Raw genomic sequence first — 88607 nt, forward strand, 5'->3', positions numbered from 1 at the left:
ACCGGCGGCCTCTCCGGCCTCGGCAGCTCGGCCGACGACGTCTACCGCGCCGCCTACCCCCGCGTCGTCAGCAAGAACGAGGACCACTACGCCCGCTTCCCGCAGGACGTCGAGGCCGTGCGGCGGATCGCCGCCCACCTCGCCGACTCCCCCACCACCCTGCCCGGCGGCGGGCTGCTGACCGTCGAGGCCTTCCAGTCGCTCGGACTCATGCTCGGCGGCGGCAGCGGCTCCGGCGCCCTGCACTACCTGCTGGAGGAGTCCTGGGTGGAGGGCCCGGCCGGGGCCGAGCTCTCCGACACCTTCCTGGCCGGCGTGCAGGCCCGGCTCTCCTTCGCCGAGGGCCCGCTCTACGCCCTGCTGCACGAGTCGATCTACGGCCAGCGCTCGGTGGACGAAGGCGGCACCGGCTGGTCGGCAGAGCGGGTCCGCAAGGAGTTCCCGCAGTTCGACGCCCGAGCCTCGCTGGAGTCCGGCGCCCCGGTGCTGTTCACCGGGGAGATGATCTACCCCTGGATGTTCGACACCGACCCGGCGCTGCGCCCGCTGAAGGAGACCGCGGACCTGCTCGCCGCCCGCACCGGCTGGCCCGACCTGTACGACCCGGCCCGGCTGGCCGCCAACACCGTGCCGGTCGTGGCGGCGGTATACCACGACGACATGTACGTGGACACCGCCGACTCGCTGGCAACCGCCCGCGCGGTGCGCGGCCTGCGGACCTGGATCACCAACGAGTGGGAGCACGACGGCCTGCGGGTGAGCGGCGGCAAGGTGCTGGACCGGCTGATCAAGATGGCCCACGGCGAGGTGTAGCAGCCCGGGCCCGGCGGGGCGGCGAGCGGCTCAATGCGCACGGCGGGCCCCTCTCTCCGCATGCCGGGTGCCCCGGCACCGATGGAGCCCGCCACCGGACCGGACGGCGGCCGACGCGCACGCCGTCGCCCGGCCGAGCCGCACGCCCCGGGCAGGGCGCCGCCCGACCGCCGGACCGCACCCTGACGCCGGGCCACACCCTGACGCCGGGAGCAGGGCCACCGGCCCGGGCCCGCCCCCGTCCGACCCCTGCTCGGCGGAGCTGTCGGAGCTCCCGGAGCCACTGGGCCCGGCGGGGCCGCGATCGGTCCGGGCCGACGTCGTGGCCGTGCCCTTCCGGTGGGCGCCCCGTCGGCGTCGGCGCCCGCCGCCGGCAGGTCCGGGCCGCTCGTCGGGACGCTCGGGGGCCTCGCCCGCGCCCGGGGCGGGCCCCGGCCCAGGCGCTCCGTCCACAACGGGATCGGGCTCGGTGGCCGACTTGCCCGCGCGCTCCTCGCGCCGCCGTCGCTGGGCCTCGACGGCGGCCATCAGCGCCCCGGGCGTCATGCCGTCGTTCATCGATTCGTACAGCAGCTCGGCCAACAGGTAGCCCGGGGCGAGCCGCAGCACGTGGCCGAGCACCACCCGGGCGGTCGCCGTGTCCCCGGCGACCCAGGAGGCCCAGGCCAGCAGCGTGAGCGGGGCCACCGCACAGCCCTCGTACGGCGGCACGGCGCGCCGGGCGAGGAAGCGCCAGAGCCGCTCGGCGGGAGCGAGCTCGGCGGGCCGGACGTACTCGACGCCGCGGTCCCGGGTGAGGCGGTCCCGCAGGGCGAGGAGCAGCCGGGCCGTCCGCTCCTCGTCGAGCTCCCGGGCACCGGCCGCGAACTCGGCGAAGGCCTGCTCCAGCAGTTCGATGCCCTGCTCGCGGGAGACCGAGTCAACGGCGGCCTCGGCCCGGGCGAGCGCCTCGCGCTGGGCGGCGTCCTCCGGCGGGCCGACCGGGACGAGCCCGCCGATGATCGCCTTGCGGCTGCCGCGCGACACCAGGCCCGCCACCGTCGCGGCGGCGGCCGCCGGGCCCGGATCGGGCCCGCGCCGCACCGGGTTGCCCGCCGGATCGCAGCACCCCTCACGGCGGCAGAGGAAGGACCACCAACGGCCGTCCGAGACGCACAGCGACTCCTTGACCGCCGCTCCCCTGCGCCCGAAGGCCGCCCGAAGGTGGTCGGCCAGCGGCCGCAGGCCCTCCACCACCGGCGGGGCGTGCGCCGGAACCGGATCCTGGCAGAGGTAGAGGAGCACCTGGAGCGGGCGGCTGCCGTGACGCTCAGAGAGGGCGACCAGCAGGGCGGCCGTCTCTTCCGCCGCCGCGGGCCAGTCCGCGGGCGAGGCCGGGAGGTCCGCCCGGATGACTCCGCCCTGGTGCAGGTCGGGGCCCTGGAGGCCGACCGCGACGATGCTGTCGTCGGGGTAGAACCCCAGGAGATAGGGCAACAGCTCGGCCATGTCGGCCGGACCGCGCATGACGACCGGCCGCTGCTCGGAAGCCGGGCCGAGGGACAGGATGACGTGTTCGTTGTTCATCGCGTTCATGGCCGCAAGAGTGGACGCAATCCGACAATGGGCGCCGAACGTCTTTTTTTCCTGTGGATAACTCGGGCCCCGAATTTCTCATCGCCCATTCGGAGCACACGACACACACTCCTCCGAGTGGATTTTGACAGCCGTTCAGCGGATCAATGGATGAAATCCACTCCGCCTTCCGCTCCCGCGCCTCACCCGCATTCGCCCCTTGTCGGCGCCATGGGGTTACATCGACGCCATGCAGCAGCCCGACATCCACACCACCGCCACCGCCGACCGCGACCAGGTCCGGGCGCGGGCCGAGGCCGTCCTCCGTGAGCTGGCCGGCCCCGCCGCCGCCCTGCGCGAGGACCAGTGGACGGCCATCGAGGCCCTCGTGGTCGACCACCGCCGCGCACTGGTCGTCCAGCGCACCGGCTGGGGGAAGTCCGCGGTCTACTTCATCGCCACCGCCCTGCTCCGCGCCCGCGGCGCCGGGCCGACGGTGATCGTCTCCCCCTTGCTCGCCCTGATGCGCAACCAGGTCGAGTCAGCGGCCCGGGCCGGTATCCACGCCCGCACCATCAACTCGGCCAACACCGAGGAGTGGGACGAGATCCAGTCCGAGGTCGCCGCCGGGAAAGTCGACATCCTGCTGGTCAGCCCCGAGCGGCTGAACAACCCGGACTTCCGCGACCAGGTGTTGCCGAAGCTCGCCGCCTCCACCGGCCTGCTGGTGGTCGACGAGGCCCACTGCATCTCCGACTGGGGCCACGACTTCCGCCCCGACTACCGGCGGCTGCGCACCATGCTCGCGGACCTCCCGCCCGGGGTCCCGGTGCTGGCCACCACCGCCACTGCCAACGCCCGGGTCACCGCGGACGTCGCCGAGCAGCTCGGCACCGGCACCACCGACGAGCACGCCCTGGTGCTGCGCGGCCCGCTCGACCGGGAGAGCCTCACCCTCGGCGTGCTCGCCCTGCCCGACCCGGCGCACCGGCTGGCCTGGCTGGCCGACCACCTCGACCGGCTCCCCGGCTCGGGCATCGTCTACACCCTGACGGTGGCCGCGGCCGAGGAGGTGACGGCCTTCCTGCGCGAGCGCGGCTTCCCGGTGGCCTCCTACTCCGGCCGCACCGAGGACGCCGAGCGCCGCACCGCCGAGGCCGACCTGCTGGCCAACCGGGTCAAGGCGCTGGTCGCCACCTCCGCGCTCGGCATGGGCTTCGACAAGCCCGACCTCGGCTTCGTCGTCCACCTTGGCTCGCCCAGCTCGCCGATCGCCTACTACCAGCAGGTCGGCCGGGCCGGGCGCGGGGTGGACCGCGCCGAGGTGCTGCTGCTGCCCGGGCGCGAGGACGAGGCGATCTGGCGCTACTTCGCCTCGCTGGCCTTCCCGCCGGAGGAGCAGGTGCGCCGCACCATCGACGCTCTGGCCGACGCCGGCCGCCCGCTCTCCACCGCCGCCCTGGAGCCCCGGGTGGACCTGCGCCGCGCCCGGCTGGAGACCATGCTCAAGGTGCTGGACGTCGACGGCGCCGTCCGCCGGGTCAAGGGCGGCTGGACGGCCACGGGGCAGAGCTGGGAGTACGACACCGCCCGCTACGCCAAGGTGGCCGCCTCCCGGGATGCGGAGCAGCGGGCGATGCGCGACTATGCGGCGGCCACCGGCTGCCGGATGGAGTTCCTGCGCCGCCAGCTGGACGACGAGCAGGCCGCGCCGTGCGGGCGGTGCGACAACTGCGCGGGCCCGCTGCACACTCCGGAGGTCTCGGCCGAGACGCTGGCCGCGGCCCGGGCCGCGCTCGGCCGCCCGGGCGTGAGCTTCGAGCCGCGCCGGCTCTGGCCCACCGGGATGGACGCGCTCGGGGTGCCGCTCAAGGGCCGGATCCCGGCGGGCGAGCAGGCGGAGACCGGACGGGCGCTCGGCCGGCTGTCCGACATCGGCTGGGGCAACCGGCTGCGCACCCTGCTCGCCGAGCAGGCGCCGGACGTGCCGGTGCCTGGCGAAGCGGTGGACGCGCTGGTGGCGGTGCTGGCCGACTGGGCGCGCGGCCCGGGCGGCTGGGCCGGGCCGGCGACGGCGGAGGGCACCCGGCTGGAGCGGCCGGTCGGCGTGGTGACCATGGCCTGCTCCACCCGCCCCCAGCTGGTCGGCAGCCTCGGCGCGCGGATCGCCGAGATCGGGCGGCTGCCACTGCTCGGGAGGATCGAGTACGCGGGTGGGCTGCCGCCGCACGGGGCCCGTAGCAACAGCGCCCAACGGCTGCACTCGCTGGCCGGGGCGCTCATGCTGCCTCCGGAGCTGGAGCAGGCGGTGGCGGCGGCCGGCGGGCCGGTGCTGCTGGTGGACGACCTCGTGGACTCGGGGTGGACGGTCACCGTGGCCGCCCGGCTGCTGCGCCGGGCCGGGGCGAGCGCGGTGCTGCCGCTGGTCCTGGCCGTGCAGGGGTGAGCGGGCCGCGGCCGACCGCCGCGGGCAGAGCGTCTCCGGCCACAACCACCCTCACCCGAATGGCCTAACAGAAAGGAGCCGACAGGGCGATTTCGATCACATCGCGGACCGGCCCGGGAAAGGAGTGCCCACCATGCCGAACGCGCTTCACCATGCCCTTTGCGAGGTGTGGATCAAGGCCGGGCGCCACCTCGGCAACACTCGGGCGGCCGTGGAACATATCCGGCAGATCATGGGCTTTCGGGTGGCGTTCATCATTTCATCATTGCCGGTCCGCCCTCGTTGCCCCGAGAATTGGGGGGTACCCGAAATCCGGTCCGCTGGACCCGCCCTTCGGCGTACCCAGGCACCCGCCTGCCCACGGGCCAGGAAGGAGGATCGTGATCAACGGTATCGGCCGAGGTCAACATCCCCTCTCCGGGAGTTCGTCGCCCAGACGGCTGCTCGACCTGGAGACCTGGACCGCCTCGGCGATCCCGTTGCTGCGCGATCCGCGCGAGTTCGTCCTGGAACTGCACCAGCGCCACCTGCCCCAGCCGGGCACGGTCGTGGTCGCGGTCCTGGACGCGCTCCACCACCTGGCCGCCTCGGCCTCGTTCACGCCCTGGCCGCACGACACTGACGGCTGGCAGCACCGGAACGACCTGCTGGCCCACCTGCGCCGGATCATTCCGCACGACCTGCGCCAGCCCGAGCCGACCCGGACGGCCGTGCTGCTGCGCTGCCGTGAGGGCGCGCCCGGCTGGACGGAGCAGGACGGTGCCTGGATGTGGGCGCTGCGGGACGCGTCCGTGCTGCACGGGCTGCGCTGCGGCTCGTACATCGGGCTCACCCTGGCGGGCTGGCAGATCCTCGGCCACGGGCGCAGTGGACGCAATCCGCATGCGGGTTCATGGGCGGACGGGCCGGTGCACACCGTGACGGAGTTGCCGCCCCGGTCGGCGCTCGACGACGCCCCGCGCAGTCAGCGCGCCCGGCAGCAGGCGGCCGAGCAGGCCAAGCGCGTCGACGCTCCGCCGCGCTCCCACTCATCCGAGCCCCCGTGGACCCCGGCGCGGGTCACGGCCGTCGAACCGAGCCGCCGCACCGGCACCCGCTGAACGGCGCCGACGGGCACCGCCAGCCCGGCGGACCCTGGGACCGCAGTCTGACGGGCGGTCGCCGAACACGCCGACGGGCACCGACAGACGCGGCGTACGACGCCCGTCCGGCACGTCCGGTACGTCCGGTGCGTCCGGCACGCCCGGTTCCGCGCCGACGCGCGGCGGGGCGGGTCACCTCGGACGGACTCCGGGCCCGGCACCGTGAGGCGTCGGGCCCGGAGCGGGAACGAATGTCAGGCCGTGACCCGGCGCCCCGGTGCGGCACCGGCAACACCGGTGGCAGCCGGGCCGGCCTCCCCGCAGACCACCAGCAGGCCGGTCGCGCGGGCGAGCGCCTTGGTGTACGCCTCGGCGGTCCGGGTGGGCGAACCGCCGTTGACCACCAGGACGACCACCTCGCGGCGGACCGGACGGGTCAGCGCGGCGTCCGCGTAGAACACGTCCCCGCCCTCGGCGAGTTGCGCCCAGTAGCGCTCCTCGCCGAAGGAGAGTTCGTGCTGCTGCCAGGGGTGCGCCCCGCCGACGGTCAGCACCAGGATGTCGCCCGGGTTGCGGCCGGAGTCCAGCAGCTGGTCGACCGCGTCGTCGGCGCGTTCCAGCGCCTGGGCCGGGGTGGCGGCGATCCGCTGGACCTCGACCTGCGGCGTGGCAGCGGCCGGGCGGCGCGGCGCCGGTCCCGGCTTGGGGATCAGACGCGGCGGGCCAGAACGGTCGGTGCGCGGCTGAGCCGGTCGCGGGGGCGCCGGACGGGGGCCGGGCACCGGGGCCGGTGCGGCGGTGACGGTGGTGGGTGCGGTGGCGGGCGCGCCGCCGGTGGCAGGCGCATGGAGGGCTTGTGCGTCCGACTCGCGGGGGAAGGGAACGCCGGGGCCCGGGAGGCTCTCGTGAATCTCCGGCTCCTCGGGGAAGACAGGCATACCCGGATATCTATCAAATGCCGGTCGGACGCGCACGAGCACCCCACCCATTGGGCACCGGACGCCGCCACCCATACCCGGGACAATTCCAGACTGACCGTCAGAAACCGAGCGTCAACTGTTCGTCGGCGGATCCCTGAACCACGCCCACGACGTCCCGGCCGCGCTTGAGGTGACGCCACTTCGGCAACGCGTCCATGTAGGCCCAGGAGAGCCGGTGGTGCTCGGTGGGGCCGTACTCCTCCAGCGCGGCGCGGTGCACCGGGGACGGATAGCCGGCATTCTCCGCGAAGCCGTAATCCGGGTACGCCTCGCCCAGTTCGGCCATCATTCCGTCGCGGCGGACCTTGGCCAGCACCGAGGCGGCGGAGACGCAGATGCAGGACTGGTCGCCCTTGATCACCGTGCGCACCCGCCAGGGGCCGCCAAGGTAGTCGTGCTTGCCGTCCAGGATCACCACGTCGGGCTCGACCGGCAGCGCCTCCAGCGCGCGGACGGCGGCCAGCCGCAGCGCTGCCGTCATGCCGAGCTCGTCGCACTCCTGAGGTGAGGCGTGCCCGAGCGCGTACGCGGTGACCCAGTCGGCGAGCACCGGCGCGAGTGCCCTGCGGCGCAGTTCGGTGAGCAGCTTGGAGTCGGTCAGCCCCTCGGGCGCCTTGCGCAGTCCGGTGACGGCCGCGCCGACGGTGACCGGCCCGGCCCAGGCACCGCGTCCCACCTCGTCCAGGCCCACCACGACCTTGGCGCCGGCCCGGCGGAGCGAGCGTTCGACGGAGTGCGTCGGCGGGACGATGGGCATCGCAGGGGCTCCGTTCGGCAAAGCAGCCCGTTCGAGTGGGCCAACCCCCAGCCTAAGCCCGCTGACGACCGCCCCGAGCCGGGCCTGCACGGCCGCCCCGAGCCCAGCCCGTCCGAGCCCGCACGGCCGCCCCGAGCCCGCCCCGCGCGACCGCTCTACGACTGCCGGATCAGCGGGACCAGCACGTCGTCCACCAGCCGGACCGCGAAGTCGGGGGCCATCTCCCGGTCGTGGACCTTCACCCGAAACAGCAGCATCGCCGGAATGACATCGGCGACCAGCGGGCTGACCGCGCCGGGCCGGACGTCGCCGCGCTCGACGCCGCGACGGAGGATGTCCAGGATGGTGTCCTTGGTCGGCTCCATCACCCGCTGCACGATGAAGCCCTTGAACACCTCGGCCTGTTGCTGGGAGAGCTCGCCCATCAGCACGTGCAGGGCGGCGCCCGCGCTGGAGCCGATCGCCTCCGTGAACAGCTCGATGAGCTGCAGCAATTCGGCCCGGGCGGACCCGAGGTCGGGCACCCCGTGAGGGCGTGGGAGAGTGGAGTCCAGAGCATCGATGACGAGTTCCATCTTGGACGCCCAACGCCGGTAGAGCGCGGCCTTCCCGGTCCGCGCCGCAGCGGCGACGCCCTCCATCGTCAGTCGCGCGTAGCCGCCGGAGGTGAGCTGGTCGAGCGCGGCCGCGAAGATCGCGTTCTCCAACTCCTTCCCCCGGCGCCGCACCGGCCGGGCCAGCGCCTCCCGGGCGACCCGCACCGGGCAGCGAGGCTCCGACTCCCCGCCCGGCGGCCCCGCGAGCGCCACCGACTCCACCGGCACCACCGACTCCCCGGACGCCCCGGAGGCCCTGGGCCCCACCGGCGCCGCACGGCCTGCGGGCCCAACGGGCGCCGCACCCGCTGCCGCAGCCACAGCCGCCAGGGGCGACGGCACCGCATCCTCCGCCGGTCGGGCGGCCGCCCGACCGGATGCCCGGTCCGCCGTGAGGCGCCGCACCAACCGATCCATCGCCACCGTCCTTAAGGAACGCTTGCGTTCACTATCAAGCCCAGGATATCGTCCAGATTAGTGAACGGCACCGTTCCTTCCCAGCCCACACCTGCACCCGCCCGTCATCGGCGCACAGCAGCACCCCGGGCCCGGCAGGTAGGCCGGACACCAAGCACCGAGTTACCGGGCACCAAGCACGTACCACCACCGCGTACCACCACCGCGCACCAGCACCACGCGCCGCGTACCAGGCGCCGAGCACGTAGCCAGCAGGGGGAAGATTCGTGGCCATCTCCGACACACTCAACAAGAACTCACCACCGAAGGGCCGGGGAGGTCGGGGGAAGGGCATCACCCTGACCGTCATCGCGGCCACGCAGCTCATGGTCGTGCTCGACGCGACCATCGTGAACATCGCACTGCCGCACATCAAGGACGCGCTGAACTTCTCGACCACCGACCTGTCCTGGGTCATCAACGCCTACACGCTGACCTTCGGCGGGCTGCTGCTGCTCGGCGGTCGCGCGGGCGACATCCTGGGCCGCCGCCGGGTGTTCATCTTCGGCACCCTGCTGTTCGGCCTGGCCTCGCTGCTGGGCGGCTTCGCGCAGGACAGCGGCCTGCTGCTGGCGGCCCGCGCGCTCCAGGGCATCGGCGGCGCGATCTGTTCACCCACCGCCTTCGCCCTGATCGCCACCAACTTCGACGAGGGACCGGAACGCAACAAGGCGTTCGGCGTGTTCTCGGCGGTGGCCGGCTCGGGCGCCGCGATCGGCCTGCTGGCCGGCGGTCTGCTCACCGAGTACCTGAACTGGCGCTGGGTGTTCTTCGTCAACGTGCCGATCGCGATCCTGATCGCGGTCGCCGCGCCGCGCTACATCGCCGAGTCCGAGCGCCACCCGGGCCGCTTCGACGTGCCCGGCGCGCTCACCTCGACGCTCGGCCTGGTCGGCCTGGTCTACGGGTTCATCCGGGCCGCCTCGGACGGCTGGTCGGACAGCATCACGCTCGGCTCCTTCGCGGCCGGTGCGATCCTGCTGGCCGCCTTCTTCGTGATCGAGAACCGCACCGATCAGCCGATCACCCCGCTGCACCTGTTCGCCAACCGCAACCGCACCGGCGGCCTGGTGATGATGCTCTGCCTGGCCGCGGCCATGTTCGGCATCTTTTTCTACGTCGTCCTGTTCGTGCAGGGACCGCTCGGCTACAGCCCGCTCAAGGCCGGCGTCTCGTTCCTGCCGATCAGCGTCTCGATCATCATCGCCGCGCAGATCGCGTCCAACCTGCAGGCCAAGTACGGCCCGAAGCCGTTCATGGCGGGCGGCGCGCTGCTGGTCACCGTCGGCCTCTCCTGGCTGACCCAGATGAGCAAGGACAGCGGCTACGTGGACGGGGTGCTCGGCCCCACGGTCGTCTTCGGCTTCGGCATGGGCCTGATCTTCGTCCCGGTGATGCTGCTCTCGGTCGCGGGCGTGCCGGGCGAGGAGACCGGCGCCGCCTCCGGCCTGCTCAACTCGATGCAGCAGATCGGCGGTTCGCTCGGCCTGTCGATCCTGACCACGGTCTTCGCGCACTACGCGACCGCCGAGGCCAAGGTCCAGACGCCGATCTTCATGGAGAAGGCCACCCCGGAGCAGCTGGGCTACCTCCAGCAGCACCATGAGTTCCCCCAGGGCACCGACGCCGCCAACTCGGTGCTCACCCAGGGGATTTCGCACGGCTTCATCGTCGGCGCGGCGCTCGCCGGGGTCGCCCTGCTGATCGCGGTCTTCGCGATCAAGGCGAAGGCCAGCGACCTGCCGAGCGGTGACTCCGCCGGCGTCGCGATGCACTGAGGCACCACCAGAACCGCCACCGGGCCCGCCGGGAGCCGTACGCTCCCGGCGGGCCCGGTGCATGCCCAACGGTCAGAAGTACGGGTCGATGTGCAGTCCCGACCGCTCGCAGACGCTCGTAGTCGCGCGCCCGCCTTCGGCCAACGGCCGTGCGGCCAGGATCTCGCGGGCCCGGGCGGCGGAGCGGCTGGTCGCGTACCAGGGCGCGGGGTTGTTCGCCAGGTCGGCTCGGATCAGTTCGAGCGCACAGATCCGTTGGGGGTTCGGCAGCCGGTCCAGGGCGGGCACCGCGTCCGCGGAGAGCTCGCGGACGTTGCGCAGGTCGATCTGCTGTGAGCGCTCGTACCGGGCGACGTTCTGCTCCGCGACGATGGCGTCCGGCCCGATCAGCCCGTACACCGCGACGGTGAGCACGCCGCTCAGGACGACGGCGCGCGGCAGCCAGCCGGCGCCGCGGGTGAACCCGGCGGTGATCAGCAGCAGGAGGACGACGCCCAGCCAGAGCTCGACCACCAGCACCCACAGCCGCAGCCGGGTGAGCCCGGAGGCGTCCACGTAGAACCACATCCGGCCGAGCGCCGAGGCGACCACGACCAGCGCGAGCAGGCAGAGCAGGCCGAGCAGGGTCCGCGCCACCCGGCGGTCGGCCGGCGTGGTGCGTGGCGCCCAGCGCTTGGCGACGGCCACCACGACCAGGGTCAGCACGGTGATCACGCTCAGCTGCCAGAAGCCCTGCCGGGCGTACTCGGAGCGGCTCATCCCGGTGCGGCTGAGCACGGCGTCCGCGCCGCCGAGCACCACCACCGCCTGGATCACCGCGAAGGCGCCGAACATCAGGTTGAGCGCGACCAGCGGCAGTGCCCACTCCAGCCGTCGCCGTTCCCGTCCCGGCCGGGCCGTCACGCGGTCCCAGCGGCGCGGGCCGGCCGCGATGTGCGCGAAGCCCAGCGCGGTGAGCGCGCCGAGCGCGAACAGCATCGCGCGCAGTGGCAGTTGGCGGAGGTCGAAGCTGGGTTTTAGGCCGCTCAGCAGGTCCGCCATGGCGGCGTCGGCGCTGGCGAACAGCAGGCCGAAGACGGTCAGCAGGACGGCGGCGACCGCGAGCGCCTTGAGCACCGGGACGATCCGGCCGCGCCCGGGCAGCGGCCGGCCTTCCAGGCCGCTCCAGAGCCAGCCCACGCCCGGCACCGGCTGCCAGACGGCGGCGGACAGGGCGAACAGCACGCCCGGCCAGCGGCGGCCGCCGTGCAGGGCGAGCGAGGCCAGGCCGAGCGCGCCTCCGACGGACAGCACGGTGGGCCAGCCGGCGTCCCACAGGGCCGGGACGGCGAGCAGGGCGAGCGCGAGCAGGCTCCAGATCACGGTCCAGGGCCGGACCCGGCGGCCCGCCGCGTGGGCGACGAGGCCGACCCCGACGGCGGTGACGGCACCGCAGATCAGCAGGTTGACTCCCACGCCGTCGTACAGCAGCCAGGCCGTCAGCAGGCCGGTGAGCAGCGTGAACAGGAGGACTCGGGGCGTGGCCGCCGCCCGGTGCTCGGGGTCCGTGCGGCGCAGCCATTCACCGCGCGAGGGCACGGGCGTGCCGGGCGACCGGTACGGCCCGTTCGGTCCGGGCGACCGGTACGGGTGGGACGGCCCGTTCGGTCCGGGCGACCACTGCGGGCCCGGCGGGCGACGGTCGGATGCGGGCGGCGGATCGGTCGGGGCAGGCGCGGACAGACCTGACATGAGTCCCCTTCAGTGGTCGGCGGGCATGCGGAAGCCGCCCTCGGGGCGGTCCGCCGGCGGCCGACGGACGCGCCGGGCGCCTCGGCCGCTGCCGACTGTAGACCATTCTGAACAAGTTCAAAAGTTTCTTCTGAACACGTTCAGGAAACTGTGACCGCGGTCTATCCCTTGACCGACCCGGCCAGCAGCCCGCGGACGAAGTACCGCTGGAGACTGAAGAAGACGATCAGCGGCACGATGATCGACAGGAACGCCCCGGCCGTGAGCAGCTCCCAGCGCCCGCCGAAGGAGCCGGACAGCTGGGCCAGCCGGACCGTCATCGGCGCCACCTCCGGTGTGCCGCCGGCGAAGGTGAGCGCGACCAGCAGGTCGTTCCAGACCCACAGGAACTGGAAGATCGCGAACGAGGCCAGCGCCGGGGCGCACAGCGGCAGCACGATCGAGCGGAAGATCTTGAAGTGCGAGGCGCCGTCCACCACCGCCGCCTCCATCAGGTCGCGCGGCAGCTGGGCGATGAAGTTGTGCAGCAGGAACACCGCCAGCGGCATCGCGAACATGGTGTGCGCCAGCCAGACCGGCGCGTAGCTGCCCTTCAGGTCCACCGCCGGGATCAACGTCAGCGGGCCCAGGTGCGCGCCGCCGGAGAACAGCCGCAGCAGCGGGATCAGCGCCATCTGGAGCGGCACCACCTGGAGCGCGAACACCGTGAAGAACACCGCGTCGCTCCCCCGGAACCGCACCCAGGCCAGCGCGTAGGCCGCCATCGCCGCCAGCACCAGCGGGAAGAGGGTGGCCGGGACGCTGATCGCCAGCGAGTTCACCAGGAAGGGCATCAAACCGGTGGAGACGCCGGAGCCGCCCTCGAACAGCACCGCGTGGTAGTTGCCGAGCCCGAAGTCCGGGTGGAGCAGGGCGTTCCACCAGCCGTCGGCCGTCACGTCCTGCTTGGGACGCAGCGAGGTCACCAGCAGGCCGAGGGTCGGGATCGTCCAGAGCACCGTCATCGCGATCACGAACACCGAGGCCAGCGGGCTGCTGAAGGCCTTCCGCACGGCGTTCCCCCGAACCGGACGACGGTCGACGGGACGACGGTCAGCGGCCCGACGGTCGGCCGGACGGTCGGCAGGCTTCCGGTCGACGGGGCCCGCGCCGACCGCCTCCCCCTCAGGAGTGCTCACCGCACCTCACGCTCCCTCCGCAGCTGGACGATGTTGTAGGCCACCAGCGGCAGCACCGCGAGGAACAGCAGCACCGCGAGGGCGCTGCCCCGCCCGTCGTTGAACTGCACGAAGGACTGCGAGTACATCTCGTTGGCCAGCACCTGGGTGCCGAAGTTGCCGCCGGTCATGGTGCGGACGATGTCGAAGGCCTTCAGGGTGATGATCATGACGGTGGTCAGCACGACCATCACCGTGGTGCGGATCATCGGTACGGTGACCGACCAGAACAGCCGCAGCCCGGTCGCGCCGTCCAGCCGGGCCGCCTCGGTCACCTCGTCCGGGATCGCCTTGATCGCCGCCGACAGCACCACCATCGCGAAGCCGGTCTGCACCCAGACCATGACCGCCATCAGCAGGAAGGTGTTCAGCGGCTGGCTGAGCAGCCAGTTCGGCGGGTCCGACCAGCCCACCGCGTGGGCGAGTTGGCTGAGCAGACCGATCTGCGGCTGGTCCTTTCCGCGCGCCTCGTAGACGAACTTGAAGATGATCGAGGCGCCGACCAGCGATATCGCCATCGGCATGAAGATCAGCGACTTGTACACCGCCTGACCGCGCATCCGGTCCACCAGCAGCGCCAGCACCAGGCCCAGCCCGGTCGCCACCAGGGGCGCGACCACCAGCCACAGCAGGGTGTTGAGCAGCACCTCCCGGATCGAGTCGGTGGTGAAGGCCCAGCCGAAGTTCTCGCCGCCGACGAACCTGCTGCCGTCGGCGCTCTGCAGGCTCAGGTAGACGGTTCGGACCAGCGGCACCACCAGGCCGACCGCCAGCAGCAACACGGCCGGCCCGAGGAACACCAGCACGGCCAGCGGTCGGGCCAGCCGACCCCTGGCCCGGCCGGCCACAAGGAAGACCAGCAGCAGGATGCCGAGGAAACCCGCGATCGCGCCGATGCTGTTGCCGAACTTGACCGCCGCGTCGCCCCAGGCGCCGGCGGCCAGGGAGTCGACGGGAGGCAGGAGGTCGGCGGACTGCAGGAAGTCGGCGGACGGCGGGGAGCCGGGTACGGACATGGCTGTACGTCCCTTCGGGTCCGGTGATGGGAAGGGGGCGGGCGGTGCGGGTGGGCGGCCCCGCACCGCCCTCGACAGGTGGTCCTCGTCGCCCGGGGCTCGTCGGGCGCGGGCCGACCCGTGCCCGACGTGCCCGGGCGGGCTACTTCGGCCAGGCGGCGTCGATGTCGGCGGCGGTCTTCTGGATCGACTGCCCCTCGGCGAACCAGGCGGTCAGCGACTTCCACTCCTGCCCGGAGCCGACGGCGGCGGGCATCATGTCCGAGGCGTCGAAGCGGAAGGTCGCACTCGGGTCGGTCAGCGCCTCCGCCGAGAGCTTGTCGATCGGGTCGGTGTACAGGCTCCTGTCCACGCCCTGGTTGGCCGAGACCCAGCCGGTCGCGGTCTTCACCCGGCTGCTCGCCCAGTCCGAGCTGGACAGGTAGTTCTGCACCGCCTGCGCCTCGGGCTTGTCGGAGAAGGCGGCCAGGAACTCGCCGCCGCCCTCGACCGGGTTGGCGATCGACGGGTTCACCGCGGGCAGGTGGAAGGCGAAGACGTCGCCGTCCGGGCCGACCTTGGTGCCCTTGGGCCACTGCGCCTCGTAGAAGGAGGCCTGCTGGAGCATCGCGCACTTGCCGGTGAGGATCGGCGCGCCCGCGTCCTGGAAGGTGGTGGTGGCGATCGACTTGATGTCACCGTAGCCGCCGTTGACCCAGGCCGGGTTCTGCATCCAGTCGGCGACGGTCTTCATCGCCGTGGTGATCTTCGCGTCGGAGAACTTCACCTGGTGGCCCACCCACTGGTCGTACAGCTCGCCGCCGTAGCTGCCCAGCACCACCTCCTCCAGCCAGTCGGTGGCCGGCCAGCCGGTGGCCGTGCCGGAGGCGATGCCGCCGCACCAGGGCTTGGGGCCGCCCGCCTTGGCGATCCGGTCGCTGAGCGCCATCAGGTCCGCCCAGGTCTTCGGGACCTCGTAACCGGCCGCCTTGAAGGCCTTCGGCGAGTACCAGACCAGCGACTTCATGTTGGCGCTCATCGGGGCCGCGTAGAAGGTGCCGTCGACCGAGCCGTAGGTCTTCCAGACCGGGCTCCACTTGTCCTGGTTGGCGACGGTCTGGGCGGGTGGCTTGACCACCTTGCCGCTCTTGACCATCTGCGCCAGCAGGCCGGGCTGCGGGATGATCGCGAAGTCCGGGGCGTTGCCGCCGGCCACCCGGACCGGCAGCTGGGACTCGAAGTCGTTGGACCCCTCGTAGCTGATCTTGATCCCGGTGCACTTGCTGAACTCGGACCAGGACTTCTCCAGGTTGTCCGACTCCGGGCTGAGGATGGAGGCGAACATCGTCACCGTGGTGCCCGAATGGCCCGCGTACGGCTGGTACTTGGCGCAGTCACCGGTCAGCGTCTGGGCCGCCGGGCCGCCTCCGCCCGAACCGCCGGAGCTGTTCGAGCAGGCCGCGGTCAGGGTCAGTGCCGCGAGCAGGACGGGTACGGCGGCCAGGCGGCGACGGGAACTCCCGGACGGTGCGGTCGGGTTGAGGGTCAATGCGGTCCTCCTCGCCAGGGCGTGCTGCCGAAGGTTGGCTGAACGACATCGCGCTGTACGGGAAATGGGCGTGCAGAGGTCGCGGGCGAGCGGCGGGCCGAACCGATTCGACGACGTTAACGCAGCCGTCGGCCGCCGCCAAGGTCCGTGGTCGACCTTCACGGACCGGTGCTCACACCGGTGCCCCGGCCACGACCACCGGAAACCGACGATCACCCCCGAGCAAGCCCGAAGGAAGCCCAGAGGGGCCCGGAGGGGGCCCGGGGGCGGGGGAAGCCCCGGAGAGGTCCCGGGGGAAGCCGACGGCCACGCCCGGAACCCCGGACAGGGCCTGCAGCTCCGACGAACCGTCAGAACAGTCGGACGGGCAGCTCCAGCAGGCTGTTCACCACCAGCGACGGGCTCGGTCGCAGCCCGGTGTCCGGCACCGCCAGCGACAGCGCGGGGAAGCGCTCGAACAGCGCCGGCAGCGCGACCCCCGCCTCCAGCCGGGCCAGCGGCGAGCCCGGACAGACGTGCGGGCCATGGCCGAAGGACAGGTGCCGGGTCGGGTCCCGGGTGATGTCGAACAGCTCCGCCGTCACCCCGTGCTGCAGCGGATCCCGGCCGATCGCGTTGTACGAGACCAGCACCGGCTCGCCCGCCGGGATCACGGCCCCGTCGACCTCGATGTCCTCCGCCGCGAAGCGGAACAGGAAGTTGCTGGTCGGCGGCGTCCAGCGGAGCGACTCCTCGACCACCGCGCCCCACGAGACCTTCCCCGCGCGCACCAGCTCCAGCTGGTCCGGGTGCGTCAGCAGCGCCCGCACCGCGTTGCCGATCAGGTTCACCGTGGTCTCGTGACCGGCCGCGATGATCACCCGCAGGGTGGCCGCCGCCTCCGCGTCGGTGAGCGCCCCGCCCTCGGTGTCCGCCGCCAGCAGCACGCTCGCCAGGTCCTCGCCCGGGGCCGAACGGCGCTGCGCCACCAGGTCGTTGACGAAGGCGTTCAGCCCGGCGACGGTCGCCTGGATGCCGGCCGGATCGGGCTTGATGCCGAAGAACCGCTCGTACAGGTCGCGCAGCACCCCGTGGTCCGACTCCGGCACGCCCAGCAGCGAGCAGATCACCGTCATCGGCAGCGGGAAGGCGAAGGCCGTCTTGAGGTCGACCACCGGCTCCCCGGCCGCCAGGCCGTCCAGCAGCGCGTGGGTGATCTCCTCCACCCGCGGGCGCATCAGCTCGACCCGGCGCGGGGTGAAGGCCTGCGCGACCAGCGCCCGCAGCCGGCGGTGCTCGGCGCCGTCCGTGGTCACCATGCTCGGTCCCGGCACCGCCAGGCCGATCAGCGGCCAGGTCTTCGGCACCTCGCCGCGCTGGTAGGCCGCCCAGTGCCCGGCGTCCTTCACCAGCCGGGCGTCGGTGAGCAGATCGCGCGCGGCCGCGTGCCGGGTCACCGCCCAGGCGGCCACACCGCCGGGCAGCACCACCGGCACCACCGGGCCGGCGGCCCGCAGCAGGGCGCCCTCGGCGGCGTTGTCGCGGGCCAGCGGGTCGAGGGCGATCGGGGCCGGGGCAGCGGTCATCGGCGTCAACTCTCCTAAGCGCAGAGGGACTTGGAACGATTGTGCACGCCCTGTGGATCTTGGCTGGCCCGACGGAGATCCGCAAGACGCGCGCTAGGAAACGTTCTTAGGCCGGGTGTCCCGGAGTGAACGAGACCGGCAGCGCGACCAGTCCGCGCACCCAGGCCGAAGGCCGCCACACCAGCGCGTGCTCGGCCACCGCCAGCCGCAGGTCCGGCAGCCGGTCCAGCAGCACCTCGATCGCGGTGGTGGCGATCACCTCGGCCGCCTCCTGGGCCGGGAACGGGCAGCCGTGCTCGCCGTACGAGTAGCTCATGTGCGCCCGGTTCCCCTCCGCCGGACGCCCGTCGGCCTCCCGCACCAGCGGGTCCCCGTTCGCCCCGGCGAAGCCCAGCAGGACCATGTCCCCGGCGGCGATCCGCTGGCCGCCGAGCGACGTGTCCTGGGTGGCCCAGCGACCGGCGAAGATCTGGACCGGCGTGTCCTCCCAGAGCGCCTCGTTGAGCGCCTGGCTGATGCTGCGCCGACCGCCGGCCAGCGAGGCGGCGAAGCGCTCGTCGGTGAGCATCAGCCGCAGCGCGTTGGAGATCCAGTACGAGCTCGGCTGGTGGCCGGAGATCAGTAGCACCCGCAGGTCGCGCATGATCTCGTCGTGCTCCAGGCCCGCCGGGTGGGCCAGCATCCGCGAGGCCACGTCCTCGCCCGGGTACTCGGCCTTCGTCCGGACCACGTCGAGCATCAGCTCCAGCAGCCGCTGGGCTGCGGCCGGCGCGCCCTGTCCGCCGTCCAGCATGGTGAGCACCGCGTCGACCAGCTCCGGCGCCTGCTCCTCGTCCAGACCGAACACCCGGCAGAGCACCAGCAGCGGCATCAGGTGGGCGTACTCGGCGACCAGGTCGGCCTCACCGCGCCCGGCGAATCCGTCGATCAGCCGGTCCGCGACGTCCTCGCCGTGCTTGCGCAGCTCGTACGGGTCGATCCCGGCCAGCGCGTCGGTGACCGCGCGGGACCTTCGGACGTGCTCCTCGCCCTCGGTGTACAGCATCGACGGCACCGGGGCCATCATCGGCTTGAGCGGCCAGTCGGCGGGGACGGAGTCCCAGAGGCGCCAGCGGCTGGAGTCACGGCCGAACAGCTGCGGCTGGCCGGTGACCTGCTGCAGCTCGCGGTAGCCGATCACCAGCCAGGCGGGCACGCCACCGGCCAGCTCGACCGGGGCGACCGGGCCGTGCGCGGCGCGCAGCTCGCGGTAGAGCTGGGCCGGGTCGGTCTGGAAGCGCGGCCCGTACAGCGGCGTGGCGCCGGCGTGCGCCGGGCAGCCCGGGGGCGGGGTGGCGGCGGGCTGGGTCACGGGGTGCTCTCCTCGAAGATCTGGGTCACGGGGTGCTCTCCTCGAAGATCTGGATCACGGGGTGCTCTCCTCGTAGATCGCGTCGGATGCTCCGGCGAGGGCGGCCAGGTGGTGGACCAGGTCGATCAGCACCCGCTTGCCGGACTCGCGGTCGCGGGCGTCGCAGTCCACCAGCGGCACCTCGGCCGGCAGGTCCAGGGCCTCGCGGACCTGCTCCAGGGTGTGGGTGGGCTCGCCGAAGTTGTTGCGGGCGACGATGAACGGGGTGCCGTGGTGCTCCAGCCGGTCGATCGCGTACCAGGACTCCTCCAGCCGCCGGGTGTCCACCAGGACGACCGCGCCCAGGGCTCCGCTGAACAGGCGGTCCCAGAGGAACCAGAAGCGCTCCTGCCCGGGCGCGCCGAACAGGTAGAGCACCTGGCGCTCGGACAGGGTGATCCGGCCGAAGTCGAAGGCGACCGTGGTGGAGCGCTTGCCCCAGGTGCCGGCCGGGTCGATGCCCTCCCCCGCCCGGGTCATCACCTCCTCGGTGTTCAGCGGGCGGATCTCGCTGACCGAGCCGACCAGGGTGGTCTTGCCCACCCCGAAGCCGCCGACCACGACGATCTTCAGCGCGTTGTCGGCGGTCGCCCGCAGCGGGGTGCGCACCGCGGGCCGGGTGTCCTGGAGGTCAGAGCCGTTGGAGGCCATGCAGCACCTGCTTCAGCGTGTCGAGGTCGGGCAGCCGGGCCTTGTTCGGCGCGAACCTGGGGTGCCGGGCGGTGACCGCCCCGGACTCCAGCAGGTCGCCGAGCAGGATCTTCACCACCGAGACGGGCAGCGACAGCTCCGCCGCCACCTCCACGACGGCGGTCGGGGCGTCGCACATCCGCAGGATCCGGGCGTGCTCCGACTGCATCCCGGGCGCCGGCTCCCGCTCCGCGACGATCAGGGTGACCAGGTCGAAGGCGTTCTCCGGGGCGCGGCTGCGGCCCCCGGTGATGGTGTAGAGGCGGTCCGGGTCGTCGTCCCGGCCCGGCAGCACCGGCCCGCCGTTCATATCCCGGCGCTCTCTTGTGTGGCGGCTTCCTCGCTACGGGCGGGTGCGTTGAGGTGGACCCCGATCTGCTCGATCAGGCCGTGCATGTTGTGGCCGACCACGCCCACGTCCGCGTCGTCGTCCGTGACCACCGCGAGGTGCGCGCCCTCACCGGCCGCCACGATGCACAGGATGCCGCCGTGGAACTCGGTCATCGACTGCCGCACACCGCCGCTGCCGTCGCCGAACTCGATCGAGGCGCCGTGCGCCAGGCTCTGCAGACCGGAGGCGATCGCGGCCAGCTGGTCGGCCTGGTCGGCGCTCAGCCCGGCGGTGTGGCAGAGCTTGAGGCCGTCGGCGGAGAGAACCAGGGCGTGCCGGGTGCCGGGGGTTGCCGCCAGCAGGTTTTCCAACAGCCAGTCGAGGTCGCGGTCGGTGGCGCTGCTCATCAGGAGTCCTTCTCGGTGACGACGGGGGAAGCGTCGGGCGTGGTGTCGGTGTCCGCGGTCGGCGTCGCCGCGGGTACGGGCGTGGCGACCGGTGTCGGCACTGCGGCCGGTACGGGCAGAGCGGCCGGTACGGGCACCGTCGGCTGGGCGGCCCGGCGGAACGCGCCGAACCGGGCGGCGGCGCCCGCCGCGTCGGTCCGTACGGCCTTCGCGGCCGGGGCCCCCGCGGGGGCGGTGGTGGCCAGCGTCTGCCCGCGGCGGCGCTGCGGCAGGCCGCTGTCGGTCACCCGGGCGGGCGCGGACGGGGTCTGGGCGGGGACGGCGGGCGCCGGGACCGCCGTGGCGGCCGGTACCGCGACCGGGGCGGCGCTCGGCACGGCGGGCACGGGCGGCAACGAGGCGGGCGCCGGGCGGGCGGGGGTGAGCGCGGGGCGCGTGGACTCTGCGGCCGGCGCGGGGGCCTGGACGGGCGCGGGGGCCTGGTGGGTGACCAGCTGCTGCGGGATCAGCATCACCACCCCGGTGCCGCCGCGCGCCGACGGCCGGAAGGAGATCTGCAGCCCGTGCTTGCGCGCCAGCATGCCGACCACCGCGAGGCCCAGCCGGGTGCCGGCGGAGAGCGTGGTGAGGTCCTGCGGCTCGGCGGAGACGGCCCGTTCGGCCCGGCGCAGCCAACTGTCGCTCAGGCCCAGCCCGCTGTCCTCGACGGTGACCGCCAGACCGGCCGGCACCTCCTCGACGTAGACGTGCACCTCGGCCGGCGGGGCGGAGAAGTTGGTGGCGTTGTCCAGCAGTTCGGCCAGCGCGTGCATCACGCCCTCGGCCGCGAACCCGGCGACCGCGGCGGTGCTGGCGTTGTGCAGCCGCACCCGCTGGTAGGCGCCGATCCGGCCGAGTGCGCCGCGCAACACCGACTCCACCGCGATCGGCTTGGCCCAGCGGCGGCCCGAACGGGCCCCGGTGAGCACCGCGATGCTGTCCGCCATCCGGCCCGCCTGGGCGGTCGAGTGGTCCAGGCGCAGCAGGTCGCCGAGGACCTCCTCGTCGTGCCGGTGCTGCATCTCGCGCAGCTCGGCGTGCATGCTCGTGGCCAGCGCCTGCACCCGCCCGGCGGCGGTCGCGCAGACCGCGAGCGCGGCGGCCCGCAGCCGCTCGCCCCGGCCGATCTCCTCGCCGACGGCGCGCAGCAGCGCGTACTGGGGGTGCTTGCGGTGGGCGGCCAGCGCACTGTCCACGGCCGCGCCCCCGCGCAGCTTCTTCACCACCTCGGGCAGCACGCCCTCGGCGATCCGGTCCAGCTCGGCGCGCTCGGTGGCGGCCCGCTCCCGGGCGGCCTCGGCCTCGGCCCGCTCGGTGTCCAGTTCGGCGCGCAGCCGGTCCAGCTCGGCGTGCGCGGCGGTGACGTCCGCCTCGGCCCGGGCCTGCTCGGCGCGGGCGGCGTCCCGTTCGGTCTGCGCGGCGGTGGCACGCTCCTTGGCGGCCGCCTCGGCCTGCCGGGCGCTGCCGGCCACGACCAGCGCCGTCATCGTCTCCCGGTGCTGCTCCTCCACCGCCTCGGCCAACCGGCGGGAGCGCTCGGCGCCGGACGCGGCCAGGCCGACCGCGATCAGCCAGAGCACCGCGACGGCGCCCACCGCGAGGGCGGTGAGCGGCTGGTGCGCGCCCAGGGCCCGGCCGACGCCGACCGGTGCGGCGACCAGGGCCAGCAGGACGGCGGCCGCCGTGAGGGCGACGGTGCGCGGCGCGGGTCGGCGGCGCGGTCGACCGTCGGGGCTGGTGGCTTCTCTCATCGGGGCGGTCCTCGGCAACGTCGGCGGGCGGCGGCGCGGGCGGCGGGTCGGCGACGGCTGCGGCCGCCGACAGCTGGTCGGGCGCATACCAGACCGCCCGGTGGCGTCGTGAAACGCCTCCGGGCGGCTGATCGGTTCACGCTTTCGGCCGATCATATCGATTCAGACATTGGCCTCAAGCCGCTAGTTGACGGCCAATCTCCTTCATTCACGCCTCGCACACCGGTCGGCGACACAACCTACGCCCCACCGCAGGCCCCACCGGGGCCGGGCTCAGGCCAGTTCGGCCTCCACCGCCCGCCGCACCGCCGCCGGGTCGAGCCCGTGGTCGGCGATCACCCGCGCCCCGAGCCCCTTCCCCTCGCGCAGCACCCCGAGCAGCAGATGCCCCACCGCGATCTCCCCCGACTTCATCCGCAGCGACTCGCGCAGGGACAGCTCCAGGGCCTTCTTCGCCCGGGCCGCGAACGGGACGTGCCCGCCTGCGGCGCCGCCGGAGCGGAACCAGCCCCGGCGCTTGGGCTCCTCCTCGGGCGGGGCGTCCAGCGCGCCCTCGCCGAAGACCGACTCGACCGCCTCCCGCACCGAATCCAGGTCCACCCCGATCGAGGCCAGCGCCTGAGCCTGATCACCCTCCCCCAGCAGCCGGCGCACCGCCCGCAGGGCCGTCCCGTGGTCCAGCCCGGCCTCGGTGAGCACGGCGACCGCCGGGTCCTCCGGCCGCGCCAGGATCGCCAGCAGCAGGTGCTCCGTCCCGACGCAGCCGTGCCGCAGCCCCCTCGCCTCCTGCTGCGCGGCGACCACCACCTGCCGCGCCGCGTCGGTGAAACGCTCGAACATCGCTCAGTCTCCGTCCTGGTCGCCCTGGGTAGCGCGCTTCGCGTACTTCTTGTGCACCGCCTGCCTGGTCACTCCGAGGCAGACCGCGATGTCCTGCCAGGACCAGCCCTGCGACCGGGCGTTGCCCACCTGCAGGGACTCCAGGCGGTCCGCCAGATCACGCAGGGCGCGGACCGCCCGGAGCCCCACGGCGGGGTCACGACTGCTCGCGGCGGCCGCGAGCTCTCCGCTCTCGCTCATGCCGTCAACTTTGGTTGACACCTTCGAGAATGTCAACCCTGGTTGACGACTGCGGAACTCACCCGAACCGCCGCGCCAACGCCTCCTCGAAGGTCCCCCGACCCACCGCCCGCTCCGGCGCCGTGAGCCCGCCCGCCCGCAGCGCCCGTCCCACCGCCCCCGGCACCCGCAGCGGCAGCAGCACCCGCCGCCGGCCCACCGCCCGCAGGTACGCCTCGGCCAGCTCCCGGTACGACCGCGCCTGCGGCCCGCCCACCTCCGGCGCGAACCCGGCCGGCTCCCGCCCCGCCAGCTCCACGACCTGCGCCGCCACCTCCCGGACCTCCACCGGCTGGATCCGGGCACCGCTCACCACCGGGAACACCGGCAGCTTCGCGCTCAGGTCGAAGGCCTTGAACAGCAGGTCGTGGAACTGCGTCGCCCGCAGCACAGTCCACCCCAGCCCCGACTCCCGCACCACCCGCTCACAGCCCAGCTTCGCCTTGTAGTACGCGATCGGCACCCGGTCGATCCCCACGATCGACACGTACACCAGGTGCCGCACCCCGGCCTGCCGGGCCTCCGCCACCAGCCGCCCGACCGCCGCCACGTCCTGCTTCCCCTGCGTGGTCGCGCAGTCCAGCACCGTCTCCACCCCGGCCACGGCCTCCGCGATCCCCGCCCCGCTCACCAGGTCCCCGACCACCCACTCGACCCCGTCACCCGCCTCCCGCGCCCGTCGGCTCAACCCCCGCACCGCCACCCCGCGCGCCACCGACAGCCGCACCACCTCCCGCCCCAACGTCCCCGTCGCCCCGGTCACCAGCACCGTCCCCGTCACCACACCACTCCTCTCGGGAAAAGCCGTCACCCCCTACGGACCGGACACCGCCCGCATCCGTGACATCGGCATCCCGGGAACGCGAAAAAGCGGGGCGAGGACCGTGAAGTCCTCGCCCCGCTTCAGCGATTCACCTCACCGAGGTGAACACCGGGTTCGTCAGCTGCAGCCGCTGGTGGAGCCGCAGCCCTCGCAGAGGTAGCAGCTGCCGGCGCGGCGCATCTTGGTGCCGCAGGAGAAGCAGAGCGGCGCGTCGGCGTTGAGGCCGAGCTGGATCTCCATCAGCTCCGTGGAGTTGTGGGCCTGCTTCGGGGCCGCCTTGGGCGCCTCGACAGCCGGGACCGGGGCCGGCTTGGAGGCCACCGGGGCGGACTGGGCCAGCGACTCGGTGTCGAGCTCCTCGGCCTCCAACGGCTCGTAGGAGCCGGTCTCCAGGTGGCGCGTGCGCTCCTCGACGGAGTGGATGCCGAGCGCCGAGCGGGTCTCGAAGGGCAGGAAGTCCAGCGCCAGGCGGCGGAAGATGTAGTCGACGATCGACTGGGCCATCCGCACGTCCGGGTCGTCGGTCAGGCCGGCCGGCTCGAAGCGCATGTTGGTGAACTTCGAGACGTAGGTCTCCAGCGGCACGCCGTACTGCAGGCCGACCGAGACGGCGATGGAGAAGGCGTCCATCATGCCCGCGAGGGTCGAGCCCTGCTTGGACATCTTGAGGAAGACCTCACCGAGGCCGTCGTCCGGGTAGGAGTTGGCGGTCATGTAACCCTCGGCGCCACCGACCGTGAAGGAGGTGGTGATGCCCGGGCGGCCCTTGGGCAGGCGCTTGCGGACGGGGCGGTACTCGACGACCTTCTCGACCACGGCGGCGGGGGTCTCCTCGGCCTTGGCCTCGGAGTCCTTCTTCTTGGCGGAGAGCGGCTGGCCGACCTTCGAGTTCTCGCGGTAGATGGCGAGCGCCTTGACGCCCATCTTCCACGCCTCGAAGTAGATCTCCTCGACGTCCTCGACGGTCGCGGCGGCGGGCATGTTCACCGTCTTGGAGATGGCGCCGGAGATCCACGGCTGGATCGCCGCCATCATCCGCACGTGCCCCATCGGGGAGATGGAGCGCTCACCCATGGCGCAGTCGAACACCTCGTAGTGCTCGGTCTTCAGGCCCGGCGCGTCCACCACGTTGCCGTGCTCGGCGATGTGGGCGACGATCGCCTCGATCCGCTCATCCTGGTAGCCGAGGCGCTTGAGGGCGCGCGGGACGGTGCCGTTGACGATCTGCATCGAGCCGCCGCCGACCAGCTTCTTGAACTTGACCAGGGCGAGGTCGGGCTCGACGCCGGTGGTGTCGCAGTCCATCATCAGGCCGATGGTGCCGGTCGGGGCGAGCACCGAGGCCTGGGCGTTGCGGAAACCGTTCTGCGCGCCGATGCGCAGCACGTCCTGCCAGGACTTGTTGGCCGCAAGCCAGACCGGGGCGTCCAGGTCGTCGAAGGAGACGGCGTCCAGCGAGGCGTCGGCGTGCTGCTTCATGACCTGCTGGTGGGCGGCCGCGTTGCGGGCGTAGCCGTCGTACGGGCCGACCACGCCGGCGAGTTCGGCGCCGCGGCGGTAGGCGGTGCCGGTCATCAGCGAGGTGATGGCGCCGGCCAGGGCGCGGCCGCCCTCGCTGTCGTAGGCGTGACCGGTGGCCATCAGCAGGGCGCCGAGGTTGGCGTAGCCGATGCCGAGCTGGCGGAAGGCGCGGGTGGTCTCGCCGATCTTCTCGGTCGGGAAGTCGGCGAAGCAGATGGAGATGTCCATCGCGGTGATGACCAGCTCGACGACCTTGGCGAAGGTCTGGGCGTCGAACGAGTCGTCGTCGCGCAGGAACTTCATCAGGTTCAGCGAGGCGAGGTTGCAGCTGGAGTTGTCCAGGTGCATGTACTCCGAGCACGGGTTGGACGCGTTGATGCGGCCGGACTCGGGGCAGGTGTGCCAGCGGTTGATGGTGGTGTCGTACTGGATTCCGGGGTCGGCGCAGGCCCAGGCGGCCTCGGCCATCTTGCGGAACAGCTTCTTGGCGTCGACGGTCTCGATGACCTCGCCGGTCAGCCGGGCGCGCAGGCCGAATTCGGTGCCGTTCTCGACGGCGGTCATGAATTCGTCGTTGACGCGGACCGAGTTGTTGGCGTTCTGGTACTGGACGGACGCGATGTCGTCGCCGCCGAGGTCCATGTCGAAGCCCGCGTCGCGCAGGGCGCGGATCTTCTCCTCCTCCTTCACCTTGGTCTCGATGAAGGCCTCGACGTCCGGGTGGTCGACGTCCAGCACGACCATCTTGGCCGCGCGGCGGGTGGCCCCGCCGGACTTGATGGTGCCGGCCGAGGCATCGGCGCCGCGCATGAAGGAGACCGGGCCGGAGGCGTTGCCGCCGGAGGAGAGCAGTTCCTTGGAGGAGCGGATGCGGGAGAGGTTGAGGCCGGCGCCGGAGCCGCCCTTGAAGATCATGCCCTCTTCCTTGTACCAGTCGAGGATCGACTCCATGGAGTCGTCGACGGACAGGATGAAGCAGGCGCTGACCTGCTGGGGCTGCTTGGTGCCGACGTTGAACCAGACCGGCGAGTTGAAGCTGAACACCTGGTGGAGGAGGGCGTGGGTCAGCTCGTGCTCGAAGACGTCGGCGTCGTCCTTGGTGGCGAAGTAGCCGTGCTTCTCGCCGGCCGCGCGGTAGGTGAGGACCACGCGGTCGATGATCTGCTTGAGGCTCCACTCGCGCTGCGGGGTGCCGACGGCGCCGCGGAAGTACTTGGACGTGACGATGTTGACGGCGTTGACCGACCAGAAGTCGGGGAACTCGACACCGCGCTGCTCGAAGTTGATCGAGCCGTCGCGCCAGTTGGTCATGACGACGTCGCGCCGCTCCCAGCGGACCTCGTCATAGGGGTGCACGCCAGGGGTGGTGTAGATGCGCTCCATCCGGAGACCGCCCTTCGGGGCCTTGGCGCCCTTGGCCGCGGCCTTCTCGGACTTCGACCCGCGTGCGGAACCGCTCGTGGTGTCTGTCACTTCTCGCTCCTCCTCCTGGGCAAACGCCCGACGTGCCCCGAAAAATCCGGGCACCGCTGGTTCGTTCTTCCGGTGTGCGGGCAGGCGGAGACCTCGCCCGCTTACGCACGGTTCGTAGTGTTCCGTGCCCCGTTTTCGGGCACGCGTGGGCCCCGTGGGGCCATGTGGTGCTGGCCGGAGGGCCCTCGTGGGGCCCGGCGCCGCCTAGGGCGCGGTGGCGGGAACGGGCACGGGGGTGCCGTCCGCCTCGGGGACGGGCCGCTCGGCGCGGAGTTCCGCGATGGCGGCCTCGAAGTCTTCGAGTCCGTCGTACGCCTGGTACACGCTGGCGAAACGCAGGTAGGCGACCACGTCGAGTTCCTTGAGCGGGCCGAGTATGGCCAGCCCGACGTCGTGGGTGGTCAGCTCGGCGTTGCCGCTGGCGCGCACGCACTCCTCCACCCGCTGGCCGAGCTGGGCGAGGGCGTCCTCGGTGACCGGGCGGCCCTGGCAGGCCTTGCGGACACCGGTGATGACCTTCTGCCGGGAGAACGGCTCGGTGACGCCGCTGCGCTTGATGACCATGAGCGCGGCCGTCTCCACGGTGGTGAAACGGCGGCCACAGTCCGGGCACTGCCGACGACGGCGGATGCAGCTGCCGTCCTCGGTGGTCCGACTGTCGACAACGCGGCTGTCGGAGTGCCGGCAGAAGGGGCAGTGCACCTGGGGATCCCTCCCTGGCAGGACGTGCGGACCGGTTGAGTCTAAGCGATGCGCCCCCGGCCTCGGCAAGCTGATCATGCGGCGCGACCACTAGTACTGGGCACGGAGAGGACTCTAGCCACTACATGTAGGCCTCAGGGGGAAGCGACACCCCTGGCGTGTCGGCGCCGATTAGACTTCCGGAGTCGACATCCGGTCGAACATTTACTCGATGTACAACAAAGCCTTGATCGAGTCAGCCAACTCCCGAATAATTCACTCGAACGTGTGTTTGGCGCAACCTTTCGATAGGAGGTGCGTTGGGCTGGAAAAGGGAGAGGACAGCCGTCGAGAGGGGCCGCCGTGAACACCATCAAAACCAACACCATCCCGGTGCAGGAACACTCCCAGTTCAAGGTGGGGCAGCGCACCACGAATCAGCAGAGTGTGGACATCAGCATGGACCGTAGCGAAGACCACCGCCTCTCCGGCGCGGCCCTCTCCACCGTGAGCCGCGTTCCCGACCAGCCGATCGAACACTCCCCCGCCATGGACGACACCCACCCCTCCCCCTCCCGCGCGATGCCCGGACGCCCCCCCGGCATCCGCACCGACGAGGCCGGCCTCACCGAGCGCCAGCGCCGGGTGATCGAGGTCATCCGCGACTCCGTCCAGCGCCGCGGCTACCCGCCGTCCATGCGCGAGATCGGCCAGGCCGTCGGCCTGTCCAGCACCTCCTCCGTGGCCCACCAGCTGATGGCCCTGGAGCGCAAGGGCTTCCTCCGCCGGGACCCGCACCGCCCGCGCGCCTACGAGGTCCGCGGCGTCGAGGTGGCCCGCCCCAACACCGCCGAGACGGCCGGTCGCCCGTCCACCTCCTACGTGCCACTGGTCGGCCGGATCGCCGCCGGCGGTCCGATCCTGGCCGAGCAGACGGTCGAGGACGTCTTCCCGCTGCCCCGCCAGCTGGTCGGCGAGGGCGAGCTGTTCGCGCTCACCGTGCGCGGCGACTCGATGATCGAGGCGGCCATCTGCGACGGCGACTGGGTCACCGTCCGCCGCCAGCCGGTCGCCGAGAACGGCGACATCGTGGCCGCGATGATCGACGGCGAGGCCACCGTGAAGCGGCTCAAGCGCGAGGACGGCCGGATCTGGCTGATGCCGCACAACCCGGCGTACGAGCCGATCAACGGCGACAACGCGACCATCCTGGGCAAGGTCGTCGCGGTCCTACGCCGCCTCTGAGGCGCTCCCGGGCGCGGAACGGGAAGGGGCTCCACCGTCAGCGGGGAGCCCCTCCGTCGTCGCGCGGGTGAACGCGGTGGCAGCGGCCCTCAGCCCCGCTTCACCACCGGCCGCACCGGCGCCGCCGAGGCGTCGATCGCCGCCAGCGATCGGCGCACCTGGTTGCGGTCCGTGGTGTACCAGAACTCCGGCATCGAGGACCGGAAGAAGCCCCCGTACCGCTTGGTCTCCACCCGAGGGTCGAGCACCGCCACCACGCCCCGGTCGTCCGCCGCCCGCACCAGCCGACCGGCGCCCTGCGCCATCAGCAGCGCCGCGTGCGTCGCCGCGACCGCCATGAAGCCGTTCCCGCCGTGCTGTTCGACGTCCTTCTGGCGGGCGCTCATCAGCGGGTCGTCCGGTCGCGGGAAGGGGATCCGGTCCATCACGACCAGCTGGCAGGCCGAGCCGGGCACGTCCACGCCCTGCCAGAGCGAGAGGGTGCCGAACAGACAGGTGGTCGCGTCCGAGGCGAATTCGCGGATCAACTCGCCCAGGGTGTCCTCCCCCTGGAGCAGGATCCGGTTGTCGAGCCGCTCCCGCAGCGCCTCCGCGGCCGTCTGGGCGCCGCGCATCGAGGAGAACAGGCCCAGCGTCCGGCCGCCGGCCGCGCCGATCAGCTCGGCCAACTCGTCCAGCATGTCCGGGCGTTCGGGGTCGCGCCCGGGGTCGGCGAGGTGCTTGGCGACGTACAGGATGCCCTGCTTGGGGTACTTGAACGGCGAGCCGACGTCGATGCCCCGCCAGTACGGGACGGAGTCCTCCCCATGGGGGGACTCCCCGAAGCCGGGCTCCGGGTTGTCGCCGGGCGTGCGCTCGTCCGGCAGTCGGGTCTCCTTGGGCAGGCCGAGCGAGCCGGCCACGCCGTTGAAGTCCCCGCCGAGCTTGAGCGTGGCCGAGGTGAGGACGACCGAGCGCTCCTTGTACAGCCCCTCGCGCAGCAGTCCGGAGACGCTGAGCGGGGCGACCCGCAGGGAGGCGGTGCCCAGCCCGTAGCGGTCGCTGCGCTCGATCCAGACCACGTCGTACTCGGAGTCCTCCAACAGCCGGTCGGCGGTCTCGTGCAGCGTCTCGGCCGAGGCCATCGCCTGCTTGCGGACCGCGTCCTCGTCGCTGAGCCCCTTGTCCCGGGTCTCACCGAGCGAGGTGATCACCTGCCGGGCGGCGTCCCGGATCGCGGTGACCGCGTACGCCAGGTACTCGGGCAGCTCCTCGACCCGGCCGGGCTGGGCGGTCTCCATCAGGCCGTGGTAGTTCTCGGCGGCGGCCTGCAGCGCGTCCACGGCCTTCTCGTTGGCCAGCCGGGCCGCCCGCTTCACCGCCCGGTTGACCGCGCCGACGGTCAGCTCGGCGGTGGCCGCGCCGGTGACCCGGTTGACCAGCTCGTGCGCCTCGTCCACGATCAGCAGCCCGTGCTCGGGCAGCACCGGCGCGCCCTCGATCGCGTCGATCGCGAGCATCGCGTGGTTGGTGACCACGACGTCCGCCAGCTTGGCCCGCTCCCGCGCCTTCTCCGCGAAGCACTCCTGCCCGTACGCGCAGCGGGTCGCGCCCAGGCACTCCTTGGAGGTGACCGACAGCTGGGCCCAGGCCTTGTCCGAGACGCCGGGGCTGAGGTCGTCGCGGTCCCCGGTCTCGGTCTCGTCCGCCCACTCCCGCAGCCGCAGCACCTCCTGCCCGAGCTTGCCGGTGGGCCCGCCGAGCGCGTCCACCGGGTCGAACAGGCCCTCGCCCTCGTCGCTCGGGGTGCCCTCGTTGGCCCGGTGCAGGCACAGGTAGTTGGAGCGGCCCTTGAGCATCGCGAACAGCGGGCGGCGGCGCAGCACCGGGTGCAGCGCGTCGACCGTGCGCGGCAAGTCCCGCTCCACCAGCTGGCGTTGCAGCGCCAGGGTGGCGGTGGCGACCACCACGCGGTCCCCGTGGGCGAGCGCCGGCACCAGGTAGGCCAGGGACTTCCCGGTGCCGGTGCCGGCCTGGACGAGCAGGTGCTCGCTGTGGTCGACGGCGTCGGCGACGGCCTCGGCCATCCGCATCTGGCCGGGGCGCTCCACGCCGCCGACGGCCGCCACCGCGGCGTGCAGCAGTTCGGGGATCCGCGAGCGCGGGACGGCGACGGCTTCCTCGGCCTCGTCGCCGAGGTCCGTCGCGGGCAGGGGTTCGGAGTCGTTCGTCATGGCCCTTCCACCCTACGGGGCGGGGGTGACAATCCGGTCCCACCCAGCCGGAAGGCGCACGTCCACGGCGACCAGCGCGTTCGGCACCGTCCCGTGCCGGGCCGCGTGCGGGCGGTGCGGGCGGTCCTGGTAGCCGTCCAGCAGCAGCCGGTTGCGGTTGAGGCAGAGCCGGGTGATCCGGGGCCGGAACAGGTCGAACAGCTCGAAGCGCTCGCGCAGCTCGGGGAAGCGGTCCTGGTAGCGGTGGATCTCGGCGCGCAGCAGGGCCCAGAACTCGGTCTCGGGCAGTCCGGTCTGCGCCTCCAGCAGCGGGGCGAGGTAGCGGAAGACGCCGATGAACAGCCCGGAGTGGATGAACTGGCAGAGCCCCTGCGGGCTGTCCCGCAGCAGCACGTCGGCGACCTCGGCCGGCAGGTCTCGTAGCTCGGGCAGGTCCTGGTCGCTGAGGTTGACGTCGTCGACGAAGTCCTTGACCGCGAGCCGGGTCGGGGTGCCGCGGTCGTCGAAGACCACGATGGCGTTCTCGCCGTGCGGGGAGAAGACCAGCCCGTAGCGGTAGAGGAAGTGCAGCAGCGGCGGCAGCATCGCGGCGAACAGCCGGCCGGTCCACTCGGCGGGGGTGAGGCCGGAGCGGGCGATCAGCTCGGCGGCCAGCGCCCGCCCGTCCGAGCCGGTCTGCAGCAGCGCGGCCAGGGTGCGGGCGCGCTCGTCCGCGGCGAGGAAGGGGCCGAGCGGTTCGCGCCAGATCGCGCCGAGCAGCTCCTTGTACTGGTACGGCGATTCGGGCATCTCCCGGTAGACCGGGTGGTCGACGGTGACGGAGGCGATCTCGCCGAGCAGGATCACCCGGCACTCGTCCCGCAGATACGGGTCGGCGTCGCGCAGCCCGTGCAGCCAGGCGGTGACGGCGGGCGCGGCGAGGGTGCGCTCGACCGGCAGGCCGCGCCAGACCAGGGTGTTGAGGATGGACAGCGGCAGCTTGACGGTGCAGCGCTCGGGGTGGGCGGTGTTGAAGAAGGAGCGGATGGACTGCTGGGGCAGCCGTGGGTCGCCGTCGGAGGGCAGCGGGACGATCTCGCCGGAGGCGATCCAGGGCGCGAACAGCGGCAGGATCGTCTCGTCCCACTGCCAGGGGTGGACGGGTAGCAGCAGGTAGTCGTCGGCGTCCGCGCCGAGTGGGGAGCGCAGCGCGTCCGGGTCGTCCAGTTCGCGGGCGTACAGCTGCTCGGGCTGTTCCAGGCCGGGCACGCCGCGGTACTGGGCGAGCCGGCGGTGGACGGCGATCCAGGGCAGCGGGCGCGGGCTGCGGGCCTCCGGGGTCCAGCGGGCGGCGTCGGCGCCGGAGAAGCCGATCCGGCCCTTGTTCGGGACGATCCACGGGTGGCCGCCCTGCCGCCCCTCCAGCGCCGGGTGGTCGAGCTCGGCGAGTTCGGCGGCGGTGAGCGCGGTGGCGAGCTGGCGGGCGTCGGCGGTCAGGGTGGCGGAGAGTTCGCGGATCAGGTGGGCGGTGGTCTCGCCGCGCATCCCGAGGGTCTGCCGGGCGTACGGGAGGAAGCGCAGCGGGTCCAGGCCGTCCGGGCGGGAGCAGCGGATGGACTCCGGGTCGACCTGCCAGCCGCCGTAGGCGCCGCGGCGGGCGGTGAAGCGGTACTCGGCCTCGGGCAGCTTCAGCAGGTACTCGCCGTCGAGGGCCCCGGGGACGGGCGTGAGCAGCTCCTCGTAGGCGAACTCGCCGAACATCTTGGCCAGCAGGGCGCGGCCGGCTCGCTGCCAGTGCCCGGCGGTGAGGTGCGGGGGCAGGTAGAGCGGCGGTTCAGCGGCCGACGGTTGCGGCACGGGTCAGCTCCTGGGGACGGGGGACGACGGGGGTGGGCGGTGCGGCGCGACCGGCGGGGGCGGGCGGCGCGAAGCCGGTCCAGGCGGTGCGGTCGGGCAGTCGGTGGACGGTGCGGCCGGTGACGGCGTTGAGGATGACGGCGGCCCGGTGGGCGCCGAGTCCCAGGTCGGGGGTGCCGACGCCGTGGGTGTGGAGTTCGGCGTTCTGGACGTAGAGGCCGCCGGTGAGCTCGGGCCGGGTGGCGACCCGGTGGTCGAGGTCGACCCGGTAGCGCCCGGCCCCGTCCCAGTCGATCAGGTGGGCGAGCGGTTCGAGCGCGGCCGGACGGGCGGCGCGGTAGCCGGTGGCGAGCACCACCGCGTCGGTGCGCAGCAGGTGCTCGGTGCCGGAGTCGGTGTGCCGGCAGTGCAGTTCGAGGCCGCCGCAGGGGCCTGGGCGGGCGTCGGTGACGGCGGTGCCGGGGGTGATCTCGACCGGGGCGGTGTCGATCGGGCGGCCGATGGTGCGCTCGTAGAGGTGGTCGTGGATCTCGGCGAGGGTCTCGGCGCTGGCGGCCTTGTGCAGCTGCCACTGGGCGGTGACCAGGGCGTCCCGGACGGGCCCGGGCAGGCCGTGGAAGTAGCGGGTGTAGTCGGGGGTGAAGTGCTCCAGGCCGAGCTTGGAGTACTCCATGGGGGCGAGCGCCCGGGTGCGGGTGAGCCAGCGCAGCCGGACGCCGTCGTCCTCGTGGCGGCGGAGCAGGTCGAGGAAGACCTCGGCGCCGGACTGCCCGCTGCCGACCACGGTGATGTCCCGGGCGCCGGCCAGGTCGGCGCGGCGGTCGAGGTACTCGGCGGAGTGGAAGGCCGTCGGGTGGCCGGCCAGCCCCGCGAAGGCCTCGGGCAGTACGGGCCTGGTGCCGACGCCGAGCGCGAGGTTGCGGGCCCGTACGGCGGAGCGCCGGCCGGTCGCGGTGTCGGTCAACTCGACCCGGTAGCAGGGGTCCTCCCAGTGCAGCGCGGTGACCTCGGTGCCGAAGCGGCAGTTGGCCAGCCGCTCGGCGGCCCAGCGGCAGTAGTGGTCGTACTCGCGGCGGGGCAGCTGGAAGCGCTCGGCGAAGTAGAACGGGAACAGCCGGTCCTGGGCGCGCAGGTAGTTGAGGAAGGACCACGGGTTGGTCGGGTCGACCAGGGAGACCAGGTCGGCGAGGAAGGGCACCTGCATCCGGGCCCCGTCCACCAGCATCCCGTGGTGCCAGCGGAACTCCGGGCGCTGGTCGCAGAAGAGCGTGCGCAGGCCGGGTACGGGTTCGGCGAGTGCGGCGAGCGAGAGGTTGAACGGGCCGATGCCGACGCCGAGCAGGTCGTAGGGCGGGGGTGTCGAGGTGTCCACAGGGTTGTCCTAGGCAGGAGTCGAGTCTCGGTCGCGGACCATCAGGGCGGCGCGCTTGTCGGGCAGGTGGAGTTCGGCGGTGGCCCGGAATCCGGCCCGCTCGAAAGCCCGGACCGAGCGCCGGTTGCGGACGTCCGGTTCGGCCACCACCCGTTCGCAGTACGGTCGTCGACTGAGGATCAGGTCTGCGAGGGCGGCCAGCAGGTGACCGCCCAGGCCCCGGCCGCGGCTGGCGGCGGGGCCGAGCAGCAGGTGCACGCCGGTGTCGTGCGGCCGGGCCGGGTAGTGCCCGGAAAGGGGGTCGAGGTCGGCGCGGTAGACCTCCCAGTAGCTCATCGGCGCGCCGTCGAGCAGGCCCAGGCAGGGCACGCTGCGGCCGTCGCCGTCGAGTTGGGCCCGGACGTGCCGTTCGGTGACGGCGGGCGGCCCGGCGAGCTCCCAGAACTCGTCGACCTCGGGGTCGTTCATCCAGCCGGCGAGCAGTTCCAGGTCGGCGGGCATCCGGACCGGGCTGAGCCGGAACTCGCCGACCGGGGTGGGGACTTCGCCCCACCTGGACAGGTCGTCCAGCAAATTGTCTCCGCCTCGCTCCGCCCGGCGGGGGCATCCGCCCACGCACACCTCTTCTTGGTTCACTCGCTTCGCTCGCTCACGACCCCCGCCACCGGGTTGGGGATGTCCACGTACACGGACTGGGTGGCGACCGGCCCGACCAGTTCGTCCAGGCCGTTGATCCGGGTGAGCAGGTTGGCCTTGCAGGGCAGGGTGGGCGCGTCCAGCAGCAGCGCGGGCAGCGCCGAGCCGGTGGCGGTCGCCTGCGGGCCGGCCAGGAACCGGCGCAGCGCGGCCAGCAGCACCGTCTCGTCGGCCAGCCCCTGGGAGCCGAGGGCGCCGATCAGGCCGAGGACGTGGTTGATGCCGAGGTAGTAGGCGAAGTGGTGGTCGATCACCGGGTCCGGCAGGAAGGTGTCGCTCTCCGCGCCGAGCCCGGGCAGCCGGGCGGTGAGCCGCTCGGCGGCGCTCTCCCGGTAGTAGTAGCCCTGGTTGTCGCGGTAGCGGCCGCCACAGGGCCAGCCCTCGGCGTCCAGCAGCACGATGCTGTTCTGCTGGTGCGCCTCCAGGGCGATGCCGCCCCGGCCGTCCAGCCACAGGACGGGCAGCACGACGGCGTCCAGGTAGCGCAGGAACCATTCGGCGGCCACCGTGCGCAGCGGGCGGCCGGTGTGGGCGGCGAGCGAGCGCAGGGTGTCGCCGAGCCGGGACGGCACGGTGGCGCCGGTGCCGAGCGGCTGTTCGGCGACCAGGCCGGCCACGCACAGCGCCCGGTCGGTGGGCGCGAAGGGCTGGGCACGCAGCACGGTGTCCAGGCCGCCGGGGTCGCCGAGGTCGGGGTGGTCGACGCCGATCCAGGCCGGGTCGCGGACGATGTCGAAGCCGGGGTGGGCGGCGCGCCACTCGGCGGCCAGCCCGCTCTCCAGCAGCCGGTGCATCTCCAGGCCGCGGTGCAGTTCCTTGCGCAGGTTCTCCCGGCGGGAGTTGGTGATCCGCAGGCCGAGCGAGAGCTTGAGCATCCACGGCGTGCCGGGGCGGTAGACGGTGCGCACCGAGGAGGTGGGGTACCAGGGCTCGCCGGCCGGGCCGAGGTCGTGCAGCAGCCCGTCGGCGAGGAGGGCGGCGACGGCCGGGCGGTGGGCGAGTTCGCGGGCCTGCCAGGGATGCAGCGGCAGGGCGGCGGTGCCGGACGGCAGGGCGGTGCGGCCGCCGAGCAGGGCGGCGGTGAGCCGGTCGGCACCGTCGGCGACCGCGGAGCCGGCCGCGAGCAGTTCGCGGTCGACCGCGAACCAGTGCAACTGGAAGGAGCCGTGCAGTTCGGGCGAGTAGGCGGCGCTCTGGGCCGGGCCGAGACCGTCGCGGCTCTTAGGGGTGGGGTGCAGCGGGTGGCCGAGCAGCAGGGACTGTTCAGCGGCCAGGAAGTGCGACCGCTCCGGCCCGCCGGGTTCGGCGGCGGTACGGCGGTGGGCGAGGATCTCGGCGGTGCGCACCACCGAGTCGGCCACCCGGGCGGCGAGGTCGGCGACCTGCCCGGGGTCGGGCCGTTCGGCGGCCGCGGCGGCGAGCAGCGCGGCGGCGGTGACGGCGTCCACCGGGGCCTCGGCCCCCTCCCCCACGACACCGCCCTCCCCGGCCGAGAGCGTGGCCGGGCCGAACCGGTGCCAGCCGCCGGGCGACCAGTAGCGGACCGACGCGGTGAGCCGGGCGGCGCCGCCGAGGACGTCGATGCGCAGCCGCCCGTCCGGCCCGGGCCGGGCGTCGGTCTCCCGCGTCCAGCAGCGCAGCAGGCCCTCCAGGGCGGCCTGTTCGGCGGCGACGGCGGGATCGGGGTGCAGCAGCGGGTCGGGCCCGAGGGGCTGGTCCATGAACAGCGGCGATTCGGGCGGGGCTCCGGTGAGGGCGGTGCTCAAGGCTGCTCCTTGGTGCGCGTGGGGGTGCGGACGCGCGCCGGTGGTGGAGAGGGTCGGCGGGCGCTCGCACCGTCGCGTCAGGTAAGGGTTACCTATCCCTGACGGGTGATCACAAGGACGGGTAACTCGTCCGAGTGAAGATCGGGGATTGTCCACCCCGGGGGTGGAAGGCCCTGCTGCGCCGAAGAGGCGCCCGGTCGCGCGTCACGGACCGGTGACTTCCGCCCCGCAACCCTGGGGGCGGCCACGGCCGTCCTGTACGGCGATGGAAGACTCCAGGGCGGTGAGCCGCCACACCGAAGTCCGACCGAACACAGGGGGAAGCGCACAGATGCCATCGATCCACCGGTCAGCCCTGGCCGCCGCCCTGGTCACCGGAACGCTGCTCGCCGCGAGCGCCTGCGGACCGGACGGCCCGGCCGGCGACGGCGGGAAGACCGCCGCGCCGCCACCCGATGTCACCGCGGCGAGCGGCGCGGCCACCCCGGGCGGCGGCGCCATCGGCGGGATCACCCTGCCCTCCGGCCTGCCGACCAACCTGCTGGACGGCCTGCCGAAGACCTGGGACGACCTGAAGAAGTGGAAGTTCGACGACTGGGACAAGTGGGCGTCCAAGCACGTCTTCAACAACCCGGTGGTGAAGGACTTCTGGGACCCGGACAAGATGGGCGACGCCAAGCCCGCCGACCCGGCCCCGCCCACCGCCAAGCCGGCCCCCGCCACCCCCAAGCCCTCCACCGACGACGGCGTGACCGACCCGGAGCCCCCGGTGGTCAAGGCCGTGCAGGTGCCCCGCCCGTACCTCAAGCAGCCCTCTGGCAAGGTGTTCTTCTCCGCCCAGGGCGGCCGGGGCAACTGCTCGGCCACGGTGGTCGCCGACCCGCAGCACCCGGGCAAGAGCAACCTGGTCTGGACGGCCGCCCACTGCGTGCACGAGGGCAAGGGCGGCAACTTCTACAAGGACCTGGTCTTCGTCCCCGCCTACAACAACTCCGGTGCCTCCAGCGGCGGCAAGAAGGCGCCGCTGTCCGAGCTGGCCCCGCTCGGCACCTGGTGGGCCGACCAGGTCACCACCTCCCCGCAGTGGATGGTCGAGGGCGGCCAGACCGGTGACGCCGCCAACCAGTACGACTTCGCGGTGATGCGCGTGCACAACCAGAACGACACCGGCAAGTCCCTTGAGGAGACGGTCGGTTCGGCCGTCCCGGTGTGGTTCGACGCGCCCCGCGACCAACTCAAGGTCTCGGCCGTCGGCTACCCGCTGGTCAAGCCGTTCGACGGCCAGGAGCTCTACAAGTGCGACGGCGGCAAGCCGACCCGGTTGTCCTTCGACGCCAAGCGCCCGACGATGCTGACCATCGGCTGCAACATGACCCAGGGCGCCAGCGGCGGCGGCTGGTTCGCCACCATGCCGGACGGGAAGACCGCCCTGGTCAGCAACACCTCGATCGGCACCCAGGAACACACCTCGCTGAGCGGCCCGTACCTGGAGTCGGTCGCCAAGCAGGCCCTGGACTGGATCTCCAGGAAGCAGTGACCGGTACCACCACGGGGGACGAACCAGCTTGCGCACGATCAGCAGCAGTGGGCGCCGGGCCGCGACGGCCGGCGCCGCGCTGCTCGCCGCCCTGACGATCACCGCGGCCGCCTGCGGGCCGGACGGACCCGCCGCCCCGGCCACGCCGCCCGCTGCGCTGCCCAAGGCCGCGCCGACCAGCCTGGGCGACCTGAGCGGCTGGAAGCTGGAGGACTGGGCCCGGTACGTGACCGACAGCGGCTTCGCCAACCCGGTGGCCCCGGGCCACTGGTCGCCCTCCCGGATGGAGGCCGCCAAGGCCAGGCCCACCCCGGAGTACTCGCTGACCGCCACCGCGCCGAGCACCGTCCAGCGCGACGCCCCGCCGGCCGCCGTCCAGGCCAGGCCCCAGCAGCACCCGTACGGCCCGGACTCCGCCGTGGTCGGCAAGCTGCTGATGACCACGCCCCAGGGCGACGCGGTCTGCTCCGGCACGGTGGTCTCCGACCCGGTCAACCCGGGCCGCAGCAACCTGGTCTACACCGCCGCACACTGCCTGACCGACGGCAAGGGCGGCGGCTGGGTGAGGAACCTGGTCTTCGTGCCCGGCTTCAACCGGGACGGCCGGGCGAACCGCGGCAAGCCGTACGGCGACCAGCAGGCCGCCCCGTACGGCCGGTGGACGGCGGTGCGCGCGCTGGTGTCGCCGACCTGGCTGCAGGAGGTCGGCGTCGGCGCTCACAGCCAGTACGACTACGCGATAGTCCGGGTGCGCGGCGAGTCGGACTCCGGTCCGTCCCTGGAGGAGACGGTCGGCGGTTCCGTCCCGGTCTGGTTCAACGCCCCGCGCGAGCAGGTCGGCTCTGCCGTCGCCTACGGCTACCCGGTCGAGCGGCCCTTCGACGGCATGGAGCTGCACCGCTGCGACTCCCCCGCCGCGCCGGGCGCGCTCTCCTTCGACCGCAGCCGCCCGCCGATGTACGTGATCGGCTGCACCATGACGGGCGGGGCGGGCGGCGGCGGCTGGTTCGTCACCAAGGACGGCAAGCCCAACCTGGTCAGCGTCAGCGCGCTCGGCAACCGCGACCCGGCCGGGTACCTGGCCGGGCCGTCGCTGCAGGACCAGGCGAAGCAGGCCTTCGACTACTTCACCAAGAACGTGAGGTAACGCGCCCCGGGAAGCGCGGAGGGCCCCGGACGTGATCGTCCGGGGCCCTCCGACGGAACCGGTCAGCTCTGCAGGGCCACCGCGAAGTGCTCCAGCTCCGCGGCCAGCTCGGCCGGCACCTTGGCGTGCAGCAGCGTGCCCTCGCCGGTGTGCTCGGTGGCGAGCAGCTCGCCCTCCTTGTGCACCCGGGAGACCAGGGCACCCTGGGTGTAGGGCACCAGGGCCCGCACCTCGACGGCCGGGCGCGGCAGCTCGTCGTCGATGAGCTTCAGCAGCTCGTCGATGCCCGCGCCGCTGCGGGCCGACACCACGATGGCGTGCGGCTCGCGGCGCAGCAGACGCTGCAGCACGTGCGGGTCGGCGGCGTCCGCCTTGTTGATCACCACGATCTCCGGCACGTTCTGTGCCTCGACCGAGACGATGACCTCGCGGACGGCGGCCAGCTGCGTCTCCGGCTCGGGGTGCGAGCCGTCGACCACGTGCAGGATGAGGTCCGCGTCGGCGACCTCCTCCATGGTCGAGCGGAAGGCCTCGACCAGGTGGTGCGGCAGGTGCCGGACGAAGCCGACGGTGTCGGCCAGGGTGTAGAGCCGCCCGCTCGGGGTCTGGGCCCGGCGCACGGTCGGGTCCAGGGTGGCGAACAGCGCGTTCTCCACCAGCACGCCCGCGCCGGTGAGCCGGTTGAGCAGGGACGACTTGCCGGCGTTGGTGTACCCGGCGATGGCCACGGACGGCACCTGGTGGCGCTTGCGCTCCTGGCGCTTGGTGTCGCGGCCCTTCTTCATGTCGGCGATCTCCCTGCGGAGCTTCGCCATCTTCTCGCGGATCCGACGACGGTCGGTCTCGATCTTGGTCTCACCGGGACCACGGGTGGCCATGCCGCCGCCCGAGGAGCCGGAGCCACCGCCACCCATCTGCCGGGACAGCGACTGACCCCAGCCGCGCAGGCGCGGCAGCATGTACTGCATCTGCGCGAGCGAGACCTGCGCCTTGCCCTCCCGGGACTTGGCGTGCTGGGCGAAGATGTCCAGGATCAGGGCCGTCCGGTCGACGACCTTGACCTTGACCACGTCCTCCAGGTGGATCAGCTGGCCGGGGGTGAGCTCACCGTCGCAGACCACGGTGTCGGCGCCGCTGGAGGCGACGATGTCCCGCAGCTCCTGCGCCTTGCCGGAGCCGATGTAGGTGGCCGCGTCGGGCTTGTCGCGCCGCTGGATGACGCCGTCCAGCACCTCGGAGCCGGCCGTCTCGGCGAGCGCGGCAAGCTCGGCCATCGAGTTCTCCGCCTCCTCCAGCGTGCCTTCGGTCCAGACACCGACCAGCACCACGCGCTCCAGGCGCAGCTGGCGGTACTCGACCTCGGTGACGTCTTCGAGTTCGGTGGAGAGGCCGGCGACCCGGCGCAGGGCCGCACGCTCGCTGCGGTCGTACTGGTCGCCGTCGTAGCTGTTGCCGAGGTCCTCGTCGATGGCCGCGAGGTCCTCGTCCATGAGGGCTTCCGCCCGCAGACCGTCGATGCGGCGCGGGGCGTCGGCGTGGTCGCGGGTGTCGAACGTGGAGGTCATTCTGTCCTTTGGTCGCTGTGAGACTGCGGTGCGGACCCTCGGCTGTCACCGGGGCCCCTGTGCCCTGTGAACGCCGTGGACCGGTCGTGAATTCCCCCCGATGGTCGCACGCCCGGCGCGGGCCGGTCACCCCCATTTCCCCCGGAGTGCCGGGGCCGGGCCCCTTCCGGGGCGTGCGGGCGGCTCACGTCATACACTCCGGAGACTTTGAGCATCGCCCGCATCAGCGCAGGCAGCGCGCCCGGCTCGGGCAGTTCGACCGTGTAGGTGTGCCGCACCCGCAGTTCCTGCGGCGGCTCGACCTCGGCCGAGACGATGCCGACGCCCTCGCCGGAGATCGCCGCGGTGAGGTCGGCGAGCAGCCGGGGCCGGTTCAGCGCCTCGGCCAGCAGGGTGACCCGGTGCCCGGCCGCCGGGGCGCCCTCGGGCCGCCAGCGGACCTCCAGCTCGGCGCGGCCGTCCGCGCGCAGCCGCTGCCCGGCGGGGCAGCCGGTGCGGTGCACGGCCACCGCGCCGCCGCGGATCGGGTAGCCGGCGACCTCGTCCGGCGGGACGGGCGTGCAGCAGCGGGCCAGCCGCACCGGCGCGCCGGGCCGCCCGGTCACCGTGACCGGGGCGGCCCGGCGCGCGCCGGCCCGATGCGCGGGCGGGGCGGGCTGGCCTCCCGCCGGGCCGGTGCGCACCACCGGCAGCCGGGCCGGGTGGTCGGCCAGCCAGCGCTCGATGGCCAGCCGGGCGGCGGGGGTGCGGGCGTGCGCCAGCCACTCCGGCGAGGGACCGGACGGCTGGCTGCCACCCGCCGGGAGGTTCTCGGTGAGCACCGCGAGCACGTCCCCGTCCTGTAGGACGGTGGACAGCGCGGTGAGCCGGCCGTTGACCCGGGCGCCGATACACCGGTGGCCGGTCTCCTCGCCGAGCAGGTAGGCCGCGTCCACACAGCTGGCCCCGGCCCTCAGCTGAAGCGTTTCGCCGCTCTCCGTCACCACGGTGATCTCGCGGTCGCCGGCCAGGTCGGCGGTGAGCGCGGACCAGAAGGCGTCCGGGTCGGGAGTCTCCTGCTGCCACTCCAGCAGCCGGCTGAGCCAACCGGGTCGGCCCGGGTCGGTACGGTCCAGTTCGTCGGCGTCCTGGGCGGTGCCGGCCGGGGTCGGGTCGCCGAGCGCGACCACCCCGGTCTCGGCCACCTCGTGCATCCGCCGGGTCCGGACCAGCACCTCGACCACCGCGCGGCCCTCCAGCGCCACGGCGGTGTGCAGCGACTGGTAGAGGTTGAACTTGGGGGCCGCCACGAAGTCCTTGAACTCCCCGGGCAGCGGCGTCCAGCAGGTGTGCAGCTCGCCGAGCACGGCGTAGCAGTCGGCGTTCTCCTCGACCACCACCAGCAGCCGCCCGAAGTCGGCCGGCTGCGGCCCCTGCGGCCGCCCGTCCGGCCCGGGCGCGGCGGCCCGCTCCAGCAGCACCCGGTGCAGCGAGACGCAGTGCCGGGGCCGGACGGTCACCTCGGCGGCGACCCCGGTCTCGGCCAGCTGACGGGCCAGCTGCCGGGCGAACGGCTCCAGCAGGGTGTCCGGCTCGGCCTCGTGACCGGCCATCAGGGCGCGGGTGCGGGCGTACTCCTCGGGGTGCAGGGTGGCGAAGACGATGTCCTCCAGCTCCGCCTTGAGCACCTGGATGCCGAGCCGTTCGGCCAGCGGGATCAGCACGTCCCGGGTGACCTTGGCGATCCGCACCTGGCTGGCCGGCTTCATGTGCCGGATGGTGCGCATGTTGTGCAGCCGGTCGGCGAGCTTGATCACCATCACCCGGACGTCGTCCCCGGTGGCGACCAGCATCTTGCGGAAGGTCTCGGCCTCGGCGGCGGCGCCGAAGTCGACCTTCTCCAGTTTCGTCACCCCGTCGACCAGGTAGGCGACTTCGGGCCCGAACCCGGAGCCCACCTGGTCGAGCGTCAGATCGGTGTCCTCGACGGTGTCGTGGAGCAGCGAGGCGACCAGGGTGGTGGTCCCGGCGCCGAGTTGGGCCAGGATCATGGTGACGGCCAGCGGGTGGGTGATGTACGGCTCGCCGCTCTTGCGCTTCTGGCCGCGGTGGCTGGCCTCGGCCAGCCGGTACGCCCGGGCGAGCAGCCCGAGGTCGGCCTGCGGGTGATGTCGGCGGTGGACCCGGACGAGCGGTTCGAGGGCGTCCGGCACGGGCGGCCGGCCGGTGGCCAGTAACGCGGCCCGCCCGGCCCGGCCGAGGGCGGCCCGGCCGAGCTCTCCCAGGGGCCGCCTGGCCCCGGCCTGCCGTGCGGTCGTCGGCTGCCCCGCGAGGGACTGCCCGGCTTCGATGGTCATCGGCGCACCTCCGGCAACGGTCGCCGGGCGCTCCCCCTCCCGAGGGGGTGATCTTGCCACCCCTCCCAGGGGGATCGACCCGGTGGTCCATGCTACCGAGCGGAGCACGTTCTGCGATGCCGTGATTCCCGTCCGCGACCGGTATCACCCGATCGGGGGGATTCGTCGCTGTACGAAATGGGCAAACCGGGCCCTCAGTCGCGGCGCAGCGACTCCCACCAGCGCGCGTCGAGCCGCCCCTCGGCCACGATCACCGCCGGTCCGGTCATCTCCACCCGGCCGTCCGGGTGCTCGGTGATGACCAGTCGGCCGCCCAGCACGTCCACGGTGTACGAGACCGCCTCGCCGGTGGTCGCCGGGTCCAGGCCGTCCCGGCGGATCGCCGCCACGGCGACGGCGCAGGCGCCGGTGCCGCAGGAACGGGTCTCGCCGGATCCGCGCTCGTGCACCCGCATCGCGACGTGCCGCGGGCCGCGGTCCACCACGAACTCGACGTTGACGCCTTCCGGGTAGACGCCCTCGGGGCTGGTCAGCGGCGCGGTGCGCAGCTCGCCGGCGTGGTCCAGGCTCTCGACGAAGGCCACCGCGTGCGGGTTGCCCATGTTGACGTTCAGGGCGGGCCAGCGCCGCCCGCCGACCGCGACCTCGATGCCGTCCGGTCCGGGCAGCCGGGCGCGGCCCATGTCGATGGTGACGTCCCCGGGGGTGCCGTCCCCGGCGTCCTCGGCGACCTTCGCGGTGAGCACCCCGGAGCGGGTGGCGATCGCCTGCTCGCCGGGCTTGGCCAGGCCGGCCTCGACCAGGAAGCGGGCGAAGACCCGCAGGCCGTTGCCGCACATCTCGGCGATGCTGCCGTCGGAGTTGCGGTAGTCCATGAACCACTCGGCCCGGTCGGCCAGGTGGGCGGCGGCCGGTTCGGCGGCGGCGCGCACCACGCGCAGCAGCCCGTCCGCGCCGATGCCGGCCCGCCGGTCGCACAGCGCCGCGACGGCCTCCGGGCCGATCTCCAGCACGCCGTCCGGGTCCGGCACGATCACGAAGTCGTTCTGGGTGCCGTGCCCCTTGAAGAAGGGGAGACCGGCCTGCTGAGGAGAGGATGCGCTCACCCCTCCGATGGTACTGATGCCCGCATGGCACTGATGCCCGCACCGCAGCCCCGCGGTCGGCCTGCTCAGCGCAGGTACGCGACCCGCCAGACCGCGAGCGCGCAGGCGGCCAGCGCGATCAGGGTGTAGACCACAATCGCCTTCCAGCCGGCCCGCTTCCCGGAGCCCCGGCGCGGCAGTCCCGGCCACTTGTAGCCGGCGTGCCGGGCGGCCATCGCACCCCAGCCGACCGAGGCGGCGGTGAACAGCAGCCCGAGCATCCCGACCATGGTGGCGCGCGCGCCGGCCGAGCCGAAGGCGAGCGGGAAGGCGAACATCAGCGAGCCGAGGGTGCCCAGCAGGGCGATCGGCAGGGTCTGCCACCAGCGCAGCCGGCGCAGCGGCCGGATCTCCCGCTCGTGCACCGCGGCGTCCGGCGGGGTGCGGGTGTCCAGCGCGGGCACCGCGGCCGCGTACGAGGTCGGCGCCTCCAGGCCGGTCAGCACCGGAAGGTCCCCCATCGTCGACTCGTCAAACTCCTCGGCCGGTGCGGTGACACTCCCGCCCTGACCGGGTTCGGGGCCGGTACCCGTTGACACACGGCCTCCCCTGACAGTTCGACACGAGCGGACTCGCGGCCGGGCACGGTCGGCCCGCACGGGCCGACCCCTATGGCATCGATGATGGCATGTCCAGAGGGGCCGTTCGGGACGTGACCGGGGTCCTCGGGTGATCCGTGGCCATCACGTGATCGGGCCGTGACCCCCGGTTCGTCCTGCACGGTCACCTGCGCGCGCAGGTGCACCGCCGAATTGGCCAGAACCGCTCCTACGTGGCCGGAACTCCCTGACGCCCGATCAGTTCGAGGGATCGTTCCAGCAGCTCGACCGGGTCGGTGCCGGCCGGGCGGGAGAGCCAGTGGATCCGGTCGTCCCGGCGGAACCAGGACTCCTGACGGCGGGCGAAGCGCTTGGTGGCCCGTACGGTTTCGGCCCGCGCCTCGTCCTCGGTGCACTCGCCGGCGAAGTGGTCGAGCACCTGCTGGTAGCCGAGCGCCCGGGAGGCGGTCCTCCCCTCGCGCAGTCCGACCTTCTCCAGCTCCCGCACCTCGTCCAGCAGTCCGGCCTCCCACATCCGGTCGACCCGTAGGGTGATCCGCTCGTCCAGTTCGGGGCGGGGCACCGCGACGCCGATCTGCACCGCCTCGTACACGGCGGTGTTGCTCGGCAGGTTGGCGGTGAACGGCTGCCCGGTGATCTCGATGACCTCCAGCGCTCGGACGATCCGCCGCCCGTTGCTCGTCAGGATCGCCTCGGCGGCCGCCGGGTCCAGCTCGGCCAGCCGCCGGTGCAGCGCGTACGGGCCGTGCTGCTCCAGCTCGGCCTCCAGCCGGGCGCGCACCGCCGGGTCGGTGCCGGGGAACTCCATCTCGTCGATCGCCGCCCGGACGTACAGCCCGGAGCCGCCGACCAGGACGGGAGTGCGCCCGGCCGCGAGCAGCCGGTCGATCTCGGCCCGGGCCAGCCGCTGGTACTCGGCGACGCTGGCGGCCTCGGTGACCTCCCAGACGTCCATCAGGTGGTGCGGCACTCCGCCGCGCTCGTCCATGGTGAGCTTCGCGGTGCCGATGTCCATGCCCCGGTACAGCTGCATCGAGTCGGTGTTGATCACCTCGCCGCCGAGGGTGCGGGCGATGGCGACGGCCAGGTCGGACTTGCCGGCGGCGGTCGCGCCGACGATCGATACGACGCGCGGGGTACGGGAGCTGCTCACCGCTCCAGTCTCGCAAAACCGTTGGAGCATCGGAGACCGGGCTGCCGCTCACCCCCGGCTGCGCGAGGATATGACTGTCCGAGGACTGCTTCCGTGACTGTTTCCGGCCGCCCGGCCCAGCCGGGACCGTTTTTGCGAACGCTTTACCGGTCGCGGGCGTTGTGCAGGAGACAGGGAGAGAAGGAGATCGCCATGGGTCTGATGGACAACCTCAAGGGCAAGGCCGAGGAGCTCAAGGAGAAGGCCAGCGAGCTCGCCGGCAAGCACAGCGACCAGATCGATCAGATGGTGGACAAGGCCGGCGGCGCGATCGACAAGGCGACCAAGGGCAAGTACAGCGAGAAGATCGAGCACGGCACCAGCAAGGCCAAGGACGCGGTGGACGGCTTCGCCCACAAGCCGAAGCCGGGCGAGGGGGGCGAGACCCCCCAGTCCTGAGGCTCAGCTCCAGGACGCCACGAAGTACCCGACCCCGTACGGCGCGTCCTGGTAGCCCAGCCGCGCGGTGAGGCCGGCGCCCTCGGCGGCGCCGGCCAGCACCTGCCAGGGCGCCCGGCCCTCGGCCTTGAGCTCGGCGGCGAGCACGGCGTCCAGGGCGGCGAGGGCGGGCAGGTCGGCCGAGCCCAGGGCGGCGGCCAGCGCCGCGTCGAAGCCCTCGGCCCGCTCGTCCAGGTAGCCGGGCGCCCTCACCGAGCGGCAGGCGCTGCCGTCGCCCACCACCAGCAGGGCGACCCGGTCGGCGAGCCCGGCCAGGCCCTGGCCGAGCCCGAGCATCCGGTCGGCGGGGGCGTCGGCGGGCACCGCGCAGGCGTGCGTGGGCAGGGTGACCCCGGCGCGCTCCAGCAGCCAGGCCCCGACGGTCAGCGAGGGCGCCAGCTCCGGCCCCTCCACCCGGTCGCCGGGCAGCTTGGCGACCAGCGGCACCCCGTACCGCTGGAAGGAGCCGGCCCCGCCCTCGGTCCACACCTCGGCCTCCGGCCCGGCACCGACCACCACGACCAGCTGCGGCTCGGCCGCGACCAGTGCCGCCAGCGCCTCGTCGCAGGCGGCGCGCAGTTCGTCCAGCTCGGGCGCGGCCCCGGCGGCGACCTCGGGGACGAGCAGCGGCGGACAGGGGCACACGGCGGCGGCTACCAGCATGTGGATCACTCTAGCCGGGAAGACCGACGGCCCGGCGGGAGTCGAAGCTCCCGCCGGGCCGCACGTACGAAACCGGGTGTCAGTCCCCGCAGCAGGCGCCGCCCGCCGGCGCGGCCAGCGGCAGCGCGGCCGGGGCGCCGATCTTCGGCAGGCCGAGCAGCACACCGGCGGGCTTGTCGGCGGGCTTGGCCTGGCGCTTCTCCCAGGCGTCGCCGGCCCGGGTGCGGCGCACCGCCAGCGCCGGGCCCTCGGCCAGCAGGTGGTGCGGGGCGGCGTAGGTGATCTCGACGGTCACCATGTCGCCCGGGCGCACCGGCTCCTCCGGCTTCGTGAAGTGCACCAGCCGGTTGTCGGGGGCGCGGCCGGACAGCCGCTGGGTCTGGTCGTCCTTCTTGCCCTCGCCCTCGGCGACCAGGACCTCCAGGGTGCGGCCGACCTGCTTCTTGTTCTCCTCCCAGGAGATCTCCTCCTGGAGGGCGATCAGCCGGTCGTAGCGGGCCTGGACGACCTCCTTCGGGATCTGGTCCGCCATCTCGGCGGCCGGGGTGCCGGGGCGCTTGGAGTACTGGAAGGTGAAGGCGTTGGTGAAGCGGGCCTCGCGGACGACGTGCATCGTCTCCTCGAAGTCCTCCTCGGTCTCGCCGGGGAAGCCCACGATGATGTCGGTGGAGATGGCCGCGTCCGGCATCGCCTCGCGGACCTTGCGGATGATCCCGAGGAAACGCTCCTGCCGGTAGGAGCGGCGCATCGCCTTGAGCACGCGGTCCGAGCCGGACTGCAGCGGCATGTGCAGTTGGTGCATCACACTCGGGGTCTCGGCCATCGCGGCGATCACGTCGTCGGTGAAGTCGCGCGGGTGCGGCGAGGTGAAGCGGATCCGCTCCAGGCCCTCGATCTGGCCGGCGGCGCGCAGCAGCTTGGAGAAGGCCTCGCGGTCGCCCAGGTCGGAGCCGTAGGCGTTGACGTTCTGGCCGAGCAGGGTCACCTCGATGACGCCCTCGTCCACCAGCGCCTCGATCTCGGCGAGGACGTCGCCGGGCCGGCGGTCCTCCTCCTTGCCGCGCAGCGCGGGGACGATGCAGAAGGTGCAGGTGTTGTTGCAGCCGACCGAGATGGCGACCCAGGCGGCGTACGCGGACTCACGGCGGGTGGGCAGCGTGGAGGGGAAGGTCTCCAGCGACTCCAGGATCTCGACCTGGGCCTTGCGCTCGACCGCGGCCCGCTCCAGCAGGGCCGGCAGGTGGCCGATGTTGTGGGTGCCGAACACCACGTCGACCCAGGGGGCGCGCTTGACGATGGTCTCGCGGTCCTTCTGGGCCAGGCAGCCGCCGACGGCGATCTGCATGCCCTGGTGGCGGCTCTTGACCGGCGCGAGCTGGCCGAGGTTGCCGTACAGCTTGTTGTCGGCGTTCTCCCGCACCGCGCAGGTGTTGAACACGACCAGGTCCGGGTCGCCCTCCGGCCCGGCCTTGACGTAGCCCGCGTCCTCCAGCAGGCCGGACAGCCGCTCGGAATCGTGGACGTTCATCTGACAGCCGTGCGTGACGACCTTGTAGCTCTTCAATCCGCTCTCACCGCTCACCAGACCAGGGTACGGGCAGCCGCGAGCCGGTTTTCCCGGCCGTGTTCGCGCACTCGTCTCCGGGGCGCTCGGACCCGGCGCCGACGCTCCTCGCCCCGGCGCGGGTGCCGCTACCCCTCCCGTTCGGCCGGAGCGCCTGGCAGTATCCCTGCATGACCCCCACCGATCCGTCACGTCTCGGCGCCGCCGTCCGCCGCGCGGCCCGCAGCCCGCTGTGGCGGACGGTGCTGGTGCTGGTGCTGCTGGTCGCAGGAGTGGGCGGCTGGTGGCTGTCGGCGGGCCGCGCGCCCGGCTACCCGCGCGGGGAGACCCGCTTCGCGACCGGTGTGCAGCGCGGCGTCTACGACCGGTACGGGCAGCTGCTGCAGGCCCACGTCTCCCGGACCATGCCGGGGGTGCGGCTGGCCCTGGACAACACCGAGGGCTCGATAGACAACCTCACCCGGGTGATCACCGGCCAGGACACCTTCGCGATCGCCACCGCCGACGCGGTCGCCGACTACCAGGGCCCCGACAAGGACAAGCTGCGGGCGATCGCCCGCCTGTACGACGACTACCTGCAGCTGATCGTCCCGGCCTCCTCGACCGTGCGCCGCACCGCCGACCTCAAGGGCCTGCGGGTGGGCGTGGGCCTGCCGCAGTCCGGGGTGAACCTGGTGACCAAACGGCTGCTGGCCGCGGCCGGCCTGGACCCGGACCACGACATCACCCCGGTGATGGCCGGTGTCGGCGACGCCGCCGACCAGCTGCGCGAGGGCAAGCTGGACGCATTCTTCTGGTCCGGCGGCCTGCCGACCAGCGCGCTCACCGACCTCTCCGACCACGTCAGGATCCGGCTCGTCCCGCTGAGCGACCTGTCCGAGGCCCTGCACAAGGCCGAGGGCGGCGGCACCGACGCCTACCGGGCGGCCACCATGCCCAAGGGCACCTACCCGAACGCCGAGCCCAAGGACGCCGTCGCCACCGTCGCCGTGCCCAACCTGCTGATCACCCGGGACGACGTGAACCCGGAGCTGGTCGAGGGCATGACCCGGGCGGTGATCGACAGTCGCGACCAGATCGGCGCCCAGGTGCACGCCGCCCAGCTGGTCGACCTGCGCACCGCCGTCTACACCGACCCGCTCCCGCTGCACGAGGGCGCGGCGCGCTACTACCGCTCGGTGAAGCCCTGAGAAGCCACAACTAGCTAGGACTTCTCCGGCCGCGGCACCGCCAAGGTCACCGCGAGCCCGGTCGGCTTGACCGGGGCGAAGCCGAGCGAGCCGCCGCCGGCCGCCAGCAGGGTGCGGGCGATGGACAGGCCCAGCCCGGAGCCGTCCACGTTCTGGTGCCGCGGGCTGCGCCAGAACCGGTCGCCGGCCCGGGACAGCTCGTCCTCGGTCAGGCCCGGCCCGGCGTCCGTGACGGTCACCGCGACCTCGTCCCGGCGCACCGCGACCCGCAGCCGCACCCGGCTGCCGGACGGGCTGAACTTGAGCGCGTTGTCCAGGACGGCGTCCAGCGCGGAGCCGAAGCCGATCGGGTCCGCCATGCCGATCGCCAGCGCCGGGCCGTCCCAGCGCAGCTCGATCCCGCGCTGCTCGGCCACCGGCCGCCAGCCGTCCACCCGGGCCAGGGTCAGCTGGGTGAGGTCGGTCTGCTCCGGTTCGGGGCGGGCGTGCTCGGCGGTGGCCAGCCCGAGCAGGTCGTCCAGCACCCGGGCCAGCCGGGTGCCCTCCTCCCGGACGCCGCTGAGCTCCTCCTCATGGCCCTCGGGCAGTTCCAGGCCGAGCACCTCGACCCGCAGCAGCAGTGCCGACAGCGGGTTGCGCAGCTGGTGCGAGGCGTCCGCGACGAAGGCCTTCTGCTGGTCCATGGCGTGCACCACATGGTCCGCCATCTCGTTGAACGAGCGCGCCAGCCGCTGGAGTTCGGGCGGTCCGCCGCCGGGCGCGACCCGGGCGGCCATCCGGCCGGTGGCGATGTCGTGGGTGGCCCGGTCCAGGGTGCGCACCGGGCGCAGCACCCACTCGGTGAGCCGGACGGCCAGCAGCACGGCGACGATCATCGCGACCGCCTCGCCGCCGGCCACCACCAGCCACTTGTGCAGCACCCGGGTGCGCAGCGCCCCGGTCGGGGACTCGCTCAGCACCACCGCGACCACGTCGCCGTCGCGCACCACCGGGGCGGCGACGGTGATCGTCCGGTCCTCGGTCCACGGCCAGACCTGCGGCGGGTTGTGGCTGCGCCGCCCGTCCAGCGCCTCCTGGAAGGCCGTGGCGCCCCAGCCGACGGCGGGCACCCGCCAGTCCGCGGGGGCGACCGCTATCGGCATGCCGTCGCGCTGGAAGATTCCCAGCCGCACGCCGTACAGGTCGAAGTAGCGCCGGACCTCGGCGTCGATCGCGTGCCGGCGGCTGAGGTCGCCGGGGGCGGGCTCCGGGTCGCCCTTGCGGGCGGACTCCAGCGAGGAGGCGCCGGAGGTGGGCAGGTCCTGGGCGAAGCGGGCGGCGTCGTCGAGCCGGTCGACGACCACCTTGCTCTGCTCGGCCGCCGCGAACGCCGCCGCGAGCGGCAGCCCCAGGGCGGCCAGGACACAGAGCATGAGGGCGATCAGGATGCCGAGCAGGCGGGTGCGCACGTGCGGTCAGTGCTCCGCGGGGGCGGGCGGGGCCGGGTCGGCCGCGGTGGAGGTCGGGCAGTCGGGGATCAGCCGGTAGCCGACGCCGCGGACGGCCTCGACCAGGCCGGGCAGCGCGAGCTTGTTGCGCAGCGAGCCGATGTGCACCTCCAGGGTGCGGCCGTTGCCCTCCCAGCCGCTGCGCCAGACCTCGCTGAAGATCTGCTCGCGCCGGTAGACCACGCCGGGGCTCTGGGCGAGCAGGGCCAGCAGGTCGAACTCCTTGCGGGTGAGCGGCACGTCGCGGCCGTCCACGCTGACCCGGCGGCGCTCCCGGTCGATCCGGATGCCACGGGACTCCAGCGGGCCGCGCTGCTGCGGTACGGCGTCGGGCGCGGGCACCGCCACCGAGGAGGGCGGGGCGCCGCGGCGGGCGACGGCGTGGATGCGGGCGAGCAGCTCGCCCATGTCGTACGGCTTGGTGACGTAGTCGTCCGCGCCCAGGTTGAGGCCGTGGATCCGGGAGCGGATGTCGGCGCGGGCGGTCACCATGATCACCGGCACTCCGCTGCCGGCCCTGATCCGGCTGCACACCTCGAAGCCGTCGCGGTCGGGCAGCCCGAGGTCAAGCAGCACCACCCGGTACGGCTCGTTGCCGTCCGGCACCAGGGCGTCCAGTGCCTCGTGCCCGCTGCGGGCGTGCCGCACCTGGAAGCCGTGCCGGCCCAGCACCGCGACCAGCGCCGCGGCCACGCGTTCGTCGTCCTCGACGAGCAGCAGTCGCATCCTGTTCTCCTCCTCTCCCCACGTGGTCTCCGGACCCGATCGGTCGGGGCCCGGCTCCTGCGCAGTATGGGCCAGCGGGCGGCCCGGCGCCAGGCTCGACCGCGCACCGGGCCCGTGGGGGACGGGGAGCACCGGCGCGGATTCCCGCTGTGACATGCCCCGTGGGCGCCTTCGCGAACAGTGCGTACCCACCGTGTGGCCGTTTTGTGATCCTCAAGTTCCGCTCAGATCGGCTGACGGGGCACCGTCAGCGCTCCTAAGGTCGCCCCACCGGGGGCTGCGGCTCCGCCGGTCGCGGCTCCCGGATTCGTACCACCATTGCCGCCCAAGGGAGTTGATTACTTCTCGGGTAGGGCACGATCCAACACAGAGGGAGCAGGCGCGATGACCGAGAGCCCTGTCGAGGACTCCACCCCCGCAGCCGCCCCGCTGGTCGTGCTGAACAGCGTCAACAAGCACTACGGCGCACTGCACGTGCTGCAGGACATCGACCTGGAGATCCACCAGGGCGAGGTGGTCGTCCTGATCGGCCCGTCCGGCTCGGGCAAGTCCACGCTCTGCCGGACGATCAACCGGCTGGAGACCATCGACTCCGGCAGGATCACCGTCGACGGCCGCCCGCTGCCCGCCGAGGGCAAGGAACTGGCCCGGCTGCGCGCCGAGGTCGGCATGGTGTTCCAGAGCTTCAACCTGTTCGCGCACAAGACCGCGCTGGAGAACGTGGTCATCGGCCAGGTCAAGGTGCGCAAGGTGATCCGCTCGCACGCCGAGAAGACCGCCCGCGAGCTGCTGGAGCGGGTCGGCCTCGCGGCGCACGCCGACAAGTACCCGGCCCAGCTCTCCGGCGGCCAGCAGCAGCGGGTGGCGATCGCCCGGGCACTGGCGATGAAGCCCAAGGTGATGCTCTTCGACGAGCCGACCTCGGCGCTCGACCCGGAGATGGTCAACGAGGTGCTGGAGGTCATGCGCCAGCTGGCCGCCGACGGCATGACGATGGTCGTGGTCACCCACGAGATGGGCTTCGCCCGCTCCGCCGCCAACCGCGTGCTGTTCATGGCCGACGGCAAGATCGTCGAGCAGAACACCCCGGACGCCTTCTTCACCGCGCCGCGCTCCGAGCGCGCCAAGGACTTCCTCTCGAAGATCCTGCACCACTGACACTTCGAGACCACGCGGGGCCGCCCCCGGCAACGGCGCCGGCCAGCCCTGCCTGCGCACAACTTCCAGACGCCAGAGCCCGGTTGAAACCGTGGCCCAGCCCCAGGAGAACAACCCTCATGAGGACTTCTCGCACCGTCGCCGTAGCGCTCTGTGCCGTCGCGCTCACCGCCACCGCCGCCTGCGGCAAGGACGGCTCCCCCGGCGGCTCGACCGCCGCGAGCGCGAGCAACGCCCCGGCGCTGCCGACCTACACGGTCAAGACCGACGTCAAGATCGACTCCGCGGTCCTGGCCGAGGCCAAGAAGCGCGGTCAGCTGATCATCGGCGCCAAGGCCGACCAGCCGTTCCTCGGCTGGGAGGACGTCGCCAGCGGCGACCGCAGTGGCTTCGACATCGAGATCGCCAAGATGATCGCCGCCGACCTCGGCTTCACCCCGCAGCAGATCAAGTGGCAGACCCTGGTCTCCTCGCAGCGCGAGCCGGCCATCGCCAAGGGCCAGATCGACTTCTACGTCGGCACCTACAGCATCAACGACGAGCGCAAGAAGACGGTCTCCTTCGCCGGCCCGTACTACATCGCCGGCCAGGACCTGCTGGTGAAGAACGACAACACCTCGATCACCGGCCCGGAGAGCACCAGCGGCAAGAACGTCTGCACCGCGACCGGCTCGACCTCGATCCAGAACATCAAGCAGTACAACCCGAAGATCACCCAGTTCGACACCTACTCGGCCTGCGTCGAGAAGCTGATGTCCGGCGAGGTCGACGCGGTCACCACCGACGACGCGATCCTCAAGGGCTACGCCTCCAAGTACGCCGGCAAGCTCAAGGTCGTCGGCAAGCCGTTCACCAAGGAGAACTACGGCGTCGGCCTCAACAAGGACGACAAGGCGCTGCGCGACGCGATCAGCGACGCCCTCAAGGCCCACGAGGACAACGGCGACTGGAAGAAGGCCTACGACGCGACCCTGGGCCTCTCCGGCTCCGCCGCGCCCGGGGTCCCGACCCTCGAGCGCTACTGATCCGACCGCCGTACCCGACCACCGTTCCGACCATCTGTGAGAGGAGGGCCGCCGGATGGGGTTCCTGTTCGAGCAGGACAACTTCGCGTTGTTCCGCGACGGCTTCCTGCAGACGATCGAGCTGAGCGCGCTCAGCGCCCTGCTCGCCCTGCTGCTGGGCACCCTGCTGGCGGCCTTCCGGGCCTCCCCGGTGCCGGTCCTGCGCGCCTTCGGCACCACCTGGGTGACGCTGTTCCGCAACACCCCGCTGACCCTGCTGTTCTTCGCCGTCACCTTCGGCCTGCCGCCGCTGGGCGTGCACTTCAGCCACCTGGTCTTCGCGGTGCTGGCGCTCGGCGGGTACACCGCCTCGTTCGTCTGCGAGGTGATCCGCTCCGGCATCAACACCGTGCCGCTCGGCCAGGCCGAGGCGGCCCGCAGCCTGGGCATGACCTTCAGCCAGACCCTCACCCTGGTCGTACTGCCGCAGGCCGGCCGGACCGTGCTGGCCCCGATGAGCAGCGTGTTCATCGCGCTGCCGAGGAACTCGGCGATCGCCGGCGCGTTCAGCGTCCCCGAGCTGTACAGCGCCCAGCAGACCTTCTCCGAGCGCGGCTACTCGATCTTCGCGATCTTCTTCTGGGTGGCCTGCGCCTACCTGCTGATCAGCGCGACGGTCGCCGCCCTCTTCCGCTTCCTGGAATCCCGACTGGCGGTGGTCCGATGAACGTCTTCCAGCGCCCTGCCTCGGCCAGCGTCCTCTACGACGCCCCCGGCCCGAAGGCCCGCGCCCGCTACCGCCTGTTCGGCGTCCTCGCGCTGATCGGCGTCGCCGGACTGCTCTGGTACGTCGTCTCCACGCTGGCCGACAACGGCCAGTTCGACGCCGACCTCTGGGACCCGTTCCAGTACAACGCCGTCCAGCAGATGATCGTGGACGGCCTGCTGGCCACCCTGAAGGCCTTCGGCCTGGCCGCCGTCTTCTCGCTCTCCCTGGGCGCGCTGCTGGCCTCCGGCCAGCTGTCCGACCACAAGCCGGTCCGCTGGGCCTGCACCGCCGTCGTCCAGTTCTTCCGGGCGATGCCGCTGCTGATCCTGATCGTCGCGCTCTACTACGCGTTCTTCGCCAAGGACCCGATGTGGGCGCTGGTGCTCGGCCTCACCCTCTACAACGGCTCGGTCCAGGCCGAGATCATCCGCAGCGGCGTCAACGCCGTCCCGCGCGGCCAGGGCGAGGCGGCGTACGCCCTCGGGATGCGCAAGACCCAGGTGATGTCCTCCATCCTGGTGCCGCAGGCCGTACGCTCGATGCTGCCGTCGATGATCGGCCAGCTGGTCGTCACCCTCAAGGACACCTCGCTCGGCTACATCATCACGTACAACGAGCTGCTGTTCATGGGCAAGAAGATCGCCAGCCAGCCGCTGAACGCCGCGGGTTTCCCCTACATCCCCGTGGTGCTGGTGATCGGGCCGATCTACATCGCCCTGTGCCTGCTGCTGACCGCGCTCGCGCGGTGGATCGAGGCACGCGGCCGTCGCGGCGCGAACCGGCGCACTTCATCTGCTGCTTGACGGACACGCAGGTGAACTGTTGCATTGCTCTTCGTGACACCTCCCGGGAGCATCCACGCGGCATATGCGGCAGCGGTAACTGACGCCGGCCCATGGGCCGGTTCGTGCCCGGAGGTCCCCGCATGGACCCGGTGATCGTGGTCGGGGCCGGACCGGTCGGTCTGGCCCTGGCCCTCGCGCTGGCCCGGCACGAGGTGCCGACCGTCGTCCTGGACGAGGGCTCCGGGCTCTGCCCCGAGGGCCCTCGCAGCGTCGTCTTCGGGGCCGACACCGCCGCCTTCCTGACCCGGATCGGCTACTCCCGGGCCGTCTCCGACTCGGCCCTGTGGGACTCCTTCGCCATCTGGCGGCGCCGCCAGGAGGTGCTGCGGCTCGACCTCACCGACTCCCCCACCTTCCACCTGCCCCAGCACCGCCTCCAGCGCGGTCTGCGCGACGCCCTCACCGGCACCCCGCTGGTCAGACTGGTCCCGCTGAACCGGGTCGTCGAACTCGAACAGGACCGCGACGGCGTCAGCGTCCGCACCCACGGCACCCAGGACGGCTCCGCCACCTGGTGGCGCGGCAGCCACCTGGTCGGCTGCGACGGCGCCCGCTCCACCGTCCGCAAACTACTGAAGATCCGCTTCCCCGGCCGCCCGGCGGTCGACCGCAACGCCATCGCCACCGTCCGGGTCGACCTGCCCTTCGACGGGGCCCGGCTGCACCGCGAACCCCCGTGGCGCGGCGACCGCGAGGCCTCCGCCCGTCCGCTGCCGGACGGCGTCTGGCGGCTCGACTGGCGGCTTCCCCCCGGCCGGCCCGCCCCCACCGAACAGGTCGACCCGCACGCCACCTGGCCCGGCATCGTCACCGGCGACACCCTGCTCACCCGGGTCACCTCCACCCTCACCGGCTGGTGCGGCGAACTGCCCCGCTTCGAGCTTCTCGCCGCCGCCGACCACACCGCCCAGCAGCGCCTGGCCGCCCGATTCCGCAGCGGCCGCTGCTTCCTGGCCGGCGACGCCGCCCACCTGCACGGCGCACTCGGCATGCAGAACCTGGCCGACGGGCTGCGCGACGCCGACAACCTCGCCTGGCGGCTCGCCCTCGCCTGGCACCTCCACTCCGGCGGCCCCCAGCCCGGCGGCTCGCTGCTGGACGGCTACGAGGCCGAGCGGCGCGGCGCGGTCGGCGCCCGGCTGCGCGCCGTCGACCAGTCCATGCCGCTGCTGCGCCCGCTGCGCGGCTGGCAGCAGACCCGCCGCTCGCTGCTGGTCGGCGGCTTCCGCAAGCACGCCCCGCTGCTCGCCGACGGCCAGCTGGGCACCGGCCGCTTCGGCGGCGCGCCCGCCTACCCGGCGGCGCCCTCCGGCGTCCCCGGCCGGGTGCCGGTGCAGCGCGGCGCGCGCGGCACCACCACACTCAGCGAGCTGCTGCCCGCCACCGCCCCCGGGGTGCTCGTCCCGGACCTGCCGGTGCTCGCCGCCGACGGCACCCCGGACCACCTGCACGCCCGGCTCGGTGCCACCTTCCTGCTGCTGCTGGTTGCCCCCGGCACCGCCGTCTGGTCCTCCGAGCACTGGCTCGGCGCCGGGCTGATGCCCCGGCTCGCCGAGGTGGCCGCCGCGCTGCCGGTGCCGGCCGAGGTGCTGGTCACCGAGGAGTACCCGGGCGCCGGGCCGCACACCGTGCTGCTGATCCGGCCGGACGGCCACCTGGTCGGCGTCACCCAGGGCGCGGCCGCCGAGGACCTGCTGATGCTCGCCGACCGGGCCCGCGGCGGCCCGGCCCCGATCGCCGGCGCGCCGGAGCCCGCGCCCGAGGCGTCGCCGGAGCCCGCTCCGGAGCCTCAGCAGGTGGACTCGGCGAGTTAGGGGCTGTCTCCTGGAGCCCTGGCCGGGTCCGCCGGAACCCAGGAGACAGGCCCTAGCCGGCCACCGCCGTGGCCCGGCTCTCCCGGACCACCGTCACCCGGATCTGGCCCGGGTAGGTCAGCTCCGCCGAGACCTGCCGGGCCACCTCACGGGCGATCAGCTCCGCCCCCAGGTCGTCCACCGCCTCCGGACGCACCATCACCCGCACCTCGCGCCCGGCCTGCATCGCGTACACCTCGGACACCCCGGTGTGCGAGCGCGCGATCTCCTCCAGCCGCGCCAGCCGCCGCACGTACACCTCCAGCGACTCCTTGCGCGCCCCGGGTCGTCCGCCCGAGCAGGCGTCCGCCGCCTGGGTCAGCACGGCCGTCACGCTCCGGGGCTCCACCTCGCCGTGGTGCGCGGCGATCGCGTGCACCACCTCGGGGGACTCTCCGTACCGCCGGGCGAGGTCCGCGCCGACCGCCGCGTGGCTGCCCTCCACCTCGTGGGTGAGCGCCTTGCCGATGTCGTGCAGCAGCGCCGCCCGGCGCACCGGCTCCGGGTCCACCCCCAGCTCGGCGGCCATCATCCCGGCCAGGTGCGCGGACTCCAGCAGGTGCCCCAGCACGTTCTGCCCATACGAGGCCCGGTAGCGCAGGGAGCCCAGGGTGCGGACGAGTTCGGGGTGCATCCCGCCGACCCGGGCGTCCAGCAGGGCGTCCTCGCCGGCCCGGACGCAGCGCGCCTCGACCTCGGCGCGGCTGCGCTCGTGGATGTGCTCGATCCGGGTCGGGTGGATCCGGCCGTCCTCGACCAGCTGCTCCAGGGTGAGCCGGGCGGTCTCCCGGCGGACCGGGTCGAAGCAGGAGAGCTGCACCGATGCGGGGGTGTCGTCGACGATCAGGTTGACCCCGGTGACCGCCTCGAAGGAGCGGATGTTGCGGCCCTCGCGGCCGATGATCCGGCCCTTCATCTCCTCGCCGGGCAGCCGGAAGACGGTGACGGCGGTCTCCGCGGTCTGCTCCGAGGCCAGCCGCTGGATCGCCCCGGCCAGGATGGACCTGGCCCGGCGCTCGCCCTCTTCCTTGGCCTCACGCTCGATCTCCCGGACCGTGGCGGCGGCCTCCCGGCGGGCCGACTCCTCGGCCTCGCGCAGGAGTTGGGCGTGCGCCTGTTCGGCGGAGAGACCGGCGGCACGCTCCAGCGCGGCCGTCCGGCGGGCCACCAGCGCCTCGGCCTCGTCCCGGGAACGCTCCAACTCCACCGAGCGCTCGGCCAGTTCGTCCTCCCGTCGGCGCAGTCGGCGCAGCTCCTCGGCCACGCCGTCCTCGCGCCGGGCGAGTTCGGCCCGCTGCCGGCCGGTCTGCTCCTCGGCCCACCGGCGGACCCGCTCGGCCTCGGCGAGGGCCTGCCGGCGGTCCGCCCGCAACCGTCCGACCAGCAGCGCGGCCAGCAGCGCGAGCACCAGCAGGACGGCGGCGGCCGACCCGACGATCGGCAGCACGGAGCCGCCCGTGCCGGTGCCCGCCGAGATCCTCATGCCGCGCCCCACTCCCCGTCCCTGCGCGGGCGCGTCCGGAAGCGCCCCCGCACTGAGTGCGAGGCTAGGTGCGGGTCACGAAAGGGTCAAGACTTGATCTGGTCCAGACCAAGAAACGTACGGAACTGCCGCTACTCCCACCCGGTTTCCGACAGTCCATCGGCCGCCTCCTCCTCCAGCGCGCCCCGCACCACCCGGAAGGCCAGCCCCTCGGAGTAACCGCGCCGGGCCAGCATGCCCACCAGCCGCCGGGTCCGGACCTGCGGGTCCAGCCCCCGGGTGGACCGCAGCTTGCGCTCGACCAGCGCCCGGGCCGCGTCCTCCTCGTCGTCGTGGTCGAGCTGGGCGACAGCCTGCTCGACCAGCTCGGCGGCCACGCCCTTGGTGCGCAGCTCCTGGGCCAGCGCCCGCCGGGACAGGCCCCGGACGGCGTGCCGGGACTCCACCCAGGCCGCGGCGTAGGCCGCGTCGTCGATCAGCCCGACCTCTTCGAGCCGGGTGAGCACCTCGTCGGCGACGTCCTCCGGGATCTCCCGCTTGCGCAGGGCGTCGGCGAGCTGCTTTCGGGTCTTGGCGGCGCCGGTCAGCAGCCGCAGGCAGATGTCCCGGGCACGGGTCTCCGGATCGACCTGCTCCTCGGCCCGCTTGCGGGAGGCATGGGCGGCGCCGTCCTCCTCATCCGGCAGGCCCTCGGCGGACCGCCCACCGCGCCGACCACGGCGCGGTCCCGCGCCGGAGCGGGCGGTCGAGGCGGCCGCACCCCCGTGACCGGCCGCCTCCGCCTCGCCCCAGCCGCTCTCCGCGGGCACGGCACCGCCCCCGGCGGCTTCGAACTCCTCGGCCGCCAGCGCCGAGCGACGCCGACGGCGGCCGGTGCGCAGCTCGGAGGCCGAGACCAGCCCGAGCGCCTCGACCGAGGCCTCCGCCGGCCCCGGACCGGACGCCGCGCCGCGCACCGCCCGGACCGGAGCCCGGTCGAACTCCGGCTCCGGGCCGGATGCCCACTGCGTGGTGGACGCGCGCTCCCGCCGTCCCTTGCGGGACCGCGACCGCGGCCGGGCCGCCGACGGCCGCGGTTCCGGCTCCGGCTCTCCTTCCGGCTCCGGCTCCTCCGCGACCGCGGCGAACCAGTCCGGCGGGCCGTAGTCGTCGTCCTCGGGGCCCGCTGGGCCGCCGCCCACCGTGTCGTACTGCGTCAACGGCTCAGGCCTTGGCCGCTGCCGTCTTCTTCGCCGCGGCCGTCTTGACGGCGGTCGCGGTGATCGGCTTGGCGGCGCCGTCGGCAGCGGTCTCCGCCTCGCCCTCGGCGGGCTCCTCGGTCTTCGGGCCGATGCCCAGCTTGCCCTTGATCTTCCGCTCGATCTCGTCGGCGAGCTGCGGGTTGTCCCGCAGGAAGTTGCGGGCGTTCTCCTTGCCCTGGCCGAGCTGGTCGCCCTCGTAGGTGTACCAGGCGCCGGACTTGCGGATGAAGCCGTGCTCGACGCCCATGTCGATCAGGCCACCCTCGCGGCTGATGCCGATGCCGTAGAGGATGTCGAACTCGGCCTGCTTGAACGGCGCGGCGACCTTGTTCTTGACGACCTTGACCCGGGTGCGGTTGCCGACCGCCTCGGTGCCGTCCTTCAGGGTCTCGATCCGGCGGATGTCCAGGCGGACCGAGGCGTAGAACTTCAGCGCCCGGCCACCGGTCGTGGTCTCCGGCGAACCGAACATCACGCCGATCTTCTCGCGCAGCTGGTTGATGAAGATGGCGGTGGTGTTCGACTGGTTCAGCGCACCGGCGATCTTGCGCAGCGCCTGGCTCATCAGCCGGGCCTGCAGACCGACGTGCGAGTCACCCATCTCGCCCTCGATCTCGGCGCGCGGGACGAGCGCCGCGACCGAGTCGATGATCACCAGGTCGATCGCGCCGGAGCGGATCAGCATGTCGGTGATCTCCAGGGCCTGCTCACCGGTGTCCGGCTGGCTGACCAGCAGGGCGTCGGTGTCCACGCCGAGCTTCTTGGCGTACTCCGGGTCGAGCGCGTGCTCCGCGTCGACGAAGGCGACCGTGCCGCCGGCCCGCTGGGCGTTGGCGGCCAGGTGCAGGGTCAGGGTGGTCTTGCCGGAGGACTCGGGGCCGTAGATCTCGATCACTCGGCCGCGCGGGATGCCGCCGACCCCGAGGGCGACGTCCAGGGCGGTGGATCCGGTGGAGATCACCTCGACCGGCTCGTTGGCCTTCTCGCCGAGGCGCATCACCGAGCCCTTGCCGAACTGCCGCTCGATCTGGGCGAGAGCGGTCTCCAGGGCCTTCTCGCGGTCCGTACCTGCCATGGCTTTTTCCCTCGGGTTCTGTGCTGTGCGCTTCATCGTCACCGACGCTAGCGCGTCCCACTGACAAACGAGCCCCACCCGGCTCAGCCTGTGGAAAACTCCTCGCCGGAGAGTACAAAGAACATCTGTTCGATTCAAGCCTCGCACGTCCGGCCCCGACGCGGGGCGGGCCCTCGGACCGCGCCCCGCCACCGGTCACTCGCCGTCGCCCCCGACCATCCGCCGCAGCCGCCGCGCCGCCTCCCGCCGCAGCTCCCGACGGGCCCGCCGCTGCTCACCGCGGTCGATCCGCGGATCGGTGGCCACCTCGTACCGCCGCACGTACGTCCCGACGAAGCCCTGCAGGGTGGCCGCCGCCGGGATCGCGATCAGCGCGCCCACCGCGCCCAGCAGGGCGGCGCCCGCGATCACCGCGCCGAAGGCCACCGCCGGGTGCACGTCCACTGTCTTCGCGGTGACTCTCGGGTGCAGCACGTAGTTCTCGATCTGCTGGTAGACCGCTGTGAACACCAGCACCCACAGCGCGTCCACCGGGTCCACGGTGAGCGCCACCAGCACCGGCAGCGCCCCCGCCAGGTACGTCCCGATGGTCGGTACGAACTGCGACATGACGCCCACCCAGATCGCCAGCGCCGCCGAGTACGGCAGGTCGATCAGCTCGAACATCACCCAGTGCCCGGCCGCCGACACCACCGCGAGCACCGCTCGCGAGTACAGGTAGCCGCCGGTCTTGGCGAGCGCGATCTCCCAGGCCCGCAGCACCTCGCCCTGCTTCGACGGCGGCAGCAGCGAACACACCGTCCGGCGCACCCGAGGGCCCTCGGCGGTGAAGTAGAAGGTGAACAGCCCGACCGTGAAGGTCTGGAAGAGCCCTCCGATGAGGGTGGAGGAGACGCCCCAGACATTGTCGGCGGCCTGCTGGGCGTAGCCCTCGATGGTGCCGGAGTCCTTGAGCAGCCGCTTCTGCAGCTCACCCAGCGAGAGGTCCTGATGGAAGGTCCGGTTGACCCAGCCGATCAGATTGTCGACCAGGTGCGGCATGTCCCCCGCGATCTTCGCCACCTGATCCACCAACAACGTACCGAGCGCCGCCAGGAACCCGACCACCGCGACCCCGACCGCGACGAACACCAGGAAGGTGCCCACCCCACGACGCACCCCGCGCGCCGCTATCCGGTCCACCGCCGGCTCCAGCGCCAGTGAGAGGAAGAAGGCCACCAGCAGCATCACGAACAGGTCGATCAGCTGCCGGAACGCCCAGTCGGCGAGCTGGAACAGCCCGACCAGCACCAGGAACAGCACCATCGCCCGGGGCAGCCAGCGCGGCATCCCACCCCACAGGGCCCGCTCCTCGTCGGCGGCCCGCACCGACCCTTCCTCGATCTTCTGCTCTCCGCTGATCGTCACCCCGACAGTCTGTCCCACCACCCCCGAGGGAAAGGCTCAGCGCAGCAGGGTGGAGACCCCCTGGGTCTCACAGACCACCCGCCAGACGTCCTTGGCCTCCCAGCCCGCCTCCAGCGCCTGGCGCACCGTCCGCCCGCCCAGCTCGCTCATCACGTGGTCGGACGCGAAGGACTCCGCGTACGCCTCCCCGAAGTGCGCGTACATCCGTCGCCAGAACTCCGTCAGCCTCATGCCCCCAGTATCCCGGACCCCGCACCGAACCCCCGGGCCTGCCGCTCCTCCGCCCCACCCCCAGCACCAACCCACCCCCAGCAACCCCCACCCACCCCGCACCTCTCCCGCCAGCGAGAGGGACGCGCTGCGGAAGGGGGCGGCGCAGGGGGCGGCCCGGAGAGGGGCGTGACGGGTGATTTTCAGACTGCCACCGCACCCAACACCCCACCCAACACCCCACCCAACCGAATGGGCAGTCCGAAAATCACCCAGCCCCGGAGCGGCCACCCCCGGAGCCACCCCAGGCCACCCACCCTCCCGAAAGCCACCCCCACAACAGACACCCCCCACCCCAACACCCCCCTCAACGGGGCAACGCCAACAGCCCCGCCCCGAAATACTGCCGGTCCCCACAAGCCCGCGGCCCCACCGGACACCCCGCCGCAGCCGTAGTCGCCAACAGAGCAGCCAACCCACCGGACCCGAGATCCGGATGCAACGCCGCCGCGACCGCCACCGCCCCGGCGACATGGGCCGCCGCCATCGAGGTCCCCGCCAGCGCCGCGTACTGCCCGCCGGGCCAGTCGGAGACGATCGCCCCCTGCGGCCCGCCGTCCGGATCCCCGCCCGGGGCCGCGAGCGAGACGTGCCCGCGCCCGTAGTTGGAGTACGAGGACGGACGCCCGTCCCGGTTGACGGCGGTGACGGTGACCACGCCCGGGAGTTCGCCGGGAAGGCGAATGCACTCGGTGCCCAGGTAGCGGGTGCGGGCCGGCTCGGAGCCCCGGTCGTTGGGACTGCGTTCGTCGGTCCGGGCCGCGCCGAGGTCCTGTCCGTCGTTGCCGGCCGAGGCGACCACCACCGCGCCCTTGCGCTGGGCGTACGCGGCGGCCCGGCCGACGGCCGCGACCAGCGCCGCCTGGTCCCGGTCCTCGGGGCAGTTGTACTTCCACGGGTCCGCGAAGTAGCTGTTGTTGATCGCCTTGGCCCCGTGGTCGGCCGCCCAGAGCATGCCGCAGACGATGTTCTCCGCGTAGTACTGCCCCAGCGGCCCGAGCAGCCGGACGGCGGCGATCCGCACCCCCGGCGCGACCCCGGTGACGCCCTTCCCGTCCCGGGCCGCGCCGATGATGCCGGCGACGTGGGTGCCGTGTCCGCTCTCCCCCACTCCTGAGTCGGGCCGCCAGGAGCCGGTCCGGGCGTCCGGCCGCCCGTCCGCACAGGAGGCCGAGGCCTTCGGGTCGACGGCGGCCCACAGGTCCGGGTGGCTGTCGTCCACACCCGAATCCAGCACCGCGACCAGCACCTTGTGCAGCGCCTCGGCACTCGGCGTCCCCCCGCCTGCGTTCCCGGTCCGCCCCGAGGCCGGGCCCAGCATGGCGAGGTTCCAGGCGCCGCCCTCCGCCGGATCGGGCACGGTGGGGGTCCCGCCCTCCTCCCCCTCGAAGGCCGCCCGTCCGCGGACAGCCACACGCCCGCCAGTCGTCACAAGCCCGCCGGGGACCGTACGCCCGCCCGGAGCCACGCGTCCGCCGGAGGCCGCACGCCCCTCCGAGCTCCCCCGCTCAGCCCCCGCCGCGAAGTCCCCGGTCCCGTCCACCGCCCGCGGCGGCCCCACCACCGGCGCGGTCCGGGTCGCTCCCACGGCGGCGATCCCCGGCCGGGCCCGGACCCTGTCCGCGAAGCCGCCGGTCGCGTACGCCAGCACCGCCCCGATCTGCGGGTACTCCTGCACCACCTGTCCGCCCGCCGCCCGGCTCTCCGCCCCCGCCCGGGCGGCGCCCTCGGCGTCCTCCCGTCCGGCCAGCACCAGGTAGCTCAGGTACGCCCGCCCGGGCCCGGAGACGTACGGCACGGCCCCGCCGACCACCAGGGCCGTGAGCAGCATCGCCAGCAGCATCCGGACGGGCCCGCGGACCCTGCGACGGCGGACCGCGCGGGCGGGACTGCCGGACTGGTGCGCCTGCGCCATCCCACGGTCTCCGCTCGTCGGTCCGGTGAGGTCACGGCATGCGGGCCACGGCGGTGCGGTCACAGCCACGGATTGATCACATGTCCGATTCATTACAATATGAGCGGTTCATCGTTCCCGCCTTCTCGACTACACCCGCAGCCGCACCCGTCCCCCGACGAGCCCCCGCCCGTCGGCCCGCTTGTCAGTCCCACCCGGCACCATGGGGGCATGGCGCCCCAGCACCCGACCCCGCCCGCCGACAGCCCGCAGGCCGACGACCCCCTGGCCGGATTCGCCCCGGCCACCCGGGCCTGGTTCACCGGTGCCTTCTCCGCCCCCACCACCGCCCAGTCCGAGGCCTGGCGCGCCATCCGGCGGGAGACCGACGTCCTGGTGGTCGCCCCCACCGGCTCCGGCAAGACGCTCGCCGCCTTCCTCTCCGCGCTGGACCGCCTCAGCAGCACCCCGCCCCCCGCCGAGCCCAAGCGACGCTGCCGGGTGCTCTACGTCTCGCCGCTCAAGGCCCTCGCGGTGGACGTCGAGCGGAACCTGCGCGCCCCGCTGACCGGACTGCGCCAGGCCGCCGTCCGCCTCGGTCTGCCCGAGCCGGAGGTTCAGGTCGCCATCCGCTCCGGCGACACCCCCGCCGCCGACCGCCGCCGCTTCACGACCCACCCGCCGGACATCCTGATCACCACCCCCGAGTCGCTCTTCCTGCTGCTCACCTCCGCCTCCCGGGAGGCGCTGCGCGGCGTGGACACGGTGATCCTGGACGAGGTGCACGCGGTCGCCGGCACCAAGCGCGGCGCCCACCTCGCACTCAGCCTGGAGCGGCTGGACGAGTTGCTGGAGCGCCCGGCCCGCCGGATCGGCCTGTCCGCCACGGTGCGCCCGGTCGAGGAGGTGGCCCGCTTCCTCAGCCCCCAGCGCGGCGCGGCCGTCGTCCAGCCCGCCGCCGCCAAGGAGTTCGACCTCTCGGTGGTCGTCCCCGTCCCCGACCTGGACGACCTGCCCGCCGCCCCGGCCACCGGCGGCGCCGCCGGCAGCGACCCGCAGCGTCAGGCCTCGATCTGGCCGCACGTCGAGGAGCGGATCGTCGACCTGGTCGAGGCGCACCGCTCGACCATCGTCTTCGCCAACTCCCGCCGCCTGGCCGAGCGCCTGTGCAACCGGCTGAACGAGATCGCCCACGAGCGCGCCACCGGCACCGCCGTCCCCGAGGCGCACGCGCCGGCCCAGTTGATGGGCGGCTCGGGCGCCGCCAAGGGCGCGCCCGCGGTGATCGCGCGGGCGCACCACGGCTCCGTCTCCAAGGAGCAGCGCTCGCTCGTCGAGGAGGAGTTGAAGGCCGGCCGGCTGCCCGCCGTGGTCGCCACCTCCAGCCTGGAGCTGGGCATCGACATGGGCGCCGTGGAGCTCGTCGTCCAGGTCGAGTCCCCGCCCTCGGTCGCCTCCGGCCTGCAGCGGGTCGGCCGGGCCGGCCACCAGGTCGGCGCCGTCTCCACCGGCGTCTTCTTCCCCAAGTACCGGGGGGACCTGGTGCAGTCCGCCGTGGTGACCGAGCGGATGCGGGCCGGCCGGATCGAGGCGCTGCGCATTCCGCGCAACCCACTGGACGTGCTGGCCCAGCAGCTGGTCGCGATGACGGCCCTGGACGCCTGGCCGGTGGACGACCTGCTCACCGTGGTCCGCCGCGCCGCGCCCTTCGCCACCCTTCCGCAGTCCGCCTTCGACGCCGTGCTCGACATGCTGGCCGGCCGCTACCCCTCGGACGCCTTCGCCGAGTTGCGCCCCCGGGTGGTCTGGGACCGGGTGGCCGGCACGGTCACCGGCCGCCCCGGCGCCCAGCGCCTGGCCGTCACCTCCGGCGGCACCATCCCCGACCGCGGCCTGTTCGGCGTCTTCATCGCCGGGGCGGACCCCAAAAAGGGCGGGGGCAGGGTCGGCGAGCTGGACGAGGAGATGGTCTACGAGTCCCGCGTCGGCGACGTGTTCACCCTCGGCACCACCTCCTGGCGGATCGAGGAGATCACCCACGACAAGGTGCTGGTCACCCCCGCCCCCGGCGTCCCGGGCCGGCTCCCGTTCTGGAAGGGCGACACCCTCGGCCGGCCGCTCGAACTCGGCCGCGCCCTGGGCGCGTTCACCCGCGAGCTGGGCACCCTCCGGCCGCAGGCCGCGACCGAGCGCCTCAAGCAGGCCGGCCTGGACGACTGGGCCGCAGCCAACCTGCTCGACTACCTCGCCCAACAGCGCACCGCCTGCGGCCACCTCCCGGACGATCGCACCATCGTGGTCGAGCGTTTCCGGGACGAGCTCGGTGACTGGCGGATCGTCATCCACTCCCCCTTCGGCGCCCAGGTGCACGCCCCCTGGGCCCTGGCCCTGGGCGCCCGGCTGCGCGAGAAGCACGGCCTGGACCCCCAGGTCATGCACGCCGACGACGGCATCGTGCTCCGCCTGCCCGACGCCGATCTCCTGGCCCCTGACTTCGATTTCAGCAGCCCGTCCGAACCCGCCGGTTCGACCCCGGACGAGGCCCCGGTCGGCGCCGACGCCGCCCTGTTCGACCCCGGCGAGATCGAGCGGCTGGTCACCGACCAGGTCGGCGGCTCCGCCCTGTTCGCCTCCCGCTTCCGCGAGTGCGCCGGCCGCGCCCTGCTGCTCCCCCGCCGCAGCCCCGGCCGCCGCACCCCGCTCTGGCAGCAGCGCCAGCGCGCCGCCCAACTGCTCGAAGTCGCCTCCGAGTACGGCTCGTTCCCGATCGTCCTGGAGGCCGTCCGGGAGTGCCTGCAGGACGTCTTCGACGTCCCCGGCCTGGTCGAGCTGATGGGCGACCTGGAGTCCCGCGCGGTCCGCCTGGTCGAGGTCACCACCCCCGAGCCCTCGCCCTTCGCCCGCTCGCTGCTGTTCGGCTACGTCGCCCAGTTCCTCTACGAGGGCGACTCCCCGCTCGCCGAACGCCGCGCCGCCGCCCTCTCGCTGGACTCCCGGCTGCTGTCCGAGCTCCTCGGCCAGGCCGAGCTGAGCGAACTGCTCGACCCCGAGGTCCTCGCCGAGCTGGAGACCGAACTCCAACGCCTCACCCCCGAGCGCCGGATCAAGGACGCCGAGGGCGTCGCCGACGCCCTGCGCCTGCTCGGCCCGCTCACCGAGGCCGAGTTGACCGCCCGCGGCGCCGAACCGCTCTGGGCCCTGGAGCTGGAGGCCGCCCGCCGGGTGATCCAGGTCCGGATCGCCGGCGAGCAGCGCTGGGCCGCGATCGAGGACGCCGGACGGCTGCGCGACGCGCTCGGCACCCCGCTGCCGGTCGGTGTCCCCGAGGCCTTCACCGAGCCGGTCAAGGACCCGCTGGGCGACCTGCTGGCCCGCCACGCCCGTACCCACGGCCCGTTCACCGCGGCCGAGGCGGGCGCCCGCTACGGCCTGGGCACCGCCGTCGTCACCGGCACCCTGCACCGGCTCACCGCCGCTGGCCGCCTGGTCCAAGGGCAGTTCATCCCACCCGTCGCCCGCCACCACCCTTCTTCGGAAGCGCTTCGCGCTGCCCCTCCCGGCCACACCGCCCCCGAGTGGTGCGACGCCGAGGTGCTGCGCCGGCTGCGCCGCCGCTCGCTGGCCGCCCTGCGCCAGGAGGTCGAGCCCGTCCCGCCGCGCGCCCTGGCCGCCTTCCTCCCGCAGTGGCAGCACCTGGCCGGCCACCGGCTGCGCGGCCCGGACGGCCTGCTCCGGGTGGTCGAGCAGCTCCAGGGCACCGCCCTGCCCGCCTCCGCCCTGGAGAAGCTGATCCTCCCGGCCCGGCTCGCCGACTACTCCCCCGGCCTGCTGGACGAGCTGACGGCGGCCGGCGAGATCGGCTGGTGCGGCGCCGGCGCGCTGCCCGGCAAGGACGGCTGGCTGAGCCTGCACCTGGCCGAGAACGCCCACCTGCTGCGCCCCGAGCCCGTTGCGCCCGCGCTCACCCCGCTGCACAGCGCGCTGATGCAGGCGCTGGCCGGCGGCTACGGCCTGTTCTTCCGCCAACTGGTCCAGCAGCTCCCGGAGGACACGGCCGAGCCGGAGATCGTCGAGGCACTCTGGGACCTGGTCTGGGCCGGGTACGTCACCAACGACACCCTGGCCCCGCTGCGCGCCCTGCTCGGCTCCGGCCGCACCGCGGGCGCCACCGCCCACCGCGCGCCCCGGGCCACCCCGCGCGGCCGCTACGGCGGCGCCGGCCGCGCCTTCGGCCGGGTCGGCGGCGCGCTGCGCAGCGGCCCGCCGACGGTGGCCGGGCGCTGGTCGCTGCTGCCCGCCTTCGCCGCCGACCCGACGGTCCGGGCCACCGCCCAGGCGCAGAGCCTGCTGGACCGGCACGGCCTGCTCACCCGGGGCGCGGTGGCGGCCGAACGGGTGCCCGGCGGCTTCGCCGGCGTCTACCGGGTACTCGCCGCGATGGAGGAGCGCGGCCGGGCCCGCCGGGGCTACTTCGTCGAGGGCCTGGGCGGCGCCCAGTTCGCCATGGAAGGCGCGGCCGACCGGCTGCGCTCGGTCAACGGCGGGCTGGAGCGGGCCCGCAGCACCGAGTGGCCGGCCGCCCCGACCGCCGAGCCGCCGCAGCCGCTGGTGCTGGCCGCCGCGGACCCGGCGAACGCCTACGGCGCCGCCCTGCCCTGGCCTGAGCCGCCCACCGTCCCCGGCCGCAAGGAGTCCACCGCCCATCGGCCAGGCCGCAAGGCGGGCGCCCTGGTGGTCCTGGTGGACGGCGAGCTGGCGCTGTACGTGGAGCGGGGCGGCAAGTCCCTGCTGGCCTGGCCCGAGGACGAGGCGACCCGGGCGCTGGCCGCCGGGGCGCTGGCCGAGGCGGTCCGCGCGGGCGCGCTCGGCAGCGTCACGGTGGAGCGGGCCAACGGCGAGCCCGCGCTCGGCTCCGACCTCGGCCGCGCCCTGGAGGAGGCCGGTTTCCACGCCACCCCGCGCGGCCTCCGGCTGCGGCCCTAAGCAGCCGCGTTCGGAGCGCGCACGGGAGCACCGAAGGCCGCGGAGTCAACGACCCCGCGGCCTTCGGTCACATCTGATCATCCGACCGGTGGCGGCTGCGCCTCCACCCGGCCCACGGCCTCCTGGCGCCGACGCCGGACCGGACCGGTCGCGTTCCGGTCGGCGTGGACCGGGATGAGGCCGAGACCCCAGCCACCGGCCGCGAGCAGGCCCAGCACCGCGCCGTCGGCGAGCTGCCCCCTGACAGCCAGCAGCCACCAGGCGAGCCCGGCCGTCAGGGCCACCGGGACCCATCGGGCCGGCCAGGGCACCGACCGCCGCGCCCGCAGCCCTATTCGGGCCACCGCGCACACCGTCGCGAGTCTCCGCACGACTGCCCTCCTCCGCTCGCCCCGGGCATCGGTGGAGCCCGGGTGTCGAGGCCGGAATCAGGCGGCGACCACGTCCATCGCGGCGGCCTTGGGCGACATGTTCGCCCGGTCGGCGCCGGGGGCGGGCAGCGGAACCGGTTCGAGTACCGGCCTCAGCAGATCACCTTCGGAGAGGGTGGCCATCGCCGCAAGTTCGGCGAGCGACAGTTCGTCGCTGACCTCGCGCATGACCTCGGACATCCGGACGTCGAGTGCGTCGCAGATGGCGGAGAGCAGCTCCGAGGAGGCCTCCTTCTGTCCCCGCTCGACCTCGGAGAGGTATCCGAGCGAAACCCTGGCGGCCGCCGACACCTCGCGGAGTGTGCGGCCCTGGCGCTGGCGCTGCCGACGCAGTACATCGCCCAGTAGGCGACGGAGCAGGATCATCGGTGCCTCCCTCCTCGGACTGCGGATCGAGATGTCACGCCCCCACCGTACCGCCTTGCCCGCTTCGCGTGCGGGGACCCCGGTCGTGTTCACTCTGGGCTGCAAGGCCGTCCCCCTCCTCGTTCCGGTGTCACACCCGGGTTCGCGGGCCCCTCGTGGTACCCGACGCGGCCCACCCGGCCACCATCACGCAACTCGTTCGCCATCTGGTATCTGCCCAACCAGGACCTCGGATGTAACACGATCCTCCAGCAGTGCCATACCCGCGCGTGCCGGTTCGACAGATCTCGGTTCGGTGGAGATCCTCCGCCGGCCCCTACCGAGCGAGCCGGCCGACGAGCAGCTCCAGTGCGGCGGTCACCGCCCCGTGACGGATTGTGGCACGACCACCCGACAGCAGGGGCGAACTGACCAGAGTTCCCCCCGGGCCGGCCACCGCCAGGTGTACGGTGCCGACCGGCTGACCGTCCTGCGGGTCCGGACCGGCCACCCCGGTCGTCGCGAGCCCGTACGTGGCCCCCAGCAGCCCCCGCACGCCCTCGGCCATCTGCCGGGCCACCACCGGGTGCACCGGACCGTACACGTCCAACAGGCCCTCGTCCACACCGAGCACCGAGGCCTTCAGCTCGGTCGCGTAGGCGGTGACCGAGCCGCGGAAGGTCGCGGACGCCCCGGGGACGTCCACCAGCGCGGCGGCCAGCAGCCCGCCGGTCAGCGACTCGGCGACGGCCAGGGTGCCCCCCTGGGCCCGCAGCGCGGTGTGCGCCCGATCGGCCAGCTCGTAGTCCGTCACCCGGTCTCCCCCGTCGCTCACCGGTCCGCGCGCTCCGCGGCCGTTCCCTCGCGGCGCAGTCGCAGCGCCTGTCCGATGTAGTCCAGCGCCGTGCCGACGGTGAGCAGCACCGCCAGGCCCATCAGGACGGCCCGTCCGGTGGCCAGCCAGCCGGTCAGCGGCAGGACGTACATGCCGACCGCGGTGCCCTGGGTCAGCGTCTTGAGCTTGCCGCCGCGGCTGGCCGGGATGACCCCGTAGCGGATCACCCAGAAGCGCATCAGCGTGATGCCGAGCTCGCGGGCCAGGATCACCGCGGTGACCCACCAGGGCAGGTCGCCGAGCAGCGAGAGGCCGATCAGCGCCGAGCCCATGATCGCCTTGTCGGCGATCGGGTCGGCGATCTTCCCGAAGTCGGTGACCAGGCCCTTGCGGCGGGCGAGTTCACCGTCGAACAGGTCGGTGATCATCGCGATCGCGAACGCGGCCCAGGCGACGGCGCGCCACTTGGGGTTGTGTCCGCCGTCGGCGAACAGCAGCGCCACGAAGACCGGGACCAGCAGGACCCGGACCATCGTGAGCACGTTGGCGATGTTCCAGACACCCGGCGCCGGCGGAAGGGCGGCCGACGGTCTGCCCGGGTGGGCCGCGGCCGGGGCGCCTGGCCCCTTGGTCATTCCCCGACTCCCGGAGCCTCGGCCCCCGAAGTCCTGGGCAGTCGCACCCGTTCCAGCGCCTCGGCGATCAGGTCGACACCCTCGCTGGCCACCACGGTGGCCCGCCAGAACTGCCCGACCTCCGGGTTCTCGACGCCGTTCAGGGTGGTCAGGCCGTCGGTCTCCGGAGCCTGGTGGGCGGAGCGGCCCTCGACCACGCCGTCCTCGACCGACTCGATCAGCACCTCGACCTCGGTGCCGACCCGCTGCTCGGCCCGCTGGGCGGTCATCTCCTCGGCGAGACGGCTCAGCCGGCTCAGCCGGTCGGCGACCACGTCCTCGGGCAGCTTGCCGTCGTAGGTCGCGGCCTCGGTGCCCTCCTCGTCGGAGTAGCCGAAGACGCCGATCGCGTCCAGCCCGGCGTGGGTGACGAAGCGTTCCAGCTCGGCGTAGTCCTCCCCGGTCTCCCCGGGGAAGCCGACGATGAAGTTGGACCGGGCGCCGGCCTGCGGGGCCTTGTCGCGGATGGTCTTCAGCAGCTCCAGGAACTGGTCGGTGGAGCCGAAGCGGCGCATCCGGCGCAGCACGGCGGGCGCCGAGTGCTGGAAGGACAGGTCGAAGTACGGCACCACGTCGGTGGTCCCGGTCATCGCGTCGATCAGGCCCGGGCGCATCTCGGCCGGCTGCAGGTAGGAGACCCGGACCCGCTCGACGCCCTCGATCGCGGAGATCTCGCCGAGCAACGTCTCCAGCAGCCGGATGTCGCCGAGGTCCTTGCCGTACGAGGTGTTGTTCTCGCTGACCAGGACGATCTCGCGGACGCCCTGCTCGGCCAGCCACTGGGCCTCGTGCAGCACGTCGGAGGGGCGGCGGGAGATGAACGAGCCGCGGAAGGCCGGGATGGCGCAGAAGGAGCAGCGCCGGTCGCAGCCGGAGGCGAGCTTGACCGAGGCGACCGGGCTGTCGTCCAGCCGCTTGCGCAGGGTGCGCGGGCCGGAGGCGGGCGCGAGGCCGTCGGGCAGGTCGGCGATCGGCTCGGCGGCGGCCTCGGCGCCGTGGCCGGGCAGCGCGACGGCCTCGGCGGCGGACTGCCGCTCGGCGGGGCTGATCGGCAGCAGCTTGCGGCGGTCGCGCGGGATGTGCGGGGCGTGGTGGCCGCCGGAGAGGATGGTCTGCAGGCGGTCGGAGATGTCGGCGTAGTCGTCGAAGCCGAGCACGCCGTCCGCCTCGGGCAGCGCGTCGGCGAGCTCCTTGCCGTACCGCTCGGCCATACAGCCGACCGCGACGACGGCCTGGGTGCGGCCGTGGCCCTTGAGGTCGTTGGCCTCCAGCAGGGCGTCCACGGAGTCCTTCTTGGCGGCCTCGACGAAGCCGCAGGTGTTGACGACGGCGACGTCCGCCTCGGCGGCGTCGTCGACGAGCAACCAGCCGTCGGCTTCCAGTCGCCCGGCGAGTTCCTCGGAGTCCACCTCGTTGCGGGCGCATCCGAGCGTGACAAGGGCGACAGTGCGGCGTTCAGGCATAGGCCCAAGATTAACGCGCGGCCTCCGGTGCCGTTCGCCCCGGAGGCCGCGTGCCATCGATCAGCTGATCATCGACGGCCCTCGACGGCCCCTGTGGTCAGCCAGCCTGCGGGTCTCCGGGGGTGTACGTGACGTGCACCACCTGGCCGTCCTTGCCGAGGACTCCGAGGTCCTTGCCGTTGACGTACGCGTGCACGGCCCCGCCGTTGCCGAGCACCAGCTTGATCTGCTTGGGGTCGGTGAAGGTCTGGTCCTGACCGTCGCTGATGTTGTTCTGGAACAGCGACTTGCCGTTGCCGTCCATCGCCGAGACCCAGCTGGTGCCCTGGGCGACCAGCTTCACGGTGACCTTGTCGGCCGGGACGGCGGCGATCGCGGCGGCGCTCGGCGCGGGCGCCGGCGGCTGGACGGTGGGCGTTTCCGGGGCGACCGAGCCGGTGCCGGCGCCGCTGGGCAGTGGCGCGCTGGCGGAGCCGGTGGTGCCGTGGCCGCCCTTGCCGCTCACCAGGTTGAAGCCGATCAGCACGACCACCGCGACGATCGCGGCGACCATGGCCGCCGCCCAGTTCGGCCGGCCGCGGCTGGGCACCCTGATCGGGCCGCTGTCGATCAGCTGGGTGGCCGGGCGCTTGGCCGCCGGCGAGCCGCCGTGCGCGGCGTCGTAGCGGGCGACCAGCGCCTCGCCGTCCACGCCGACCGCGCGGGCGATCGAGCGGATGTGCCCGCGGGCGTAGAAGTCGCCGCCGCAGCGGTCGAAGTCGTCCTCCTCGATGGCGTGGACGATCGGCACCCGCACCCGGGTGGCGGTACTCACCTGGTCCACCGTGAGTCCCGCCTCGATCCGGGAGGCGGATAGCACCCGGCCGATGCTCGGGGCATCGGCCGCCTGCACCGAGTCGTCGGTCGGCTCGACGGACGACGGGGCGTTCTCGCGGTCGGAGGACTTGCCGATGGTCACGGGGCACGCCTTTCGAGCGGATGGCCACCTGCTGGAGAACAGTGTAGGGGCGTGGACGGATCGTTGCTCAAGCAGAAACGGGACGGATTGCGCGCGCCCGCTCCGACCGGGGGCCGCCCCCCGCTGACCGGTCGTCAGCGGGACACGCGGGGACCCGGAGTGCGCTTTCCGGCCTGTGACGCGGTGTACGGACGTTCGGTTCCCCACACCGCGCCTACCCTCCTCCGAACGAGTGAACACACCCGGAGGGCACGGCCCGTCAGCCCCGCAGGGTCATCAGCACGCCGTCCAACTCGTCCGGCTTCACCAGGACGTCGCGGGCCTTGGAGCCCTCGCTCGGACCGACGATCCCGCGCGACTCCATCAGGTCCATCAGCCGGCCCGCCTTGGCGAAACCGACCCGGAGCTTGCGCTGGAGCATCGAGGTCGAGCCGAACTGGGTGGAGACCACCAGCTCGGCCGCCTGGATCAGCAGGTCCAGGTCGTCGCCGATCTCCTCGTCGATCTCCTTCTTCGGCCCGGCCCCGGCCATCACGTCGTCCCGGTAGACGGCGCTCAGCTGGTCCTTGCAGTGCTGCACCACCTTGGCGATCTCCGCCTCGGTGACGAACGCGCCCTGCATGCGGATCGGCTTGCTCGCGCCCATCGGCAGGAAGAGCGCGTCGCCCTTGCCGATCAGCTTCTCCGCGCCGGGTTGGTCCAGGATGACCCGGGAGTCGGCCATCGCGGAGGTCGCGAAGGCCAGCCGGGACGGCACGTTGGCCTTGATCAGGCCGGTGACCACGTCCACCGAGGGCCGCTGGGTGGCGAGCACCAGGTGGATGCCGGCCGCGCGGGCCAGCTGGGTGATCCGGACCACCGAGTCCTCGACGTCGCGCGGCGCGACCATCATCAGGTCGGCCAGTTCGTCGACGATCACCAGCAGGTACGGGTACGGCCTCAGCTCCCGCTCGCTGCCCAGCGGCGGGGTGACCCTGCCGGCCTTCACCGCCTCGTTGAAGTCGTCCACGTGCCGGAAGCCGTACGCCGCGAGGTCGTCGTAGCGCAGGTCCATCTCGCGCACCACCCACTGGAGGGCCTCGGCGGCCTTCTTGGGGTTGGTGATGATCGGCGTGATCAGGTGCGGGATGCCCTCGTACGCGGTCAGCTCGACCCGCTTGGGGTCGACCAGGACCATCCGCACCTCGTCCGGGGTGGCCCGGGCGAGGATCGAGGTGATCAGGCAGTTGATGCAGGACGACTTGCCGGCGCCGGTCGCACCGGCCACCAGGATGTGCGGCATCTTGGCGAGGTTGGCCATCACGGTGTGGCCCTCGACGTCCTTGCCCATGCCGACGACCATCGGGTGGGTGTCCTCGGCGGCCGTGCGCGAGCGCAGCAGGTCGCCGAGGTTGACCATCTCGCGGTCCCGGTTGGGGATCTCGATGCCGACCGCGGACTTGCCCGGGATCGGGCTGATGATCCGCACGTCCGGGCTGGCCACCGCGTACGCGATGTTCTTGGCGAGCGCGGTGATCCGCTCCACCTTGACGGCCGGGCCGAGCTCGACCTCGTAGCGGGTGACCGTCGGGCCGCGGGTGAAGCCGGTGACCTTGGCGTCCACCTTGAACTCGGCGAAGGTGCCGGTGAGCTGGGCCACCACCTCGTCGTTGAGGGCACTGCGGGCCTTGGCCGGGCCGCCGCGCTCCAGCAGGTCGAGCGAGGGCAGCGCGTAGGTGATGCCCTCGCCGAGCTGGAGCTGCTCCATCCGCACCGGCGCCGGGCCGTGCTCCGCGGGCGCGCCCGGTCCGCCGCTGCGCGCGGCCGGGACGGCGGGCTCCTCCGGCGCGGCGGTGAGGTCCTCGACCTGGTGCATCATGTCCGCCACCGCGGAGGAGGCGGGCACCCCGTAGACCAGCGCGCCGTCCAGGTCGGCGGCCGCGCCGGCGGCGAGGTCGCGGGTGGCGTACGGGTCCAGCGGCTCCTTGTCGAGCGAGACCCGGACGGCCTCCGGCTGCTCCTCGTCGTCGACGCTCTGTCTGCGCCGGCGGCGGCGTCGACGGGCGGCCACCTCGTCGGTCGGGTCTTCACCGTCGGTGTCCAGGGTGAACGGCATGGCGTCGGGGTCGGCGTCCTCCGGCGGGTCGGTGGACAGCTCGCGCTCCGGCGTACGCCCCCAGCGCGGCTCGTCCTCCGGCCCTGACTCGATCACGCCGAGCCGTACGAACAGCCCCCGCACCCGCTCGCCGATCCGGTTGACCGGGGTGGCGGTGACCACCAGCAGACCGAAGAAGGCCAGCAGCAGGAGCAGCGGCACGGCCAGCGCCGGCCCGGCGGCGGCCATCATCGGAGTGGACGCGGCCCAGCCGATGATCCCGCCGGCCGCCCTTATCCGGGAGGCCCCGCTGCCCATCATGGGCGCGCCGCACCCGATGTGGACCAGGCCGAGGACGCCGACCAGCAGCGCGCCCAGCCCGATCACGATCCGGCCATTGGCCTCCGGCAGCTCGGGGTGGCGCCAGAGCCGGATCGCGATCCCGGCCAGCAGGAACGGCACCAGCACGTCGAGCCGCCCGAACAGCCCGGACACCACGGCGGTGGCCGCCTCGCCCAGCCAGCCCTGCGGGCTGAACCAGGTGCCGGCGGCGGTCACCATCCCGAGTGCGAACAACACCAGGCCCAGTCCGTCCTTGCGGTGGGCCGGGTGGAGGTTCTTGGCGCCGTCGCCGACGCCGCGGAAGATCGCGGCGATCGGGCTCGCCAAGGCGTTGAGGAGCCGCATCAGCCCCGAGCGGGACGGCGGCGGTGGCGGGGCCGACTTGGCCGCCGCCTTCTTCGCGGGGGCCCTGCGAGCTGCCGCCTTCTTCGCGGGCGGCTTGCCCGGGGCCTTCGCCGCGGCCTTCTTGGACGGTCCCGGAGTCGACTTACGTGCTGCGTTCCCGGGCGTGCGAGTGGCCATGGGTCAGCAGCCTACCGGTGCGAACCACCGGTGCACATGCGGCCGAGCCGCAGCGCCCGGACGTGTCGCAGACACACCGTCACGCTGACCGGGCTTCACCCGGCCGTACCGTCGAACCACCCGGACGGCCGAACGCGGGGCGCCGGCTCCGCGCGCCCGGCGGACGCCCTACGAGCTGCCCGGGCGCATCGCGTCCAGGGCCCGGCGCAGGCCGACGAGCTTGCGTTCCAGGTGCGCCGCGGTGGCGGCCACCCCGGCGTCCTCGGCCCCGTCCAGCTGCTTGCCCAGCGCCTCCGCCTGCTCCTCGACCGCCGCCAGCCGCGCGGACAGCTCGCCCAGCAGCGCCCCGCCGAGGGCCGGCTCGCCGCCGCCCGCCTCCAGCTGCAGCCGCAGCAGCGCGGCCTGCTCCTTCAACTGGCAGTTCTTGACGTACAGGTCGACGAAGACCGAGACCTTGGCCCGCAGCACCCACGGGTCGAAGGGTTTGGAGATGTAGTCCACCGCCCCGGCCGCGTAGCCGCGGAAGGTGTGGTGCGGCCCGTGGTTGATCGCGGTGAGGAAGATGATCGGGATGTCCCGGGTGCGCTCACGGCGCTTGATGTGGGCGGCGGTCTCGAAGCCGTCCATGCCCGGCATCTGGACGTCCAGCAGGATCACCGCGAAGTCGTCGGTCAGCAGCGCCTTGAGTGCCTCCTCGCCGGAGGCGGCGCGCACGAGCGTCTGGTCCAGGGCGGAGAGGATCGCCTCCAGCGCCAGCAGGTTCTCCGGTCGGTCGTCGACCAGGAGGATCTTCGCCTTCTGCATGGGGGCCCGCCCTCCTGTCGCTTGCCTGCCGCCCGGTGAAGGCACCCGCGCACTGCCCACCGCTACCCCGGTCATGCTAGCCGCACCCCCTCGCCCGGCACATCGCTCCGTCGGGACCCGATCCGGAGCGGCGCGCAGCCAGTGCTCCGGCGCACGCTCACCAGCGTGTCGCCGTCCGGTCACTGTTCGCAACGATCGGTGACCCTACCGGGTTCCCGGGTCCGTCCGCCAGCAAACCGGCCGACCGGCAGGCGCGAACCCCGGGGCCCGGCCCGGAGTTCGCGCCGCACAGGACATTCACCCGCGGTCCCCGTTCAACCACTCGTGCATCACCGACAGCAGGTGGTCGGTCTCCACCGGCTTGGTGATGTGGTCGGTGGCGCCCGCCTCCAGCGACTTCTCGCGGTCGCCCTTCATCGCCTTGGCGGTCAGCGCGATGATCGGCAGCCCGGCGAACTGGGGCATCCGGCGGATCGCCTCGGTGGTCGCGTAGCCGTCCATCTCCGGCATCATGATGTCCATCAGGACCAGCGCCACGTGCTCGTGCTGCTCCAGCATCTCGATGCCCTCGCGGCCGTTCTCGGCGTACAGGACGGTCAGGCCGTGCTGCTCCAGCACGCTGGTCAGGGCGAACACGTTGCGCACGTCGTCGTCCACGATCAGCACCTGCTGGCCGTCGAAGCGGGTGTCGCCGTGGACCGACCGGGGCTGCTGCGCGGGCTCCGCCTGGCGGGACGCGGCGGCGCTCTCCAGGGCGGCGCTGCGCCGGCGCTCCAACGCCCCGCGGCGGCGCTCCTCGGCCAGCTCCCGGACCTCCTGGGCCCAGTGGTCGGCCGGGTTCTCACCCACCGGCACCGGCAGGCCCACCGGGGTCACCCCGACCGAGGAACGGGGCGCCGGCGCGGCCGACTGGCCCGGGCGCTCGGGCTGACGGTCGACGGGGGCGCCGCCCGGGGCCTCGGTGCGCAGCGGCAGGTACAGGGTGAAGGTCGAACCCCGGCCCAGCTCGCTCTCGGCGTGGATCTCGCCACCGAGCAGCCGGGCGATCTCCCGGCTGATCGACAGGCCGAGGCCGGTGCCGCCGTACTTGCGGCTGGTGGTGCCGTCGGCCTGCTTGAACGCCTCGAAGATCTCCCGCAGCTTGTTGCCGGGGATGCCGATGCCGGTGTCGGAGACCGAGAAGGCGATCAGCTCGTCGTCCGGGTCCTGGATCGAGCCGGACTCCAGCAGCCGCTCGCGCACGTACTGCGGGGCGCCCTGGCCGGCCGCGCTGATCGAGAAGTCGACGCCGCCGTTGTCGGTGAACTTGACGGCGTTGGAGATCAGGTTGCGCAGCACCTGCTGGAGCCGCTGCTCGTCGGTGTGCAGGGTGACCGGCAGGGCCGGCGAGACCCGCACCGCGAAGTCCAGGTTCTTGTCCACGGCGACCGGCTGGAAGGTGGCCTCGACGTAGTCGACCAGCTGGACCAGGGCGATCCGGGCCGGACGGACGTCCATCTTGCCCGCCTCGACCTTGGACAGGTCCAGGATGTCGTTGATCAGCTGGAGCAGGTCGGAGCCGGCGCCGTGGATGGTGTCGGCGAACTCGACCTGCTTGGGCGAGAGGTTGCCCTCGTTGTTGTCGGAGAGCAGCTTGGCCAGGATCAGCAGCGAGTTGAGCGGGGTGCGCAGCTCGTGCGACATGTTGGCGAGGAACTCGCTCTTGTAGCGGGAGGCCAGGGCGAGCTGTTCGGCGCGCTCCTCCAGGACCTGCCGGGCCTCCTCGATCTCGCTGTTCTTGATCTCGATGTCGCGGTTCTGCTGGGCGAGTTGCTCGGCCTTCTCCTGCAACTCCTCGTTGGTGCGCTCCAGTTCCTCCTGCCGCGCCTCCAACTCGGCGGATCGCATCGACAGTTCGGCGGTGAGCCGCTGGGACTCCAGCAACAGGCCCTCGGTCTTGGTGTTGACGCTGATGGTGTTGACGGTGACGCCGATCAGGTCGGCGATCTGGTTGAGGAAGTCCAGCGCGACGGTGGTGAAGGAGCTGAAGGTGGCCAGCTCGATCACGCCGAGCAGCCGGCCCTCGAACTGCACCGGCAGCACCACGATGTGGGTCGGCGAGGCCTCGCCGAGGCCGGAGGCGATCTTGAGGTATCCGGGCGGCGCCTCCTTGACGATGATCGCCCGCTTCTCCACCGCCGCCTGGCCGATCAGCGACTCGCCGGGCCGGAAGGTGGTCGGCATCGCCCGCCGCTGGTAGCCGTAGCTGCCGATCAGCCGCAGCACGGTGTCGTTCTCGTCGTCGTCCTCGGTGATCAGCTCGGCGGTGCGGCCGGCCGGCTGGGCCAGGAAGAAGGCGCCGTGCTGGGCGGAGACCACCGGGGTCAGCTCGGTCATGATCAGCGAGGCGACCGCCTCCAGGTCCCGGCGGCCCTGGAGCAGGCCGGAGATCCGGGCCAGGTTGGTCTTGAGCCAGTCCTGCTCCTGGTTGGTGCGGGTGGTCTCGCGCAGGTTGGCGATCATCTGGTTGATGTTGTCCTTGAGCTCGTCGAGCTCCCCCGCGGCGTCCACGTCGATCCGCAGGCTCAGGTCGCCCCTGGTCACCGCGGTGGCGACCTGGGCGATCGCGCGCACCTGCCGGGTCAGGTTGTTGGCCAGCTCGTTCACCGACTCGGTGAGGTCCTGCCAGGTGCCGTCCACGCCGGGCACCCGGGCCTGGCCGCCCAGCCGCCCGTCGGTGCCCACCTCGCGGGCGACCCGGGTGACCTCGTCGGCGAAGGCCGAGAGCTGGTCGACCATGGTGTTGATGTTGGTCTTGAGCTGGAGGATCTCGCCGCGCGCGTCGACGTCGATCTTCTGCGACAGGTCGCCGCGCGCCACCGCCGTGATCACCAGCGCGATGTTGCGGACCTGGCCGGTGAGGTTGTTGGCCATCTGGTTGACGTTGTCGGTCAGGTCCTTCCAGATGCCGGCCACGCCCGGCACGCTCGCCTGGCCGCCCAGGGTGCCGTCGGTGCCCACCTCGCGGGCCACCCGGGTGACCTCCACCGCGAACGCGGACAGCTGGTCGACCATGGTGTTCAGGGTCCCGGCGAGCGTCGCGATCTCGCCCTGGGCATCGATGGTGATCTTCTTGGAGAGGTCGCCGCGGGCCACCGCAGAGGCGACCTCGGCGATGTTGCGCACCTGCCCGGTCAGGTTCGACGCCATGAAGTTGACGTTGTCGGTCAGGTCCTTCCAGATGCCCGACACCCCGCGCACCCGCGCCTGGCCGCCCAGAATGCCCTCGGTGCCCACCTCGCGCGCCACCCGGGTGACCTCGTCGGCGAAGGCCGACAGCTGGTCGACCATCGTGTTGACGGTGGTCACCAGCTCCAGGATCTCGCCCCGGGCGTCGACGGTGATCTTCTTCGACACGTCGCCGCGCGCCACCGCCGTGGTCACCTCGGCGATGTTGCGGACCTGGCTGGTCAGGTTGTTGGCCATCAGGTTGACGCTGTTGGTCAGGTCCTTCCAGGTGCCGGACACCCCGGGCACGCTGGCCTGGCCGCCGAGGATGCCCTCGGTGCCGACGTCCCGGGCCACCCGGGTCACCTCGTCGGCGAAGGAGGAGAGCTGGTCCACCATCGTGTTGATGGTGTTCTTCAGCTCCAGGATCTCCCCGCGCGCGTCCACCTGGATCTTCTGCGACAGGTCGCCCTTGGCGACCGCGGTCGTCACCTGGGCGATGTTGCGCACCTGATCGGTGAGGTTGTTCGCCATGAAGTTGACGTTGTCGGTCAGATCCCGCCACACCCCGGCCGCCCAGGGCACCTGCGCCTGACCACCGAGCCGGCCCTCGGTACCCACCTGACGGGCCACCCGGGTCACCTGTTCCGCGAAGCCGGATAGCTGGTCCACCATCGTGTTGATGGTGTTCTTCAGCTCCAGCATCTCGCCGCGCGCGTCCACCTCGATCTTCTGCGACAGGTCCCCGCGCGCCACCGCCGTGGTCACCTGAGCGATGTTGCGCACCTGGCCGGTCAGGTTGTCGGCCATGAAGTTCACCGAGTCGGTCAGTTCGCGCCACACCCCGGCCACGCCCGGCACCTGCGCCTGACCACCGAGCCGGCCCTCCGTGCCGACGTCCCGGGCCACCGTGGTGACCTGGGCGGCGAAGCTGTTCAGCTGGTCCACCATCGTGTTGACGGTGTTCTTCAGCTCCAGCATCTCGCCGGCCACGTCCACGGTGACCTTGCGGGACAGGTCGCCCTTGGCCACCGCCGTGGTCACCTGGGCGATGTTGCGCACCTGCGCGGTCAGCCGGCCCGCCATGGTGTTGACCGAGTCCGCCAGGTCCTTCCAACTGCCGGACACACTGCGGACCTTGGCCTGACCGCCGAGCTTGCCCTCGGTGCCCACCTCGCGGGCCACCCGGGTCACCTCGTCGGTGAACTCCGAGAGCTGGTCCACCAGTCCGTTGACGGTCCGCCCGATCTTCAGGTACTCGCCGCGCAGCGGGTGGCTCACCCCGTTGCTGTGCAGCGAGCGCAGCTCCATCTTCTGGTCCAGGTCGCCCTCGGCGATCGAGGTCAGCACCCGGCCCACCTCGGCCATCGGACGGGCCAGGTCGTCGATCAGCGCGTTGCAGTTGTCGACGGCCGCCATCCAGGCGCCCTCGCCCGCACCGGTCTCCAGCCGCTCGTTCAGCCGGCCCTCGCGGCCCACCGCCCGCCGCACCCGGGCCAGTTCACCGGTCAGGTGCTGGTTGCGCTCGGCGACCTCGTTGAACACCGCGGCGATCTCCGCCAGCGGCCCGTCGCCCGGAACCGTCAGCCGGCGACGGAAGTTGCCGTCCCGCATCGCGGTCAACGCGGCCAGCAGCTTGCGCAGGTCGGCCGGCTCGGCGCCGCGGTTGTGGCCCGATCGCCGGCCGGCCGCGCTCCGCAGCGCCGTCCCGGACCGTCCACCGCGCGGAGCGGGCGGCGTCGTACCGGTTGCGTCCTTGGTTGCGTCCTTGGTGGCCGAACTCAACGGGCCCCTCCCACATAGTGAACTGTCCGGTGACCGCCGTGCCGTACGGCACGCACCCGGGCACCGGCCCGGCTGGGCTGCGTACCGGCGGCCCCACGGAGCACCGGCACCCACACGACCGTACTGCTCCCACCGGCCGTCGCGGACCCCCCAGTCTGGCAGTACTGGCGCCGGGTATACGGGTGGTTGCGCTCGGTTGGTACCGCACCGTCCGAAACAGGTGGGCAGAATCACCCTCAGGTGCCTGTTTCGCGGCCCCGCCCCCACGGGGAACCAAGCGGAAAGTAGGGTGGAGCGCTGCACCGGGCCGCGACCGGACCCAGCGCCGCCGCCCACCCCGACGGCGCGCGCGGGGAAGTCGGCGCCGCACCCCGGACAGCCAGGGCAAGAGCAGCAGAGGAGAAGTGGCAACGTGGTCACCGCGCGCGCAGCCGCCACCTTCGATCCCGACGGCCGGTCCGCGGCCGCCGCCCGGGGCTTCGTCCGGGACGCGCTGCTCGGCTGGGGTCTGCCCGAAGTCGTCGACGACGCCGTCGTCCTGGTCAGCGAACTGGTCACCAACGCCGTCGTGCACGCCGGCACCGCCGCCGAGGTCTGCTGCCTGCGCGAGGAGGAGACCGTCCGGATCGAGGTCACCGACCACCACCCCGAGCGCGGCCTGCCCTCGCTCGGCGACGGGCACCGCTACGCCGACCCCGACGGCGAGGGCGGCCGGGGCCTGCTGATGTGCTCCGCCCTCGCCGAGCGCTGGGGCGTCGAGTACGCGGCCGGGCAGAAGACCGTCTGGTTCCGGCTCACCCTGCCCGCCCACGTGGTCGGCACCCGCTACGCCGTCCCCGCCACCCCCGGCAGCGACCTGCCCAGCAGCCCCGGACCGGTGCACGTCGCCGTCGTCCAGCTCGACGAGGACGGCCGCGTCCTGGCCTGGAACCCGGACGCCGCGGCCCTCTTCCAGTACCCCGCCGCCGCCGTCCTCGGCCGCCCCTGGGCCGACCTCGCGGTCTGGCCGCAGTCCCCCGGCCGCGGCCTCGGCCTCACCGACACCCTGCGGCTGGCCCACTGGGAGGGCGGCTACGGCGTCCGCCGCGCCGACGGCGAGGAGGTCGAGGTGTACGGCGTCCAGGTGCGCGTGCGCGACACCGAGGGCGTCCCCTCCACCCTCTGCCTGCTCGTCCTCGAACCCGACCGCGCCGTGCTGCGCTCCCCCGCCCGCACCCTGCCCGGCGAGCGCCCCGACCCGACCGGCCCCCGGCTCGACCTGCTGGCCGGCCCGGTCGACACCGACGACCTCGACACCCTGCTCCAGCGCACCGTCGAACGCGCCCGTGACCTGCTCGACGCCGACGCCGCGTACCTGCTGCTCACCACCGACGACGAGACCGAGTTCGAGCTCCGCGCCGCCGCCGGCCTCAACCATGGACACCGCCGGCACGCCCGCTTCCCGGTCGGGACCGGCAACCGCTACGACTCCGCCCGGCTGCCCTCCGTCCACGAGGACCTCGCCGCCCGCCCCACCGGCCTGCCGCTGCTCGCCGACAGCGGCATGCGCTCCCTGGTCACCGTCCCACTCAAGGTCGAGGGCCGCCTGATCGGCTCTCTCGGCATCGCCACCGCCGTGCCCGGCCGCTACGACAACGAGGACGCGCTGCGGCTGCAGTTCGCCGCCGACCGGGTCGCCCTGGCCGTCGAGAGCACCCGGCTGACCGAGCTGGAACGGCTGCGCCGCGGCTCGCTCTCCTTCCTCGTCGAGGCCTCCGACCTGCTGGCCGGCACCCTCGAACACGAGCAGACCCTCGCCCTGATGGCCCAGATGGCCGTCCCCACCCTCTCCTCCTGGTGCGCCGTCTACACCAACGGCGACCACGGCACCTCGGCCGGCCTCGCCTTCGTCCTGCACGAGGACGAGGACCGGATCGACCGGCTGCGCGACCTGCTCGACAAGACCCCCGCCCCCGAGGCCGGCCCCACCCACGGCGTCCGCTTCTGGGCGGCCCCCGCCGGGACCGCCGAGGCCCTCGGCCTCACCGACAGCCCGGAACTGACCGGGCTGCTCGGCGAGACCGTGGTGCTGCCGCTGACCGCCCGCAACCGGGTCATCGGCCTGCTCGCGCTGGGCGTCCCGTCCGGGGTCCGGTTCCGCCAGGAGATCCTCGAACTCGCCGAGGACCTCTCCCGCCGGGCCGCCCTCGCCCTCGACAACTCCCGGCTCTACTCCGAGCGCACCGCCACCAGCCAGGCCCTCCAGCGCAGCCTGCTGCCCCCGGACCTGCCCGAGATCCCGGGCGTCGAGGTGGACGTCTACTACCAGGCGGCCGGCGAGGGCAACGAGGTCGGCGGCGACTTCTACGACCTGTTCACCATCCGCGAGGGCACCTACGGCTTCGCGATCGGCGACGTCTGCGGCACCGGCCCCGAGGCCGCCTCGGTCACCGGCCTGGCCCGGCACTCGCTGCGTCTGCTCGCCCGCGAGGGCCTGGACGCCCCGCAGGTGCTCCGCCGGCTCAACGCGGCCATCCTGGACGAGGGTTCGCGCAGCCGCTTCCTCACCCTGCTCTACGGCGAACTGACGCCCCGCCCGGACGGCAGCACCGAACTGTCCCTGGTCTGCGCCGGCCACCCGCTGCCGCTGCGGCTGCGCACCGACGGCCGGGTCGACCGGGCCGCCACCCCGCAGCCGCTGCTCGGCGTCATGGACGACCTCGATCTCACCGCCGAGCACCTGGTGCTCTCCCCCGGCGAGGTCCTGCTCTGCGTCACCGACGGTGTCACCGAACGCCGCGAGGGGCGGCGGATGCTGGGCGACGACGGCCTGGCCGAGGTGCTCACCGGCTGCACCGGCCTGACCGCTGGGGCGGTCGCGCTGCGGGTGCAGCGCGCGGTCGAGCGCTTCGCCCCGGAGCCGCCGTCCGACGACATGGCGATCCTGACCCTGCGGGTGCCGACCCAGCGCACCGCCTGACGCAGTCACAAATTGTTATCTTCACAAGGGTACAAGCGAGTTGGGCCGGGTACACCGATCTAGCCGGGGAATCTCCCCCGGCGGGGACGTGACCAGCGGCTCTGCGCTGGCCCATCATTTCTGACCTCACTTCTGACCGCTGCCCGCGCACGCCCTTCGCCGTGCGCCCTCGGCGCGGTCGCGCGCATCCACTCACCGAAACGACACCAAGCGTCACTGCGCCCTGCGCGCGCCCAGAGTGAAAGGAGCCTCCGGTGAGCAACGACGCTACCGGGGCATCGAACGCCCGCTCCACCGGAGCCGACGCGGGTAACCTCGGCTACCTCGCCCTCGGCCTGACACTGCTCGCCTACGGTCTGCTCTCCACCGGAATCCTGCACGGCGCCGGTGTCGGGGACGCGGCCCACCTCGCCCACCTGCTCGGCGGCGTCACCCTCTTCATCGCGGGCCTGTGGCAGCTCCGCCGCGGCGAGGGCTTCACCGGCACCGCCTTCACCAGCCTCGGCGCCTTCTGGGCGACCTGGTCGGTGGCGGGCGGCGCGAGCAAGAACGCGGCCGGTCTGTTCCTGCTGCTGTGGGCCCTGCTCGCCCTCAGCCTCACCGCGGCCGGCTGGGGCGCCGGTCTGTTCAGCCGCGCCGTCTACGGTCTGCTGACGCTCTCCCTGGTACTGTCCGCCATCGCCACCTTCGGCGGGTACGGCGGCCTCGCCAAGGCGGCCGGCTGGATCGCGGCCGTCTCCGGGCTCGCCGCCTGGTACTGGGCCACCTCCGCGCTGAGCAACGGCTCCTGGGGGAAGGTCGCCCTGCCCGTCAAGTGATCTGCTTCAGCCGGTCCTCGGCACCACTGCGGGGTCGGGCCACCGTCTCGACGGCGGCCCGACCCCGTCGGCGCGCCACCAACGCCAGGACGGCGTAGGCGAAGAGCAGGATCACGACGGCGACGATGCCGTCCGCCCAGAAGTGGTTGGCCGTCACCACGACCACCGCGACCGTCAGCACCGGGTGCAACACCATCACCCAGCGGAACGGGCTCGGCGACACCCGCACGACCGCGACCGCCGCCAGCACGCACCAGGCGACGTGCACCGACGGCATCGCCGACAGCTGATCGGCCACCACCACCCCGCCGACCGCACCCCCGTACACCGACTGCCCGTACTCGGCGGCAACGTCGACGAACCCGTTCTGCGGCAGCATCCGCGGCGGCGCCACCGGGATGAACTGCACCAGAAGACAGACCGCGGTGGTGATCACCACCGTGTTGCGCACCCACGCGTAGCGCTCCCGGTGCCGCAGGAACACCCAGAGCAGCACAGCAAGCATCACGGCGAAGTGCATGACCGCGTAGTAGTAGTTCGCCAGCCTCACCAGCACCGGGTACGGCGTGATCGCCGCCTGCCAGGACGCCTCGTTCGGCAGCCCGATGATCTGCTCGGTGCGGTGGATCCAGCTCGCCCGGTCCAACGCGTGGTCGGCGCTCATCACCGACAAGTGCCCCACCAACTGCCAGAGCGCGAACAGCGCCAGCAGGGTGCCGGCCTCCCGCAGCAGCGCCGACACCCCCGGCTTCCGGACCCGCGCGGCAACGTACGCGCCTCCGTAGAGGCCGACGGCGGCACCCCCGGCGGACTGCCAGGTCAGGGTCAGGTTCTGCATTGGCAGAGGCTAACGCAAAAAGACCCCCTCCCGAATGGGAGGGGGTCTTTTTGGAATGATTGTTCGGCGGCGTCCTACTCTCCCACAGGGTCCCCCCTGCAGTACCATCGGCGCTGTGAGGCTTAGCTTCCGGGTTCGGAATGTAACC

At 73.0% G+C, this 88607-nt stretch carries 66 protein-coding genes and 1 rRNA gene (1 of these 67 only partly in view); 17 read left to right on the forward strand and 50 right to left on the reverse strand.

Annotated features, from left to right (window positions below):
- Positions 1-813: the 3' portion of an alpha/beta fold hydrolase gene (locus tag ACZ3UD_RS25790; protein WP_465592192.1), read on the forward strand. It extends 501 nt beyond the left edge of the window; 813 of the gene's 1314 nt are visible here — the last part of the coding sequence; its start codon lies off the left edge, out of view; its stop codon occupies positions 811-813.
- Between the two features lie 30 nt (positions 814-843).
- Here ACZ3UD_RS25790 and ACZ3UD_RS25795 read toward each other — a convergent pair whose 3' ends face one another.
- Positions 844-2388 (reverse strand): DUF4192 domain-containing protein, encoded by a 1545-nt coding sequence (locus tag ACZ3UD_RS25795; RefSeq protein ID WP_465592195.1) that lies wholly within the window; start codon positions 2386-2388, stop codon positions 844-846.
- A gap of 229 nt (positions 2389-2617) precedes the next feature.
- On the opposite strand from ACZ3UD_RS25795, the gene ACZ3UD_RS25800 reads away from it, so the two are divergent.
- Together ACZ3UD_RS25800 and ACZ3UD_RS25805 are read left to right on the forward strand one after the other, a co-directional pair.
- On the forward strand, positions 2618-4813 hold the full coding sequence (locus tag ACZ3UD_RS25800) for a RecQ family ATP-dependent DNA helicase (RefSeq protein ID WP_465592198.1): 2196 nt from the start codon (positions 2618-2620) through the stop codon (positions 4811-4813).
- Between the two features lie 377 nt (positions 4814-5190).
- Complete coding sequence (locus ACZ3UD_RS25805; protein WP_465592375.1) at positions 5191-5913, forward strand: hypothetical protein; 723 nt, start codon at positions 5191-5193, stop codon at positions 5911-5913.
- 236 nt (positions 5914-6149) lie between these two features.
- On the opposite strand, the gene ACZ3UD_RS25810 is transcribed toward ACZ3UD_RS25805, so the two are convergent.
- The 3 genes from ACZ3UD_RS25810 to ACZ3UD_RS25820 form a co-directional block, all read right to left on the reverse strand.
- Positions 6150-6833, reverse strand: a complete 684-nt coding sequence (locus tag ACZ3UD_RS25810) for a hypothetical protein (RefSeq protein WP_465592201.1) — start codon at positions 6831-6833, stop codon at positions 6150-6152.
- A 100-nt stretch (positions 6834-6933) separates the two neighbouring features.
- Entirely contained in the window at positions 6934-7632 is a 699-nt protein-coding gene (locus tag ACZ3UD_RS25815; RefSeq protein ID WP_465592204.1) for a ribonuclease HII, read from the reverse strand.
- Positions 7633-7787: 155 nt separating this feature from the next.
- The gene (locus ACZ3UD_RS25820; protein ID WP_465592207.1) at positions 7788-8456 is read right to left on the reverse strand and encodes a TetR-like C-terminal domain-containing protein; all 669 of its coding nucleotides are present in this window, start codon (positions 8454-8456) and stop codon (positions 7788-7790) included.
- Positions 8457-8911: 455 nt separating this feature from the next.
- Between ACZ3UD_RS25820 and ACZ3UD_RS25825 the strand changes: the two genes are divergently transcribed.
- Positions 8912-10462: an MFS transporter gene (locus ACZ3UD_RS25825; protein ID WP_465592210.1), complete on the forward strand. Its 1551-nt coding sequence runs from the start codon at positions 8912-8914 to the stop codon at positions 10460-10462.
- 72 nt (positions 10463-10534) lie between these two features.
- On the opposite strand, the gene ACZ3UD_RS25830 is transcribed toward ACZ3UD_RS25825, so the two are convergent.
- The 15 genes from ACZ3UD_RS25830 to nrdR form a co-directional block, all read right to left on the reverse strand.
- Positions 10535-12040: a DUF4153 domain-containing protein gene (locus ACZ3UD_RS25830; RefSeq protein WP_465592213.1), complete on the reverse strand. Its 1506-nt coding sequence runs from the start codon at positions 12038-12040 to the stop codon at positions 10535-10537.
- A 314-nt stretch (positions 12041-12354) separates the two neighbouring features.
- Positions 12355-13245 (reverse strand): carbohydrate ABC transporter permease, encoded by an 891-nt coding sequence (locus ACZ3UD_RS25835; protein ID WP_387620413.1) that lies wholly within the window; start codon positions 13243-13245, stop codon positions 12355-12357.
- A 122-nt stretch (positions 13246-13367) separates the two neighbouring features.
- Entirely contained in the window at positions 13368-14426 is a 1059-nt protein-coding gene (locus ACZ3UD_RS25840) for a carbohydrate ABC transporter permease (protein WP_465592217.1), read from the reverse strand.
- Positions 14427-14568: 142 nt separating this feature from the next.
- Positions 14569-15954 carry an ABC transporter substrate-binding protein gene (locus ACZ3UD_RS25845; protein WP_465592220.1) on the reverse strand — a complete coding sequence of 462 codons (1386 nt, stop codon included), beginning with the start codon at positions 15952-15954 and terminating at the stop codon, positions 14569-14571.
- 350 nt (positions 15955-16304) lie between these two features.
- Positions 16305-17519, reverse strand: coding sequence for a cytochrome P450 family protein (locus ACZ3UD_RS25850; protein ID WP_465592223.1), 1215 nt, complete (start codon positions 17517-17519; stop codon positions 16305-16307).
- Between the two features lie 106 nt (positions 17520-17625).
- The gene (locus tag ACZ3UD_RS25855; protein ID WP_465592226.1) at positions 17626-18870 is read right to left on the reverse strand and encodes a cytochrome P450; all 1245 of its coding nucleotides are present in this window, start codon (positions 18868-18870) and stop codon (positions 17626-17628) included.
- Positions 18871-18924: 54 nt separating this feature from the next.
- Complete coding sequence (locus ACZ3UD_RS25860) at positions 18925-19560, reverse strand: GTP-binding protein (RefSeq protein WP_465592229.1); 636 nt, start codon at positions 19558-19560, stop codon at positions 18925-18927.
- On the reverse strand, positions 19541-19909 hold the full coding sequence (locus ACZ3UD_RS25865) for a DUF742 domain-containing protein (RefSeq protein WP_465592232.1): 369 nt from the start codon (positions 19907-19909) through the stop codon (positions 19541-19543). The genes ACZ3UD_RS25860 and ACZ3UD_RS25865 overlap by 20 nt, the downstream gene beginning before the upstream one ends.
- Positions 19906-20337 carry a roadblock/LC7 domain-containing protein gene (locus tag ACZ3UD_RS25870; RefSeq protein WP_465592235.1) on the reverse strand — a complete coding sequence of 144 codons (432 nt, stop codon included), beginning with the start codon at positions 20335-20337 and terminating at the stop codon, positions 19906-19908. Before ACZ3UD_RS25870 ends, ACZ3UD_RS25865 begins: the two co-directional genes overlap by 4 nt.
- Complete coding sequence (locus ACZ3UD_RS25875; RefSeq protein ID WP_465592238.1) at positions 20337-22127, reverse strand: sensor histidine kinase; 1791 nt, start codon at positions 22125-22127, stop codon at positions 20337-20339. The genes ACZ3UD_RS25870 and ACZ3UD_RS25875 overlap by 1 nt, the downstream gene beginning before the upstream one ends.
- Before the next feature lie 273 nt (positions 22128-22400).
- Positions 22401-22967 (reverse strand): Clp protease N-terminal domain-containing protein, encoded by a 567-nt coding sequence (locus ACZ3UD_RS25880; RefSeq protein ID WP_465592241.1) that lies wholly within the window; start codon positions 22965-22967, stop codon positions 22401-22403.
- Between the two features lie 3 nt (positions 22968-22970).
- Positions 22971-23207: an RNA polymerase subunit sigma-70 gene (locus tag ACZ3UD_RS25885; protein WP_465592244.1), complete on the reverse strand. Its 237-nt coding sequence runs from the start codon at positions 23205-23207 to the stop codon at positions 22971-22973.
- A 58-nt stretch (positions 23208-23265) separates the two neighbouring features.
- Positions 23266-24027, reverse strand: coding sequence for an SDR family oxidoreductase (locus tag ACZ3UD_RS25890; RefSeq protein WP_465592247.1), 762 nt, complete (start codon positions 24025-24027; stop codon positions 23266-23268).
- Positions 24028-24186: 159 nt separating this feature from the next.
- Positions 24187-27063, reverse strand: coding sequence for a vitamin B12-dependent ribonucleotide reductase (locus tag ACZ3UD_RS25895; RefSeq protein WP_465592250.1), 2877 nt, complete (start codon positions 27061-27063; stop codon positions 24187-24189).
- A 204-nt stretch (positions 27064-27267) separates the two neighbouring features.
- A complete protein-coding gene (nrdR, locus tag ACZ3UD_RS25900) occupies positions 27268-27765 on the reverse strand; it encodes a transcriptional regulator NrdR (protein ID WP_380611943.1) in 498 nt (165 codons plus the stop codon).
- A 528-nt stretch (positions 27766-28293) separates the two neighbouring features.
- Between nrdR and lexA the strand changes: the two genes are divergently transcribed.
- Positions 28294-28989, forward strand: coding sequence for a transcriptional repressor LexA (lexA, locus tag ACZ3UD_RS25905; RefSeq protein WP_465592378.1), 696 nt, complete (start codon positions 28294-28296; stop codon positions 28987-28989).
- A gap of 89 nt (positions 28990-29078) precedes the next feature.
- Here lexA and ACZ3UD_RS25910 read toward each other — a convergent pair whose 3' ends face one another.
- From ACZ3UD_RS25910 to ACZ3UD_RS25930, 5 genes are read right to left on the reverse strand one after another with little or no spacing between them, the layout of a single operon-like run.
- The gene (locus ACZ3UD_RS25910; protein WP_465592254.1) at positions 29079-31202 is read right to left on the reverse strand and encodes an ATP-dependent DNA helicase; all 2124 of its coding nucleotides are present in this window, start codon (positions 31200-31202) and stop codon (positions 29079-29081) included.
- Positions 31203-31214: 12 nt separating this feature from the next.
- Positions 31215-33038, reverse strand: a complete 1824-nt coding sequence (locus ACZ3UD_RS25915) for an IucA/IucC family protein (protein WP_465592257.1) — start codon at positions 33036-33038, stop codon at positions 31215-31217.
- A complete protein-coding gene (locus ACZ3UD_RS25920) occupies positions 33016-34410 on the reverse strand; it encodes a lysine N(6)-hydroxylase/L-ornithine N(5)-oxygenase family protein (RefSeq protein WP_465592260.1) in 1395 nt (464 codons plus the stop codon). Before ACZ3UD_RS25920 ends, ACZ3UD_RS25915 begins: the two co-directional genes overlap by 23 nt.
- A 9-nt stretch (positions 34411-34419) precedes the next feature.
- Positions 34420-35046, reverse strand: a complete 627-nt coding sequence (locus ACZ3UD_RS25925; protein ID WP_465592263.1) for a GNAT family N-acetyltransferase — start codon at positions 35044-35046, stop codon at positions 34420-34422.
- Positions 35043-36953: an IucA/IucC family protein gene (locus ACZ3UD_RS25930; protein WP_465592381.1), complete on the reverse strand. Its 1911-nt coding sequence runs from the start codon at positions 36951-36953 to the stop codon at positions 35043-35045. Before ACZ3UD_RS25930 ends, ACZ3UD_RS25925 begins: the two co-directional genes overlap by 4 nt.
- 250 nt (positions 36954-37203) lie before the next feature.
- On the opposite strand from ACZ3UD_RS25930, the gene ACZ3UD_RS25935 reads away from it, so the two are divergent.
- Both ACZ3UD_RS25935 and ACZ3UD_RS25940 read left to right on the forward strand, forming a co-directional pair.
- Positions 37204-38409 carry a trypsin-like serine peptidase gene (locus ACZ3UD_RS25935; protein WP_465592266.1) on the forward strand — a complete coding sequence of 402 codons (1206 nt, stop codon included), beginning with the start codon at positions 37204-37206 and terminating at the stop codon, positions 38407-38409.
- A 28-nt stretch (positions 38410-38437) separates the two neighbouring features.
- Entirely contained in the window at positions 38438-39556 is a 1119-nt protein-coding gene (locus tag ACZ3UD_RS25940) for a trypsin-like serine peptidase (protein WP_465592269.1), read from the forward strand.
- A gap of 62 nt (positions 39557-39618) precedes the next feature.
- Here ACZ3UD_RS25940 and hflX read toward each other — a convergent pair whose 3' ends face one another.
- From hflX to miaA, 5 genes are all read right to left on the reverse strand, one after another.
- Entirely contained in the window at positions 39619-41121 is a 1503-nt protein-coding gene (gene hflX, locus ACZ3UD_RS25945; RefSeq protein WP_465592272.1) for a GTPase HflX, read from the reverse strand.
- Positions 41118-43457 carry a RelA/SpoT family protein gene (locus ACZ3UD_RS25950; protein ID WP_465592275.1) on the reverse strand — a complete coding sequence of 780 codons (2340 nt, stop codon included), beginning with the start codon at positions 43455-43457 and terminating at the stop codon, positions 41118-41120. The genes hflX and ACZ3UD_RS25950 overlap by 4 nt, the downstream gene beginning before the upstream one ends.
- 194 nt (positions 43458-43651) lie before the next feature.
- On the reverse strand, positions 43652-44563 hold the full coding sequence (gene dapF / locus ACZ3UD_RS25955) for a diaminopimelate epimerase (RefSeq protein WP_465592278.1): 912 nt from the start codon (positions 44561-44563) through the stop codon (positions 43652-43654).
- Positions 44564-44628: 65 nt separating this feature from the next.
- Positions 44629-45063 carry a hypothetical protein gene (locus ACZ3UD_RS25960; RefSeq protein ID WP_465592281.1) on the reverse strand — a complete coding sequence of 145 codons (435 nt, stop codon included), beginning with the start codon at positions 45061-45063 and terminating at the stop codon, positions 44629-44631.
- Positions 45064-45370: 307 nt separating this feature from the next.
- A complete protein-coding gene (gene miaA, locus ACZ3UD_RS25965) occupies positions 45371-46345 on the reverse strand; it encodes a tRNA (adenosine(37)-N6)-dimethylallyltransferase MiaA (RefSeq protein WP_465592284.1) in 975 nt (324 codons plus the stop codon).
- A 162-nt stretch (positions 46346-46507) separates the two neighbouring features.
- On the opposite strand from miaA, the gene ACZ3UD_RS25970 reads away from it, so the two are divergent.
- Entirely contained in the window at positions 46508-46753 is a 246-nt protein-coding gene (locus ACZ3UD_RS25970; RefSeq protein ID WP_465592287.1) for an antitoxin, read from the forward strand.
- 3 nt (positions 46754-46756) lie between these two features.
- Here ACZ3UD_RS25970 and ACZ3UD_RS25975 read toward each other — a convergent pair whose 3' ends face one another.
- Complete coding sequence (locus ACZ3UD_RS25975) at positions 46757-47455, reverse strand: class III extradiol ring-cleavage dioxygenase family protein (protein WP_465592290.1); 699 nt, start codon at positions 47453-47455, stop codon at positions 46757-46759.
- 79 nt (positions 47456-47534) lie between these two features.
- Positions 47535-49037 (reverse strand): tRNA (N6-isopentenyl adenosine(37)-C2)-methylthiotransferase MiaB, encoded by a 1503-nt coding sequence (gene miaB / locus ACZ3UD_RS25980; protein WP_465592293.1) that lies wholly within the window; start codon positions 49035-49037, stop codon positions 47535-47537.
- 152 nt (positions 49038-49189) lie between these two features.
- Between miaB and ACZ3UD_RS25985 the strand changes: the two genes are divergently transcribed.
- Positions 49190-50209 (forward strand): TAXI family TRAP transporter solute-binding subunit, encoded by a 1020-nt coding sequence (locus ACZ3UD_RS25985; RefSeq protein WP_465592296.1) that lies wholly within the window; start codon positions 49190-49192, stop codon positions 50207-50209.
- A 14-nt stretch (positions 50210-50223) separates the two neighbouring features.
- Here the strand turns inward: ACZ3UD_RS25985 and ACZ3UD_RS25990 are convergent, their stop codons facing one another.
- Entirely contained in the window at positions 50224-51657 is a 1434-nt protein-coding gene (locus ACZ3UD_RS25990) for a sensor histidine kinase (RefSeq protein ID WP_465592299.1), read from the reverse strand.
- Between the two features lie 6 nt (positions 51658-51663).
- On the reverse strand, positions 51664-52422 hold the full coding sequence (locus ACZ3UD_RS25995) for a response regulator transcription factor (protein WP_465592302.1): 759 nt from the start codon (positions 52420-52422) through the stop codon (positions 51664-51666).
- A 384-nt stretch (positions 52423-52806) separates the two neighbouring features.
- Between ACZ3UD_RS25995 and ACZ3UD_RS26000 the strand changes: the two genes are divergently transcribed.
- From ACZ3UD_RS26000 to ACZ3UD_RS26020, 5 genes are all read left to right on the forward strand, one after another.
- Positions 52807-53580: an amino acid ABC transporter ATP-binding protein gene (locus ACZ3UD_RS26000; protein WP_465592305.1), complete on the forward strand. Its 774-nt coding sequence runs from the start codon at positions 52807-52809 to the stop codon at positions 53578-53580.
- A gap of 119 nt (positions 53581-53699) precedes the next feature.
- Positions 53700-54605 carry a glutamate ABC transporter substrate-binding protein gene (locus ACZ3UD_RS26005; protein ID WP_465592308.1) on the forward strand — a complete coding sequence of 302 codons (906 nt, stop codon included), beginning with the start codon at positions 53700-53702 and terminating at the stop codon, positions 54603-54605.
- Between the two features lie 55 nt (positions 54606-54660).
- Positions 54661-55311, forward strand: a complete 651-nt coding sequence (locus ACZ3UD_RS26010) for an amino acid ABC transporter permease (RefSeq protein WP_465592311.1) — start codon at positions 54661-54663, stop codon at positions 55309-55311.
- Entirely contained in the window at positions 55308-56156 is an 849-nt protein-coding gene (locus ACZ3UD_RS26015; RefSeq protein ID WP_380611922.1) for an amino acid ABC transporter permease, read from the forward strand. Before ACZ3UD_RS26010 ends, ACZ3UD_RS26015 begins: the two co-directional genes overlap by 4 nt.
- Positions 56157-56278: 122 nt before the next feature.
- The gene (locus ACZ3UD_RS26020; protein ID WP_465592316.1) at positions 56279-58012 is read left to right on the forward strand and encodes an FAD-dependent monooxygenase; all 1734 of its coding nucleotides are present in this window, start codon (positions 56279-56281) and stop codon (positions 58010-58012) included.
- A 52-nt stretch (positions 58013-58064) separates the two neighbouring features.
- Here the strand turns inward: ACZ3UD_RS26020 and rny are convergent, their stop codons facing one another.
- From rny to ACZ3UD_RS26050, 6 genes are all read right to left on the reverse strand, one after another.
- Positions 58065-59534 (reverse strand): ribonuclease Y, encoded by a 1470-nt coding sequence (rny, locus tag ACZ3UD_RS26025; protein WP_465592319.1) that lies wholly within the window; start codon positions 59532-59534, stop codon positions 58065-58067.
- 131 nt (positions 59535-59665) lie between these two features.
- Positions 59666-60733 carry a recombination regulator RecX gene (gene recX, locus ACZ3UD_RS26030; RefSeq protein WP_465592322.1) on the reverse strand — a complete coding sequence of 356 codons (1068 nt, stop codon included), beginning with the start codon at positions 60731-60733 and terminating at the stop codon, positions 59666-59668.
- A 4-nt stretch (positions 60734-60737) separates the two neighbouring features.
- Positions 60738-61850, reverse strand: a complete 1113-nt coding sequence (gene recA, locus ACZ3UD_RS26035) for a recombinase RecA (RefSeq protein WP_465592325.1) — start codon at positions 61848-61850, stop codon at positions 60738-60740.
- 195 nt (positions 61851-62045) lie between these two features.
- The gene (locus ACZ3UD_RS26040; RefSeq protein WP_465592328.1) at positions 62046-63257 is read right to left on the reverse strand and encodes an AI-2E family transporter; all 1212 of its coding nucleotides are present in this window, start codon (positions 63255-63257) and stop codon (positions 62046-62048) included.
- 36 nt (positions 63258-63293) lie between these two features.
- Positions 63294-63488, reverse strand: coding sequence for a DUF3046 domain-containing protein (locus ACZ3UD_RS26045; RefSeq protein ID WP_396251953.1), 195 nt, complete (start codon positions 63486-63488; stop codon positions 63294-63296).
- Between the two features lie 346 nt (positions 63489-63834).
- The gene (locus ACZ3UD_RS26050) at positions 63835-65442 is read right to left on the reverse strand and encodes a S8 family serine peptidase (protein WP_465592331.1); all 1608 of its coding nucleotides are present in this window, start codon (positions 65440-65442) and stop codon (positions 63835-63837) included.
- A 210-nt stretch (positions 65443-65652) separates the two neighbouring features.
- Here ACZ3UD_RS26050 and ACZ3UD_RS26055 point away from each other — a divergent pair, with 210 nt between their 5' ends.
- Positions 65653-70404 carry an ATP-dependent helicase gene (locus ACZ3UD_RS26055; RefSeq protein WP_465592334.1) on the forward strand — a complete coding sequence of 1584 codons (4752 nt, stop codon included), beginning with the start codon at positions 65653-65655 and terminating at the stop codon, positions 70402-70404.
- A 77-nt stretch (positions 70405-70481) separates the two neighbouring features.
- Here ACZ3UD_RS26055 and ACZ3UD_RS26060 read toward each other — a convergent pair whose 3' ends face one another.
- The 9 genes from ACZ3UD_RS26060 to ACZ3UD_RS26100 all read right to left on the reverse strand — a co-directional run bounded on the left by ACZ3UD_RS26060 (position 70482) and on the right by ACZ3UD_RS26100 (position 83673).
- Positions 70482-70775, reverse strand: a complete 294-nt coding sequence (locus tag ACZ3UD_RS26060) for a hypothetical protein (protein WP_465592337.1) — start codon at positions 70773-70775, stop codon at positions 70482-70484.
- A 57-nt stretch (positions 70776-70832) separates the two neighbouring features.
- On the reverse strand, positions 70833-71201 hold the full coding sequence (locus ACZ3UD_RS26065) for a helix-turn-helix domain-containing protein (protein WP_030290911.1): 369 nt from the start codon (positions 71199-71201) through the stop codon (positions 70833-70835).
- A gap of 316 nt (positions 71202-71517) precedes the next feature.
- Positions 71518-71994, reverse strand: coding sequence for a CinA family protein (locus ACZ3UD_RS26070; RefSeq protein ID WP_380615210.1), 477 nt, complete (start codon positions 71992-71994; stop codon positions 71518-71520).
- A gap of 17 nt (positions 71995-72011) precedes the next feature.
- Positions 72012-72650 carry a CDP-diacylglycerol--glycerol-3-phosphate 3-phosphatidyltransferase gene (pgsA, locus tag ACZ3UD_RS26075; protein WP_465592341.1) on the reverse strand — a complete coding sequence of 213 codons (639 nt, stop codon included), beginning with the start codon at positions 72648-72650 and terminating at the stop codon, positions 72012-72014.
- The gene (rimO, locus tag ACZ3UD_RS26080; RefSeq protein ID WP_465592344.1) at positions 72647-74152 is read right to left on the reverse strand and encodes a 30S ribosomal protein S12 methylthiotransferase RimO; all 1506 of its coding nucleotides are present in this window, start codon (positions 74150-74152) and stop codon (positions 72647-72649) included. Before rimO ends, pgsA begins: the two co-directional genes overlap by 4 nt.
- Before the next feature lie 97 nt (positions 74153-74249).
- Positions 74250-75110, reverse strand: a complete 861-nt coding sequence (locus ACZ3UD_RS26085; RefSeq protein WP_465592347.1) for a helix-turn-helix domain-containing protein — start codon at positions 75108-75110, stop codon at positions 74250-74252.
- Between the two features lie 259 nt (positions 75111-75369).
- Positions 75370-78048: a DNA translocase FtsK gene (locus ACZ3UD_RS26090; protein ID WP_465592350.1), complete on the reverse strand. Its 2679-nt coding sequence runs from the start codon at positions 78046-78048 to the stop codon at positions 75370-75372.
- Between the two features lie 168 nt (positions 78049-78216).
- A complete protein-coding gene (locus ACZ3UD_RS26095) occupies positions 78217-78852 on the reverse strand; it encodes a response regulator (RefSeq protein ID WP_465592353.1) in 636 nt (211 codons plus the stop codon).
- A gap of 297 nt (positions 78853-79149) precedes the next feature.
- A complete protein-coding gene (locus ACZ3UD_RS26100; RefSeq protein ID WP_465592384.1) occupies positions 79150-83673 on the reverse strand; it encodes a HAMP domain-containing protein in 4524 nt (1507 codons plus the stop codon).
- A 583-nt stretch (positions 83674-84256) separates the two neighbouring features.
- Here ACZ3UD_RS26100 and ACZ3UD_RS26105 point away from each other — a divergent pair.
- Positions 84257-86803, forward strand: coding sequence for a SpoIIE family protein phosphatase (locus tag ACZ3UD_RS26105; RefSeq protein ID WP_465592356.1), 2547 nt, complete (start codon positions 84257-84259; stop codon positions 86801-86803).
- 254 nt (positions 86804-87057) lie between these two features.
- On the forward strand, positions 87058-87621 hold the full coding sequence (locus ACZ3UD_RS26110) for an acetate uptake transporter (protein ID WP_465592359.1): 564 nt from the start codon (positions 87058-87060) through the stop codon (positions 87619-87621).
- Here ACZ3UD_RS26110 and ACZ3UD_RS26115 read toward each other — a convergent pair.
- Together ACZ3UD_RS26115 and rrf are read right to left on the reverse strand one after the other, a co-directional pair.
- Positions 87614-88459 (reverse strand): phosphatase PAP2 family protein, encoded by an 846-nt coding sequence (locus ACZ3UD_RS26115; protein ID WP_465592362.1) that lies wholly within the window; start codon positions 88457-88459, stop codon positions 87614-87616. The genes ACZ3UD_RS26110 and ACZ3UD_RS26115 overlap by 8 nt on opposite strands.
- Positions 88460-88520: 61 nt before the next feature.
- A 5S ribosomal RNA gene (gene rrf / locus ACZ3UD_RS26120) occupies positions 88521-88607 on the reverse strand; the annotation flags it as partial.

This window comes from Kitasatospora sp. NPDC023118 (assembly GCF_055560875.1).

What these genes read in the sequence shown, in the direction of transcription:
- ACZ3UD_RS26020 (WP_465592316.1), top strand. Translation starts at nt 56,279, where the DNA reads ATGGACCCGGTGATCGTGGTCGGGGCCGGACCGGTCGGTCTGGCCCTG.
- ACZ3UD_RS25885 (WP_465592244.1), bottom strand. Translation starts at nt 23,207, where the DNA reads ATGAGCGAGAGCGGAGAGCTCGCGGCCGCCGCGAGCAGTCGTGACCCC.
- ACZ3UD_RS25880 (WP_465592241.1), bottom strand. Translation starts at nt 22,967, where the DNA reads ATGTTCGAGCGTTTCACCGACGCGGCGCGGCAGGTGGTGGTCGCCGCG.
- ACZ3UD_RS26015 (WP_380611922.1), top strand. Translation starts at nt 55,308, where the DNA reads ATGAACGTCTTCCAGCGCCCTGCCTCGGCCAGCGTCCTCTACGACGCC.
- ACZ3UD_RS25810 (WP_465592201.1), bottom strand. Translation starts at nt 6,833, where the DNA reads ATGCCTGTCTTCCCCGAGGAGCCGGAGATTCACGAGAGCCTCCCGGGC.
- ACZ3UD_RS25865 (WP_465592232.1), bottom strand. Translation starts at nt 19,909, where the DNA reads ATGAACGGCGGGCCGGTGCTGCCGGGCCGGGACGACGACCCGGACCGC.
- ACZ3UD_RS25795 (WP_465592195.1), bottom strand. Translation starts at nt 2,388, where the DNA reads ATGAACGCGATGAACAACGAACACGTCATCCTGTCCCTCGGCCCGGCT.
- ACZ3UD_RS26100 (WP_465592384.1), bottom strand. Translation starts at nt 83,673, where the DNA reads ATGCGGGACGGCAACTTCCGTCGCCGGCTGACGGTTCCGGGCGACGGG.
- miaA (WP_465592284.1), bottom strand. Translation starts at nt 46,345, where the DNA reads ATGCTCCAACGGTTTTGCGAGACTGGAGCGGTGAGCAGCTCCCGTACC.
- ACZ3UD_RS25985 (WP_465592296.1), top strand. Translation starts at nt 49,190, where the DNA reads ATGACCCCCACCGATCCGTCACGTCTCGGCGCCGCCGTCCGCCGCGCG.
- ACZ3UD_RS26050 (WP_465592331.1), bottom strand. Translation starts at nt 65,442, where the DNA reads ATGGCGCAGGCGCACCAGTCCGGCAGTCCCGCCCGCGCGGTCCGCCGT.
- ACZ3UD_RS26065 (WP_030290911.1), bottom strand. Translation starts at nt 71,201, where the DNA reads ATGATCCTGCTCCGTCGCCTACTGGGCGATGTACTGCGTCGGCAGCGC.
- ACZ3UD_RS25970 (WP_465592287.1), top strand. Translation starts at nt 46,508, where the DNA reads ATGGGTCTGATGGACAACCTCAAGGGCAAGGCCGAGGAGCTCAAGGAG.
- ACZ3UD_RS25875 (WP_465592238.1), bottom strand. Translation starts at nt 22,127, where the DNA reads ATGAGAGAAGCCACCAGCCCCGACGGTCGACCGCGCCGCCGACCCGCG.
- ACZ3UD_RS25950 (WP_465592275.1), bottom strand. Translation starts at nt 43,457, where the DNA reads ATGACCATCGAAGCCGGGCAGTCCCTCGCGGGGCAGCCGACGACCGCA.
- ACZ3UD_RS26045 (WP_396251953.1), bottom strand. Translation starts at nt 63,488, where the DNA reads ATGAGGCTGACGGAGTTCTGGCGACGGATGTACGCGCACTTCGGGGAG.
- recA (WP_465592325.1), bottom strand. Translation starts at nt 61,850, where the DNA reads ATGGCAGGTACGGACCGCGAGAAGGCCCTGGAGACCGCTCTCGCCCAG.
- rimO (WP_465592344.1), bottom strand. Translation starts at nt 74,152, where the DNA reads ATGCCTGAACGCCGCACTGTCGCCCTTGTCACGCTCGGATGCGCCCGC.
- ACZ3UD_RS26115 (WP_465592362.1), bottom strand. Translation starts at nt 88,459, where the DNA reads ATGCAGAACCTGACCCTGACCTGGCAGTCCGCCGGGGGTGCCGCCGTC.
- ACZ3UD_RS25935 (WP_465592266.1), top strand. Translation starts at nt 37,204, where the DNA reads ATGCCATCGATCCACCGGTCAGCCCTGGCCGCCGCCCTGGTCACCGGA.
- lexA (WP_465592378.1), top strand. Translation starts at nt 28,294, where the DNA reads ATGGACGACACCCACCCCTCCCCCTCCCGCGCGATGCCCGGACGCCCC.
- ACZ3UD_RS26090 (WP_465592350.1), bottom strand. Translation starts at nt 78,048, where the DNA reads ATGGCCACTCGCACGCCCGGGAACGCAGCACGTAAGTCGACTCCGGGA.
- ACZ3UD_RS26005 (WP_465592308.1), top strand. Translation starts at nt 53,700, where the DNA reads ATGAGGACTTCTCGCACCGTCGCCGTAGCGCTCTGTGCCGTCGCGCTC.
- ACZ3UD_RS25910 (WP_465592254.1), bottom strand. Translation starts at nt 31,202, where the DNA reads ATGACGAACGACTCCGAACCCCTGCCCGCGACGGACCTCGGCGACGAG.
- hflX (WP_465592272.1), bottom strand. Translation starts at nt 41,121, where the DNA reads ATGACCTCCACGTTCGACACCCGCGACCACGCCGACGCCCCGCGCCGC.
- ACZ3UD_RS26095 (WP_465592353.1), bottom strand. Translation starts at nt 78,852, where the DNA reads ATGCAGAAGGCGAAGATCCTCCTGGTCGACGACCGACCGGAGAACCTG.
- ACZ3UD_RS25870 (WP_465592235.1), bottom strand. Translation starts at nt 20,337, where the DNA reads ATGAGCAGCGCCACCGACCGCGACCTCGACTGGCTGTTGGAAAACCTG.
- ACZ3UD_RS25800 (WP_465592198.1), top strand. Translation starts at nt 2,618, where the DNA reads ATGCAGCAGCCCGACATCCACACCACCGCCACCGCCGACCGCGACCAG.
- ACZ3UD_RS26055 (WP_465592334.1), top strand. Translation starts at nt 65,653, where the DNA reads ATGGCGCCCCAGCACCCGACCCCGCCCGCCGACAGCCCGCAGGCCGAC.
- ACZ3UD_RS25995 (WP_465592302.1), bottom strand. Translation starts at nt 52,422, where the DNA reads ATGCGACTGCTGCTCGTCGAGGACGACGAACGCGTGGCCGCGGCGCTG.
- pgsA (WP_465592341.1), bottom strand. Translation starts at nt 72,650, where the DNA reads ATGACCAAGGGGCCAGGCGCCCCGGCCGCGGCCCACCCGGGCAGACCG.
- ACZ3UD_RS25815 (WP_465592204.1), bottom strand. Translation starts at nt 7,632, where the DNA reads ATGCCCATCGTCCCGCCGACGCACTCCGTCGAACGCTCGCTCCGCCGG.
- ACZ3UD_RS25840 (WP_465592217.1), bottom strand. Translation starts at nt 14,426, where the DNA reads ATGTCCGTACCCGGCTCCCCGCCGTCCGCCGACTTCCTGCAGTCCGCC.
- ACZ3UD_RS25960 (WP_465592281.1), bottom strand. Translation starts at nt 45,063, where the DNA reads ATGGGGGACCTTCCGGTGCTGACCGGCCTGGAGGCGCCGACCTCGTAC.
- ACZ3UD_RS25975 (WP_465592290.1), bottom strand. Translation starts at nt 47,455, where the DNA reads ATGCTGGTAGCCGCCGCCGTGTGCCCCTGTCCGCCGCTGCTCGTCCCC.
- rny (WP_465592319.1), bottom strand. Translation starts at nt 59,534, where the DNA reads ATGAGGATCTCGGCGGGCACCGGCACGGGCGGCTCCGTGCTGCCGATC.
- ACZ3UD_RS26000 (WP_465592305.1), top strand. Translation starts at nt 52,807, where the DNA reads ATGACCGAGAGCCCTGTCGAGGACTCCACCCCCGCAGCCGCCCCGCTG.
- ACZ3UD_RS25850 (WP_465592223.1), bottom strand. Translation starts at nt 17,519, where the DNA reads ATGACCGCTGCCCCGGCCCCGATCGCCCTCGACCCGCTGGCCCGCGAC.
- ACZ3UD_RS25860 (WP_465592229.1), bottom strand. Translation starts at nt 19,560, where the DNA reads ATGGCCTCCAACGGCTCTGACCTCCAGGACACCCGGCCCGCGGTGCGC.
- ACZ3UD_RS26010 (WP_465592311.1), top strand. Translation starts at nt 54,661, where the DNA reads ATGGGGTTCCTGTTCGAGCAGGACAACTTCGCGTTGTTCCGCGACGGC.